The following is a 115,343-nucleotide window of genomic DNA, read 5'->3' as shown; positions in this document are numbered from 1 at the left end:
TGCCCAATCTTCTGCTAAAGGCTGTTCTGGATTGAGAACGTCAAATACAAAATGTCCACCTGGTTTTAATACCCGCTTGACTTCTGCTAGTACAGCATTCCAGTATTCGAGGGGAAAATAGCAGCTAAATCCTGTGGCGATCGCAAGATCAAACTGCTCTGGTGAATAGTTTAACTGATGGGCTGCTCCCAATTCAACACCTTTGAACAACTTAGAATTCAACTGTGGCCCACGAGAATTAAGGGTATCGCGGGCTACATTACTGATTTCTTGCCCATAAAAAAATGCTTGCCAATCCCGCCAAGGATAGATTAAAAAGCTGATACCACAGCCAATATCTATACAGTGTTGGTTTTTTTGAGGTTTAGCAATTTCCCAAAAAGGGGAAGCAATTCTTCCTGAAAAACTACCTCCAATCCACTCACGGAATATCGGCATCGCCTGCACTTCTGCTGGGAGTTCAAAGGTTTCACGTTGATACTCTCGGTTAAAACGATAGGCTACTTGCACTAGTTTTTCTTGCCAGTCGCTTGAGTGATGGGCAGCAAAAAGATTTTGTAACTGCGCGGGCTTTTTAGACATTAGGTTTTTGTAGTGCTTTCTAAGAATTGTAGTCAAATTCGCTTTGCAATCGCTCCCCTATCCAATCTCCTGTGGGGGTTTGTCCAACTTCGTAGCTGTGCCAACATCCCAAAAATTCATAGCTCTAGTGAAGCAAGAAGTTGTTCTGTTTCAAGTTTAATTTTTGATATTAATAAATTTAGGGATTCTAAACAAATTCATTTTTCACATAAAGTCAAATTGCTATCCACTATCCACTTGCATTTATGCCTATTACCCCCATAATGATTAAGGCGATGGAAATGAGTTTCATGAGTGTCGCAGATTCCCTAAACCAGATAATACCAATAATAGCAATTAAGATAGTTCCTAATCCAGCCCAGACAGAATAAGCCACACTCACTTCAAGTTTCTTGAGAGCAAGGGTCAAACAAGTAAAACAAAGTCCATAAAAGACAGCTATTAATATGGAAGGGCCTATTTTAGTAAATCCTTCTGATAACTTCATGCAAGTTGTGCCTGAAACTTCAAAGAGGATTGCGGCAATAAGGTAAATCCAACTTGTAGACATATCTGTTATCAGCATTTTGTGAGGAATATTTTATTATTTTATCTCTGTTAAATTAAAAAATCCAACAGGAAAAATTATTATCATTATTCGCATGAATCTACTAAATATTTGTAGGATACGCTACGCATTGCAAGCTTTAAGCGCAAGGGTATGGGTGTAAGTGTCACCCATGTTTTAAATAGAGTTGCTATATTTAAAGCTTGCTTTTGTCGAATTTACCGAACCCCAATAGTTGAGTTTACCGTACATTTATAGCAAGGAAACTTCTGGATCGGCAATAATCACCAATCAGGTGATAAAAACCGTATTTACCCCACTTTTACTTTTTAATACTATGAGAACAAAGAAAGGAATCAAATCCTTCAATCCTTAAACAGCAAAGATACTGGTTATTCGAGGTAGAGATATGACATTAGTACGCTTGAACCCTTGGCAAGAATTTAACGCGATACAACGTCAAATCAATCGCTTATTTGATGAAGATATTTTGCCAACTGCATTTTTGGATAAAGGCTTATCGAAAGTTCCGGCTGCTGAGTTAAAAGAAACTGAAGATACAATTCATTTAAAACTAGAACTTCCGGGAATTGAAGCCAAAGACTTAGATTTGCAAGTTACAGAAAACGCTGTATACCTGAGTGGTGAGCGGAAGTCTGAAGTAAAATCTGAAGATAAAGGTGTGATTAAAAGCGAATTCCACTATGGTAAATTCCAACGTGTAATTCCTTTACCTGCTCGGATTCAAAATACCAATGTTACGGCAGATTATAAAGATGGCATCTTGAAGCTGACGCTACCCAAAGCTGAAGAAGAAAAGAATAAAGTTGTCAAAGTTAATCTAGCATCATCTGGCTAATTTCGGCTTTATATCTGCTAGCTATCTATTAAACTAAATAAAAAGCGCTCCCTTTTTGGAGAGCGCTTTTTCGCGTGAATTACTCAGCTTATACAGATTTATTAGGAAAGTGCAAAATTTTAAATCTTTTATAGGGTGTTATACACCACCCCAGATTTTAGGGGCGCTAGGAGGAATATTATAACGCACCCGACAAAAATTGCTCTTGATTAAATCCACATTTCTTAGTTAACCGTTAAGGGCTTCTTCTTGATGGGTTTCGATTACGCAATCAGAAGTGGGCTTGGCAACGCAGGTAAGAACCCATCCTTGGTCCATTTGATCGTTGTCTAAGAAGTTCTGATCTGATTGGTCAACTGTACCTGAAATCAGCTTACCAGTGCAGGTAGAGCAAGAACCAGCGTTACAAGAATAGGGCAAGTCAAGCTCATATTCCTCGTTAGCGATTTCTAGGATGTACTCATCATCAGGAACGTCAATTACTTGTTCGCCGTCTGGGGTACGTAATGTGACCTTATAAGTTGCCATGTAACAATTCCTAACTCATATAAACTCCATATTCGATACTACGGGTTTATGTGCTGCTAGTCTAGAGTTTATTGTGGTTGACTCAAATAGATTCTCAAGCGATTAGTGGGGCTAGTTTACATATACCAAAAGCTTCAGACCAAAATCACACAGAAAAAGCGGTATTACTGCCAGCCAGATGTCACCAAAGCTGAGTGTCCAGATTTTTGAGCGCTACTCATCTGTTACTCAAAAATGGCTGAGAATGCTTGTAATCTAGTTAGGAGGTAATTCTAAACTAATTTCACCTAACAAACCCTTGCGAAAATCTGTTAAAAGTTGCCTTGCAGCTCGCTCTATATCACCTTTGTAACGATGTTCCGCCAAGGCGTGCAAATAGGTATCTCCGGTGTCTGATGTCAAATCGAGTTGGTAACGGGACTGTAATGATTTCTTGGGTAACAAATCTGCGGCTACAACTGACAAATAGTTGAGTAAATCCACTAGGGCTGCTGCTACTAGCTGGTTATCGTAAGAAGCTTCACCGATATCATCACAAATGGCTAATTTCAATGCTGCATCTTGGTCTTCCAATCTTAGAGGGATGACACCAGGAGCATCTAGCAATTCCAAATATTCGGAAATTCGCACCCAGCGTAGTTGGCGAGTTACCCCAGGACGGGCTGCACTTTCTACTACTCGCCGTCCCAACAAGCGGTTAATCAAAGCTGATTTACCGACATTGGGAAAACCAATCACCACAGCCCGCACTGGACGCGGTAACATGCCGCGATCGCTTCTTCTTTTATTGAGTTCTACCCCAGCGGCTTGCGCTGCTTGCGCCACTTCTGCTATACCTTTACCATGTTGAGCGTTGGTAAAATAAGGGATCTCCCCTTGACGTTTAAACCAATCTATCCACAGCGATCGCATTTGCGGCGTAATCATATCTACTCGGTTCATTATCAACACCCGTGTCTTACCCTCCACCCACTCACCTATTTGGGGATGGTGAGTCGCTAAGGGAATCCGCGCATCTCGTACCTCAAACACCACATCTACACGCTTCAACTGTTCTTTGAGCTTCTTTTCAGCTTTCGCAATGTGACCTGGATACCATTGAATCAGGTTTAATCTATAATTTTGAGTTATAGCCATAATTTATTATTAACTACCAATTACTTATTATCGCCAATAAAACCGACTGGAGATTGGGAACTAGGAGAAAATAATAACTCCAAACTCCAAACTCCAAACTCCAAACTCCAAACTCCAAACTCCTAACTCCAAACTCCAAACTCCTAACTCCAAACTCCTAACTCCTAACTCCTAACTCCTAACTCCTAACTCCAAACTCCTAACTCCTAACTCCTAACTCCAAACTCCAAACTCCTAACTCCTAACTCCTAACTCCTAACTCCTAACTCCAAACTCCTAACTCCTAACTCCTAACTCCTAACTCCTAACTCCAAACTCCTAACTCCAAACTCCTAACTCCTAACTCCTAACTCCTAACTCCTAACTCCTAACTCCTAACTCCAAACTCCTAACTCCAAACTCCTAACTCCTAACTCCTAACTCCTAACTCCAAACTCCTAACTCCAAACTCCTAACTCCTAACTCCTAACTCCTAATTCCTCTTTGGCTTGATGTAGAATTATACGATTGCCATCAGGGTCATAAGCATAAATTTCTCTACCGTGGGAAGCAATAGAAATGTCTTTTGGTGGGGGATAGCCTAAAGCTGTTAGGTGAGCGATCGCATCTTCTAAGTTACTCACCTCTAAGCACAAACTTATCTTACTTTTGGCGCTGGCTTCAAATTCCGATTCGTTTGTGTTCTTTGGTTTAAAAATACCTAAACGCATACTAACCAAATTAAACTCAGTATAGACATTCGGAATCAAAATAACTGGCTTTTGCTCCAGCAATTTAGTATAGAAATTCACTAAATTTTCGCAATTAACCGATGCTATGGTGACAAATGCGTTAGTGTACTGGAAAACCATATTTGCCTTTCGCCTTTTGAACTTTTAAGTTAAATAACATACGCAGGCAAAATGTCAAGCTTAGAGGATGTTTTAAAAGTGATTGGCTGTAATTTTAGGTACTTGTATCTCGCTTATACCTATCCATTTTTATATCCCATCAGCAATAATCAAATCCATCATCTCATTCTTATTCTTCCGATAAACCCGAAAATCACTATCTAGCGTCAAGACACAACTCCCCATAATTAACTCACTCATTCTTACCAAACATGCATCAGCTAACGACATTGGCACATTTTGATACCGCTTTAGCAACTCTCTAACTGTTCCTATTTCATCACTGAGACGAAAACAGATTTGAATTAAGCCAGAATCTAGTAAAGACATAACTGCATCCTCTCCGCCATAAAAATCTCGCAATATAAAACACGCTTCACTAATTACTGCTTCACAAGTAAAGAAAGGGTAAGCTAGATTAGCAACTTCTTTAGTAGCCCAACTATGATATTGTTCCCGATGATTAATTAAAGCAACTAGAGGACCAGTATCAATAATGATATTTTGCTTCACTACTTACCGTATCCTTCTAGATGCTTTTTATTAGTCGCTAAATCTCCAGTCCCTCCATCAACACATCCAATATACTCCTTAGCAGCTTCTAAAAATGAAACTTGTTTTCCCTTCTCTCTATCCTCAAATGTCTCCTGCTTTTGCGCCTTAAAATGCAAAAATTCAATAAAATTTAATACCTCCTGCTGCTTCTCAGGAGATAATTTTTTAAATTCATCAATTATCATTTGTTCCTTATCAATTGCTTGAGTCATTCTCCTATCCTCCTGAAAAAATCAATCCCAAATCTAAAGTCTCAAATTAGCAAGCACCTCAGCTAAATCTTTATCCGCTCATTCCTTCTCTTCTCTGGCTACCGCCAAATCTGTCAAAATATCCGCGATCGCACAATGCACAACTTTATTGCTAACATCTACAAACTGCGAAGGACTAAGATTATAATCGGCTTGTCTCAACTCTTCTATTCTTCATAAGCATCTGTGCCGTACTTGTCCTGATTCCATATCGAATTAGCAACCTATTCTCAACCGTAAATTTAGGTTGCCTGGATGTTTCGCCAATCTCAAATTGAAGTTTAGTATAAATTATATTAAAAATCTATTTTCTAGTAAGTTATTAGGGGTTATTATAGACAGGATTTATCAATAACTTACTAATCCAAAATTATATTAGTGAGTCTAAACTAAAATTTTTTGTATTCCAGCTACCCGTTGCCATTATGTTTTATAGGATAAATTGAGTTTATCCAGTGAGAGAAAATGACCTCTCGGTTTTGTGGTTAGTCTTATAAAAGTAACGAGCGCGGAGGGATTTGAACCCCCGACCCACAGAACCGGAATCTGTTGCTCTATCCACTGAGCTACGCGCCCTTAGTCTTACAGATTATAGCACGTCTGTGATAAAATTTTCAGCCTAGATAAACTTGGTTTATAAGTTCACAGATAATTAGCTGGGTCTACCGGTGTACCATTGCGGCGGACTTCAAAGTGCAGGTGGGGGCCAGTTGAGAAACCTGTGGAACCGACAGCAGCGATCGCTTGTCCGCGTTCGACTGCTTGTCCTTCGGAAACATACAACTCGCTGGTATGTCCGTAGAGTGTAGTCAGACCATTACCGTGGTCGATAATTACTGCTCTGCCATAACCACCATACCACCCAGCAAAAATCACTCTGCCAGAATCGGCTGCCCGAATTGTACTACCATAGCTAGCGGCAAAATCCAGCCCAGCATGAAAGCGACGATAGCCAAGGATTGGGTGTATTCGCCAGCCGAAAGGACTGCTAGTAGCAGCATCGCTAGGATATGCCATTACACCAGTTCCCCGAATGATTACAGTCCGGCTGTTGGTTTTTGTTTGCGCTTCTTCTGTTGCTCTAGCTTCTGCAACCTTTTGTTGAATCAAGATTTCCAGATTTTGGGATTCCCTCTCTAGCTGGTTTTGCGCCGCTTCCAAGGCTAGGCGATCGCTATTAAGACGTTGAATCAATTCTGATTGTGACTGCGCCTGAGTTTGATAATCGGATTTTTGGGCTAATAATTGCTCACGAATTAAGGCAATTTCGTTTTTTTGCTGTTCTACATCCGTTTTTTGTTGATTTATCAGCTTTGCTTGTTGGTTGAGTTTTACCAAAATTTGTTCGTCTGCCTGATACACTAACTTCAACTGATGACGACGGCTGAAAAAGTCGCTGATATTTTCACTTTCGAGCAAAACAGCCCATCCAACAGATGCAGGCGATCGCTGGAGATAACGCAATCGTGCTACTGTTGCTATTTGCCGCTCCTGATATGAACGTTGCGCTACTGCTAAATCAGTTTCCAACTGATCCAGGCGTTGGGTAGCGAGTTGTAATCGTGATTCGCTCTCTTGAATATAGTTATCTGTAGTTTGCAGATTTTGCTTTAAACCAGTCAGGTGTTTTTGGGCCTCTTGTTGGAGATTTGTTAAACGATCGCGATCGTTAACCACACTCTGACGCTGCTGGTTCATTTGTTGCTGCTGTTGTCGCAAATTATCAATAGAACCTGTGGAGGTTGCATGAACTGGAATTAATGTCAAATAAATCGATAAAATGCAGCAAAATGCAAGAGATAAACAGCCAAAAATCTGCTTTTTTACTATAAATCGCGCTCTCATAGCGTGCAGCCCAATCAAAACGATGCTTTCAAACACTATGGGGATTATTCCCAAAATCTGATTCACCCACTCCAACGCATTATTAAATTGTCTGCCAAGTTGTAACACAAAGATTCCAACTATGTCAGCATTAAGCAGTTAGTTCATTTGGATGAAATCTGCTAAAGTTTCAGTAACCCTAAAACTCATAACTCAGCACTGGCTCAATGCCCTGCTACCGCTAACAGGATTCAGGACTGATGCAGAACAGGCAAGAAAAAATTTCCCAAGTGATAGTGACATCTGTGCAGATGCGCGATATTGAAGATCGAATCTTTGCAGCAGGAATGCCTGTAGTCGCTTTGATGGAAAAGGTGGCGGGATTAATTGCCCGTCGCATTCAAGAGATCCCCTTTTTAAGAGAATCGCCGCAGGCGGGGGGATCTCGTGTTGGAATTCTTGTCGGCCCAGGTCATAATGGCGGGGATGCTTTAGTAGTAGCCCGTGAATTACACTTTCGCGGGTATGAAATTTGGATTTATTCTCCTTTCTCTAAGCTTAAAGAATTAACTTCGCAGCACTTACAGTATGCTCAGAGTTTGGGCATTCCAATTTATCAAACAATTGAGCAACTGCCAAATTCTGATTTGTTAATTGATGGCTTGTTTGGGTTTGGTTTAGAAAGAAACCTCACTGATCCCATCGCTTCTGCAATTAATCAGTTAAATGAATTGTCTGTGCCGATTTATAGTATTGATTTACCATCAGGTTTACATACCGACACTGGCGTTGTATTAGGAACTGCGATTCGCGCCACTCACACTTTTTGCTTGGGTTTATGGAAATTAGCTTTTTTTCAAGATCAGGCGCTGGAATATTTCGGCAAAGCTGAGTTAATCGATTTTGATATTCCTTTAGTTGATGTGGAAGCTGTTCTAAAAGATGCACCCAAGATTAAACGTATTACACCACCAACGGCACTTGCTAATTTACCCTTACCCCGTCCAGCAGTCACCCATAAATATAAGGAAGGACATTTATTGCTAATTTGCGGTTCGCGGCGCTATGCAGGTGGGGCAATTTTAACTGCTTTGGGTGCTAGGGCTAGTGGTGTGGGAATGCTTTCGATCGCTGTACCCGAATCGCTGAAATCTCTTTTGGTGTCACACTTGCCAGAAGCGCTAATTGTCGGTTGTCCAGAGACGGAAACTGGAGCGATCGCCCACTTACAATTACCCGAAAAAACCGATCTGAGTTCTTTTAATGCGATCGCATGTGGCCCCGGTTTAACAAGAGATGCTACTCCCATTGTGCAAGAAGCGATCAACAGCGATCGCCCTCTAATTCTCGATGCCGATGGTTTAAATATCTTGGCACAAATGGGAGCGATCGCCACATTAAAAAAACGTCTTGCTGTAACCGTACTCACACCCCACACTGGCGAATTTGAGCGATTATTTCCTAATGTCCCCGATGCCAAACATGACAGGGTGCAAGCAGTACGCGAAGCAGCAGCCCAAAGTGAGGCGATAGTATTGTTAAAAGGGTCGAGAACTGCGATCGCAAACCCTCAAGGTGCTGTTTGGATTGTTCCTGAAAGCACACCAGCCTTAGCGCGTGGCGGTAGCGGTGACGTGTTAACTGGCCTACTGGGTGGATTGTTGGCGCAAGCAGCAACCAAGCAAATTCCCCTAGAAGATATTGTGGCAACTGCTGCATGGTGGCATTCGCAAGCGGGTATAATAGCCGCCCAGGAGCGTACCGAATTGGGTGTAGATGCGTTTACATTAACACAATATTTGATAAAAGTTCTAAGTAATTAAACAGCTTTTAACTATGACTTTAAAAATCCAGACCCAAAAAGAAAAATTACAGGCAAGCACTAGTTTAAAGACAAATCAAGAAACAGAAAACGAAAAAGTTCTATGTTCTCATTGTCAGCGCACCGCTACGAACGGTATTAAATGTAAAGGCATTTGTGTGGCTGACAATGACTATTAAGCTATGACTTTTATGGCTCCTGAATTTCCCAATTTGGATTGGGGATAAAATTTTTCATTGCCCAAAGTATAGTCTCAGCCTGGGAACGAGAGAATCTCTAAAAGCTGTATATTTAACTTTTTAAATCTGGCAAACTCATAATTGTTACTTTCCCCTATCAGAGAATTTCTGAAATTGCAAACTCATCATTTATAGCAGCAATTTCTCTTGGAATATTTGCCTGATTAACCATAAGTTCTAGTTGTTCTTCGGAGTTTTTGGGATTAGGCAATTTATCTTTTGTATATTCACTTTCTCGAATTTGTCGAGCAATACTTTCTAGCAGCCAAAGTTGTTCTTCTACAGACAAGGCAAGGACGGAGCGCTCAATTTCTAGTAAATTCGGTGATATCATTTTGCTTCTGATTATAAGCGGGACGGATTTTTCAAAGATATTATATTCAGTCTATCTGCAAAAGTATAGAGCATCGCAAATCCCCCATCATTTTCCCCAAGTTCATCTTTTCACAAATCATCAGAGATTGCTATAAATAAGTAAAAACTAGTTTTAGTGACTTTTTAATTAGGTATTCCAAATGTACGCTAAACTGGCTACATGAATTACGAAACAGCTAGGAAACTGCTCATAGATCAGACAATCACAAGCGAGGAAAACCCAGATGCGCTGTTGACGCGTATGAAACAGGGAAAACCACCGGTACCCGGTCAGATCACCTCGATTTTGTTGGCATTGAAAGTGGTGTTTGAAGCCCTCAAAGATGCAAAGAGCCTAGACCGAGAGTTGGCTTTGACCCTTTATCAGTTAAGCATTAAAGGGCAACAGCTATTTGCCGCAGGGCGGAAAGCCGGGGTTGATTGGCCGCCGCTACTCAAGGAAGATTTACTACGAATTTCCTTAGCATCTGAAAGTATCTTTTCGGGTACATGGCAAACCCCCGCTCCTATAGGGTTGGAGAAGTTGTAGAACATTAAGTCATTTTTAAACGAGAAGGGATGAGGGGGATGAGGGAGCAGGGGAGGCAGGGGAAGATAATTAATGACTAATGACTAATGATTAATGACTAATGCCCATTACCGAGTTTGCAGTTCATTTTCTAACTTGTCTAGGTCAGTTTTGAGCAAAATTGTCATTTGACCAGTAAAAGCTTTGCCCGTGTTAGGTTGAGCAATTTCCACCCAATATACATAGCGATCGCCTACTCGTAATTCTCCCTTTAAAGCTTCCCGAATTGGAGTTTTGGCAAAACGTGCCGAGTTAATTACCTTTTCGTTGGGATACTGATACACGACTTGGGCGCGATCGTAGTCTTGATAAATCTCTAAGCCATAAATCACCCGCAAAGATTCCTGGAGACGGGTAAATGTCATGCCGTTAATGGCATCATACATGGCAATACGCTCACTCCGAATTGTGCCACGGTCTTTGGAAAACTCCACCCTACCGGGAGGCAATACCGACGCTTGAAAAGTGAATCGTTGAGCAGCAGTATCAGTCTTCTGCACAAACAATTGCTCCCCACTCCTGGGGCGGAGGGTGGGATGTGCTTTAATCCAGGTGCTTACTTCCTCTGTACTTTGCCCTGGTAAAGCATTAGCTTGGGAATCAAAAAGCGTTCCCACGCACAGCCCGGTTGCTAGAGAAAAAGGCAAAATCAAACAGTTGAGCAGAGATTTTTTCAGCATTTTCCTATTCGGTAATTATATAGAAGTCACCCCTAATGGGGTAATCATAGTTTTCCCGTTTGACCAGAGGATTATTTCATTGTTAACATAATTGCTAATAAATATATGTATATGATTTGTTGTATAAGAAGTATTTAAAATTGTCCTTAAATAAGGATGAAGCATTTTAAATGACCGCAGAGAATTTTCAGTTAGGGCTTACTTAGAAGATTATCTGTAGGGCAAGTCCACCAAAAGTTATTGAGAGTTTTAAACCATGTCTATCTTGAAACCTATAGTTCTTCCATGATGAAAAGGATTTGCCCTCATCCCCCAACCCCGAATCTCAAACCTGGGATTCGAGGAGCCAGAATTTCAAACTACCTCTCAAGCATTTGGGAGAGGGATTTAGGGAGAGGGTGAAAACTACGGTTCTCAACTTAGATAAGGTTTATGATTCACTGCGTAGAAGCTTAAAGTAGTACAATTAAACTATAATAAGCCGGAAATTCTTCATAGCTCTTGCCGTAATAACTCTGTAAGCTGATGTATGAGAGCGAATGAAGGCTAGCTATTATCTAGCAGATTGAAGGGGGCCGTTGTAGTGTTGTCATGTTTTAACGTAGCAGATTACTTTATCTGGTTAGCAAATGAAACAGGCTCTTTCATCAGTAATCTAAAACTGCAAAAGCTTGTGTACTATGCTCAGGCTTGGCATCTTGCACTCAATGACACTCCTCTATTCCAAGAAGATTTTCAAGCCTGGATACATGGGCCTGTGATACCTGCGTTGTACCAGAAGTATAAGCTTTTTGGATGGCAACCAATTTTAGAGGATGCTAACCCAGAATTACCTCAAGAGGTTCAAGAGTTTCTAGATGAGGTTGCACAAGAGTACTTTGCCTGCGATGCTTATGAACTAGAACAGATGACTCATGCCGAAGCACCCTGGAATTTGGCTAGAGGAAATCTACCACCTGATGAACCTTCCAACGAAGTTATTCAGAAACAGTGGATGAAGGAGTACTACGGATCTCGTGCCGAAGAAAAGGATTAAGAAGACTGAAATTACCAAAGATGGCACATCAGGTATTAAACCAACAAAGCTGAAGCCACCTCAAGGCATCAGCTTTTCTTTTAAATATTATCAAGACGATCGCAGCAAGTTTTCTTGTAGCCAAAAAGAAGTAATCTACTGGCTTACCTTGCTTGATCGGTTAAAAGCTCTATCTAGCCTAACGGCTCAAGAGTTATTAGTAAATCGTAGCAGTACGCTCAGATGTCATCCCATCAAGTGGGAAGATACCAGCGAGAGGGCATTTGGTTTGCCGAATGAAGAACAATTAGTTGATATACCATATCAGTTTTCCATCTCCTCAAATGAACATGGTAGGGTTCATGGATTCTTTATTGACGAGATTTTCTACATTGTTTGGCTAGATCCAGATCATCTGCTGTATCCCGCAAAAAATTAAGGAATCATCGCCACTTTTATCACCTGTATTTAAGCGAACATAATGTAAAACCGTGTCCTATTTGAGGCAATAAGACACGGTTTTATAGAAGTATTTAGTTATAATATTACAAAAATCAAAGTAATATTTGATTTATACCAAAGTAATCCATTTACTGAGTGTTGTTTCCTGGTTTATTAACTTTCTCTGTTGTGGGTAACCCTTGGTGATCGTAGTTTGTCTTTTGCTGAGTTAAGGCGATCGCACTAAAAAAAATAGCACTTCCTATAGCCAAGGCTACTATAGGACGCTTCAGCAAGACAAAATCTCTGACAATCCTAGCTAAAGGTCGGCTTTGACGACGTAGCGACGAAGCAACCATCAATTGTCTCCAAGTAAACGGATCGCGCACATAATGACCGCTTTGGCAAACTACTAGCCGTTCCTGGCAATTGGGACAGCAAAATAAGCCCATGCGCGTTTTAACTAATTTGGGCGTATTATTTCTTTGGCAAATTGGGCAAGTAACATAATGATTATCAAAGGTGTGTATATTCATTTACCTCATCCGCCTAGTCCATTTACTCGCTCTATAACAATAGCTATACTGAATTGGGATCGATACTTAGCAGACTTCCAAGTATGGTTTCAAATCAGCCATAAATCACACATATATTGTATTACTACCAAGGATGGCTCAATGGTCGCAACACGAGTATAGCTAGATTTAGGCAAGGATGACTCCTAGTTAATATTTGCCGATGCGTCCACGCAGCCCACAAAAACTTGTCGTCTTTAGAAAAAATAGCGTTGGCATTCGCTCCCACCCCACTAGCCGCAGCTACCTCCAAACTAGGCATCGCTAACCCTTTAATAATTGTCTCCCATTTAACCATTTTTCCCATAAAAATTTGCACAATGACATTTTTTACTAAATCTTTGTAAATCAAGCAAATAAAGTCTACTTGTCTGGTTGCTAAATAATGGCTCACAATGATAAATAACAGATAAAAATTTAAATTTTTTCTTACATTTACCCCGCCTCTCAATGATCTTGCCTCCCACTCAACTGAGGAAGGTAACGGAACAACCTGCCTTTCCTACACCTTCCGCTCGTTTAGCCTACCTTATTAATCGTTTTCAACCATCCCCAGAAACCGTTGTCCTGTTTTTAGCCATGCTGATTGGCGGTGGTACGGGTATGGGTATAGTCACTTTTCACTATTTAATCCAGCTGATTCACAAGTTGATGCTGGAAAATTTAATGGGTCAAATCGGCGTTTGGGGTGCTTGGACTTTAGCGTGCGTTCCCACCCTTGGCGGATTAATCGTTGGCTTAATGCGCTGGCGCACTCAAGATTTTGGGCCTGAACTTTCATCTCTTATCGCCGCCTCTGAGGGAACAGAGATTAGGCGACCACTACGACCAGTTACGAAGATGCTGGCTGCATCTGTTTCTTTAGGGAGCGGTGCTTCTTTGGGACCTGAGGGGCCGAGTGTAGAAATTGGCGCAAATTTTGGGATGTTGTTCTCTGTGATTTTGAATGTATCGCAAGAACGCCAACGTTTGCTTTTAGCTGCTGGCGCTGCGGCTGGACTTGCGGCCGGATTTAATGCTCCTATCGCTGGAGTATTTTTTGCCCTAGAGGTGGTAATGGCGACATCTTTCGCTACTTCTGGTGTGAGTGTGGTGCTGTTAGCGGCGGTGGTAGCAGCATTAATTGCCCAAATTGGTTTGGGGGCGCAACCTGCTTTTGATTTACCTGTCTACCAAGTCCGCAGTCCTTTGGAATTACCGCTTTACCTTGGCTTGGGTTTAGGGGCTAGCCTAGTTTCTCTGGCTTATACTCAATCAATTCGTTTATCAAAAGCCTGCTTTGCTGGAAAAGTTCCAGGTTTTGCCTTTTTGGGACAAATTCCTGAGCCGATTCATCCAATAATTGGCGGTGTGATGATTGGCGCAGTTGCTTTGCACTTCCCGCAAATTATGGGCGTGGGTTATGAAACTGTAGAAGCAATGCTTCAGGATGTGGAGTTTCCACTCTACCTGTTAGTGGTGCTGTTGGTGGTGAAGTTAGTCATGACTGCAATTAGTGCCGGTAGTGGTTTCATCGGCGGTTTGTTTGCACCAGCCATGTTTTTAGGTGCTTCTTTTGGATCGGCTTACGCCAAAGTTTTGGCTGTAGCATTCCCGGCTATTGGCGATCAGATGGCGGCTCCTCCAGCTTACGCAATGGTAGGAATGGCTGCTGTGTTGGCTGGTAGTGTTAGAGCGCCGTTAACGTCTATTTTAATGCTGTTTGAATTAACGCGCGACTATCGCATTGTTTTACCGTTGATGGCAGCTGTGGGTTTAAGTGTTTGGCTAGTGGAAAGGATTAAACCAACTTTTAACTCTAACTCTAACTTACAACAAATTGGTCTTTCGGAATTAAAAGATGAACAAGCGGAAATTGTGCAGCACATTTTGGTAGAAGATGCCATGTATCCCTGTCCAAAAAAGTTACCTGCAACTCTTGGAGTATTAGATGCAGCTGGAGAAATGATCCGCGATCGCGTCCGCAGTGCTTTAGTAATTGATCAAGCAGAGCAATTAGTTGGTATACTTTCTCTGGAAGATATTAACCGCGCCCTTGCTCTTTGGCAAACTTACTCAAATTCACCAACTGAAATTCCAGATAGTTTATCCAGTCAAACTCTCATAGACATTTGTACTACTGAAATCCTTTATGCTTGGCAAGATGAACTATTATCTGAAGCTTTAGACCGCATGAGTCTTAGAGGTTTGCATCAATTACCAGTGGTAGCACGAGATAAACCCGATCGCATTTTGGGTTTACTAGAAAGAGAGCAAATTGCCTTAACCTGCAATTTAGCAGTTACGCGGAAGGCACTTCTCCATTATTTACCAATCTTACCGACTACAGATATAGTCATTAGTCATTAGTCAATCAATTTTGGATTTTGGATTTGCAATTTTAGATTAACTGCACCCACAATGGGATGCAGCTTAAGGATTTTAGATTTGTTCCACCTAGAAAGAGTGGGGTATGAACCAAAAACAATCCAAAATCCAAAATCTTCAAGCCCCATCCGTCTCTTAGTGGGGTCAATCCAAAATCTAAAATCTAAAATCCAAAATATGTTGACTTTGGACTCTTAACTATATTATTTAAGCTGTAGCGTCTATGGCTTCATCATCTTGTTGATCTTCTGGGTCTACCTGTTTCAGACGAATGTGCTTTTTGCCTAAAGTGATCAGAAACTCATCTCCTGGTTGCAGATTCATCTGTTTTGTATAAGCTGAACCTATAAGTAAGTTACCATTCGATTGCACACTAATTCTATAGCTAGCACTACGCCCACCACGCCCATTAGCACTGGGTGTACTGTCCAACTGAATGCCTTCAGCATCAATTAGGGCATTTAAGAACTTCATCATATTGACGCGCTCTATACCATTTTTGGTAATGGTATAGTAGCCGCACTTTTTGGCTTTGTCTTCTTTGCTCTCGCTCTCTAGCTCTTTGACTTTTTTGAGCAGTTCTTCACCGAGTAGGGGTTCAATTTTTTTCTGTTTAGGCATCAACTTAGGTCGAAAATGAATGTTTGAAGTGTTGGAATCGATTTTATTTTACCTGAGGTTGAGCTAATAGGAACATAATCCTTTAGTTTTTATCTCAACCTAGCCAAGTATATTACACTCGGATGCACAATTGTTATGCCTTAACCAATATTGCCAAGACAATCTATTTTAGAAAATTCTGGCAATGCTGATAACTATATATATAGTTAGTGAATCACTGCTAGACTATACAAGTTTTAAGTTTTCTAAACAGACGCTCGAAAAGTTGTTTACTTGCTGAAGATGATAACAGAGTCACAGAATGATAAGTAAAACTGATCCTTAGCCATTGATAATTGGTTATTGATCGTTTGTACTGAGCGTTGTCGAAGTATTGGTTATTTACAAATGATAGAGAACAAATAACAAAGCTTGCCAAAATGAAACTAACTACCAGAGGACACTATAGTGTGAAGGCGTTGCTAGATTTGAGTTTACAGCCAAAATATGGCCCTGTATCCGTGAGAGCGATCGCTAAACGCCAAGATATTCCAGCACCTTACCTCGAAAAACTACTAATAGAAATGCGTCGTGCGTCAATAGTTAAATCAATTCGTGGTAGCATCGGCGGATACCAATTGGCAAGAGAGCCTGCACAAATATCTATAGGACAAATTTTAGAAGCAGTTGGCGAGACTAGCCATTTACCCCATCACACCCCAGCCCCTGCACAAGCTGAAGATTGGGTAACATTTAGCCTATGGCAGAGACTCAACCAAAAGCTCAAAGAAGCTTTGTACAGTATTACTTTGGCAGACCTTTATTATGATGCTCGGAGCTGGCAAGCTGCCCTTGGAGAAGAAGCTAGTTTTGTGGTTTAGTCAAAAGTCAAACAATTTTGGATTTTAGATTTGCAATTTTGGATTGATGCCCACAAGAGGACTTAGCTCAAGGATTTTAGATTTGCGATCGCGCATTGTAAGAAGTCCGCATAACCTTACAGGTAAGCAAGCTAGAGAGAGCGTCTTTTAGATTAGTTCCATCCACAAGGGGTGGGGCATGAACCAAAAATTATTTTAATCCAAAATCCAAAATTGCTGGCCAATAGTCCAAATATTGACTCTTGACTCGTAACTTATGATCAATAGCATCTATATCTTAATAATTGCTGCACTTTTAGATTACTTAATTGGCGATCCTTGGAATTGGCCTCATCCAGTGCAAGTTATGGGATGGGTAATTTCTCGCATGACCAAATTTTCTCTCCAATTGTGTCAAAATTCTCTAACGCAACGCCTAGCTGGAATTTTACTAAGTATTATCCTCATAATTGGTAGTGGACTTGTTGGCTTTTTGATTATTCAAAGTGCCAAATTGGTTCATCCGTTGTTGGGAATTGCAATAGATAGCATTCTTTTGGCTAGTTGTTTTGCTGGCAAAAGTTTACGAGCCGCAGCAGTGGCTGTTTTAGAACCTTTAACAGCAGGAGATTTGGAAAAAGCTCGAAATATTTTAAGTAATTATGTTGGTCGAGATACCCAAAACCTCTCACAAGCAGAAATATACCGAGCCGTTTTAGAAACCGTTGCAGAAAATGCCACTGATGGGGTAATAGCTCCGCTTTTTTATGCAATTGTTGGTGTCTTTGTGCCACTTGTAGGGCCAACTCCCTTGGCTTTAGCATATAAAGCCAGCAGTACCCTTGATTCAATGGTGGGCTATCGAGAAGCACCTTATACTTATTTTGGATGGTTCTGTGCGCGGTTGGAAGATTGTTTGACTTGGATACCTTGTCGGTTAACAGTTGTGACTCTGGCGCTGTTATCGGGTAAACCGATGGATGTTTGGCGAATTTGTCGTCGAGATGCAATTAACGATCCTAGTCCTAATTCTGGCTGGAGTGAGTGCGCCTATGCTGCGTTTTTGGGGGTGCAGATGGGGGGGACAAATTGGTATCGTGGGGTAGCTAAGTACAAACCACTGCTAGGAGATGCTATTTATCCCATTACTGCAACTTCCATTCAGAATGCTTTGCAGTTGACCCGATATTCTTTTTTGGTATGGTTAGGGATAGCGATCGCAATATTCTTAATACTCCCAAATAGGTAATGATAAATATAAAGTTAGGAGTTAGGACTTAGGAGTTAAGAATAAAAACTCCTAACTCCTAACTCATCACTCCTAACTTATCACTCACTATGTCTGCCAAAGTAGTTGAAATCCTCTCATCCGAAGAAATCCGTCGTACCTTGACTCGCCTTGCTTCTCAAATTGTAGAAAGGACGCGTGATTTGTCTCAACTGGTGCTTCTTGGTATTTATACCAGAGGTGCGTTATTAGCCGAATTATTGGCGCGTCAAATTGAGACGCTAGAAGGTGTAGCTGTGTCAGTCGGCGCTTTGGACATTACATTTTATCGAGATGACCTCGACAAAATTGGATTGCGGACTCCAGCCAAAAGCGAAATTCCTTTTGACCTGACGGGGAAAACGGTTGTACTGGTGGATGATGTGATTTTCAAAGGACGGACGATTCGCGCTGCTTTGAACGCAGTCAACGACTACGGTAGACCAGAGGTGATTCGTTTAGCTGTGTTAGTAGATAGGGGTCATCGAGAATTACCAATCCACCCAGATTTTATTGGCAAAAAGTTACCTACTGCTAAAGAAGAAGTTGTCAAAGTTTACTTACAAAATTGCGATGGACGAGATGCAGTCGAGTTAATTAGTCATTAGTCATTTGTCATATCCGTTTGTATAGGAATTATTGCTCTTTCCTCTCCCTCTGCGTCCTCTGCATCTGGAGGGGTTTTTTAATCATTCAGATGCTACCGGATTTGATCTCATTTGTCATTTGGAGGCAGAACTATAGGGCTTTTGGTTTGGGTTTCGAGTTCTCTGCTCAAAAACTTAGGAATGTGAATTAAATAACATCCAAATATGGTTTTTAACCTCACCTCGTCTTTGATTTTCGTCAAAATCTCCCCTCTCTGAACTCACGGAGAGGGGTCGGGGGTGAGGTTTTGTACTTTATTAAACCCGCGTTCCTCAGTGATTTCAATATATGATTAGTCATTAGGCATTGAGATTTGGACATGGATTAGTAGTTAATCTACCGCAAAATTGGGCTACCGTGATGATGAACTAAATACCACTTACCGCCAAGAAACTGAAATATATTTGTAGCTGTTGATTGTGCTTCAAGTCTTCTCCCACCTACCACTTGAAACACATTTTCTCTCAGCACAACATAAGCAATATTATCAGTTAAATCTGTAGCAATTATATCTGTGTTTATTTCAATATAAGCGGTGTTTTTAAATATCTGCTCCCAAGAGGTGCGAATCTCCTTCCAACCTCGCAGTATATTACTTCCAGGATGAATACAAAAACTACCAGTTCCTTGTGACCATACTGCACTCATTGTCTCAATATCTTTTCTTTCAAAAGCTCGATAAAAAGCTGCATTAGCCGCTAAGACTTCATCCTTAGTCATGGGGAATTAAATAGTTAGGAGATAGGAGTTAGGAGTTAGGAGTTAGGGGTTAGGAGTTTGGAGTTAGGAGTTTGGGGTTAGAAGTTAGGAGTTAGGAGTTTGGAGTTTGGAGTTAGGAGTTTGGAGTTTGGAGTTTGGAGTTTGGAGTTAGGAGTTTGGAGTTTGGAGTTTGGAGTTTGGAGTTTGGAGGTAGGAGTTACTAAATTATAACTCTCAACTTTGACAAATCAATTAGTAATTCCCAATTCCCAATACTTCGACAACTCTTAGAGACGCACTGTTAGGTCGCTCAGTACAAGTGTCCAATGCCCAACTCCTAATTATTTTTGACTGTGCTTATAGTTTGCAATAATTGGCTAGCTGTATAAGGCTTGGATAAAAAGGCTTTGATACCCATGTCATAAGCTGTATTAACTTTATCCTGCGAAGTTAGTCCACTGACAGCAATGATTTTGACATTTGGGTTCATTTTTCGTAGGGTGCGGATAGTAGTTATCCCGTCCATTGACGGCATTAGCATATCAGTTAATACAAGAGATATTTTATCTTGATGTTCTGCATATAAGGCTATTGCTTCAATGCCATCACTAGCTGTGATTGCTTTGTAGTTATGGTTTTCTAGAGATATTTTTGTCACATCTCGAATGGCAGCTTCGTCATCTACTACTAAAATTAATTCTCCTTGTCCTGAAGGTAATCCCTGTTCTTTTTCTTCTATAGTTTCTGCCGCCTCTTGTGCTGGCAAATACACCTTAAATTGGCTGCCTTTTCCTTGAACGCTTACTACATCGATAAAACCACCGTGGCTTTTAATAATGCCAAGTACTGTAGAAAGACCAAGGCCAGTAGCCTTCCCAAGTTCTTTAGTAGTAAAAAATGGCTCAAATATCCGATCTAATAGTTCTTTTTGAATACCAGTTCCGCTATCACTAACTGTAATAACAATGTGGTGACCAACTTTAGCATCTATACGCATCTTGGCGTAATTTTCATCAATTAAAAGATTTTCCGCTAATATTTTTAAAGTTCCCCCATTTGGCATAGCGTCACGAGCATTAACACACAAATTCATCAGTACTTGATGCAATTGGGTAGCATCGCCGCATACAGTCCAAAGATTTTGCGGAATTTGAGTAGAAACTTGAATGGATTTGGGAAAAGTTTCTTTAATAATCTGCTGAATTTCTACTATTAAATGCTTCAATTGCAATATAGTGCGATCGCCCTCAATTCCGCGAGTAAAAGATAATACTTGCTTAACTAAAGTAGCTCCACGTTTAGCGTTTATAATCAATATTTGCAACAGTTGCCGAGAACGCTGATCATCGACTTCTGGCTCTAACAGTTGGGCTGTCATTAGAATGGGGGCAAGAATATTATTCAGGTCGTGGGCTATACCACTGGCTAAGGTGCCAATACTTTCCAATCGCTGGGCGCGGAGAAATTGCGCTTCCAGTTGTTTTTTTTCGGTGATGTCAGTGTTAACAATGAGAATAGATTGTGCTTTATTACCGAATTCATGCACCAGTGTCCAACGACTTTCAACAATAATTTCTTTACCTGATTTTGTTTTTTGATGTAACTCACCCTCCCAAGAGCCATCTTTCATCATAATATTGAGTGCTTTTTCAACTTGAGACACATGTTTTTCATGCCAAAGAACTCGTGTCTTTTTATTGATAGCTTCTTCTTTTTTCCAACTGTAGAGCCTCTGGGCAGCTTTGTTCCAAAATAAAATTTTCTCGTCTAAATCACAGACAAAAATTGCATCGGTGGCAACATCTAGTAAAGCGGCTTGTTCACGGATTTTTTGTTGTGTTTGTTTGCGCTCAATGGCATAACGGATAGAACGCTCTAATAAAGGTGCAGTCAACTGGCTTTTTTCGAGATAATCTGCGGCTCCGGCTTTCATCGCTTCAATATCTATTTCCCAGTCGCCCTGGCCAGTCAGCAAAATTATTGGAGAACAACAGCCGTTAGCAATTGCTTCGCGCAAAAGTTCCAGTCCACTGTCTAGCCCCAAACGGTAGTCTACAAGATAAATGTCATGTTGGTAGCGAGCGATCGCATTCCTTGCTGCTTCATAATTATTTACCCATTCCAACTCGCAGTTTGCTACCTGAAATTCACCAAACCAATAACGAGTCAAAATATAGTCGTCTTCGCTATCATCAATGAACAGAACTTTGATAGGGCTGTTGTCCATGTTTTTCTCCCACGGCTTCTACTGGCAGTTTCACTATTTCAAACCAGTATTTAACTTTTGTTTCATGACCTCAACTAATGAAGCAAAAGTCACTGACTTAGTAATGAAGGAGTTCGCACCCAAATCGTAAGTCTTCTATATATCTTCTTCTGTTTGTGATGTTGACAGAATGACAGCAGAGTTGAAGCTACCATTTTAAAACTTACAAAAGCCTTGATATACAATTATTTTGACTTTTGACTTTTGCCCTGCGTTACTAGCATTATTCTTATCCAAGAATAAAAATCAAGAAGGGGAATTAATTGACAATCCGATCATAAATTTTGATCCTTGCCCGGTTTTGCTTTGGGCTGTGATATTTCGGTGATGACGTTCAATAATTTTCCGACAGATCGCTAAACCTACGCCAGTGCCTTCGTACTCAATGCTACTATGCAATCGTTGAAAAACATTAAAAATTCCATTAAGATATTTTTCTTCAAAACCAATACCATTATCTTCTACGATGATTTGACAAAGTTCAGAATGGGCAAAGATGTTATCTGCTTGATTGTTTAAAAATTGACTATAAATTTTGATAACAGGTGGTATTTGTGGGCGGTCGAATTTGAAGACATTACCAATCAAGTTTTGCAGCAATTGACGCATCTGCAAAGGATCAGCTTCAATGGTGGGTAACTCGCCTATTTTTACACTTCCTCCAGTTTGCTGCACATAAAGTTCTAAATCAAACAATACCTCTTGGGCAATCTTGGTGAGATTTACTGATACAAAAGGTTGCGTGGTAGTAACTCCTGAAAGTGTCAACAAGTCTTCAATTAATGTTTGCATTCTTGATGCAGCATTTTGCATTCGCTCTAGTAGTCTGTCCCTGTTCAGTTAAGGTGTCGTCACAGGTCGTTTTGAGCCGATCGCCAAAGCTTTTAATCTTACCCAGTGGCTCTTGCACATCGTGGGAGGCGACAAATGCAAATTCTTTCAATTTGTATGCAATACACTCCGACCTCTTTCTTTTTAGGAAAGAAAAATAAAATCTTACTCTCCAACGCTGGCTCTTAAGGGGCTGTTCTTGTTAGGTCTGTATTGGACTCAACCCAGAAGCCCGATAAATGTCATGAAAAATTGACATTATTACCATTGCTCAACATCTGAGCAAGCAAGAATGTTATGAAAACATGACAAAACGATCCCAGAAGCGCTTGTAAATTCGTGAAACAGGCAAAAAACCTAGTTATTACCCCTTGATCCCTAGATATGCTTAGTGGTTAATATTGACTTAACAAATCGAACTTCCCCGATCCCAAAGAAATGCTAATTTTGGCATAACTAAGGAATTGATTGGAAGTGACCCCAATTTAAAAACAGACTAAAAAATTTAAAAACTGGGCAAAACCAGGAGTCAGGATAAGAAATTCATCTGGAGTGGATGACATTTTACATAGCATTCTTGAACCAGGGGAAATCATTTACCGCTTAAACTACTGGAGGCCAAATAAATGGCAAAAGAACGCCCGCCACTAGAGGAGATGACCTTACGCCAACTACGCAAAGTTGCTAGCGAATATAGCATCTCTCGGTATAGCCGAATGCGTAAGTCACAATTGCTGGCATCAATTCAAGAAGTCCAGCGCAGTAAAAATTTACTCAGTCCATCTCGTTCATTGGAGGCACAGGAAACCGTGGAAGCTGCAAAGTTTGAATTAGGTCAGGAAGATCGGACTGGTGGATCTTTCGCTGATGTTGATGAAGGACTCGCAGATTTGCCCTCTGGCTATGGTGACAGCCGGATTGTACTCTTACCACGCGATCCTCAATGGGCTTACACTTACTGGGATATTCCCAATGAGCATAAAGAAGAACTGCGCCGACAAGGGGGACAACAACTCGCACTACGAATTTATGATGTCACCGATATCAATATTGAATACCAAAGCCCCCACAGCATTCAAGAATATCCTGCTGATGAACTAGCTAGAGAATGGTATCTACCAGTTCCAGTTAGCGATCGCGATTATGTAATCGATATCGGCTATCGTGCTGCTGATGGTCGCTGGTTAGTACTAGCTCGTTCTGCTAGAGTACACATTCCTCCCGTCTATCCTTCTGACTGGATTGAAGATGTCTTCATCACTGTCAACTTTGAAGAAGATTTGCGTGCTAAGACTCAGTACGAACTAGTTCCCCCTGCCAAGAAGATTGCAGCTACCCCCGCCAATGGTAATGCTGGTAATGCTGGTAATGCTGTTGTCAATGGTAACAGTAACCCCATCTACGACAAAATATTTGGTTTAGCCGAATCTGCCGAAGCGCTCCGGGTTGCTGGTTCTATCTTCGGTTCCCAGCACCAAGTACCAAGTTCAGCGCGTCCTGAACAAGCTATTAGCTCCTACATTTTCCCATCTGGTGTGGGTATGTGGGCAGTTCCTACCGTGTCAGGCTTAACCGCTTCCGGTGCAGGAATGTCAGGTGTTGGCTTCTCAGCTTCCGCCGTACCAGTGCGTCCGCGCCAGTTCTGGTTAATTGCCGATGCTGAGTTGATAGTCTACGGTGCAACCGAACCCGATGCTACCGTAACCATTGGCGGTCGTCCAATTCAGCTAAATCCAGATGGAACATTCCGCTTCCAGATGTCCTTCCAGGATGGTTTAATTGATTATCCAATCTTGGCTGTAGCTGCTGATGGTGAGCAAACCCGATCAATTCAGATGAAATTTAATCGTGAGACACCATCTCGAAATACCAACACCAAAGAAGAAGCTGTTTTAGAATGGTTCTCTTAAGTTTTGGTTCCGAGATAAACTCCAGACTGAAATTTTAAATTATTCCCCGCTATAGTAATCCTATAGCGGTTTTTTTTGCATTATATGTATACAAAAAAATTATTTTTCTTATTTATCTTGATAATTGGTGCAACCTTATTATCAGGTTGTCAAAAGATGGAAGCAAATCCAGTCTCAAAAGCATCTAGAAGTTGCCCTGGCAAAGATGCTAAGTTCAGCATTGATTTTTTTAAAACTAATAATCAAGGTGAAAGAAATCAAAGAGGTATTAACAATGTGATTATTTTTAATCCCAAATCAGCAGAATTAGATTTTAAAGTTAATGTTGGTCTATCTCATAAACTCTACGCCAAAGATGCTAGGGGGAAACTGCGTAAAGAATATGTACCAAAACAGTTTCGTGAACTCATCAGCGATGAGAATGCCAAATTAAATGGACAGCTACCCATTGCTGCAATTAATGCCGACTATATAGGTACTGATGATAAACCACAAGGCTTAAATGTTTCTCGTGGTGTCGAGTATTCGGGAGCATTTAAAAATAAGCGTTCTTCTTTTGGGATATCAGGAGGTACACCCAAACAGCGACAGGCTACTATCCAAACTGGTAAAAGAAAAAGTGATATTCTCAATTACAATTTAGTGGGTGGTAATGGCAGATTCTACCGTCAGGGTAAATTTAAAGATATTTGTCAAGATTTAGGGGAATTTGCCTGTAAAAATGCTAAAAACCGCTCTATGGCAGCTATCACTAATGAAGGGTATGTAATACTATTAGTTAATGACTTGAAAGCTAATTCAGATATTCAATTATCTCAACTTAATCAAGAGTTACTACCAGAGATGTTTGATAATGTTCTAGAAGGTATTGCTAGCAATAACTGTTTAGGTAAGATTCAAGAAGGGATATTATTTGATGGCGGGATGTCTCCAGGATTGTATTATAACCAGAAAACTTATGTAGAAAACCTTGGGCCGATTGGTTCAGTTTTTTTAATTTACAAGAAATAAAATATTTGTAGAGTTTTAGCTTTCAATTCTTTTATTCATAATACTCGTAAAGTGACACAAGAGGAGTAAATGCCAGTGAATAATTAACTCAGGACTTACGCAAAAATTCTCTCAAACTCTTATTCCTCTGTGTTCTCTGCGTCCTCTGCGGTTCGTTTTTTGGTCATTTTGCGTAAGTCCTATAACTATCAAGTTGATGGCGGCTAGACAAATTGAGTTATTGTTTAGGAAAATAGACGCGATCGCAGTAAAATTACCAATGGTGTGGTGACTGAGAAAAAACAAGCAACTCATTAGAAATAACTTTCATGCGATCAACGTTAATGGAGATGTTATGGAACCTGCTCTGCCCCTTGCTGGCTTAAACATCCTCGTAGTTGATGATGATGACGATAGCCGCTTTTACATTACTACCGTGTTGGAAGCTGATGGAGCCACCGTCATGGCAGTTGCATCGGCAGAGGTAGCATTGAAAGTATTACCTGAGTTGCAACCAGAAGTTTTGATTTGTGATATTGCGATGCCTGGTGAAGATGGCTACACTCTCATCCGCAAGATCCGGGCGTTGAAGTCCGATGTTTGGGAAAAACTCCCCGCTATAGCCTTAACTGCCTATGGCGATAGCGAGTATCGTAGTCAGGCACTGGAAGCGGGCTTTCAAACTCATGTGGCAAAACCAGTTGATCCAGGAGAACTAGTTGCGATCGTCGCTAATTTGATTGCTTCTTATAAGAGTTAACGCTAAGATGCAGTGATTTCAAATTTTAGATTACTTCGCTCCAGTTTCAAAGCTAATTTGCTCAGACTTATAGGCTGGTGGTTCAATGTGAATTAAAATCCTGACTGGATGGAATCGTTCTTCTAATCGGCTTTCTACTTCTTCGGTGATGTGGTGAGCGGTTTCTACGTCTGGTGCATCTACTATTAAATGCATTTCAATGAAGACTTGACGACCAAGAACACCGCGAGAAGCAATATCATGACAGTTAATTACACCTGGAACAGAAGTAGCGATCGCATGAATTGCTTCGGGTGCGATCGCCATTTGATCCACAAGCCAAGGCAAATTCTCTTTTAAAACTGACCAGCCACTCCAAAATACCAACAAGGCGACAGGAAAAGATAATACCAAATCCATCCATTGATAACCTAGCCAAACTCCTATCAAGCCAGCAATTACAGAAATTGTCACCCAAATATCGCTCATGGTATGTGTCGCATCAGCTATAAGAATTGAGCTACCTACCCGTCTCCCTACACTCCGTTCGTAAAACGCCACAAAAATATTCACACCCAGCACAATTAGTAACAACCACAATTCAGGGGGTGCTATTTTCACAGGTTCACCACCACCTTTGATAATTCGCCCGATCGCTCCTTGCAAAATTTCAAAACAGGCTATTCCTAAAAATGAAGCAATTCCTAAAGCGCCTACTGCTTCAAACTTGGTGTGTCCATAGGGATGCTCGCGATCGGGTTGTGGAGAAGAAAATTTACTTGCAATTAATCCCAAAACGTTGTTCGCGCTATCTGTCACACTATGCAAGGCATCAGCTAGCAAACTCAACGAACCAGTCCAGTAACCCACAAGTGCTTTCAATCCCATTACAAACAGGTTGAGCAGTAGGGTAATAATTAAAACCTTTCGCACTTCGGCGCGGTTATCGTAAATCATAGATAATTTATCACATCAAGTTCTATGACTTCTAATGTAAAACTTAAAACATAAATAGACACTAATAAAATGTATCAAAGTCTTACGCAGTAAGAATTAAGTCTCTCTATAGGCTCTATGTTTTATACCATTTTGTTGAGATTATTTATAACTAATAACAGCTACAAGCTTTATAGATGTCAAGAATACCTCTACAGATAACAGCAGATTTTTAGCATTAATACCAGAAATATTTTAATCAATTTTGTTATTCATACATCCACTTAGGTCAGACCGAATTGTATTCAACAAGATAATGACGACCATCAGTAAGCTGTACTTACTCAGGAGAATTAACGAGCCTTATAAGTTTAATTTACTACCTTTAACCAACAGGTAAATCGAAAAACATTTACTTCGAGGAACTAGAATTATGTCTTCCCTAATACTGCTCGGTTAAGCCTCTTTTGGGCATTATAGACAACGATATTTCAAGGGTTTCAGCCTACTTTCTTTCCTTAACCGAGCAGTATTGATGTCTCCCCTCTCCCAAATTTGGGAGAGGGGCTGGGGGTGAGGGAAAAGATTTAAGCCAAAATTGGGATGCTCCCTTTAAATTTCGTTACATAGTTAGGTTTGTTTATGTCCACCTGCTTTAGTAAGTAAGGGCATGGCAAAGACAAGCCCTTACGATAAATCTATATATATCAGGACTTACGCAAAATACCTCTCAAACTCTTATTTCTCCGTGTTCTCTGTGCCTAATAAGGTTCGATTTTCCGTTACCTGTGCGTAAGTCCTATATGTCAAGGTTTTCGTGAATTGGTATCAGTCCCTTACTTCAATCCCCCCGTTTCCAATACTGCGTAGGTTTTGAAGATTTGTAGGTTGGGTTGAACATTCGTGTTACCCAACAAAGCCTTGATAATGTTGGGTTTCGTTCTTCAGACGACAAGTTTCAATCACGAATACTATCAGTACCAAAAACCAAAAAGTGGGCTTCGTCTCTTCTTCGGGTAATATTAGTACTTATCAAGAAGTTTTAAAAAAAAGATATGTCTTCAATTCCTCTAACATTGAACCTAATTGAAGGTTCTGTCTCCTTCAGTTTTTCACCCCAAGCAGCACGAGAATTAAAAGCAGCAACAGATCAATTGATGGAGCGGCTGAAAGCTGTGGCCGCTAAACCCACTCCTGGCGGTGGTAAAGTAACTCCCCAGCCTCCCCTAGAATATCGTTATACGGGTGAAGTATTTTTAGAAATTTTCTGTAATCCTAATATCTGGCCAACACCCTTCGCAGCCAAAGTTTTGCTGACTGTCCGCAACGTCAACATCCGCTTGACTACTGAAGCTGAACTTACTCGCATCATTGAAGACATTTCTAATTACTTAGAGCAAGTAGGATAATAGTTTATTTAATTTTTCTGCGCTTTTGGAGATTTAAGAAAAAATACTATACAAATTTTGGATTTTGCGAAAATTGAGCCAGTTGCTTCCCCAGGTTCTCTCTGTGTTGTCGCAACTGGTGACGGTTAGCCCGACGGGAGCAAACTTTTCAAGACGGATTTTGGCTGTGAACAGCAAGCAGACTATTACTTCCCTAAAATAAGCGATGCAATGAATTGCCAGTCAAAAGTGAAGTTCCTACACTTACCTGTTAGATAAATGTAGGAACGTCACAGAATCTACTTACTAGACTCAAGCTGTAGCACCAGATATACAGAAAAAATGGTTCTGATGCCTTTTTTAACTTGAAAAGTTGTATAAATTCAGACTCCAATGCTTCTAGGGTAATGAAAAACGCAAGATTCTATATGGGGCAATGCTCATCAAAAACCAGAGATTATCCCCCAGATTGGGCGTAGGATCGTTGATTGTGACATCCACATATCGAAAATGAACCCCCAATCCCAAATTTGAAATCAAACATTGATTAGTCGTTGTCCCACTGTTCACGACCAATTAGGTCGCCAATGCGATCGCGTAACAAAAAGTCACATTTCTCTAATTCACATTCAACGCAAACCCATTCTCTGGCTGGAATGTATTGGCAGAGGGTATATATTGGCTGTTGTCGGCTAATCATTCCCTTTTGCACCAGTCGGCGTGCTTCGTCTTGAATCAGATCGAGAGAGTAGTAATTGATAGAAGGCACCGTATTTACACTCATGTTTTTTACTCACAAATTAACACTTACGATAGTGTTCCCGTTAATAATTAGGAACAAACATTACAGAAATTAGACTTGTGGCTAAGATTTTGTAGTTTGCTATACGGAACTATTTTTATTTTGACGCTAGATATCCTGAAATTATCTCAAGAAATGTTAAGAAAGTCAACGAATCCTGACATTTATCGAAAATCCGCTTTACAAAAAAAATTCCGAGTAGTTAACTTAACCTGCTATGGCGACTGTATGGTTTTAATCCAACAAGTCTGAAAGTCTTGCCATTACTATATTTAGGCAAGATTTGGCGGTTGTCCAGAGGTTCAGGGCGCAATCACTTACATATCAAATAATCACCTTAAAGCCGGATCTAGAACTGCTGGTATTTATCTAAGGGTAAACAACACAAGAATATTTGTCAGATACTAGGGTATAAAGTGTTGCAAAAGATAACGGTTAAAGTACACTACGAAGGCTTTTACCCCAGTATCTGTTAACAATTTCTTAAATATAACCGTAATTTTTTTGTTAATTTAAGCACTAATCTTACACAGTTTTCTTTGGATAAACATCTGTAGAAGGGTGAGTAAAGGACTTCCTGAAGGGGGCAGGGGGCAGGGGGATGAGGGGGAAAGACTTTCTCCTCTGCTCCTCTGCTCCCTGCTTTAAGAACCTGCCTCAAGCAAGAAATTCCTTAACCGAAGGGTATTGGGGATAGAGGGAAAGAGGAATAGTAGAGTAGGCACGGAAGCCAAGGCAAGCAAAAAACGTATATATGCAACTACCGATCCCTGAAGTAGATTATAGTCATATTAAAACAGACGCGATTTGGTCACGTCTGTAAATTGTTTGGCGGATTTGCTGAGATTAATTGTTCTGAAGTTACATTGTTATTTCAGTTACTTATTCATCAAATGATTCATCATCTCGATCGGTGCTGTCTTCTACTGTTACTAGATTTTCTGGGGGACGCTGATCGTTAAGTTGGTTTAGTAGTGCCAGTACTTTATTACCACGTTCTATAGAGCGATCTTCGAGAAACAGTACCTCTGGTGTACGACGTAGCCTTACCCGCGCCCCAAGTTCACTGCGGACGTAACCTGTAGCCGACTTTAAGCCTGCCATTGTTTCTGCTTTAGCTTCATCTGTACCATAGATACTGACATAGATTTTGGCGTGTTGGAGATCGCCGGAAACATCAACATCAGTAACACTTACCATTCCTGTACCCACACGGTCATCCTTGATGCCGTTGAGCAGCATTTGGCTAACTTCCCGTTTGATCAATTCAGCAACGCGGGAAACCCGACGATTTGTAGCCATAAAAATTTCGCCTCATCACAGAGGTTGTACAACAAAAATACCTGCAAGTTGAGTAGACAGTAGTTAGCGGGAGCAACGCCAAGAGCAACCGTCTGTGGGACACAGCCCCGATATAGCGCTAGTCTAGATTGTACTCAAGCCCAGCATTGCCCGTAGGGTGAGAGTAAGGAAGACTAGGCTGCTCACAAAGAAACCCAAGATAGCGATTAAGGTGACTGGACGCTTCAACAATGGCACTAACGGCGCAAAGGTGTTCAGAAACAGTCCTAAGACGATACTAATTAAGTACCGGGGGTAGCGAAAGACGTTATCCCAAAATCCGTCAAACATCTGAATGTAAACTGCCTTGTTATATACTTACGTTTGTTTTGATATGCTTTATCTACTCAATTGTAATCTATGCGGCTGGAAAATTAGCCAGCTAATATAAAATATACTTCGTCGGTTATATTTGCTTTATTTAGTCACGATTATTTTCAGTTAAATCGCAAGTAAATGGTAATTCAAATCCCCAAGGAAACTAGCCCGCGTCCATTTTTGAAGTAAATGGATGTAAAATTAGATTTCTTATTGAAATATTGTCATTGTTAATTTTGAGGATAATTAATGCAAGTTCAACAGACTTTTACACCTCCATTGAAATGGGCTGGTGGAAAAAGATGGTTAGTTTCTATAGTTCAAGAAATCTGGGATAAACAAGAATATACTCGACTGGTTGAACCTTTCGTTGGTGGCATGGCCATATCACTAGGTCTCTTACCAGTAAAAGCTTCAATTAATGATATTAATCCCCACTTAATTAACTTTTATAGATGGTTACAAAAAGGTTTAGTGATTGAACTAGAATTGAAGAATGACTCTGAATATTACTATATATGTCGTGAGGAGTTTAACAATCTGATTAAGTCTGGCGAATTGAATAGCAAAAAAGCAGCAGAGTTATTTTATTTTTTAAATAAGCAAGGCTATAATGGACTTTGCCGTTTTAATAGTAAGGGTGAATTTAACGTACCCTTTGGTGATTATAAGAAAGTTAACGGTACAAGAGACCTATCTCACTATGCTAATCTTGTTAAGAATTGGGAATTTTCCTGCGGTGATTTCACTAAAATAACAATTAAAGAAGGAGATTTTATTTATGCAGATCCGCCCTATGATGTTGAATTTACTAAGTATAGTAAAGAAGACTTTAAATGGGATGACCAAGTAAGATTAGCAACTTGGTTAGCATCATGTCCTGCTACTGTAGTAGCTTCTAACCAAGCAACAGTTAGGATAGTTGATTTGTATGAAAAGCTAGGATTTAGAATTAAATTTTTGGATGCACCAAGACGAATATCTTGCACCGGTGATAGAAAACCAGCTAAAGAAATATTGGTATATAAATAATTAAAACATTCATTGTTTTTTGGAGTGTTATACCTACAAAAAAGATTCTGAGATTTTTTACAAATGCTTGATGAATCTTTATAAACTACTATCCAAGCAATACATTCTATGGAACGAGTAGAAGCGCTTACAAGATTAAACGAACTTGTAGGTAAAGACCTACGAGAGTTGGCAGTTCAGTACGGCGTTACAGTCTGGCATGAAGCAGGTAAAAAAAATAAAGGTTGGTCTGGCCACACAATTGAGCGTTTTCTAGGATTACCACTCAACTCATCCCGATCCCCAAACTTTGGAAGCTGGGAACTTAAAGTAGTTCCACTTGTACTTAATAAACGTACAAAACTACTCAAGGTTAAAGAGACAATGGCAATTACAATGATAGACCCGATAGAAGTTGCTGCTAAAGAGTTTGAGGATAGTCATCTTTTCAAGAAACTACAAAAAATTGTAGTTGTTGCCCGAATTTTTGAAAATCAGAACGAAAACTGCTCGCTTCTACATTCTGTTGCTTCATTCGATCTTGATCATCCTGAAATCTACGCTCAGGTAAAAGCGGATTATGACTTAGTACGAGACACTATTAAAAATCAAGGATTTGAACAGCTAAGTGGCAAAATGGGCGTACTTGTACAACCAAGAACAAAAGGGCCTGGGCATGGAAGTATCTCGCGTGCTTTTTACGCTAGAACAAGTTTTGTCGCGCATATTTTAGGAGAAGGTCACTCTGTCCCGCTTCCTGTTACATCTTGATGCTAGCCATAGAAATAGGTTTTTTGTAGACGGATTACAGAGAAAGTTATCTATAAAAACATCTTTAATAAATTAGATTAAGTTGGAGAAACGCAGGGATTTTCCTTGGGCTTCAACCTGTCTGAGCTTCAGTATGACCGTTGCGGATAGACCATGCTAGTTCTAAAAGTTCAGTCCAGCGCTTTTGTAACTGTTTGGGGGTGCATTTGATGGTTTTAGCGATCGCAGCATCGTTTTGTCGTGCAGTTTTTAATTGTAATATTTGCTGTTGTTGTTCTGTTAGTTGATTCACAAAGATTTCCCACTGCTGGGAAGATAAACCCAATTTTTGCTCTAAACCTGCGCCTAACCATTGATGTACCAATTGCCAATGGTGTTGTTTGGCAAACTTTTCTACGTGGTATTTAAACCGTTGTTGGAGATAATCGCGCTGACGGCTGGTTAAACCGAGAATTTGGTCAATTTCTGGGGCTGAAAGGTCTTGGAGTTTCAAACTGAGGTAGTTCATACAGTCAGATTGGCCTTGAGACTCCAGATATTTCATCAATTCTGTGATGACGCGATCGCGTTCTGACTCTTCGGATGGATCAAAATTAGTTTGGGCGATCATTTGCGATCGCAGCTGTTGCACCGCCGAGTTACGCTGGTAAGATTCTGCTTCTTCACCTTTAGCAGACTCTACTGCCATTTCAATATCCACGGTAGTTTCTTGCGGCTGACGACGAGCAAAACCTTGGGCCCGCAAAATAATCAATTGCTGATTTGCACCACCAGGTAAGTTGATCCGGCGTTTGGCATACTGCTCTGTAAAAGCCATATATTCAGCTAATTGCAGCTGAGTACGCGGTGTGTGATCGTTAGGTAGTTCGTTTTCTCTGCGGAAAGCTTTGATAGCTTCGATATAAAATGCTTGTAAAAAATCTTCAATCAGGCTGTAACGAGCCTCAAAACCCAATTCAGAGCCGGATATAGTTACATGGCGGTAAACCATAGCACCCAAGTTGCTATGTAATTCCACCCGCCCTTGTTTTGAACCTAGTTGGTAGTAACGTAAGCATTTGTGCATCCGATGCCTTCCCAACGTAATCTGCCAGGATTTGATTTCCCCAGATGTTTGGATACGGGAGCTTTTATCGCAAATGCGTTCTACTTCTACGGCTATGCGGTTTGCTAAAGCTTCTACGCACCTGGGTGCTGCTTTGACTTGGGCTTGCATTTCCTGACACAGCAATTCAATCAAGGTTTCGCTGCTGCTGTCTGAAAATTCTTCAGTCGAAAGGTGGTTATCAAAAATGGGTGTAGAGTTTGGTAGATTAACGACGTTAGATTTCATGACTTTTCCAGGGAGTAGTATTGCACCGTAATTACAACGCAGACACAGCAATCAAGCAAAGCCTTGGCTTACGAATCTTTAGGCATTCATCCATTAAGGCTTGCCGTATGTAATGTTCACATTTAAAGCTCATATATAAAACTGTAGGAAATACCAGAGAGTTATAGTTATCGCAATGTGTCGGTTTTTTCACAAGTAACCACATTGACGCTAGGACACAAGTACCCGCCATTTTCTTAAAGTTGTCAAATCCCTTGTTGTACCAACTGTTGCCACCATCCTGTTATTGGATCTGTGCTGTCGTAGACATCGGCGTAAAATATGACAATTTAAAAACTGGAGTCGCTTTTATCACAATTTCCGAAACGAAGAGGTGCGCCTGTGAAGTTTAATTCTTATACCCATGCTGCTGCTGCTTCCCAACCTAAACCCCTCCGTAAAATTATTGCTTCGTCTCCCGTCATATCCAAGATGGTAGATACTTCATAAGTAGGTTCTTCGCCAGTATCTACAATTATGTCTACCAACTTGTCCAAACGATCAAATAGCTCTACCCGCGACTGAATCGTTTCTGGATCTATCCGAATCATGCCATTATCTGCTTCATCTGGTGGCAGATGTGCTGATGTTGAAATAATCGGATTGCCCAAAGCTGCCAGCAACTCCAAACACACAGTATGGTTTGGGACTCTAATTCCAGTACTTTTCCGCTTGGGGCTTTGCACCAATCGCGGTACTAATTTAGTCGCTGGGAGCAAAAACGTGTATGGCCCTGGAATTAGGCGTTTCATAATTCGATAGGCTGTGTCACTTACGAAGGCATAAGTTGCCACATTTGAAAGCGAGGGACATAAAAATGTCAGTGGTTTATCATTTGCTAGCTGTTTAATTTGCCGCACTCGTTCTACCGCCGACTTGGCATTCAAATCACAACCGATCGCATAAACTGTATCAGTAGGGTAAAGCATAACTGCGCCACTAGAAAGCGCCGACTTTATTTCCTCTATTCGGCGAACTTGAGGATTATCCGGATGAACTGGGAAAATTTTTGCCATAACGTGGGGAGTGGGGAGTGGGGAGTAGGAGCAGGGGGCAGAGGGCAGGGGGCAGGGGGCAGGGGAAGAAGAACTATTGATTATTGACCAATCCCCCATACCCAATGACAAATGACAAATGACAAATGACAAATGACAAATGACTAATGACTAATTTATTATGAATAATATTGCTTATCTTCAATGTCCGACAGGAATTTCTGGCGATATGTGCCTGGGTGCTTTGGTAAGTTTGGGTGTTCCTGTGGAGTATTTAATTGAAAAACTCAATGGGTTGGGTATTGAACAGGAATATCAGTTAAGGGCAGAATTTGTTCAACGGAATGGTCAGCAGGCGACTAAAGTCCATGTGGATTTAGTACACGATCGCCACCACCACCATCACCACGATCACGAACATAGTCACGATCGCACACGCCACCTCCCTGAAATAGAGCAGATGATCCTCAAAGCAAAGTTGCCATCACGGGCAGAAGCTTGGAGTTTGGCGGTATTCCGACAGCTAGCAGTAGCAGAAGGGGCAGTGCATGGCATTTCTCCTGAAAAAGTTCATTTTCATGAGGTGGGTGCTGTAGATGCGATCGTAGATATTGTGGGTACTTGTCTGGGGTTGGATTGGTTGGGAATTGAGAGTAATGAGGAAGGATTGCCCTTACTTTACTGCTCGGCGTTCCCGACTGGTGGCGGCACTGTTCGGGCTGCACATGGTCAGATGGCGGTACCAGTACCAGCTGTATTAAAGCTCTGGGAAATGCGGGGTTGTCCAGTTTATAGCAATGGCATTGACAAAGAACTGGTGACACCAACAGGAGCGGCGATCGCTACTACTTTGGCAAGAGATTTTGGTTCACCACCTGCCTTCGCTATCAAGCAAATAGGATTGGGAGCAGGAACCATAAATTTACCCATTCCCAATATTTTACGCCTTTGGGTGGGTGAAAGCGCAAGTTTAGAGTCGAATTTCAGTGATTTTGAAGATAGTAGCTCAAATTTAGAAACCATCTCGGTACTAGAAACTCAAATTGATGATTTAAATCCGCAAGCGATCGGCTATGTGTTTGAGGCGTTGTTTGCGGCTGGTGCAGTAGATGTTTTTACCCAAGCGATCGCTATGAAAAAGTCCCGTCCAGGGATTTTGCTGACTGTGATTTGTCATCCAGAAAATTTACTCAGTTGTGAAGCGGTTATATTCAGCGAAACCACTACTTTGGGCATTCGCCGAACAACTCAGCAACGCGCCATTTTACAACGAGAAATTCAACAAGTCGAAATTGAATATGGCAAAGTCCGTGTCAAAATAGCATGGAAAGGACAATCAGCAGAAAAAGTTATTGCAAATGTGCAGCCAGAATATGAAGATTGTGCAGAGTTAGCTCGAAAACATAATATTCCTTGGCGCGAAATTCAACGGTTGGCGCTACAGCGTTGGTATTTAGTCAATGGCTGATACAAATTTCTTAAACCACGTCTATCTTGAAACCTATAGTTCTAGTTCTTCCATGATCAAAAGGATTTGCCCTCATCCCCCAACCCCGAATCCCAGATATGGAATTCCGGGAGCCACAATTTCAAACTCCCTCTCAAGCATTTGGGAGAGGGATTTAGGAAGAGGGTGAAAACTACGGTTCTCAACTTAGATAAGGTTTAAATATAGCGGTTCTCAAATGGAAAATACACTTTGAACTCACTTCGTTTAAGAGGATGAATGAACAAGTTTTGGGCGAATAAAATAGAGCCTCCGGCACGCTGACGCGAACGCTACTACACAAACGAAGTCCACCTCCGTGGACTAATAACAAAATCAAGGGTTTTTAACCTGCGGAGGCAGGTTTTGTCTGTGTAGCCGCGGTTTCTAACCGCCAAGGCTAGTAATAAATTAGACTTGTTCATTCAACCTCTAAGGAGAGAGCCTTTAAGTCTTTTGACTTCCCCGAATGCGAGTGCGTCTCCAAGAGTTGGGGCTAGCCTTAAAGATTAACTTTTGTTTCATTAATCTTTACGATTCAACTCTGTTATGGTAATGAAGTGGGATAAGTACGCTCCTATGATGTTGCTAATTAATAAAGCAATAGGGGCAACCTCGCAAAAACCATTTATCAAGCGTGCTTATTACATTGTTTGAAGTTATGTAGCCTTTTGATTACGGCCTATCAACCACTGCGGTAAACTATGCGTTGATTATGATTCTTTCGCAGAGAAGAACACTCGGAAGGAGCGGTTTTTTCAATGTCTCATACCGTAAAAATCTACGATACCTGCATTGGCTGCACCCAATGCGTCCGCGCTTGCCCTACTGATGTACTGGAGATGGTTCCTTGGGATGGCTGCAAAGCTGCTCAAATTGCCTCTTCACCCCGTACAGAAGACTGTGTGGGCTGTAAGCGTTGCGAAACCGCTTGTCCCACCGACTTTTTGAGCATCCGGGTTTACCTGGGGGCTGAAACAACTCGCAGTATGGGTCTGGCTTACTAAAAAGCTCAGTGCATCACCGAACTTCCGCAATGCGGGTCTACTGCCCAACCGTTCTTCCAGAAGGGTTGAGGCGCAAGCCTTTGCTTTGCTCAGAGTTCTCGCTGAGTTCTGAGTCTTGGGGTCAAAGAAGTAAATCAAAAAAACAATTTCTTGATTCTTCACTCAGCACCCAGGACTCAGAACTCAGTGTTTAAAACTTTTAAAGTCAGGACTTACGCAAAATTAGGAAAAGACGAACCGCGAAGGCGAGTGCGTCTCCAAGAGTTGGGATAGGAGTTTTAGAGGGTTATTGCGTAATTCCTAAAAGTTTCTTAATAGCTTAATAGCAAGCATCTTTAAAAATACCTAGTGGCAGAGGGAGTAATTTACTCCCTTTTTTATTTGCAAAAGGTCTACTTTATGCTACCAACTATACTGGATCTAATCATCCTGAAAAAAAGTGGTGTGAACAATGTGCGGAATCGTTGGATATATAGGCACTCAAGCGGCGACAGACATTTTACTGGCTGGGCTGGAAAAACTAGAGTATAGGGGCTACGATTCGGCTGGAATCGCTACTGTTTGGGAAGGTGAGGTTAATTGTGTGCGGGCAAAGGGCAAACTGCATAACTTGCGTTCTAAACTCGAACAAATAGAAGCCCCTGCCCAGATTGGTATTGGTCACACACGCTGGGCAACTCATGGTAAACCAGAAGAGTACAATGCCCATCCCCACATGGATACGGCAAAGCGAGTCGCGGTGGTGCAAAATGGCATTATCGAAAATTACCGCGACTTACGCGAGGAACTCAAAGGAAAAGGACACAAGTTTCTTTCTGAAACCGATACAGAAGTAATTCCCCATCTGATAGCAGAATTTTTAAAGAATATTCCCACCTCATCTCCCTCATCTGCTTCATCCCCCTTATTAGAGGCAATTCGCCAAGCAGTTAACCACTTGCAAGGGGCATTTGCGATCGCAGTTATTTCTGCTGACTACCCCGATGAATTGATTGTGGTTCGCCAGCAAGCACCTTTGGTAATTGGTTTTGGGCAAGGGGAGTTCTTTTGTGCATCTGATACGCCAGCGATCGTTGCCTACACCCGTGCAGTGCTACCTTTAGAAAATGGCGAAATTGCCCGCCTCACACCTTTGGGCGTTGAGATTTACAATTTTGCTGGCGACAGGTTGAAAAAACAACCCCGGCTGCTCAACTTCAACCCTGCAATGGTAGAAAAGCAGGGATTCAAACACTTCATGCTCAAAGAAATCCATGAGCAACCAGGGGTAGTAAGAGCTAGTTTAGAGGCTTATTTTAATCCAGGCGAATCTAGCGAATCGCCCATCAATCTTGGTTTACCTAAAGATTTCTACAACGATTTAGAACAAATTCAGATCGTCGCCTGTGGTACGAGTTGGCACGCAGCATTAATTGGTAAATATTTACTTGAACAACTAGCAGGAATTTCAACTCAGGTACATTACGCTTCTGAGTATCGCTATGCACCATCACCCGTAACGGCCAACACGTTGATTATTGGCGTTACCCAATCAGGTGAAACTGCTGATACCCTAGCAGCTTTGACGATGGAAAAAGAACGTCGCCAAGGAAAAGAAGCTAAATATCAAGCGCGATTACTAGGTATTACTAATCGCCCTGAAAGTAGCCTTGGTCATTTGGTACCGCATATCATCAGTACCCTAGCGGGAATTGAAATTGGGGTAGCGGCGACGAAAACTTTTACCGCTCAATTGATGGCATTTTATGCATTGGCATTGGATTTAGCGGCTCGTCGTCAGACAGTTTCAAAAGATATTTTAGAGAAAATTATTAATGGGTTGCGGCAAATTCCTAAAGAAATTGAAGCAACTTTGGAAAGTCAAGAACGTTTAACTGAACAGCTAGCCCACGAATTCGCCGAAACCAAAGATTTCATTTTTATCGGAAGAGGAATTAACTTTCCTATTGCTTTAGAAGGGGCGTTGAAATTAAAAGAAATCAGCTATATTCACGCCGAAGGGTATCCGGCGGGAGAAATGAAACATGGCCCGATCGCTCTATTAGATGCGAAAGTACCAGTAGTTGCGATCGCAATCCCTGGTAATGTGTACGAAAAAGTTATTTCAAATGCCCAAGAAGCCAAAGCCAGAGATTCTCGGTTAATTGGCGTGACTCCCGTCAACGATGGCGAAGCTGCGGAAATCTTTAACGATCTTCTTCCCATCTCTCATGTAGAAGAATTACTTTCTCCGATTCTTTCCGTAGTTCCCTTACAATTATTGGCTTATCATATTGCCGCCCGTCGCGGTTTGGATGTCGATCAGCCAAGAAATTTGGCCAAGTCTGTAACGGTGGAATAGTCTATTAATAGAGGTAGTAGCGTTTAAACGCTACTACAACCCAATGTGCAATTCCTCATGGTTATAGCTCCTGTTCCGTTCACGCCAGTAGAGCAAGCAAAATCTGCACAAGAAGCAGTTAGAAATGGAGCGGCTATTATACACCTGCACGTTCGCGACAATAATGGCGAAGAATGTTTTGAGCCAGAGCGATATTGCGAAACAATTTCTCAGATCAAACAGATTGTTCCTACTCCCATCATCGAAATCACCCCGCGTGGAACAGATAGGTTAATGCCAAGACCTGTAAAATTTGAACGGGGTAATCTGGTAAAAATATCTGCTGCAATGTGGGGCAATAAGCCAGAACTCAAGCCTGAAATGTGCGCGCTCAACCTGTCAACACGGAATATTGACGAACAAACAGTTCTCCTAAACCCGCCATCTGAGGTCAAAGATCAGATCGAGCGTATTTACAGTTTAGGGCTTATTCCTAGATGCGATCTTTACGATATAGGAGACATCCGAACAGCTTTAGGATTACTGGAAAAAGGCATCTTAAGAGAGCCGGTTCATTTTCTCCTAATTCTAGGAAGTTATTCAGGGATTGGAGCGACCTCTCAAGATATGGAGTACATGGTTAAACAATTGCCAGAAACGTCTCACTGGACAGCATTGGGAAGTGGCAGTCGGTATAACTCTTTTATAGCAGAGCAAGCCACTTTACTTGGTGGGCATATTCGCACAGGATTTGAAGACGAAACCTATGTCAGTAAGGGACAAAAAGCGAAATCAAATGCAGAATTAGTGGCTAACTTAAGAGGTCTTTGCGAAAAAGTAGGGCGTCCGATCGCAACACCCGATCTAGCTCGCGAAATCCTCGGGCTGCAACAGTCGCCACAGCAACAATTCGTTTCTGTTATTTAACAAGTGGTGGGGGTAAAAGTAGCATAGCTTCTATCAAGCAGCGCGAATTGAAGCCTAAGCTAAATCCCCATCACAAAATGTAATTGCGAATTAAGAATGCATCGAATTGTGAATTGTTTTAATTGCCCTACTTACTCAATTGACAGTTCGCAATTCCCCATATACCAATCATTGTGAACTGCGAATTGTCAATTGCTCCCTTGAGATGCCCCATACTCTTCTTTTTTTCAAAGATTCTTACCATGACACAAGTAAGTGTTAGCAGTATTTTCAGCGTGTTACATTTGTTTCCGATTGGCATAGTTGTTGGAATTATTTCTGCCCTCCTGGGTATTGGAGGCGGGTTACTTTATGTTCCAGCGCTTGCAACAGTTGGAGCCTCACCAATTCAGTCTGTTGCAACTAGCTTAGTTGCAATTACCCTTGGCGCAATTTCTGGGACAATCCAGAATTGGCAAATAAAGTCACTTAAACTTGAAACGGTTTTTTTATTAACATTCCCTGCCATGCTAACAACCGAAATAGGAGTCAGCATCGCTAGCGCTTTACCTAGTAAATGGCTATTATTGAGTTTTTCCGCTCTTCAGATAACTGCAATCTGGCTGATTAACTTAAAAAACAAACTTCAAAAAGACGAGAAAAAAACCGACTTAATTGAATTATCTCAATCCTCAGGAGATTCAACAATACCAACTTTAAAAACTCAAGGCATTGGACTGGTAGCTGGAGTTTTATCTGGTTTGTTTGGAGTAGGTGGGGGTATTATCATGGTTCCCCTGCAAGTTCTGCTTCTTAAAATGCCAATCAAGCAATCTGTACAAACCAGCTACGGAGCGATTGTATTAATTTCCTTATGGGCAGTTAGTCGTTATGTAATCGCAGATTCTACTAATGTATTGATAGTGCCAGGACTGATGTTGGGGGTGGGCTCGTTATTGGGCGCAAATTACGGTGCTAGGCTGCTGCCAAAATTGTCAGATAATTTAGTTAGATATTTATTTACATGTTTGTTGGTTATTTTAGCTGGTTATATGTCATTAAAAGCTTTGAAAATGTAAATTTTCGCACTTCAAGATGAAAAGCTATAGCGTGTTCTTTGGTTTGAGTTTATTTTTAGGCGCGATCGCAACTGTCTCCCTGTTTTACCAGAAGCGAGTACCAGAAGTACTGATTCAAAATGAGGATTTAAGTGAGGAATTTTATCAAATTCTCGAAGATGAAAACCTTGATGACACCCAGCAAGCAAAGCTAGAGAGGAAATTTGCCCGCGAAACTGAGGTAATAAAACGCGATGATAGGTTAGAGACAATATAGGACTCCGATTTTATTTCTGAAAACATACTGAGACTGAAAAGCCCGTTTTATCAGGGTTTTATCTGAAATCTTGTTCAAAAATCAGATATGAGTCCTATAGCAAAAGATATTGTTTACCACTTTCCCCGTCGTGGCTATCTTGGTAAAGGCTTGGTAGTTTCTCTTGATAAATTTACTGCTGTAAAAATGTACGACAAAGTACAGTATCACTGGAAAGCAGAAATTAAAAATCTGGTGGGACGAATTAAGAAATCTAATAATGACATGCTTATTTTTGGAACCGAGGTACTTAAACCCAGCGAATTGGGTAAAAAGTAAAAAGAAAGAATACTTAATTATTTAATTCTCATTTCTTACGAACTAATCCTTGGGGAAATCCTGGTGGTAGCGACCTGACGAAATAGACCTTGACTGCTTCATCACGATTTGAGTTTTTCATATAAGATGTACTTAGAAACGGACGATATTCAGTCTGGTGAGCAAGATATACTTTCATGAAAGCTGTACTAAAAGCCTGAAAACGAATACGTCCCAATTCTGGCTCACGTCCAGAGAAACCAGAGAAACGGTTAGAAGATGGTAAAACTACGCTACTCACACCAGCAATCAAATCAGTATGAGTTCCTTTGTCACCAATACCCAAATACTTGTCTTTGGTAGTCAACCAGGAAAATGCTTGTACTTGTTCCAACAAGGCGGGAGTAAACGTGTCTGAGGCTCCACCAGCAATGACTACGGGAATTTCGATTCGGCTCAGACCGGTTTGCCCAAGAATACTACTCGTGACTGGATTCAGAGCAATCACAGCTTTGACTCGGCGATCGCGTAAATCTAGGTTGCTTAAGTTTTGTTGTATCTGTTCATAATCAGGAGAATTTTTTCCCAGTGCTAAAGCACGACACTGCAACAACAACGACATATTGACCGGATCGGGTTCAGATTTACAATCTTTGTGCAACTGATTAATATTGATGCGTGCGCCAGCTAAGACTAAGGCTGTATAACCACCGAAAGATTGTCCAATCACACCGACTTCTTGAACGTTGATTTTTCCTTGTAGCCAGGGATCAGATGTTGACCGCTGCTCTAATTGATTAAGCACAAAAGTTACGTCTAAAGGTCGGTCAATTAATTCTGTGTCTGCAAATACTTGTTGGCTTTTCCCTGTGAGTAGTGCTTCCATTTGCAGAGAATCACTACCAGGATGCTGAGGAACAACAACAGCAAATCCATAGGATGCTAAATTTTCTGCTAAGTAAGCAAAGCTATCACGATCGGAACCTAGTCCATGAGAAATGACTACAACTGGTGCGGATGATTGACTTTCAGGTAAATAGATATCTGTCTGAATGACTCTAGTTTTAATACTTCCAGTCAGGGATTTACGATTAGTATCCACAAACGCGATCGCTCTCTTCTGCCAAGAAAATGGCCCTGACTTGTTGTATAACTGGGGTAATTTTGAGATATCTACAGGTGGTTCAGTCGATGCTTCTGTAGTAGACTGTTGATCAATTACAGAGAGAGCTTGATTTGTCTCCTTGTTCAGAGTTGAAAGTTTATTCATCAGTGCAAAAAGCTCTTGGGAGTTAATCCGAATACTCTGTGAAGGGAAGTAGCGCATCGTATTCAGGAGTGTTAATCCCTGTGGATCAGCCGCCGCTAGAATCAACGCCGCCCGAATTGCATAAAAACCGTTTTGTCTTGAATCTGTTTGAATCAATTCACCCGCAGATTTTAACATTGATTCTCCAATTTCTGAGTAGAGAAATTGAGAGACTGCTACGGGACTTAATTTTTCTTTTTCATTCAAAACCTGACGCAGTTGAGTAATATCCTCTGGTTTGAGGTACTTTTTATATGATGCTAGTTCACTGCTAATTTTACCTTCTTGAGCATAAGTTTTTAAATCAGTAACAGGAAGAGAAAATTCTAAAAGACTGTAAGAAAATTTTATTTGTTCAGCACCGAGAGCTGGCATCATTCCCATACTCAACAGCCCGATAGTGGTACCGACCCAAGAAGAAATTTTAAGTTTCATAGCATCGTGTGAATGAGTAATTTGACTGGGCAAATTTTAGATTTTAGATTTTGGATTAAAAAAGTTTTTTGATACATGCCCCGCCCCGCTTCAATTTTAGATTTTGGATTAGACGATAGCGCAGCGTCTTCTCTTCTTAGGCTGCCGCCAACGAGTCCGCGTACTCCTGCAAAGAACCAAGCTACAAAAGCATCTGTCTGCAACAGGCTGTTCGCGTTCGTAGAGAGGGTACTTGTATAGAAATGGTATTGGAAGTCAAGTTTGAGAGCGATGCCTGCGGCAACTCCTTCGGAGAACGCATCCTAATCGCTTTCAAGAAACAAACTAGAAGGAAAAAGGATTTGACTTATTTGTTTGATTTTTAGCGTGTGGTGCGATCGCTCTCAAGAGTTAAGCAGGGGCATTTCCCTGAGACTTGACGACTGTTACTTGACCTTTTCCATTCAAAGAGGGTAAATCCCCAGATGGAGTAGGTTCAGGCGATTCGGGAGGCTTAGGAGGTTTACCTTTAGAGCCAAAGTCTGTAAGATTTTTGACCACCACATAAAGGACGGGCACCAGCAGCAGACTCATGATCACGGAGACGAATAAGCCGCCAAACACTGCCGTACCGAGCGACACCCGGCTGGCTGCACCCGCGCCGGATGACACCACTAGGGGAATGAACCCACACAGGGCAGCAATTGTGGTCATTAAAATCGGGCGTAACCGTTGTTCAACTGCATGGAGTGCAGCTTGGGCGATGGTCATTCCTTTTTCCCGCGATTGGTTGGCAAATTCTACAATCAAAATCGCGTTTTTACTCGCTAAACCGATCAACATCACCAACGCCACCTGACAGTACAAATCGTTGACCAACCCGCGCACTGAGACGAATAACAACGCGCCTAAAATTGCAAACGGCACAGTTAGTAGGATGATGATTGGGTCGATGTAATTTTCGTACTGGGCTGCCAAGATGAGAAACACAGCCACGATCCCAAGACCAAAGATCAGAATCGTTTGTCCGCCAGACTTGGCTTCTTCTCTGGAAATCCCTGTCCAGTCGTAACCCAAACCGGGCTGGTCTATCTCCTTAAATGCCTGCTGCATCGCCTCAATTGCTTGCCCAGAACTGTAACCGGGGGCTGCACTGCCTTGAATCTTGATTGAGCGGAATAAGTTAAAGTGGCTGATGGTTTGCGGCCCTGTAATCGGAGTCACTTTGACGACTTCATTCAGCAGCACCAGATTACCACCTCTGGAACGGACATTAATTTGACCAATATTGTCTGGAGAGTTACGAAACTGTTCATCTGCTTGGATGTATACCCGGTAGCTGCGCTGGGAGAAAGTAAAATCGTTGACATACTGCCCACCCATGTAAGCGCCCAGGGTATTCATTGCCTGACTAAAATCCACATCGAGGGCTTCTAAGCGATCGCGGTCAATGTCAATCTGGTACTGAGGGGTGCTAGACGTAAATTGAGTGAACACTCGGCTCAAAGCGGGATTTTGATTAGCTTTGGCAATTAGCTGTTGCGCGATCGCCAAAAATTGATCGATACTCAGTTGTCCGTTGGTACGATCTTGCAGCTGAAATTCAAAACCGCCCGTCACGCCATAGCCAGAGACGGCGGGGAGGTTAGAAGTGAAGATCATTGCATCCTGATTTTGGGCGAAGATGCCATTCAGCCGTTGCACGATCGCCTTCACTGTATGTTCTTCACCCTGGCGGTCTTTCCACTCTTTCAGGTTAAAGAAAAACGTCCCCTGATTCGGCCCATTGCCGTTTAGACCAAAGCCGCCAATGACCAGAGACGCTGCCATCTCAGGCACTTCTTTTTCCAGGGTTTTATACACAGTCTGCGTCAGTTTTTCGGTGGAGGCGAGGGAAACACCATCGGGAGCCTGAATTAGACCGACAATAATACCTTGATCCTCATCTGGTACAAATCCACTGGGGACGGACATATAAATAAACACCGTTGCTGCAAGTCCGAGGATAAATACCCCGACTACGAACATGCGGATGCGGATCAAGAACTTGGTCAAACTCTCGTATTGCTTCAGCACCCAGCTAAAGCCCCGGTTAAACTGACGAAAGAACCAGCCCAGTGGACCTCGCCCTTCACCCTCGACATGATGCAGGAACAGTCCAGACATACTAGGGGTGAAACTCAGGGCATTGAATAAAGAAATACCGATAGAAAAGATAATGATTAGTGCGAACTGCCGATACATAATACCGGTCGCGCCCGGAAAAAAGGACACCGGGATAAATACCGCCATCAACACCAACGAAGTAGCAATCACCGCGCCGGAAAGCTCCCCCATCGCTTCAAAAGCAGCTTGGCGGCGGTCTAAGCCTTGTTCCATCTTGGCAGCAATCCCCTCGACGACGATGATCGCATCATCTACCACCAAACCCGTTGCTAGTACTAATCCGAACATCGTCAAGGTGTTGAGCGAGAAGCCCAGGACATAAGCAAACGCCAATGCACCAACCAAGGATACAGGAACAGCGATCGCCGGAATGATCGTCGCCCGCCAATCTTGCAAAAAGATGAAAATCACCACCACCACGAGGGCGATCGCTTCCATCAGCGTCTTGACCACCTCTTCAATTGACACTTCCACAAACTTGGTAGTGTCGTAGGCGATGACGGCTTTCAAACCGGGGGGAAAGTTTTTCTCTAACTCTGCAATCTTGGCTTCCACGGCTTTGGCAGTATTCAGCGCATTGCTGCCCGGAAGTTGATAGATCAACATCCCAGCGCCGGCTTTGCCTTGTACCAGTGCCGAAGTTGTATAGTCCTGCGCTCCTAACTCGGCTCGTCCGACATCCTTGAGTTTAACCAGCGTCCCGTCGGCTTGGGACTTAATCACCAGGTTCTCAAATTCCTTGACATCTTTTAATCTACTATTGATTCGGAGCGGAAAATTTGATTTCTGATTTGCCTTGGTGGGCGCTTGACCGATCGACCCTGCCCCCACCTGCACATTCTGAGAAGTTAGCGCACTGCTGACATCCGTTGCCGTCAAGCCCCGACTGGCTAAAGCGTTTGGGTCAAGCCACAGCCGCATTGCATATTGGCGTTCTCCAACCAGTCTGGTATCTCCTACACCAGGGACGCGCTTGATCTCATCGGTGATGTAGAGGTCAACATAGTTACTCAAAAAGATGTTATCGTACTCGCTATTTTCGGCATAGAAGCCATAAACTAGCAAAATGCTGTTAGAACGTGCTAGGGTGGTCAGTCCAGTTTGCCGCACAGACTCAGGTAAGGTTGGTTGGGCGATCGCAGCTCGATTCTGCACGTTAACTTGGTTAATATTACGGTTACTCGTTGGGTCAAACTGAGTTGAAATGGTGCTGGAACCGTCGTTACCACTGCTTGAAGTCATGTACTGCATCCCCTCAACCCCGTTTACTTGCCGCTCAACCAAGGTTGATACGGTATCTTCAACGGTTTGGGCATCTGCGCCAATATAGGTGCTGGAGGTTTGTACCTGAATCGGTGCAATTTCCGGTAAGTTGTTAATCGGCAATAAAGGAATACAGATGCCACCGATTAGCAAGATTAGTATGGTGCAAACTGTTGATAAGACAGGTCGCTTGATAAAGGTATCTGCGATCGACATGATAATTGTACCATTTGAGATTTTATATTTTAGATTTTGGATTGAGAAAGTCTTGCTCAGACTGACTTTTACCTAACTAGGTGTGGCATTCTTTTTTCAATTTGGGATTAACTTTTAACGAACTTTGGCGGTTTAAGTCAAGAGTCTCTACAGGCAGAACGTTTTGGGACGGGATCTAAATAAGAGTCACAAACCTTAATTGCGAATTGCGAATTGCGAATTGCGAATTGGTTTAAGGTTGTGGTTGGACGGGTGCGCCATCTCGCAGTTTGAGAATGTTAGATACCGCGATGCGATCGCCTGGTTTAATTCCCTCTACAATCGGATAGCGATCGCTTTGCACTTCACCCAATTTCACAGGTTTTTGATGCACAACGAATTGCGGTTTTTGTTTTGACTTGTCTTTTTCCACCACCTTTTCTTTTGACTTGTTTTCTTCCACCACATAGACAAAATTCTGTCCGCCAATGCGATTCACCACTTGAATTGGAATCAAAATCCCCGTCTGCTGGCTCCAGATAATCCGGGCGCGGACATATTGCCCATCCCGCAATTTGCCATTTGAATTAGTAAATCGAGCTTTGACTAAGATAGATTGGGCAGCTGTATTCACTTGTGGCGAAATAAAGTTAATACTGCCGGTGGTTAAACGCTTACCTGTGTTGGCATCTAGTAGTTCTACAGCTAATCCCTGACGCAGTTGGGCAGCATTGTTAGACGGCACCAAAATTCGCATATCCAGGAGATCATTTTTGGTAATTGTGGTCAAGTTGCCGCCAATATTCACATAATCGCCCACTTTGACGGAGAAATCGCCAACGATCCCAGCAAGCGGTGCAACCACCTGCTTCTGGTTCAGATTAACTTGACTTGAGGCAACTTGAGCCTGGGCTTGCTGCACGTTCGATAGTGCCTGATTGATACTTGCTTGTCCGGCATTTACCTGTTTTTTGGCAGCATTTAGGGTGGCGATCGCTGCATCTAAGTTATTTTTAGCAATATCGAGTTCTTGCTTTGCCTGTGCGCCTTCAGTTACAAGCATTTTGGTTCGCTGGAACTGCACTTGCTGTAATTTTACATCTGCGGCGGCTTTGACTTCATCGGCTCGTTTGGCTTCTAGCTGTGCCTGGGCGGTTGTTACAGCCGCCCGATTGGAGTTAACCACAGCAACAGCACTGGAGATATTGGCTGTAGTCTGATCTAAACTTAGAGATACAATTGGGGTTCCTTGGGTGACGCGATCGCCACTAGATACAAATATGCGTTCGATTCGCCCCTGAACTTGCGGCTGAAGCGAAACGCGCTCTTGGGCTTCCAAGGTGCCGACAAACTCAGAGGTAGATTGAACTTGACTCGATTCAACTGTCTGCACCTTAACTGGCAGAGGCGGTGGTGGTGGTGGCGGGGCTTCTCGTTTACCTAATAATTTCCAGCCCACAAAGCCCCCACCCCCAAGCACAAGAATCGCAAGTATTGCCGCCAGCCATGATTTCCGTTTTATAGGAGGTTTAGTAGAGGTTTCTTCAGTAGGACGTGGCTCTGTAGACACTGACGTTACGCCCGAACCAGAGCCGTTTGTAACAGTCTTGTTCAGATCCTCAGTTTTGTCCGAAGATGCAGATATAATTGGGTGATCGATTGACATAAAATACTTAACTCCGTCAAGATTCGTAATTCAGATTAAATCTGGGTTTCCAGGTTTGAATCTGTCGGAAATATTTTTAAAATTGGTATAAATTGCAGAATTTTTTCACCTAGATCAGTGAAGTTTGAGATTATTTTTGACAGGCTTTAATCTTTGCCTTTAGCCGTCATTTGCCAAATTCTTTCTAAGGTTTGAATTTGCCGTAGCCGAATTCCTATTAGTTGGTGATGTCTTGTATGCCGCCTTCCAACCCCAACTCCGATACAGAAGAAGACTGCTGCAACACAAAGACAAGCTACAAACAAAAGGCTTCCAGACAAACTATCAATCTGGTCTTGTGTGTAGGTGAGGTTAGTTTGATCGAGTTGTTGAATAACTGGAGTTACTAGTTGATGCTGTGCTGTGAGGTCATCTAGAGAGAACCTGTTCATATTACTATGCTTCTTTTAATAATTAGTATTACCAAAGGCTGAAGTTTGCTTTATACACGAGCAATCTGCTTCAAAATCTCTTCAGCAAACCATCCCGTCCGGTTGACAAAGTTACGGGCTGGAGTCGGCATGAATTCGAGATAGGTTGATAGGCGAATTGCCTGACCTAACTGGCCTTTGATTTCGTAGCGATCAAAAATTTCCACAGCGCTCTCATGCATTCCCAGCTTCATCAACATACCCCGCAGATTAACCGTTGCAGGGGTAGGAGATTTCCCGTTAATCAGCGCCTTAATATTATGAGCGATCGCTGCTCCTTGTTGATAGGCAACCTGAGCAGTAGCAGGTTGGGGATTCGACGGATCGATCGCACAATCTCCCGCCGCAAACACTTCTGGAAAATCTGGCAGTTGCAGCGTCGGTTTAACTAAGAGGCGATCGCGTTTATCCCGATTTTCAGCCGCGATCGGCAGCGCCTCAATCACCGGATGAGTTGCATTCCCAGTTGTCCACAGCACTGTGGCGGCGGCTAATCTCCACTGTTGCTCATTCCGCTCAAACTCTACGGCTCCCGGATGCACCTCTTTCACCTCAGACCCTAACAACACCTCGACGGAGGCGTTTCGCCCTTTCAGCGCCGATTTTGCAGTTTCACGCAGGCGATCGCTTGTAGATTCTTTGAGAATATCATCACCACGCTGCAAAATCACAATCCGAATTTCCTCTGGGTTCCCACCTAAAGGGATGTACCAAGTTGGCAGTAAATCTGCCAGGGTTGCCGCAATTTCCACCCCAGATGCACCACCACCCACAATCACAACCGTAAGCAGAGCAAGGCGTTCTGTTATATCTTCGGTTTGGGTTGCAATCTGCAAGCGGTTTCGTAAATGCTGTGCCAATGCAAACACATCATAAGCTGTGCGGAATAATCGGGTATGTTCTTTTGCCCCAGGTATACCCAGGTAACTTGTGGTGCTGCCCAATGCCAGTACCAAATGACGATAGGAATACTTTAAGCCAGAGTCTAGCTCCACCTGCTTTTGATCCAGGTCAATCGCCTCTACTGTCCCCAGCACAAAGGTAATACCGCTATTGTGCAGCAATTGATCGTAGCGGGGGCAAATTAACTCTAGCTTGACTTCGCTAGTAAGCAGTTCATATAACAGGGGCTTAAAAACAAAGCTCCACGATTGGTCAATCAAAATAATCGGACAGGAATGTAAATCTCGCAGATGCAGTGCTGTAAACAATCCTCCAAAACCACCCCCTAGAATCACAATCGGTAGAGCATCGTTTGTTTCATGTATTGGCGATCGCATACTTCAACCTCCCTTTTACAGCTTTATGACCTTTTCATCGCATCATATCAAACGAAACAGTTTCGTCTTGCATAAAATTAAGTAAAACAAAACCGTTTCGTCTTGTCAATGGGTTATGATAGAAATCAGTCAATAGTAATAGTATTAGGGACTGACAAATAAAAAATATCCCCAAATCTCTTGTAGTGCGGGCATCTTGGCCGCTAATACTAAAGGACGGGCAAGATGCCATTGGTGTCAACTTAACGTATAAGCTAGATTTGGCGAACTTTCCAGCTTTGACCCTCACCCCCAACCCCTCTCCCAAAATTGGGAGAGGGGAGTAAATTCTCTAGTTCCCCTTCTCCCATCTTGGGAGAGGGGAGTAAATTCTCTAGTTCCCCTTCTCCCATCTTGGGAGAAGGGGTTAGGGGATGAGGGCAAAACGTCCTCTCAAAGCAGATTTTTTCTTAACTTGACACCTATGGCAAGATGCCCATCCCCCAATATTGGATAATTTATTTTTTGATGTTCTCTTAGTGGATGCCCAGCAAAGCGGAAAATTGAGTGATGAGTAACGTTAAGAGTACTGAACGGGAGTTATCCCGGGAAAAAACTGAAGCGATCCTGCGGGGAGCGATGCAGGAGTTTATGGAGCATGGGTATGCAGGAGCCAGGATCGATAAAATTGTGGCAGCCGCAGGGGTTTCTAAAGCCACAGTCTATCGACGCTTTGCCGATAAGGAGACATTATTTAGCGCTCTAATCCAACGAATGGCAGAAAAAGTCAACTTTTTTGAGCAACAAGATTTTCCCTCATCCCAAGAAGAACCCGTTGTATTCTTGAAACGTCATGCTACTAAAATGCTTAACTGTGCTGCTGAAAACCCGCAAGATATAGCACTTTTCCGAATCGTCATTGCTGAATCAGGTCGCTTTCCAGAACTAGGACGCGTTTTTCTCCAAAATGTTGAGAAACCAAATCTTGACTTTATCACCCAATACTTTGCTACTCATCCTAAACTTCAAATTGCTGACCCCGAAGTTGCAGCCCGAATGTTTATCGCAACGCTGCTTCATATTGTGACTACGCGGGATCTGCTGGATGGTGGAGATATTATGCCCATAGATTGCGATCGCCTGATCGATGGCTTGCTTTCACTGATTATTCATTCCAGCCAGAGTGTGAGATTATGACTGGGGGAAAAAATCAGAGTCGAGAACTTGTTCTAGTGTAAAGGGAGATTGTTCGGGGAAGGTTGCGATCGCTAATCCAGTTTCAATCACAGCCAGCCGTCTAGCGGTTTGATAGCTTTCCTCAAAAACCTGATCAAAGTGAGGCTTCAAACTCGGACTTTCCACGAGTGCCTTTTGGACTCGTCTACGGTGTTCCAAAATTGTGTATTCCCAACTTTTTGAGCGTCTTTCAGTTTGAATTTGGTATTTCAGCAGATGCATCAGCAACACTTCCAGATTGCTCTCCAAAGCCCGCTTTTCACTTCTGCCCATCGTTTCAATTTCATCAATCAGATTCTCTAAATCCAGTTCTGTGAGCCGACCTTGTTTGAGTAGTTCGGCTGTGGTTTGAATCCACAGGTAAAAGTCTTGCTCATACAAAGAATAATCAGATTTGGTTTGAGATTGGGGCAGTTGGGCAGTCACGTCGCTTTGCTCCGAATTCAAAATTAAAAATTCAAAATTAACAGCCAAATCTTCTAGGTGAGGATGAGATTATGGCTCAGGTAAAAAATCGGGGTTGAGGGTTTGTTCTGGTGTGAAGGGAGATTGTTCCGGGAAGATAGTTACATCCAATTCAGTTTCATCAGCAGCCAATAGTCTAGCATCGTCATAACACAGCCCGAAAACCTGATCAAAATAGGGTTTAAGGCTAGGACTTTCTTCTAGAGCTTGTCTAAGGCGTTTGCGATGCTCTCGAATCGTTCCTCGCCAACTACCAGAGCGCTTCTCGGCTTGATATTTATACTTTAATAGATGCATTAGCACCACTTCCAAATTGCTTCTGAGTGCTTTCTTTTCACTCCTACCCATCGTTTCAATTTCATCAATCAAATTCTCTAAATCCAGTTCTGTGAGCCGACCTTGTTTGAGCAATTCTGCCGTGGTTTGAATCCACAGGTAAAAATCTTGCTCATACAAAGAAGAAGCAGATTTGGTTTGAGATTGGGGCAGTTGGGCAGTCATAAACATTTTTAGTTAGCGCCGACTAAACCTTATGGTAGATCATTCTCAATCGCTGTTTGGTCATTTGATGAGTATTGCGTTAAAATAAGCGATCGCTATCCTAGTTAAGTAATGCCCGGAAATTCCCGGAGGTGTGATTGACCAAGTTTATATTGAAAATTCTGTGGTTAGACGAAAACGTTGCTCTAGCAGTCGATCAAATTGTAGGCAAAGGCACCAGTCCCTTGACTAAGTACTTTTTTTGGCCCAGAAATGATGCTTGGGAAGAGTTAAAGAAGGAATTAGAGTCCAAACATTGGATTACTGACGTGGATCGTGTCGAGTTGCTTAACAAAGCGACAGAAGTGATTAACTACTGGCAAGAGGAAGGCAGAAACCGTCCAATGGCAGAAGCGCAGTTGAAATTCCCAGAGGTTGCCTTCACAGGTAGCGCCTGATATTGCAAAATTAGCGATCGCTATTCTCACGCATGGTGCAACACAGTTATAACCTCACCCCGTATTTGAGAAAACTTACACTCCCCTCTTTGAACCCAAAGAGAGGGGTTGGGGGCAGGGCTATTTCATTCTCATCTAGTCCGCCTCAGAATGAATTCTGAGTCTAATAGCGAAAGTCGTCTAAAGACGACTAAGAAAAGGGCAGAGCTATTTCATTCTCATCTAGTCCGCCTCAGAATGAATTCTGAGTCTAATAGCGAAAGCCGTCTAAAGACGACTAAGACTCATGTTATAGTCCGTTTTAACGGACTTTAGCTATTAGCCCTGAACTTTAGTTCTGGGCGGTTTCTGTCTATAAGGAAAACGAGAACCGCTATATCGTCCTATTCTACAAGCTGCCACAGTTTGATAGTCTTGTCGCGGCTGCCACTTGCAATTAATTGTGTAACTTTGCTCACAGCAACAGCAGATACTGAGTCTACATGACCAGAGAGAGTAACAATCTCTTCTGCTGTGCTTACCCTCCAAAGTTTAACTGTTTTGTCGCAACTTGCACTTAGGAGCGTTTCGCCATCGGCAGTAAAAGCCACAGCCACCACAGACCAAGAATGGCCTACAAGTGTGCAAATTAGCTGACCAGTGTTTACCTCCCACAATTTAATAGTGTTATCATCACTACCCGTCGCCAAAATTTGACCATCAGGACTAAAAGCGACTGTCAAAACCGCCCATGCATGACCCGAAAGGGTGCTTAACAAGCTATAGCAAGGGCGGTTTTGAGGTTCTGTCTGGGAACTTTCTAATGCAGGTATCCGCCACAGCCGAATTGTTCTGTCAAAACTAGCGCTAGCTAAAAGCTGTCCTTGGGGACTAAATGCTACTGAATTTACCTGTAATTGGTGTCCAGTTATGGTGCAAATTTCTCTACCAGTATTCACATCCCAGAGTTTGATTTTCTTATCCCAGCTACCACTAGCGAGAATCTGCCCATCTGGACTGAAAGCAACTGATTTTACCGCGTGTGCGTGTCCCAAGAGGGTGGAGATTTCCTCTAATGTCTCAACCTGCCACAATTTAATAGTTTTATCATCGCTAGCAGTTGCCAAAATTTGACCATCAGGGCTGAAAGTTACTGATTTTACAGCTTGAGTATGTCCTGATAAACTAGCTATCACATTTTGGCTATTTAAATCCCACAATTTGATCTTTTTGTCATCACTACCACTAGCCAAAGTCTTACTGTCAGGACTGATAGCAAGAGTATTTACACTACTCAATGTCCCAGAATGCCCAGTTAAGGTATGCAAGCATCGCCAAGGAGGATTTTGGATTTTGGATTTTGGATTTTGGATTTTGGATTCCATACCCATTGCTTGCATAACTTCATCAGCCGATTGAAAGCGGCGGTTAACAGCATTTTGCAGCAGCTTATTGAGAATTTGGGCCAAGCGATCGCTTATCGCACTAGTAAGATATTGTTGCCAGACCCAACAATCATTGGCAATATCAAATAAATCAAAGGGAGAAATCTGAGTAAGTAAGTAAATACAAGTTACACCCAAGCTATATAAATCACTAGCAAAAACGGCTTTTCCCTTGGTTTGTTCTGGTGCCGCGTATTCTGGACTGCCGATACTGGTTTCAGATGTTAAATGGTCAATTTCTGTAACGATTTTCGCGGTGGTAAAATCGACTATGACGAAATCCCCCTTTTTTGTAATTGGGGATCTACGGATGATATTCTGGGGTTTAATATCGCGGTGGATGATTTGGCGTAGGCGTAGCCCGCCGGAGGCATCGCTAATCAATTGAAGAACTGGCAACACATCTTCTAACAGTTGCCAAATCTGAGTTTCATTAAAAGCCCCTTCTTCTTCAACCACCTGAGCTAAATTAGTGCCTGTAATAAATTCTTGCACTAAATAAAAATGCTCATTCTGCTGAAAATAAGCCAACAAAGTAGGAATTTGTGGGTGCTTTCCTAATTCTTCTAGCTGTTGTGCCTTTTGCTGAAAAGTTTTAAATGTTTCGGATTCCGGCGATAATTCTTGAACCACACAAGGAATTGGCGGAAACTGAGCCTCATCTACAGCGAGGAAGGTTTTACAGAATCCCCCTTTACCAATCTGCTTGAGTAAACGATAACGTTCTTGTAAAAGCAAAATTTCTCCGTGAGAGTTATCAACCGGATTACATCTAAGAGGTTGTTTGAAAAGTCTAACTGCGAGTTACCATCCAAAAGTAGTTGCTATATCATCAGGAATATGCCGGAAGTTGGGAAACCGCGTCTATGAAAGAGCGCGGAGGAACGACGACTCGTGCTTTCTTTATTCGCCTACCGCCTTTAAGCCTTAGAATATCCTTGTTTTTCTGGTATTTTCGCTGTAAAATAGAGATATCAGCGAAAGTAATGTTTATGTACTTAACTCAGAAAAACCAAATACGCGATCTTAGTAAGACCGAATTCTTGGCTCTGAGAGAGTTGTGTCGATTGAGTAAGAACCTTTATAACGTGGGTCTTTACACCGTTCGACAGTACTACTTTCAAGAACATAAGCACTTGCGCTATGAATCTGCCTACCATCTGTGCAAAGACAATGAGAACTATCAAATTCTCAATACTGATATTGCACAACAAACGTTGAAGGTAGTAGACAGAACGTTTCGCAGCTTCTATGGATTGATTAAGGCAGTTCGAGCTGGAACATTTCAACAAAAGGTGAGACTTCCTCACTACTTGCCAAAAGTTGGCTATTTTGTCCTGATAATTCCGCGAATCAAGGTCAAAGATGGGAGGTTCAAAGTACCAATGTCTAACGCCTTTAAAAAGGAATTTGGCGAGGTTGTAATCGACTTTCCCGAACGTCTTGACCCAGCTAAAATCAAAGAAGTGAGAATTCACCCCAAGTACGACGCTCGATTCTTTGAAGTTGAGTATATTTCTGAAGGTGAGATTGAGGCTGTGGAAACCGTTAAAGATAGTGCTTTGGCGATTGATTTCGGGCTTAATAATTTGGCTACTTGTGTTGATACCAATGGGGCATCCTTTATTGTGGATGGCCGCAAACTCAAATCTATTAACCAGTGGTTCAACAAAGAAAATGCCAGACTGCAATCTATTAAGGATTTGCAGGGTATTAAGCGACTTACCGAACGTCAATCGAGACTGTATACCAATCGCACTTATCAAGTTAGAGACTATTTGAATAAGGCGGCTAGACTGATTGTTGACCATTGCATTAATACCAAAATTGAACGCCTGATTGTTGGTTTCAATATTGGAATGAAAGATGGTATCAATATCGGTAGTCGGAATAATCAAAACTTTGTCCAGATCCCCTTTTATTCTTTGAGAAACAAACTTAAATCTCTCTGTGAGCGATATGGGTTGATCTATCAAGAACAAGAGGAATCTTACACAAGCATTGCCAGTGCTTTGGATGGTGATGAAATGCCCATTTACAACGCCGACAAACCAGCTACTTACCAGTTTTCTGGTAAGCGAGTTAAGCGGGGATTGTATAGAAGCAAGGAAGGACATTTGATTAATTCAGATACTAACGGTGCTGCAAATATCGGACGCAAAAGTAAGCAGAATGGTTTTACCGGACTGTGTAAAGGCTGTTTGGCACAGCCGTTAAGAATCAAGGTCTACTAAGGCTTTGTGTTCTTAAGAATCCCCGTCTCTGAGCGAGCGGGGAGTGTCAAGGAAAAAACTAGCGATGTCTACGACGAGCTTCGCTTACGCAATCAATATGAGTATGACACTAACATCAAAACAAGAGAAAGCTGTGCAAGTTTTGCTCGCGACAGGTAGATTCCACACTGTTAGCGAAGTGATTGAAGCTGCATTACACCTCTTAGAAGAAGAGAATCGCGCATATCAAATATGGGTAGATGAAACTCGTACCAAGATTGATGAAGGTATCGCATCACTTGAACGGGGGGAAGGAATTGATGGTGAGACTTTTGTTAATCAGCTTCTGACAGATTTACAGCATGTTAAAGAGTCTCAGAAATGAGTCAGTATATAATTTCACTACCTGCTTCTCTTGATTTAAGAACAATTGCTGACTACTTCGCTGTAGAAAATATTGAGGCTGGGGAGCGTCTGCTACAAGCGTTTAATCAAAGATGTCAACAACTTGGTAGTTTTCCCAACATGGGACGACAGTATGAAGACTTACGTTCTGGTTTACGAGGACTTCCATTGGATGGGTATATTATTTTCTACCAAATTATGGATGATGGTATCGAAATTGTCAGGGTTGTCAGTGGTAAACGTAACCTAAAATATTTATTTGAGAATCCCTAATTTATAGGGTATGTTTTGGAAGAAGCTATGCGCGATCGCAAAAACAAAATATTGAATTACTATTAGCACTTTAGTAGTTTTTAATTGCTAAAGTGCTAACTACTTACTAACTAATAAGTTCTATTGATGTGACTTATCCACTGGAAAATTCACAACTATCGGTGGAAGACCGTTTTCTGAGGTTGGTTGTCCTTTATTAACTACTGGTTGAGGATGCAAAGGTGTTGGAGTCAATTCACCCTTACCAGTTTGATTCCATAAAATCAGGGATAGTAATCCATCCACTAAGCCGTTATTGCTGCCGTTACCGCTAACTAAGACATCCGGTATTAAGCGAACATTGCGATCGCCTATAATCTGCATTAGTTGCATTGCTGTATAACCTTGTGAACCCAAGGCTTCCACACCCGCTTGATAAGTTTCAGCTTTAGCATTACCTGTAGCCCGGATACCTTCCGCCTCAGCAATTGCTCTGAGTTTTGTTCCCTCAGCTTCACCGTTCGCCTGTTTAATTTGGGCTTGGGCTTTCAAATCGGCAATCTGTACACTCTGCTCAGATTTCACCATTTCTTGCTGAATATCAGCGAGTGCCGTTTCCCGGACAAGCTGCTGCCGTTGGGTTTGCGCCATCTGCTGGACTTCATAAGTCTTACGTTCTTCTTCGGCAATTTTCCGGTCTGTCTGTGTCTGCATTAGTGATGCTGGTGGCAGAATATCACCAATTAGAGTGTCGATCGCTTGTACGTCATAAGCCCGCAATGCTGTTTTAATATACTCAGCAGCCTCAGATTGCCGTTCACTCCGAGCGGTGAGAAAGTCTAGTACAGTATAGTCTTGGGCTGAGTTGCGGAAATAATTACCGATAGTTGGTTCTAATACATGGTCTACCAGATTTTGCATTGCACCAACGCGAGAAATTACCTTTGGGGCATCTAAAGCACCCACATGGATAATTTGCGCTACTTCCAAATCAAAGGCAAACCCATCACGCGATCGCACTGTTAAAGAAGCCAGTTTAGCATCATAGCTGTGGCGTTCAGTCCGACCTGACCAGTTTAAGACGATGTTGGTCGTTGGTACTAGTTCAATTTTCATAATCCGGGAGTTAATCGGGTGCTTACCAGGATATAGCGGTTCGACCCACACACCCTTATGTCCCTGATTCACCAAGTTACCGTGGGTGAAAGCTGCACCACTGACATCTTGATGCGCCTTACCCACAAAAGAAATCACCACACCTACATACCCAATTGGAATTTCTGTCATCGGTACTTGCTCAACCTGGACAAACCAAGGGTTCAAGTTCCAAGAACCAGAAAGCAAAGTCTGTTCTTGTAAACCTCGCCGTCCACCGCCATCAATAAATTTCTGACCATTTTGGAAGTTGTCGTGTCCGCCAATTATCGCGCCTGCGAGTTCACCGGCAGAGATTGGTAAACCATCTAAGGTAGTGACAATGCCAACTTTGTCAGATGCCAGACTGTACACCCGCAACTGTTCTGGAGTCATGCCATGAGCGCTGGCATTTGCTGCCATGATGACTTTAAACAGGGCAGTGTTAATCCGGTACGTACCAGCCGTAAGAAAACCCATTTGCCGCCCTTTTTCCCCGCCTTGGGTGAGGAATTTGCGAGCATCTTGGAAGTTGTCGCAACTGACAATTTTACCCAAAATCCGCTCTGGTGGGTTGGATGCGCCATCTGCTGCCACAATCAAAGCGATTTCCCCTTGGGGAACGACAATTACCGATTCTTTCTTTACAGAATACTGCCAAGGCCAATAGCCCCAGTGCCAACCAGGAGCTAAAGTATCCGCCTGCAAGCCAGCTTCGCCGTTGAGGGCAATTAAACTTCCGGCGGGGAGTCCGCGCCCGGAAAGGGTAAATTTTCTAACAACAATACCGACTTCACGCTCGCCAATTACTACAAGTCCGCCAAAGAATAGGGGGACAAATATAACTAAACCGCCGACAAGGACAATGGGAACCAGTACAACAGGATTAATCCCAGCAGCTTGATATTGAGTTCTGCTAATTTGTAACTGGGAAATATTTGGTTTGGTCTGATTTAGCTGGACTGATGCAATAGTTGTTTTTACAGGAGTCGCATTTGCAGAGTGAATCTTTCCAGCGATCGCTAAAGACGTTGGCGCAGCGATCGCTAACGTCGCTAGGACAGATGCTGCAAGACGAGCTACCTTATTTTGTTTACGAGTCCCAAGTAAAGAAGAAAAGCTTTTCATAATCTGTGCCCATTTGGGCAACTAACTAGATAACTTAACACTTCACTAAGACTTGCCTCGATTTCTTAAACTTGACGTAATTTTTTTTAAATTTAATAAATATCTTGTAGGTTGGGTAGTATCCAACCTACAAACTTGAAATAGAAAGTAAAATTAGACCGAACCGCCAGCCGCTTGAAACCGAGCGCGGGCGCGTTTAAAGGCTTGAGTTGCTTGAATTTGGGCTTGGCGATCGTCTGCGGAAACTTGACTTAGACGTGTTTCGGCTTGGTTGTAAGCTGTACGGGCTTCATCAAGGTTAATTTTGTCGCCACGTTCAGCGCCGTTAACCAAAATTGTCACTTCATTTTCTTCGACTTCGGCAAAGCCACCCAAAACAGCGATCGCTTCCCAATTCTGATTTTTCGCGCCGCGAACTCGCATTACACCAGTATCGAGGGCGGTCAATAGTGGCGCGTGTCCAGTGAGGATACCTAGTTGACCAGTAGTGCTAGGCAAAACTACTTCTTCAGCTGGGGCATCCCATACTGTTTTATCTGGGGAAATTACACGAACGGTTAATGTCATTTGTCTTTTGTCCTTTGTCCTCTCTTACAAAGTTCCGATTGGAGGAAACTTCCGCTCAGACTTTGCGTTTTCTCATTTGTCCTTTGTAATTGCCATTAGTCATTAGCACTTGAACTAATGACTAATGACTAATGACCAATGACTAATGACTAACCTTTGATTTTTTCAGCTTTAGCGATCGCTTCGTTAATATCGCCAACCAAGTAGAAAGCCTGTTCTGGCAGAGCATCCAACTCACCAGACAGAATCTTTTGGAAGCCTTTGATGGTATCTTCCAACTTCACATACTTACCAGGAGAACCGGTAAATACTTCGGCTACAAAGAACGGCTGAGACAAGAAGCGCTCAACTTTCCGCGCCCGCGCTACGATTAGACGGTCTTCTTCAGACAATTCATCCAAACCGAGAATAGCGATAATGTCTTGGAGTTCTTTATAACGTTGCAGAGTTGATTGCACCGCCCGGGCAGTATTGTAGTGTTCTTCACCGACAATATTTGGTTGAAGCATGGTGGAAGTTGAACCAAGGGGGTCAACTGCGGGATAAATTCCCTTAGCTGCCAAACCGCGAGACAGTACTGTGGTTCCGTCCAAGTGGGCGAAGGTGGTAGCAGGTGCGGGGTCGGTGAGGTCATCCGCAGGTACGTACACTGCCTGAATCGAGGTAATAGAACCCTCTGTAGTCGAGGTAATCCGCTCTTGCAGTTCACCTACGTCGGTTCCCAATGTGGGCTGATATCCTACCGCAGAGGGCATCCGACCTAGTAGCGCGGATACTTCCGAACCTGCTTGCACAAATCGGAAGATATTATCAATAAACAGCAGCACATCCTGCTTGTTCACATCCCGGAAGTATTCTGCTACTGTTAATCCCGAAAGACCAACCCGCATTCTCGCTCCGGGTGGTTCGTTCATTTGACCGTAGACTAGAGCAATTTTTGATTCGTTGAGGTTCTCGTTATTAATTACCCCAGACTCAATCATTTCGTTGTAGAGGTCATTGCCTTCACGGGTGCGCTCACCCACGCCAGCAAATACGGATACTCCACCATGCTGGGTAGCGATGTTGTTGATCAATTCCATCATGATCACGGTTTTACCAACACCAGCACCGCCGAATAGACCAATCTTACCGCCGCGTCGATAGGGAGTCAGAAGGTCAACAACTTTAATCCCAGTCTCGAACACGGAAGGTTTGGTTTCCAGGTCAGTGAATTTGGGAGCAGAGCGGTGGATGGGTAAACTTGCTTCAGCATTTACAGGCCCCCTGTTATCCACAGGTTCGCCAAGGACGTTGAAAATCCGGCCTAAAGTCGCTTTCCCAACTGGTACGGTGATAGGAGCGCCTGTATCGGTGACTTCAAAACCGCGTACTAAGCCTTCGGTGGAACTCATCGCAACAGTCCGCACCTGGTTGTCGCCCAGCAGTTGCTGTACTTCAACGGTGATGTTGATTTCCTGTCCAGCTTCGTTGGTGCCAACGATTTTCAAAGCGTTGTAGATTTGTGGCAATTTCCCGCCGGGAAATTTAACGTCTACAACTGGGCCAATGATTTGGGTAATGTAGCCAATGTTTGTTTTTTCTGCGGTTGTGACCATGCTGCGCCTAATGATTGAAGCTATATTTCAGATCCGGTCGGAGAAGACATAAGAATAAGCAATGTCACCTTTCACTGTAGCACCGGACGGGGACATAACTCCCTTAGTAATTCCTTAAAAAGCGGCTTGGCTGTTTTAGCTGCAACCCCGATCCTGAAAAGCTTGTCTAGACAAGCGGATGCTTTTTCTTTATACCCTAGTTTTTCACCAAGCTCATTTTAAGCCGCGTTCGCCCTTGGCGTTGGCGGAGCCATCGCTTTGGTTCAAACCGCTTTATTATGCGTGTCAACACAAAAAAATGCTGTGTCTAAGTAGCTAGGCAAGATAAAACCAAACTATGTAACGAAAAGTAAAATCTCTGTATTTGGCTCGTAGTTGCGCTTTAGCGCTAAAGCGCAATTACGAGCCAATGATAATTATTTGCGCCCACTTACTTACCATCGTTAGACACAGCGAATATCACAATAACCTAATGATAAATTTAGCCTTTAGCTACGGTTTTATTTTGCTGTTTGCGTTTTAGGGATGAAGGTAGTGATGTTAACAGCATGAGCGGGAGCAGTTACTAGTCCTAAACCTAACAATGCAAATGCGCCTTGCTTCAGAAATTTAGTCAATGAGTTCATGAAATTTTTGTCCTAAAAAAAAGTGAATGTTAACAGCAAAATATGCTTAATTGCATACGCAAAATTTTCAGCGTTGCACATAACGCCTCCATTTCGATAGGTGAAGTTTCAGCCTATCGCTGCGATGTCTACGACGGGCTACGCCTACGCAGATATAAGTACTAATAAAAATGACTAAAGCTTTAAAATTGGCTTTTGCTTTTGTTTTCTAGTTATTTAAGGAGGTTACGATCAGTGTTTTCCTCACTAGCTTATTTACTTAGATTACTGGCGATTTTATTTTATGGCGAGAGTTTTTACGTGTATTCACATAAGAATTACATTCTAAATTAGATGAGATAACAGCCAAAACCTAGATGTAACGAGACTTATAAAACTAGCTCGGCGAGAAAAAACCAAACTATGTAACGAAAAGTAAAATCTCTGTATTTGGCCTGTAGTTGCGCTGTCTTCGCTAAAGCGCAACTACAAACCAGTCATGATTATTTACGCCGACTTACTTATGCAGTGTCAACTGAATAATTGACTAAAACTTTGTAAACTTAAGTTGTTGCTTTAAGTACGTAGGCGTAATTAAACATAAGATAAAACCTTACGCTGCCTCCGGCTGACCCCGACAATAATAAGGAGAGGGATTGAGGGTGAGGTTTTATATTTAATTTAACCCACTTTACTTACTTACCGATTAAAGTCACAGTGGTTAAAAATAGGACTTACGCAAAATGACCAAAAAACGAACCGCAGAGGACGCAGAGAAGCCAGTGCGCCCTTGCGGGTTAAGAGACTTGTTCGCGCAGCGTCTCCCCTTGGGAGAAGCAACTGGCGCGACACAGAGGAATAAGAGTTTGAGAGAGTTTTTGGGTAAGTCCTGAAAAACTTAGGATAGCGATGCCTGCGGCGAGCAACTCTTGGAGACGCTTTGCGAACGCTAACGCTTGCTAAATTCCGTTAGGAAAGTTTACATAAAAAATCTGCTTTTTCTGCGATCGCAGAAAGAGCAGCGTAATACCATTTATTCAAATAGTTAATACACATCCTTTTAACGCCATTTCGGAATCTGAGTAATTAATAATCACTAATTTGGTACTTTGATTTATATTGCTCAAAACAGATTTAGCACAACTCAATACCATAAAAAAATATTTTAGTCAAGACAAAAAAGCGACATTAACCTATTCTCATCCCCTAGATAGATTAATGCCATAAAACTTATGCACAAACTAGATTTCCAAATCTTCTGAATATCCCTAATATAAAAATAGGTACAAAAAACTGTTTTCAGTTCAGCCAAGCCGCTCTCGCTTCATCCTCACACTTCCACCAAGCAACAGTTTATGAATTTATCGTCAGCACGACAATATTTTTATCAGGAGATTCAACAGTCTGACGAACGCATTGACCTAGCAAAGGCAGCTTTGTATATTGCACAAGAAGAATATTCCAATCTAGACCCACAGGAATATCTCAACGCCCTTGATACAATGGCATGGGAGCTTCAAGAACGCCTGCCTGATTCCCGATATCCTTTGCGGATGGTTCAAAGTATTAACCAGTATCTCTACGAAGATTTAAAGTTTTCTGGTAACCAAATTGACTATTACGACCCACGTAACAGCTTTTTCAATGATGTAATTGACCGTCGGCTAGGTATTCCTATTACTTTGGCGTTAGTTTACCTAGAAGTTGCCAGACGGATCGATTTTCCGATGGTGGGTGTGGGGATGCCAGGGCATTTCCTGATTCGCCCAAATATTCCAGATATAGAGATTTTTGTGGATGCCTTCAATGGCGGTGAAATAATATTTGCCCAAGATTGTGAAGAACGGCTATCTCAACTTTATCAGCAACCTGTGACGCTGCAACCAGAATTTTTAGCTGTAGTCAGTAATCGGCAATTTTTGGCGCGGATGCTGACAAATTTAAAGTTTATTTATATGAAACAGCAAGAGTTAGAAAAAACGCTGGCAGCAGTTGAACGAATTTTGTTACTGTTTCCTGGTTTAACTTTAGAATTGCGCGATCGCGGTCTAATCTATTATCAACTCGGTTACTACCCGCAAGCCGTAGACGACTTACAAAATTATTTAGCAAAAGTTCCCGATGCCCAGGATGCATCTGTGATTCGGCGGCTACTTAGCGAATTTGGGAAAGATGGGTAGGGAGTTGGGAGTTGGGAGTTGGGAGTTAGGAGTTAGGAGTTAGGAGTTAGGAGTTAGGAGTTAGGAGTTAGGAGTTAGGGGTTGGGAGTTGGGAGTTGGGAGTTGGGAGTTGGGAGTTGGGAGTTTGGAGTTTGGAGTTTGGAGTTTGGAGTTTGGAGTTGGGAGTGGGGAGTTGGGAGTTGGGAGTTATAATGATTCTTTCGCTAATGCACAATTAGGAATTACGAATTACAAATTTTCTGCGACTCGTTTGAGGCGGCGGAGTTGGGCTTGCATATCTTCTTTTGTCCAGGAGACAGCAAAGGTGTTGAAACCCCAACTAACTAAGCGGTTAGGGATATCGTACTCAAAACGGTTGAGTAGGAGCGTTCCCAATTCTTTTGGTTGACATTCCCAGCGATCGCGCCCTTGAAAAAATCCCTGAAATTCCCAAACTAACAAACCCGGTTGTCGTTCTACAACTACGCTATTCAATGTGGGTTTGAGTAGAGGAATTTGAATGATGAAACGACTTTCACTGCCAACATCAGTACTCCAAGCACCCACAGGTTCGCAACGGAGAACGGGGTTGAGCCAGCGATGCATGAGAGCTAAATCGCTAATACAGCGCTCCACCACCGTAGCTGTAGCATTAATTTGAATCGATTGCTCCAAAATTTGGGACATTCTATATCTCTGATGCTGTTGCTGCAATTAGAGTAACGCAAAATTCACCACTGTCAGTAGATTAAATCAAATATTAGTAACAAAGTCAAAAATTACTCTTGAATCAATGGCATAAATGTATGTTTTTACTGGTAAATTGATAGGCAAAACACTGACTCAGTGTTTGCGGTGAATATTTAAGCTTAATTCCCAAAAACCATGAACACAACTTGGCAAGAAATAACCCAGGTGATAGGAGTTGCTTTGTCCACCAGGGTGCAGCAATTTTTGGCACAATCGCCCAACGTCTACCTGACATCACCAGCAGTGAATCAAGGAATTGCTGATGTGCAAGGTATTGTTCAACAGTTAATTCTGTTTACACCCCGTCTGTTGGCGGCAGTGGCAATTTTGTTAGTAGGTTGGCTAATTGCGTTGGGGGCGGCGGCGTTGACGCGAGGAATCCTCAATCGCACAAATATAGATAACCGCATTGCCGCAGGGATAACGGGTCGTCAAGATGTTCCCCAAGTAGAAAAATTAATCTCCAGCTTAGTCTTTTGGAGCATTATTTTACTGACGGCAGTAGCTGTTTTACAGACATTAGATTTAGAGGTAGCGTCTCGACCTCTCAATAATTTTCTTAATCAACTTATTGGCTTTTTACCAAAGTTGGTTGGTGCGGGAATCCTTTTGGTAACCGCCTGGTTTTTGGCGACGATTGTGAAGATTATTACTGTGCGTTCATTACAGGCATTTAACCTGGATGAGCGTTTGAATCCAGAACCAGAAGACAGGACACCGAGCCTCAATCAGGTGTCTCTGAGTGAGACGATTGGTAATGCTCTGTATTGGTTTATATTTTTACTGTTTCTCGCCCCAGTTTTAGATACTCTTGAACTCAGGCAAGCTCTACAACCAGTACAAGCTCTAATTACAGAAGTTCTGCTAATTCTGCCGAACATTTTAGCGGCGGTGCTAATTGCTGTAGTTGGCTGGTTTATAGCTAATGTGGTACGGCGGATTGTAACAAACTTGCTGGCGACAACTGGTATCGACCATTTAGGTAGCCGGCTGGGATTATCTTCGGCTGCGGGGGTGCAACCTGTATCGAATATTATCGGCACAATTGTCTATGTTTTGATTTTGATTCCTGTGGCGATCGCAGCCCTGAATGCCCTAGAAATTAATGCGATCTCTGCGCCTGCGATCGCAATGCTGCAACAGGTTCTCAACGCCCTCCCTGCCATCTTTACAGCCGTGGCAATTTTGATTGTTGCCTATTTCCTGGGGCGGTTTATCGCGGAGCTAGTTACAAGTATCCTCACCAATTTAGGATTTAATAACATTTTCACTATTTTGGGTCTGACAACACCCAGCAGACGAATCGTAGTTTCAACAGAATCAACAACCGCCCCGATTCCAACCCGCACACCATCAGAAATTGCAGGTATTGTTGCCTTAGTGGGTATCATGCTGTTTGCAACGGTGGCGGCGGTGAATATCTTGAATATTCCAGCCCTGACAGCATTAGTTTCTGGTATTGTAATCATATTCGGGCGGATTTTGGCGGGATTGGTGATATTTGCCATTGGCTTATTTTTGGCAAATCTGGCTTTTAACATCATTACCAGTTCTGGCGATGCCTTCGGCGGGCAAGGCCTACGCCAAGCCCAGATTTTGGGACAAGTGGCGCGGATTGCAATCATTACCTTAGTTTCTGCAATGGCACTGCAACAGATTGGAGTTGCCAGTGATATTGTAAATTTAGCTTTTGGACTTTTACTAGGTGCGATCGCAGTTGCTATTGCTCTAGCCTTTGGTCTTGGGGGGCGCGATATTGCCCGCGAGCAAGTTCAAGAATGGCTTGACTCTTTCAAAGGTAGGAACTAATTCCTCTGTGACATCTCCCACCAATAAATCGTCCTTCTCGATTTTGGTGGGGGCTTCCAAGACTTAAAGAGGAATTCTAAGAACCAGGAAACTCTAGCTCACCGCTTCCCCGTCCTAACTGCGCCGTCTGAGGTGGTAGATGTTGCTCCAACCAATCTTCCAAATCAGCCAGTACCTCGCGGTAATTGAGGTCAGATTGAATTTCGTGATAGGCTCCCGGATACTCGATTCTCAGCTTATCTTTGTAGTTTAGCCGTTGGTAAAAGATGTCACTCCCCGCAGGTAAAGCCACTCGGTCTGCACCACCGTGGAGAATCAATAATGGTAATTGCCAATCAGTTGCGTGAGCATTAATCCAATCAAGTGTTGCAAAAAATTCTGTAGCCAGACGGGCAGTAGCAAGAGTATGTCGCAGTGTATCCTGAGCGGATGCGGCTAAAACTTGCTGATCTCGTGAACCAGCACTCAGGTCAATGCCTGTATTCAGGGTAAAACGCGGCCACACCCGTGAGAGCATTTTTCCTAAAAGTACCCGAATCGGTGAAACCCCAACTTTCCCTAAGCTTGGCGCTAGAGCGATCGCACCTTGCAAAATTGATGCTTGTTGAGGATGGCGCAGAATATAATCTAAGACAATCACCCCGCCTAAACTATGACCCAAAAGAAAAATTGGGCATCCAGGATTCTCAGCCTGAATTAACTCTAAAAAGGCTGCTAAATCTTCGCAAAACTCACTCCAAGCGTTGATATAGCCTCGCTGACCTGATGAGCGTCCATGACCACGCAAATCTAAGGCGTAGACAGCATATTGTTTGGGTATCAAATGCTGAACTATATTATTGTAGCGATCGCTATGCCCTCCCAGTCCATGTACAATGGCTAATATTGCCCGTACTTTACCTTCTGGATGCCAGCTTTGGTAATACAGGTCAAGTCCTCCAACACCCTGAAATCTGCCTTCTTTACGAGACACGACGCGATCGCTATGGTCAATCATCGGGTTAGTTTTTTACATATTTTCCCAGCAAGCTACTAACATGTCAACTAATTATTAAAACTCCCTCTCAAGCATTTGGGAGAGGGATTTAGGGAGAGGGTGAAAACTACGGTTCTCAACAATGTAAAATTGTAAAACCAGATAGAATTTAAGTAATTACGAATTACGAATTACGAATTACGAATTATTTCCCCTGCCATAATTGCCGTAACGACTGAAAAATCTTTACAAATCTTTCTTCTAGCCAGAGCATAACATAATCAACCCATTCCAGAAGTTGCTCTAACGGGTGTTTCTCGTAACCTATTGAAGTTGCTTTGGTTTCTATCCAGTCTGGCTGCGCCTCAACTTGACTGCTTTGGTGAAATTGCTGGTGTAAAATTTCCCCTTTACCACTCTCGCTTTTAGTTTGAGAAATACTGGTTCGGGTTTGTTTTGCAGAAACAATTCCAGATTTTTTTTGACTTCTTCGCACCAAACCAGATCCAACTTTAGGTTGTTTTACAGTCAAATTATTTTGTGGAAAATGTGCTACTGATATTGAGGCTAAAGCAGGATTTGTCCTCTCAGGAAGTGTAGCTGGCTTTTGGGCAATGGTTTCGGTGTCGCCAAATAAATCATTCCATGTTAACCAAGGATCATCTCTTAAATCCTGGTTCTCCAACTGAGAGCTTTTCGATAAGGACTTTTTAAGGCGTGATGATAATAGTTTACCTGGCAATAGCTCATTACTAGTTCTTGACTCAAGTGTTTTTCTATTCCCAACACCAAAAAAGTAATTAAGCGCTGCCTCAATCAAAGCGTTAAGATTCAGTGTATGAGTTTCTAAACCGTCAGCATTGGCTGTAATTTCTCCCCTAGCAGCTAATTGCTCTTTGCCATAAAGAAATATATTTAACTGAGTTTGGGCAACTTGAACAATTTCTTGGCTACGTTCTTGCACAGGTACTAAAGCATTTGATTCCAATTTAGCAAAGGCTATATCTAGAAATCCTAATAATCTATCTGTATTAAGTAAATCTTTTGGTATCCCCTCAGCTACAAATTCAGTTGTAGCAGTATTTCCATCAGTGAGTTTTGCTAATAAATCGTCAATTTTTGGTAATAACTCCCTTTCTTTTTTAGCTCTAATCAATCGCCAACACTTCCAGTAATTAGCAACTTCGTTAATAATTCGCTCTTCTAATTTTGCCTGCTGCTGGGGTGTCAAAATATCTATAATTTCATTATCGGCAGTAACAAGTACTAAACTCCGATCAATCAAATTTGTGGCAATTCCCCGCACTACTGGAATATGCTGATTTAGAGCATTTTCTAGCTGTAAAGGGTTGATAACTATGGGCTGTTCAGCGATATTTGATAATTGAGTAAAATTAACATTATTTGTAGACTTATTATCAACGAATTTCAGCCGTAAAACTCCCAAAAACGCCAAGACTTTGAAAGGTTCAACTATTTTTACAGGAGTAAAAGCAGGTTCATTTGATGAAAGATTATTGATTGTTTCTAGTACATGTTGAATGGGACTATCAACATTTGGAATTTCCGACTGAAAATCGGTATGATTTGGTTGTAACTTTAGTCTAGTTTGTGGTTCTTTGGTCTGTAGCGTTTTCCCAGATGATTCAGATGACTGAAACAGTAGATACACTGGGTAAAGTAGTGCCTCCACACCCCACTTAGTGGCAATTTGCAAATGCCGGAAGGTGTGTTCCCACTGTTGTGTCACCCGCCGAGATTGCTGGTGGACAAAGTTAAATAGTCTGCTTTGATAACGACCAGAGGAACCAGAAGACATAATAGTAATTTTTTAGTTGAAGTCTTGTTAAGTTGTGAGACTCGCGCCAAACAATAAAAACGACCAACACCTCATTTTAGCGAATATATGACCCCGACTGTCTCTCAATCCCAGACCAAGTTTATCTCACAAGCAATTGAGCAACTGCGCTCTTTTTGTCAAGTTAATCTTCAGTCTACTTGGCTATATCAGGAATCTGACCTGATTATCACTGATGTTGTAGCTGCTGATTTGTCTGATTGGCAACCTGTCGAGTTGAATGCTAAAGAACATATCGCTTGGACAGGCAAAAAAAAAGTGTTATGGCTAGTGCAAAGATTGGTGGTTCCCCAAGATTTACAAGGCTATCCCTTAGCTGGGTTATCTTTGCGGCTGGCGCTGGTTTGGTGGGCGGATTCGGCTGAGATTTATGTGAATGGGGAGTTAGTGCTAGAGGGTGATTTATTTGATTGTTCGCCGAGAGTGCTTCTGAGTCAAGGGGTGACGCCAGGGGAAGAGTTTATTGTGGCTTTGCGGTTAGTGAGTCCGGGACATTGTGATGGGGCTTTAGTGCGATCGCTCCTAGTTTATCAGTCTACTGTTGATAATAATCCCGATCCGGGTTTTGTGGCTGATGAGTTAGCTGTGGTACAACTTTATTTGGAAAAATTTGCGCCACAGAGGTTGGATGCTTTGGCGGCGATGGTGGGGGAGGTTACGAACCGCAGAGGCGCAGAGGACACGGAGGAAGAGGGAGAGTTAGTAAGGTCGTTTTTGTCTCTACGTCAAAATTTAATTCAATCTGACATCTTAGCCTCGCTTTTTAAGGGGGGTTGGGGGGATGAAAAATCTAAAATTTTCTTGTTGGGTCATGCTCATTTAGATTTAGCATGGTTATGGCCTGTGAGTGAAACTTGGAATGCGGCGCAAAACACTTTTGAGTCGGTTTTGAAGTTGCAAGAAGATTTTCCTGAGTTAATTTTCTGTCATTCGACTCCCGCACTTTATGCTTGGATTGAAGAACATCGCCCGGATTTGTTTAGGGCGATTCAAGCACAGGTAGCTGCTGGAAGGTGGGAAGTTGTCGGCGGAATGTGGGTGGAACCAGAACTCAACCTGATTGCTGGTGAATCAATAGTCCGTCAGTTATTGTATGGTCAGCGCTACATAGAGGAAAAATTTGGTAAACTTTCAACTGTGGTGTGGGTTCCAGATTCTTTTGGTTTTTGTGCAACTTTACCGCAGTTTTTCGCTAATGCCGGAATTGAGTATTTTGTCACGCAGAAGTTGCGGTGGAATGATACTACTAAATTTGATTATGGGGCTTTTTGGTGGCGATCGCCTGACGGTAGCCAAGTCTTTAGTTTCATGTCTGCACCCATCGGTGAAGCTATAGACCCAGTTAAAATGGCATCCTACGCTGTTGAATGGCAAACTCAAACTGGTTTACCACAATCCCTCTGGCTTCCCGGTGTCGGCGACCACGGCGGCGGCCCCACCCGTGATATGTTAGAAACCGCCCAACGCTGGCAAAAGTCCCCTTTCTTCCCAGACTTAGAATTTACAACGGCTGAAAACTATTTACAGCAAATCAGTAAAGCAGTCAGAATTCAGGAGTCAGAATGGGCTAAACGCCCCGCTACCGCTAACAGGAGTCAGAATTCTCCCCCTACTTCCTCATCCCCCTCATTCCCCATCTGGAATGACGAACTATACTTAGAATTCCATCGCGGTTGCTATACTACACACGCAGATCAAAAACGCTGGAATCGGCGTTGTGAAAATTTATTGTATGAAGCTGAACTATTTGCTACCTTGGCAACCGTAAGCTGTGGTGTGACATATCCCAAAGCAGAAATCGAAGCAGCTTGGAAGCAGGTTTTATTTCAACAGTTTCATGATATTTTACCTGGTTCTTCAATTACCCAAGTTTACACAGATGCGTTGCCCGAATGGCAGCAAGTGGAACAAATGGGAACGAAGATATTACAAGAATCACTTTTAGCGATCGCATCTCACATTACCCTATCAGAACCACCAAAACCCTATAGTTTACCTATTTTCGTTTTCAATTCTCTCAATTGGCAACGCTCTGAGGTAGTCTCTGTAGACTTACCCACGCCAGCAACAGCTACCCAGCAATGGCAGATTTACGATACTTCTGGAAAGCAGCTTGTCTCCCAATTATCTCAACCATCAACACTATTATTTCTCGCCCCCGAAATTCCCCCCGTAGGCTACCGCATATTTTGGCTTTCCCCCTCATCCCCCTCATCCCCCTCATCTCCCCCATTCCTCCCAGACTGGATTTTAGAAAATGAATTTTTGCGAGTTTTTATCGATCCTGACACGGGAGACTTGTCAAGTGTCTTTGACAAAACTTATCAACGAGAAATTTTAAGTGGGGCGGGGAATCAACTACAAGCATTTAAAGACAGTGGTCAATATTGGGATGCTTGGAATATAGACCCAAATTACGGTCAACATCCCTTACCCTCAACAAATCTTCTATCTATTCAGTGGTTAGAACAAGGCCCAGTGCAAAGTCGTCTGCGGGTAGTGCGTCAGTTGGGTGAATCGGAATTTTGCCAAAATTATATTCTCCAAGCTGGTTCACCTCTGCTGAAAATAGCTACTACCGTTAATTGGCAAGAAAATCATGTATTAGTGAAAGCTGCTTTTCCTTTAAATCTTGAAGCAGACTTTGCTACTTATGAAATTCCCTGTGGCGCAATTCGCCGTCCAACTAAACCGCAAACTCCTGTAGAACAAGCAAAATGGGAAGTTCCCGCTTTGCGTTGGGCTGATTTAACAACAGAAGACACAATCCAAAATCCCAGTTGCGCTGGAAGCGCACCAAAGGTGCGACCTAAAATTCAAAATCGTTATGGTGTTAGTTTGCTGAATGATTGTAAATACGGTTACGACAGCAAACCAAATCAACTCCGCTTAACACTCCTCCGCAGTCCTAATTGGCCAGACTCAGAGGCTGATAGAGGTTTTCACGAGTTCACATATACCTTGTATCCTCATGCTGGTAGCTGGGAATCAGCCCATACAGTCAGGCGTGGCTATGAATTGAATATACCCTTGCAAGTGATATTGAATCCCGTTAATCAAAACCCACAGAAAAATTATCCCCTCTTTGCTAGCCAAAACGGGTTGGGGGTGAGGTTCCTAGATTTATCAGCTGAAAATTTAATCTTGATGGCCTTCAAGCCATCTGAAGATAATCCACAGCAGTTAATTCTGCGGTGTTATGAATGTCACGGAGAAACAGCCGAGTTATCTTTGCAAAGTGATTTAGGGTTAAATCTAGGAGATACAGTAGATTTATTAGAGCGTTCCTCTAATACTGAATTCTCATTTCAGCAACAAATCTTTACAATACAGCCGTGGAAAATCGCCAGTTTTAAGGTACAACCAGCGATTAATCCTTAGCTTGGAAGAGTCAATATAGACCTAACAAGAACAGCCTCTTTTCAAAGCGGGAAGGGGACTAAGATTCAAAGCCTCTCTTCTTGTAGGAGAGAGGAATGGAATTGAGGTCAAGCTGTACTAGCGTTGACTCCAAACTCCTAACTCCAAACTCCTAACTCCAAACTCCAAACTCCTAACTCCTAACTCCTAACTCCAAACTCCTAACTCCTAACTCCTAACTTTTTTAATCTTCGTGGTCATCAAAAGGATCGTTCAATTGCTTGCTAGGAGGGCCAAAGGAGGTATAAATCGAAATTCCGGTGATGGCAACCACTACGGCAGCCACAGAAATGCTAAGAACTATTGCGGGTTCCATAATTGAGGAATAGATGATGAGTGCTATTCTTATAGAATATTACAGAAGATTAAAAAAAGCTTTGGCAAGTAATATTAGGTGAAGTATGGCACAAAGGACTAGGTTGGGAGATATCCTGAAACCACTTAACTCTGAGTATGGGAAAGTGGCTCCAGGTTGGGGTACTACCCCTGTGATGGCTGTTTTTATTTTGCTATTTTTCGTGTTTTTGCTGATTATTCTGCAACTTTACAATAGAACACTGTTGGTTGAGGATGTAGTAGTCGATTGGCGGAGTTTAGGACGCTAACGGATACACAGCAATCAAGTTTGGATAACAAGTTAAGTTACACCCGGTTATTCCGGGTTTTTTTGTGAGTTGCGATTTGCTACTTGACAAAAATCCTTAATTTTGATAAGAATCTTAGGTATTTCCAACCAATAAATTATTCAACAGGTCGCGGCGTTAGCGATAGCGCAGCGTCTCTGTAGAGAGGAACAAGCGGCGTTCCTCCCCCACCATACATATCCCCCCACCATACATAAAAAAAAGTTGGTGTTCTTGAAGAACGCAAGAAGGGGTGGGTACTTCCGGCGGCTGCGGGGTGGTTATTGCAACAACAATCTGAGGAATTGCCGCTCTGCGTATCGTAACAACAACATCAGTTTTCAGGTTGTTGATTTTTGTTGCGATCGCTGCTCTGTGCCAGAGTTGGTGTATGGGAATACGTCGAGCGTGTTAAGAGTAGTCCAGACCTGTTGTTAAACTCTACAAACGAAATTGTATGCTCAGGTGGTTGATTTAATCAAACTCAGGTGGCCACAGTTCTGCGATCGCTAATTCCCAACCTGGAAGTAATTCTGGTATTGTCAGTTTATCCTTATTTTTTAAAACTACTGGTTCAAGGTTAGGGCGATAAACTGTTACTAAAAATTTGTCAGAGTCAATGAGAATACCCACTGTAGATCCAAGTTCTAGGAATAGTTTAATTTTTTCTTGGAGTGGTTTAATGCGATCGCTTTTCGATTTGACCTCAACCATCAGGTTTGGTACTAACTGCACAAAGTCACGCTGAGTCTTCTTGAGTCGTTCTGCTCGAACAAACGAAACATCTGGAGCGCGGAGGTTTCTTTTTTCCGGGTCGCCTCCAGTATCATCGGTTTCAATGCTGGGTAAGATAAAAGCAGCACTAGAACCAGTAACACGTCCCAGTTTGCGAGGCATGACCCATATATTCAAAAACGTTAGCAGACGAGAACCAATTTCGTCAGACTCATAATCGGATAGCCCGGTAACGATAATGTTTCCCTCTACTAGTTCCATCCGAAAATCAGGATTTTGTGACTGTAATTGTTCTAAGTCTTTAATTGTCAGAGACATAAAGCATCACTCGCTCGTGGGGCGTTAGCGTAGCTCGCCGCAGGCATCGCTTTCTATGATAGATGATTATTGAGTAGACTACATAATAATATGTGAGTCTATGTAGTGGTTTTAGAGTTTACAGGAGACAAAAAATGAATATATTTGGTATTGGTCTGCCGGAAATGGGTGTAATTATGGTAGTAGCCCTGTTAATCTTTGGCCCCAAAAAGCTGCCAGAAATTGGTCGGAGTGTAGGTAAAACAATTCGTAGTTTTCAAGAAGCTTCCAAGGACTTTCAAAACGAGTTTCAAAAAGAAGCAGAACAGTTAGAAGAAGCTGTCAAGACTACTGCTGAATTGGAACCTAAGCAAATCCACGCTGCTAAATCTGAACAGGATACCGCTAGTTCTTCTCAACCTAGTTAGGAGAGTGCAGCAGATCAATTGAATATAGGCAAAATGACAGAAGCTGTTACGCAACCAGCTTTGGTGATTCCCCAGCTAATTGTCGGGTTGGGGAATCCAGAAGCTAAGTACGACCAAACACGCCATAATATCGGCTTTGCGGCTGTAGAAACTCTCTCCCGTTCTTGGCGGATTCCCTTAGCAGAAAACCGCAAGTTTCAGGGTGAGTATGGTGAGGGAATCGCCCCAGGTAGAGGTAAAATTCGTTTGCTGAAGCCGTTGACTTATATGAATCGCTCAGGACAGGCAATTCAAGCGGTGACAAGTTGGTATAAATTGCCGCCTGAGTCAGTGCTGGTGATTTACGATGACATGGATTTGCCCTTGGGAAAAACTCGTTTGCGCTTATCTGGTTCGGCGGGGGGGCATAATGGGATGAAAAGTGCGATCGCACATCTTAGTACCCAAAACTTTCCTCGTTTGCGAATTGGTATTGGTAAACCTAAAGGTGCAGCTAATAACGATGATTCTGATGCTGTTTCTCATGTGTTAGGGCGATTTTCGGCAGCAGAAAATCAGCAGATGTCTCTTGTACTTCAGTTCGTGGTTGAGTGTATTGAACTAAGCCTCAATTCGGGAGTAGAAAAGGCGATGAATGTTTGTAATAGCCGCACCATTAATAATTCTGAGTCTTAGAGGTTGTTTAAAAAGCCCTGGCGATTAGAAATCACGGCTACACAAACAAAACCTGCCGACGCAGGTTAAGAATCCTTAATTTTCTCTTAGTCCACGGAGGTGGACGAGAGTTTGTGTAGTAGCGAATTCTATTCGCCTCATACTAGAAGTCACGCATACACAAACAAAACCTGCCGACGCAGGTTAAAAATCCTTAATTTTCTCTTAGTCCACGGAGGTGGACGAGAGTTTGTGTAGTAGCGAATTCTATTCGCCTCATACTGAAATTAGCCCTTGCCAGCATTTTGTCAAGGTGCTTTAATAGCGATGTCTGACGACAAGAAGCAGAGCTTCTACGCATTGGGCAAAACAGCCTACTTACAGAATATCTACAAGAGGCGCAGCGAATCGACATCAGACATCGCTGCTGGTGTTGATAAAATTAGAGACTCAAAACATTAAACTCAAAGATATGACAAGCTATTAGCATATCCTTGACACTAAATTCTCCCGAAAGTTGAATAGGAGTATATATGGAGCCAATCATTTTTATAGTTTTAGTGCTTATAGGTTATGCCTTAGGTTCTGCAAAACTGATTAATCAAGGTAATGAAGCCCTAGTCGAACGCCTGGGGCAGTATCATCGGAAACTTAAACCTGGGCTGAACTTTATTGTTCCCTTGGTAGATCAGGTTGTGATGGAAGATACTACGCGAGAGCAAATTTTAGACATCAAGCCTCAAGATGTGATCACCCAAGATAATATTTCTGTGGAAGTGGACGGTATTGTATACTGGCGCATTAAAGATATTATGAAAAGCTTTTACGAAATTGAGGATCTACAAGGAGCATTGACACAGGTGACTACAACCACGCTCCGCGAAATCATTGCCCAAAACACTCTGGAGCAGACCAATGTCTCCAGAGTGGAGATGCACTCAGCTTTGTTATTCGAGTTGAATAATATAACCAAAGATTGGGGAGTTGAAATTCTCCGGTTAGACCTTCAAAAAATTACCCTACCTGAGAGTGTACGAAAGTCGAGGGAAGAGGAGCAAGCTGCTGTAATCAAAAAACGGGCGCTAATTACCGAAGCAGAAGGGGAAAAAGAAGCTGCCATTAAAAAAGCAGAAGGAACTATGGCCTCAGTGCAAATTATTTCTCAAGCTCTCCGTTCCAATCCAGATAGTAGGGACATTCTGCGGTATCTCGTGGCTCAAGATTACGTAGATGCTAGCCAAAAACTTGGTGAAAGCACTAATGCCAAAATTGTCTTTGTAGACCCAGCCAACTCAAGTGAAATGTTTCAGGAGTTGATATCCCACCCAGATAATCCAGAAAGTAACGGCAAAAAACACGAAAACGGTAATACTTAAATAATTCGTAATTCGTAATTCGTAATTCGTAATTCGTAATTCGTCAATTTTGTTTTGTGACTCTTATTTAGATCCCGACCCAAAACGTTCTGCCTGTAGAGACTCTTGACTTAAATAAACCCCCAAAGTATCACCTTGTGCGGCTTGTCTCAGTAGGGCATCGGCTACTAGTGAAACATCGCGCATTTCTTGAACATCGTGAACTCGGAGGATATCAGCGCCATTAAAAATAGCAGCACAACAAGCTGCTGCCGTTCCCCAAACTCGTGCTTTGGGATCTGGTTGATTTAAAATCCGACCAATAAAACTTTTACGAGATGCTCCTACCAAGATAGGGCAATTGAGCGTTGAGAGCGATCGCAAGCGGCGAAAAATTTCTAAATTTTGCTCATAGTTCTTAGCAAAGCCAATACCAGGATCAATAATAATTTTATCCCGGTCGATGCCCGCAGTAGTTGCTACCTCAATTTGTCTTGCCAAAAAACTATAAATCTCTGTGAGCAAATCTTGATAATCAGTCTCTTGCTGCATTGTCTGTGGTGTTCCCCGGATGTGCATTAAAATAATCGGCACACCTAACTCTGCCACTGTTGGTAACATTTCTGAGTCAAAAGTGCCGCCAGAAATATCATTAATAATATCCGCTCCAGCTTCTACAGATGCCTTGGCTACAGCAGCACGGGTGGTATCGACAGAAATCGGGACTAAAATTTCTGGTCTTACCACCTGTAACACCGATAACACCCGCTCAAGTTCCTCAGCCAGAGTTATTTGCTTTGCCCCTGGTCGAGTTGATTGACCGCCCACATCAATAATGTCAGCACCAGCCGCTACCAGTGCTTGCGCCTGTACTAAAGCGGCAGAGGTAGTGTTAAAATCACCCCCATCACTAAAGCTATCAGGCGTTACATTCAAAATCCCCATTAAATAAGTGCGCTGTCCCCACTCGAAACAGCGTCCTCGAATTATTAAGTTGGTTGACATAAATTTACATTAGCCATTCCCATGCAGAGCATGGGAACGAGAATAAAGCACATCACAGCGACTGAAAATTCACAATTCGAGCGAAACTCTCAGCTTCCAAACTTGCTCCTCCTACTAAAACACCATCAATTTCTGGTTGAGCCATGATCTCATCAATATTATTCGGCTTAACTGAGCCACCATATTGAATTGATACATTTGGATTACTCAACTGGCTACGAATTAAGCCAATTATCCGATTCGCCTCCGTTACTTCACAAGTGTCACCAGTACCAATCGCCCAAATCGGTTCATAAGCAATCACCAAATTATCTTGATTGATATCTACCAAGCCTTTGTCGAGTTGGAGAGAAATCAGTGATTCAGTTTCTCCCGCATCTCGTTGTTGTTTAGTTTCGCCAACACATAGAATTGGGGTTAAACCAAACCTTTGAGCAGTTCGGAGGCGTAGATTAACGGTTGCGTCCGTTTCACAAAAGAATTGCCGTCGTTCGCTATGACCGACAATCACAAAGCGCACACCAAGTTCTGTCAGCATTGGCCCAGAAATTTCACCCGTATAGGCTCCATATTCTTCCCAGTGGACATTTTGTGCGCCCAGTTGGATGAGGCTACCGTGCAAACTCTTAGACAAAACACTTAAATCAGTGAACGGAGGACACAATATCACTTCTCGCCCTTGGGGGGTTTCCTCTAAGTGGGGCAGAAATCCTTGTAAAAACTCCTGGGTATCTGCCTGGGTTTTGTACATTTTCCAGTTGCCGGCAATAACGATTTTCCGCACAGTTAATTTAGTCAAGATCCTAACGAGTTATTTAGATGCATTTTTCAGTTTATGACTTTTTGTTAGTCATTAGTCATTAGTCCTTGGTCATTGGGCATTGGCGGTTATTAATTCTTGTCCCTCATCCCCCTCATCCCCCCTTGTCTCCTTTGTCTGCCTCATCTCGCCAAACCGCTCCTAAAAATAACTACGATAGTAAGTAGGTAGGCGTAATTAAATATAAGATCAAACCTCACCCTCAATCCCTCTCCTTATTCTTGTCGGGGGAAGCCGGATTGAGGGTGAGGTTTTATATTTAATTTGAACCACTTACTTAAATGGGATATATCTAAAATTTAAAATCTAAAATCTAAAATCTAAAATCTAAAATCTAAAATCTAAAATTAATATGACTTCCACATTGCCCATGCCTGAACCTCATCAAAGTGATTCCGCCAACACTGACGCAAATTCTCTCAGTTGGGAGGAAGAACTGGATAGTGCGATTTTCAGCTTTGAAGACATTCAAACAGAACTGAACTATAAACAAGCACAAACGGCGCTGCGAAATCTGGTAACGAATCTCGACCTCACCCCCCAAGAAAAAACCGGGTTAGAAGCCCAAATTGCGGATTTGGAAACTATGCTGGGGAAGTTAGACCGCATGGTGGTGCAGATTGCGGCTTTTGGCATGGTGGGACGTGGTAAGTCTTCGCTACTCAATGCTTTGGTTGGGCAAACAGTATTTGAAACTGGGCCGCTGCATGGTGTCACCCGTGCTGCACAAAGAGTTAATTGGAGTATTAGTGAGGAAGCGATTGGGGAAACTGAACATGCTTTGCGAGTTACTCTCCCTGGTGTCGGTCAATCGCAGGTGGAATTAATTGACACTCCTGGGTTAGACGAAGTAGATGGTGCAACCCGCGCCGCATTAGCTGAACAGATTGCAAAACTTGCGGATTTAATTCTATTTGTGATATCTGGCGATATGACGAAGCTAGAATACATGGCTCTTTCTCAGTTGCGGGAAGCAGGTAAACCAATCATTCTGGTGTTTAACAAAGTAGACCAGTATCCAGAAGCAGACCGGATGGCAATTTATCACAAAATCCGAGATGAGAGGGTGCGGGAATTACTTACACCCCTAGAAATTGTCATGGCTGCGGCATCGCCATTGGTGAAGACGGCGATTCGTCGCCCTGATGGTACTAGGGGCATACAGTTGCGTACAGGTAATGCCCAAGTTGAGGAACTCAAGCTGAAAATCTTGGAAATTCTCCACCGTGAGGGTAAAGCTTTGGTTGCTCTCAATACTATGCTTTATGCCGATATTGTAAATGAGCAGTTGGTAGAGCGAAAAGTGATGATTCGAGAACAAAATGCCAATGAGTTGATTTGGAACGCTGTTATGACTAAGGCATTAGCGATCGCACTTAATCCAATAACTGTGGTAGATATTCTCAGTAGTGTGGTAATTGATATTGCTCTGATTTTGGGTTTATCTAAACTCTATGGCTTCTCCATGACCGAAGCCGGGGCCGTCCAACTGCTGCAAAAAATCGCCCTGAGTATGGGCGGAATTGGTGCTAGTGAATTGTTAGCAAATCTGGGCTTGAGTGGATTGAAAACTTTACTTGGTATCTCTGCAACAGCTACCGCAGGTGTTGCCCTTGGCCCTTATATATCGGTGGCAATCACGCAAGCAGGAGTAGCTGGTGTTTCTTCTTACGGAATTGGACAAGTTACCAAAGTTTATTTAGCCAACGGGGCGACTTGGGGGCCTGATGGGCCAAAAGCAGTGATTAATCGGATTTTGGCAAACCTGGATGAGACTTCAATTCTCAACCGGATTAAAGATGAATTATTCCACAAGGTAAAACTCAAAAAGTAATGCATAAATGTGGAGTTAAACCACATCTATCTTGAAACCTATAGTTCTTCCATGATGAAAAGGATTTGCCCTCATCCCCCAACCCCGAATCCCAAATCTGGGATTCGGGGAGCCAGTATTTCAAACTCCCTCTCCCAAAACTGGGAGAGGGATTTAGGGAGAGGGCGAAAACTACGGTTCTCAACTTATATTAATAATTACGCTACACTTTCTGAGATGTCAGATTATCTGAAAAATACGTTGCTGAAGATTGAGAGTTTTTTCCAGCCAAGATAGGCTCTCCCTTTACTCCTCCACGGGTAAGAGTACAAATCTTATAAAGGTTTTCGCACTCAAAGATTGCCATAACTAGCTCTTTCCCCGTTTGATAAGAAGATGGTAAGGGTTTACCTACCTCGCATTCCATATCAATTTCGTTATCACGCCACTGTAACTTCCAAATACGCTTTTGGGTTATTGGTGCTTTGACAGACTGAGCAAAAGCACTATACACCTGCTCTGCTTTAATATCATCCTTGGCTGCTGGCACAAAAAACTTCATAGGCTTTGGTTACAAGTAACGTAAATTTTACGCTTCTTCAGCGTAACGCAGTTACCAAGGCAATCGGCTTCCATCCCACGAGAAAAACTGTCCACTATCGCCTTCTTGAAGCTGTTCGATGACAGTGAATAATTGAGTAACGGTGCGTTCCACTGTGAATAATTTTTCCGCAGGTACATTAACCTGAAAAGGACGGGAAAGGCGCGTATCAGTTGTACCAGGATGCAATGTTACTATTAATGTTTTAGGAGAACTTCTTTTATACTCAATTGCCGCAGTTCGCATCAACATATTGAGTGCTGCTTTAGAGGCACGATAGCCATACCATCCACCAAGTTGGTTATCGCCAATACTGCCCAATTTAGCAGAAATAGTGGCAAACACGCTGCGTTCTCCATGACGAAACAAAGGCAATAGATGTTTAGCTAGTAAGACAGCACCAATACTATTTATCTGAAAGTAGCGCAGCAAATTTTCTGAATTGATCTGTTTTAAGCTTTTTTCAGGTTGCAAATTATCTTCATGCAACAGTCCTACACAGTTGACTACCAAATGCAGTTTATCAACTTGGGTACGTATTTTTTTAACAGTTTCAACAATCTGTAATTCGTCAGTAATATCCATCTTTAGACAAATTAATCGCTCAGAATGTTCGCTTGTAAGAGCTATTAAATCAAAGGCTGATTCCGGTTGACGAGAAGTTGCATAAATTTTGGCTATTCTGTCATCTTGTAGTAATTTCTTTACAAAACCTAAACCAATACCTTGGTTGGCTCCTAGAATCAATGCGTTGACAGGATTAATTTCATCGATAAAAGACATGTTAATTTATGATTTTACAAGAGTTAAACTTAATATAGCGGTTCTCAATTGAGTGAGGTATAAGAATCCCACCCCCAACCCCCTCCCCGCAAGCGAGGAGGGGGCTATGATGTAGGAAAAGCTATGAAAATTAGGATAAAATATTGGGTTTTGGTTCGCTTAAGTCAACAGAATAAAGTTAACAAGCTTAGAATAATTTTAGTTTATTTACCAATACAAAACTTGCTAAAAATTTTATCTAAAACTGATTCTGTAACCTCTTCTCCGGTAATTTCTCCTAGTGCTTGAATTGCACCACGTAAGTCAATTGTCCAGAAATCTAGAGGGAGTTGTTGGGCAATTGTTGATTGTACTTGCTCTAAGGAAATTTTAGCTTGAGTTAAGGCTGCTGCTTGCCTTTGGTTAATGGCTATATCCATATCAGCAGCTTGGACTTTACCCGATTTAACTATCTCTAAAATTGCTGTTTCTAAAGCATCAATGCCTTGGTTTTGGGCTGCGGCTGTGACTATTTTAGATTTTGGATTTGGGATTTTGGATTGAAGATATTTGCTTTCGTCTTCTTCTAATAAATCGATTTTGTTAATAACTAGAATTAATGGACGGTGTTGCACTTGTTCGTAAATTTCTCGATCGCCTTTCGTCCAGCCTGCTGAAGCATCAATGGTAAGCAAGACTAAATCAGCTGCATTTGCAGCACGACGCGATCGCTCTACGCCAATTTTTTCTACTTGGTCTGTTGTTTCCCGAATCCCTGCTGTATCTAGCACTTGTACAGGAATTCCTCCGACAACTAACTGCGATTCCACCACATCGCGGGTTGTACCGGGTAAGTCAGTCACAATGGCGCGATCGCTCTGGCTCCAAGCGTTCAATAAGCTCGACTTACCCACATTCGGACGCCCCACAATTGCCACTTTTAAACCTGTGCGTAGCAACTCACCTTTGTCTTTGGTTGCCAATAACCTAGTTATTTCTGCGGCAATTTTCTCGATTTCTGATATTATGACTTTATCATCCAACGGCGGCAAATCTTCCTCAAAATCGATTCGAGCTTCGATTTCTGCCAAGATATCTAAACAGTTGGCGCGTAACTGCCGGATCGGATGAGCTAATTTTCCCTGCAAACCAGCTAAGGCAGTTTGGGCAGCTTGAGGCGATTTAGCTCCCACTAAATCAGCAATACCTTCAGCTTGAGTTAAATCCAATCGTCCATTCAAAAAGGCGCGGAGAGTAAATTCTCCAGGTTGGGCTAGTCTAGCGCCGTTTTCCAAACACAGTTGTAATACTTGCTGTACTGCCATAATTCCCCCGTGGCAATGGAATTCCACCACATCTTCACGGGTGTAAGAACGGGGTGCTTTCATAATCAGCAACAAGGCTTCATCTACCAGTTGTCGCGTTTGGGGATGGCGAATATAACCGTAGAGAATCCGGTGACTTTCCCAAACTTGTCTCCCTGGTGCGTGAAAAAGAGTTTGGGCTAAAGCCATTGCTTGGGAACCGGACACCCGCACAATACCAACACTACCCTGTTGGGGGACAACAGCAGTGGCGATCGCAGCGATAGTTCCAGTAGTAGCAAAAACTTCTGACATGAGCGCCCTTCATAAGAGTGAGAAGTTAAGAGTCAAAATCATAACTCATAACTGATAACTTTGTGACATACTCCACACACTCTGTAACCAAAATGAAAAACAAACAATTAAGGTTAAGAATGTCAGAACGTAGGTTTAATAAGCTTCAAAATTATGCCACTTATGCAGACAAAACCATGACTCAGGTGATTGATGAACTTATTGACTCGTTGCCAAACACAGAAAAAGGCGACTCCTCATCGACCCCTTGCCCTGTCAAACCGCAGGTTTGAATTAGTTAGGGGTCAATTCGTCGTCGCCCAAAAATTCATCCCACACTCCGTCTAGTGAGTGTGGGGCAACATTAGTTTAAGCTAAATGGTAAATATTTAGACTAATGGGATGGCAACTGGCAAGGTAAAATTTACCTGGAGGGTAATGCCTGATAATAAAGAGTTAAGAGTGAAAATTATAACTCACAACTCATAACTTTTAGAGAGAGGAATTTATTGTGGAGCAAAAAATTAACTGTGCTGTAGCCTGTGTTAACGGGTGTGTTTTAGGGGATAAATGCCCCAATATCGAGTTTAGAGAGGCCACTGCAAAATTTATTGAAGAGACTCCCTTAGATAAAATGTTGGAGTTGGCACAAGAACGCTTGCGGAAAAAAATGACGGAACCGCCAAAATGGGTTTTTCCTGAAGATCCATAGGATTACCGCCAACAGGCTCAAGCAAAACAGTGTAAAGGTTAAATAGTATCTGGATCTATATTTAATTCTCGCAGTTTTGCCGCCAAGCGATCGCTACGTTGCTTTTCTTGTTCAGCCTGTTGTGCAACTTCTTCCGGTGTTGCAACCAGTTCTGCTTTAGGAGTGAAAAAGCGTAACTTTTCTTGATAAACCCCTAAATATAAACCTAGCTGTTGACTCCACAACCAGCCTTGTGAATTGGGTTCTAGTGGTTGATATTCACCATCAAGCAAATGAAACCCTGTAAATTCTAAGGTTTCTGGGTCAAACCAGAAGTAATCTGGTGTGCGAAATATATCTTGGTAAATTTGTTTTTTTAGACCCTTATCAGTCTCGCCTGTGCTATTTGAGAGAATTTCTATAATTAGATTGGGATATTTGCCATCTTCTTCCCAAACAACCCAGCTTTTACGGGGTTTGCGTTCAGTCCCTAGTACTACAAAAAAATCTGGTCCTCGGAAGTTTTCTGATTTGCGCTGGCGTGGACTGTAGTAAATAGTGAGATTACCCGATGCATAAAAATCATTACGACTTTGCCACAGCCACTCTAAGCATTGAATCAGCAGTGTCATTTGTAGCCGATGTAAGTCAGTTTCCAAAGGCGGTTCGTCACTATATAAATCCCCTGGCGGAAATATAACATCTTTTGGGGTTGCTAAATCTTGGACAACAGACATGGCAGCAAGTGTCTTAGTGCTATAAGTTTAGCGTAGCAGTGAGGAGCGTAGACGCTATCTATAAAAACCGTTCAATGATGATCTTGTATATAAGTAAGTGGCTCAAATTAAATATAAGACCTCACCCTCAATCCGGCTTCCCTCTCCAAAATATCGGAGAGGGATTGAGGGTGAGGTTTATTATATGTTTAATTACGTCTACCTACTTATACGTTCCTTAACTTCATTTTAAATATCTAACCCAACAACCATTAACTCAGGCGGATGCTCAACAATGAACTGGTAATTTATCTCTCGTCGCTCTTGGGGTGGAAGAGTTAACTGCCATTCTAAAATCCCCATTTCACCAAGTTGAATTTGTGGGTTGCTGCGATTGAGACGCACTTTAATTTGCTCGTTGCGACTCACTGGTAATTGTTCAGTTAGTTTTAGATTTACTTCTTTCTCTAATAAGTTAGTAATGAACAACCGATAACTATAAGTAATCCGGCGCTGGTTGCTAATTAATTTTTTATCTACCAGACGTTCAACTAAATCGCGCTCAATTTTAAAACCTTCATCAATCCCTAAGTTCAATTTGAATTCTTGCCCTGGTGCAATATTTTCTAACTGAGTGGTTCCGATAAAAACATTGTCGCGGAAAATATTCGCTTTGCCTGGTAACAGAGTTGCACCATTGGGATTATTTTTTACATTAGCTTGCAAATAAGCAAAACTTACTAAGCGCGGCATTGCCACATAATCGAACCTACAAGGATAATCATCATTGAAAATTGTAGTTTTATGAGGTGCGCCGTCACTGGGAATGTTACCACCACCATTCAATTTAAAGGTAACTACACTCCCTTCTTTAGATACTTCTGCTGTAACGGTTTCTGCTGGAATCAGACTATCTTCTGCAACTTCATCTTCTCCTTGCCAATTTGTAGCAGCAGCAGGCGGCTCTGCTATGGTAGGGAGCAGTGGTGGCTGGGCAGCAAATCGTCGTTGTCGTAACATTTGTGGACGTGGCGCATCAATATACCAGGGTTCAAGTTTGGGTGGGAGTGTACCTAATCCTGGTTTAGCGGTAGAAAGGGTGAGATTTGCACCAATCCAATCTTCACCACTACTTTGAGTGATTTCTGCAAGGTAGCTCAGATGGACAATATCGCTGGTAGTGCTAAAGCGCAAGTCATATAGTGGAGTCCAACTGGCGCGATTCACCAAATATGATACCTCTAGCTCAAACTTGCCTTCACCTGCAACTTCAACTCCTACAACTAAGCTAAAACTCTCTTTAGGATGGGGTGTTTGGATTTTTTGCAATGAGGTGTGGAGTGCTTGCAGTTGTTTGTCTAATTCCTGTTGTTGGGTTTTGCACTCTCCAGATGCGATCGCATACTCACTATACTGGCTTCCGAGAAAGTTCAAAAAATCTAAAGTTTCGCTAAGACTGAGATTTTTCCGAGACAAACTCTGTGCAAAGGGTTCTTCTGTTTTTTCACGTAATCCGTCGATAAAATTAGACTGTAATGCTAAAGCATCGACTTGGGCTTGCAGGTGGCGTTTTTCTGCTTCTAATTGCTGAATTTGCCTTGTTAAATGTGCAAGCTCCGCTACAGGCTCAGTAGTGTAGATGCGATCGCTACTTACTCCTAGCATTCGCACCCCTACCGTACCACTACCACTAACCCTAACAGACTCAGTTTCCATCTCTGGCACTGGGGTAATTACTAGTTCCTGCTCAATTCCTGCTAAATCAACTACACCCCGCCGTGTAACCAATGCTCTGTCAGCGTACACTGTGACAGCTACAATCTCGCTTTGTACTGTTTTACGCCAAGACGGTATTTCCGGGTTAACCACTGCCAGTTTTCCCCCATTTTTGATGGTTCTGCTGGTTAATTGTCAATGCTTCCCGGTCTACCCGTCAACCCCTTGAGGTAATTCGTAATTCGTAATTACGAATTATCCGTTAGTTGGTTCAAGGGTACTAGAAGCAGGATCAGCGTTTTGCTGTACAAAATTCTTTGCCGCAGCTAGGAGATAATCATAGTAGGCACGAGCGACGATCGATAGCTGTTTGCCAGATGGGTAAACCATGTACCAATTTCGGTGAATGGGGAAGTGTTGTACATCTAAAATGCTAAACTCGGAAGCGTCTAATAGTAAGGTATGACGGGATAAAACAGAAATTCCTAAACCACCTGCGATCGCTTGTTTAATTGCTTCGTTACTTCCCAATTCCAGCTTGACTTTTACTATAACCCCTTGTTCTTCAAATAGACTTTGGACGGCGCGACGAGTTCCTGAACCTGGTTCCCGCATAATAAAAGGTTCATTAGACAGGCGTTGGATCGGAATATTTTTTTCTTTGGATAACGGATGATTAACTGGTGCAAAGACTATCAAAGGATTTTCTAAAAATGGTTCACAAGTCACATCCATATTGTCTGGAACTTGGCTCATAATATATAAGTCGTCCAGATTATTACTCATCCTTTCCAAGATTTGTTCGTGATTTGTTACTTGCAGCGAGATATCAATCCCTGGATAAAGTTCGCAAAACGGCCCTAACAAACGTGGAATAAAATATTTTGCTGTTGTAATCACTGCTAAACGTAATTGTCCCTGTTTTAGCCCTTTTAAATCTGCTACCTTCATTTCATACTGGGCTATATTTTCAAAAATCTGCCGACAAGTAGCAAATAATTCTCGTCCGGCTTCGGTGAGATACAACCGCTTCCCCACTTGCTCAAATAATGGCAACCCTACCGATTTTGTTAGTTGCTTGATCTGCATCGAAACGGTAGGTTGAGTGAGAAACAATTCCTCAGCAGCGCGAGTAAAGCTACTGTGCCGTGCTGCCGCCTCGAATACCTTTAACTGATGCAGCGTCGCTTGCTTCAAAGGTGGTTCTCCTGTATATAGCTATTGATCGATATAAAACTAGTATTACTGAACAGTTGCAAATCCTATCGCAATGCTCATAGAAAGTTATGAGTTTTATATATTATAGATAAAACTCTATTACTTCTATTAAAATAAAGGTATTTTATTTATGGATTCAAGAAGCTATTATCAGAACAACAAGAAAAGCGTAAGATTCCTTCCAATTCTTGATGAATGATGATTTTCCCAAATTCATTTATCATCATTCATCATTCCATAATTCTTCTGCAACTTTTGTTGGTAGCTTGGTTAAATCTGGTAATCTTAGTACCTCAATTTCGGCAACTTGTTCTTTAATATTCACTGGTAAGTTTAACGGTTCGCGTTCTTCTATCCAGCAGCTTGCTAATGGCAAAGTTTGCTCCATTTCATCTAACGGTCGGGGAATTACCATTACTGCATTTAATTCTCCAATGCGTTCTGCCTCAAACATTCCCGCTTCCACTGCTACTGCTACATTTGCTACCGAACCCCGAATAATGGCTGTACACAATCCCGCACCAATTTTTTCATAAGCTGCTAAATGAACATCAGCAGCTTTGAGCATGGCATCACATGCGCCTACCATCGCTGGAAATCCTCGCGTTTCTACCAAACCAATTGCTTGGTTACTCAGACGGCTGTAATTCCCCTGTTCCATCAATTTAGTAAAACGGGTTGTGATGGGAAGTACTATATCTAGGTTGGCATAAGGTCGGGGAATTACTAAGCTAGAAACCAACTGACCAAACTGTTCAGCCGTTTGGACACCAGATTCTACGGCAAGACGCACGTCAGCAATTCCACCCCGGACGATCGCAGTACAATGCCCGCTACCAGTTTTTTCATACCCAATTAGGTGAACTCCTGCTGATTTGAGCATCATATCCGCCGTCCCAACTATTGCTGGAAAGCTGCGGGTAGAAACTAAACCCAAAGCAGTATCCTGAAAGGTTTCTTGACTACTCGCTCCATGCATGGTATTCATAGACCGTTGATTAGATGTTTCCATTATGAACTTTCCCAGATAATCACAAAGCTGACAACTTACAATTAACACTTACTCAGACTAAACGTCAGAGTTTGGGTCGCTCAAGGATTGTCTATGGGGAAACAATGTAGTCAACAGTCTGTGTATGCTCCCTTGCCCATAAATTTGAGTCCCGAAACCGTTAGAAGATTCTGTGGTTAGCTGATTGGGGTCTGAGTCATCTTCTGTAGACTCTTGGGCGGCTTCTTGCAACGTGGAGTCAGCATTATTGGCGGGTTTCTCTACAGGAGGAGGCTGGCTTTCTGGAGTGGCGGGAGATTTAAAGTAAGAAATCGACTTATTTTGTTTAAAATCCACAAAAGCCGAAGCGGAGAATTTAGTTGAGGAAATTTCTTTTTCCTTAACTCTCCCTGAGCCATTTTCCTCTTCCTTCTCTGGTGCTGCACTTGTAGAAGCTGGGTTATTCGGGGATGGTTCTGGTTCCTTTATTTGGGCTGTTTGAGCAATTCGCCGGCTGGTGTCTCCTAAAATCGAACCAGCTGCAATTACTTGTCCAGGTTCAACTGAACAGTTAAAAACTGTTGTGGCTGAACCAATGCAAGCATTTGCTCCAATTTTGCCTTTGCCAACCATCAAAAAACCGGCTCCCAAGTTTGCGCCTGCTTCTACCTCTAAGGTTCCTTCATGGACTTGGAGAATTGCTCCCATGCCAATACAGACCCCTGGCCCAATGATGATCTTGCTGTTTCCAGCCGCTTGCAGGATCACCCCAGGTGCAAGTACTGCACTTGGATGAACAGTCACCTCACCACTAATGTAAGAATCAAAGTTATTGCTGAGGCGCAGTGACAGCACAGACATGGAAATTTTAACCTCGGAAGCCGGAAATATAGAGAGTTAGGAGTTAGGAGTTGATTAAAAGTGAGGAGTTGATTAAAAGTGAGGAGTTGATTAAAAGTGAGGAGTTATAAATTTTAAGTATAGAGTTATGAATTGTCCTAACTCCTAACTCCAAACTCCTAACTCCTAACTCCTAACTCCTAACTTTTTAAGGCCGTTGGATAATCGTTTCTAATACCCGACGCTTGGCTTTGGGGTCAATGCCAATTAAGCGCACGTATTCTCCTTGGTATTCCCCAAGGTGTCCTTCTACGGCTGCGATCGCTTCTCTTTCTGAGGAGGCTTGAATTTGACCAGTACTAGTCCACGAACCTGTACGGAACCGCCGTTGGTCTACGTGTTCAAGGCTAATTTTAGAGCCGCTAGCCAATAATTGTCGGAGTTGGCCTACTACTTCAGTACTCAAGCGGGTACTGGTAGCTGTTGCTGTTGCTGTTGCAGTAGCAGAGGGTGCATTGCTAGTAAATGATTTCTGAGTGCCAGAGGACGCTACTTGACCATTTGGACGTTGAATTATGCTCTCTAATACCCGCCGCTTGGCTTTGGGGTCAATACCAATTAAGCGTACATATTCCCCTTGGTATTCGCCAAGATGCCCTTCTACGCCTGCGATCGCTTCTCTTTCTGAGGAGGCTTGAATTTGACCTGTACTAGTCCAGGAACCTGTACGGAACCGTCGTTCATCTACGTGTTCAAGGCTAATCTTATACCCACCAGCTAATAATTGCCGGAGTTGGTCTACCACTTCTGTACTCAAACGGTTGCTGGTAGCTGTTGCCGGACTCGTACCAGAGGTTCCACTGCTAGTAAATGATTTCTGACTACCAGAAGAGGCTACTTGACCATTTGGACGTTGAATTATGCTCTCTAATACGCGCCGTTTGGCTTTGGTATCAATGCCGATTAAACGCACATACTCGCCTTGATGGCTTTCTATACATTCTTCCAAGCCGGAAATTACTTGATTTATGGAAGTTGCTTCAATTGGCTTGCAGCTAGTCCAGGAACCAGTGCGGAAACGGCGTTCGTCTACGTGTTCCATGCCAATTTTGTAACCACCTGCCAAAAGTTGGCGGATTTGCTCTACAGTTTCACCATTGACTTTGCCACTGCTAGAGCCGTTACCATTACCATTCCCGTTGCTGCTGCTATAACTGCTATTACCCCGATTAGTCGGAGCCTTAAAGCTGGTAGGTGCTTTAACATCACTATCCGGGCGTTGGATGATGTTCTCTAACACACGTCGTCTATCTTTGTCAATACCAAATAGGCGGACATACTCGCCACTATGGCCTGTTACACAGCTTTCTAATGCTGCGATCGCTTCACCGAGCGATCTCGGTTCAATTGGTTGGCAACTAGTCCAAGAACCCGTGCGGAACCGTCTCTGGTCTACGTGTTCTGTACCAATCTTATATCCTTGTTCCAATAGATAGCGCAACTGCTCTATTGTTTCTGCACCCAAGCTATTGCTCGACACTTCACTACTCCTTTCTAGCTCTAAAACAGTAACACCATTACCCTTGTAAGATTTAGTGTTCTCATCCCGAATTGGTGCAATACATTTGCTATCCGCAGCACAAAGATAACCAGCTCGCAGCGCCTGATTAATCCCAACCACATGATGAGCAAAGTCTTTATCCTGATCTTGCACATCTGGCAAGCGGTCAGCTTGCTGCTGATTGGTAATGATCGCTCCCGAAGGTACATACTTACCTGGGGGAATTTCTACGTCTTGAATCAAAGTGTGCATCATCACGATGCAACCTGCACCCACCCTGGCATTAAACACCGTAGAGCGGAAGCCAATGAAGGAATTATCCCCTACATAAGCTGGCCCGTGAATTAGAGCCATGTGGGTAATGCAACTGTTTTTACCTACCCACACCGAGTATTTATTTTGATCGTCGCCAATTACTCGACCTTGCTCTAACCCATGAATCACAACACCATCTTGAATATTAGTGTTTTCACCAATATAAAAAGGTGTGCCTTCATCCGCTCTAATCGTAGTCCCTGGAGCAACGATTACATTTGCACCTATATGTACATCCCCAATCAGATTAGAGAACGGATGCACAAAAGCTGTTTCATGGATTTTGGCTTCAGCTAAATTCCTCGACCACGGGGTTGGAGGTGCCGCCGTGCTGCGGACTGCCATTTCGAGATTCCTCCTGTATTAAGTTAGGAGTTATGAGTTAGGAGTTATCAGTTGTAACTTTTCACTCCTCACTCCTCACTTCTCTAACTGTTGACTAACGATATTGATCTTTTTTGCTGTAGATGAGGCGATCTTCAACGTGAATGGTATCTATGATCGCTACTACCACTGCATCTAATGGCCGTTGTTCATTGCCAATAACTTGACGAGCGGCACTGCCACGACTGACAAGTACCCACTCATCTACTCCTGCTCCCACAATATCTGCTGCTACCTCGTATTCTGGCAGGATGTTGCCGTCTTCATCCACTAATTGTAACAACAGTAGTTTGACACCTCGAAGACTTGGATCTTTTTGGGTGCTAACTACTGTGCCGCGAACTTTGGCGACTTGCATTCTTTAATTACGGTCTTCTACCGAAAGGACGAATTGCATTTACATTTTCCCGGAATTGCTCTACATCTTCGGTATAACGAATTGGTAGGACGTATTCCAAGTTTTCGTGAGGACGAGCAATGATGTGAGTTGATAACACTTGTCCGCCGTTGACTCGCTTCACTGATTCAACACCAGCGCCCACAGAAGCTTGCACTTCCGACACGTCACCCCGAACAATCACGGTAACTCGACCACTGCCGATTTTTTCATAGCCTACTAGAGTAACGCGGGCAGCTTTCACCATTGCATCAGCAGCTTCTACTACTGCTGGAAAGCCTAGCGTTTCAACCATTCCTACTGCAATTGACATTAGATTTTTATCCCTTTTTTATTGTTTTTAGCCCTGGACAAAAGAAAGCGATGCTCAAAAAGGTTTTGAGTGTTAATTACTTTGTTTAAACAGCTTTTAGGTACGGAACTGTTCCACTGCTTCTGTGTAACGTATCGGCAATACGTATTCTAGGTTTTCGTGAGGACGAGCAATGATGTGAGTGGATAAGACTTCACCACCATTTACTCTTTTCGCCGCTTCAACCCCAGCAGCTACCGAAGCTTGTACTTCCGATACATCTCCCCTAACTATCACGGTGACGCGAGCGCTACCAATTTTTTCATACCCTACTAAAGTCACACGGGCGGCTTTCACCATCGCATCAGCAGCTTCCACTACTGCTGGAAAGCCCTTCGTTTCAATCATCCCAACTGCAATTGGCATCGCAGAACTCCTACAATATTAATCCAATCTGTACTGTCGCTTGAAATTTTTGACGGGGAGAGCTTTATCTTAATAGCTAAGAAAACACTTCCAAATTAAGCATAGGAAAGGTTGGCCTTCCTGGCAATATAAATTACTATAATAGTTTATGATAATAAAGTTTTAAAAAACTTAACAAAAATTTATCTGTCCTCCTGAGCAATTAAAGTTCACTGATTCCTAGAGGAGCCACTTATGCTTTATAATTTCTTTATCACATTTACAAAACGACATTCATAACTAAGGGTAATTTTTTCTGGGGTGGGAGGACAAGCGGCTGTATCTTATGCTGTCTCTAGGTTCTGCCAATTTTGGCTATATGCACAAGGACTAAGTGAAAAATATATAATTTTTTCAAATATATCGTATAAACTAGTCTGTTCAAAATAGAAATAGAAATGTAAAAACAAAGGTGAGGTTAAAGCAAGTAAATGCTTTAACCTGTGTAAAGTTATATTTTATCGAAGTTTAATAGGGTCAAATAAAGTAAAAATACTTATGATGATTTAGTTGAAACAAGAGTAAAAAATATTCATGTTTCTGCTAAATTAATTTTGTAAAATAAATAATTGTATAAAAGCTTTTTTAAAATTAAGGCTGAGTCATCAAGGTAAATTTAAATGCATCAATTTCTATTTTCAACAAGTTGGTTTGTGCCTTTATATAGCTTATTAGGCGCAATTTTGACGTTGCCGTGGGGAATAGGAATAATTCGGCGAACCGGGCCAAGACCTGCGGCCTACATAAACTTGTTGACGACGGTTTTGGCTTTTGCCCATAGCCTGTTTGTATTTAACATTATCTGGGATAGAGAACCAGAAAAGTTACTGGTGACGTGGTTTAAAGCTGCTGATTTAGACTTATCTTTTGCCTTGGAACTCTCAGCAGTCAGTATTGGGGCAACAGTTTTAATTACAGGGTTAAGCTTACTTGCACAAGTTTACGCTCTGGGTTACATGGAAAAAGACTGGTCGTTGGCGCGTTTTTTTGCGCTGCTGGGATTTTTTGAAGCAGCGCTGAGTGCTTTAGCAATCAGTGATTCTTTGTTTTTCAGCTATGGTCTTTTGGAAGTGCTGACGCTTTCGACTTACTTGCTGGTGGGATTTTGGTATGCTCAACCGCTAGTAGTAACGGCGGCGCGGGATGCGTTTTTAACCAAACGCGTGGGAGACTTGTTGCTGCTGATGGGAGTAGTGACGCTTTCCACCTTAGCTGGGAGTTTGAACTTTTCGGATTTATATGAGTGGGCGCAAACGGCTAATTTAAGCCCAATCACATCAACATTGCTGGGATTGGCGTTAATTGCTGGGCCTGCTGGTAAATGCGCCCAATTTCCTTTGCATCTTTGGTTGGATGAGGCAATGGAAGGGCCAAATCCCGCCTCGGTAATGAGAAACTCACTAGTAGTAGCTGGTGGTGCTTATTTACTGTATAAACTACAACCATTGTTAGCCCTGTCGCCAGTTGCCTTGAATGTATTAGTAGTAATGGGAACGGTAACAGCAATTGGGGCTACATTAGTATCCATAGCTCAAATTGACATTAAGCGATCGCTATCTCATTCCACCAGTGCATACATGGGCTTAGTGTTTTTGGCGGTGGGGTTACAGCAAGGGGGTGTAGCCTTGATGTTGCTGTTAACTCATGCCTTCGCTAAAGCATTATTATTCATGAGTTCCGGTTCAGTAATCTTGACTACCCAAAGCCAAGACTTAACAGAAATGGGCGGTCTTTGGTCTAGGATGCCAGCCACAACCACTGCCTTTGTTGTCGGTTCAGCCGGAATGGTAGCACTGCTACCACTAGGAAGCTTTTGGGCAATGTTAGCATGGGCTGACGGTTTTGTGAATATTAGCCCTTGGGTAATTGGGGTTTTATTATTGGTCAATGGTTTGACGGCATTAAATTTGACCAGAGTATTCAGATTAGTATTCTGGGGTAAACCGCAACAGAAAACCCGTCGCACCCCAGAAGTTGGTTGGCAGATGGCCTTACCAATGGTGATTCTCACAGTCTTGACTCTGCTTGTGCCTCTGATGCTACAGGAATGGTACTTGCTACCAGATTGGGAAAGTATTAATTGGTATGTGGCGTTAGGGTTGTTTACTTCTACCGTAGTGGGGATAGGTGTAGGTTCTACAGTTCATCTCCACAAAGCTTGGTCAAGATCCAGAATCTTGGCTTGGAGATTTGTGCAGGACTTGTTAGGTTATGATTTTTATATTGACCGAGTTTATCGCCTAACGGTGGTTGGTGCAGTCGCACTGCTATCTAAAGTTTCTGCTTGGAGCGATCGCTATTTAGTCGATGGTCTAGTCAACTTGGTTGGCTTTGCGACGATTCTCGGCGGACAAACTTTAAAGTACAGCATTTCTGGGCAATCTCAAGGCTATATGTTGACGATCTTAGCGGTTGTCAGCGTCCTGGGTTTATTCATCAGTTGGTCATCGGGTTTACTAGATAAATTACCTTTTTAATTGAGTTAGGAGTTAGGAGTTAGGAGTTAGGAGTTAAGAGTTAGGAGTTAGGAGTTAGGAGTTAGGAGTTTGGAGTTAGTAATTATTCTGCCTCATCTGCCTCATCTGCCTCATCTGCCTCATCTGCCTCATCTGCCTCATCTGCCTCATCTGCCTCATCTCCCCCTGCCCCCTGCCCCCTGCCTCCTGCCCCCTGCCTCCTGCCTCCCCTGCTCCCCTTACCTGAATTCCGTCTATGCTTAGTGTTTTAATTCTAGTGCCGTTAATCGGCGCAGCTTTAATTGGTTTCTCTCCCTCTGGCATCAATGGGAAATTTGCCCGTGGGGTGGCTTTAGTCTTTGCCAGTATCGCTTTCTTGTGGACAATCATACTAGCAATTCAGTTCCATCCAGGGGAAATCACTCAACAGTTTGCCGAGTCTGTCCCTTGGATAGATGTTTTAGGCTTGAACTATAACGTGGGAATAGATGGTTTATCTTTGCCACTGCTGGTTTTGAATGGATTGTTAACTTGCATTGCCATCTACAGCAGCGATGAATCCCTACAGCGTCCTAAATTTTATTACTGTTTGATATTATTATTAAGCGCTGGGGTGACTGGAGCTTTTCTGGCACAGGATTTACTGCTATTTTTCTTGTTTTACGAATTGGAACTAATCCCGCTATATCTGTTAATAGCCATTTGGGGTGGGGAAAAGCGGGGTTATGCTGCAACAAAATTTCTCATTTATACTGCCGTTTCGGGAATCTTAATTTTGGCAAGTTTCCTCGGCATGGTTTGGCTGAGTGGTTCCTCTAGCTTTGCACTAGCAACGTTGAACACGACAACTTTACCTCTAGCGACACAGCTTTTACTGCTAGGGGGAATTTTAGTAGGTTTCGGGATTAAAATTCCCTTAGTTCCCTTCCATACTTGGTTGCCAGATGCTCACGTTGAAGCTTCTACACCAATTTCTGTGCTGTTGGCTGGAGTGTTGTTGAAGTTAGGAACTTATGGCTTACTGCGGTTTGGGATGAACTTGTTACCAGAAGCTTGGGCTTATGTGGCTCCTTGGTTAGCGACTTGGGCAGTAGTGAGTGTATTGTATGGTGCATCCTGCGCGATCGCTCAAACCGATATGAAAAAAATGGTGGCTTATAGTTCTATTGGACACATGGGCTACGTGCTTTTAGCGGCGGCGGCTTCCACACCATTAAGTGTGTTGGGTGCTGTTATGCAGATGATTAGCCACGGCTTGATTTCCGCCATGCTATTTTTGCTGGTAGGAGTTGTGTATAAAAAAGCCGGAAGCCGGGATTTAGAAGTCCTCCAAGGACTGCTGAACCCAGAACGGGGTATGCCCGTAATTGGTAGCTTGATTGTTGTGGGAGTTATGGCCAGCGCTGGGATACCGGGAATGCTGGGGTTTATTTCCGAATTCATAGTTTTTCGAGGCAGTTTCCCAGTTTTTCCAGTGCAAACGCTGCTATCAATGATTGGTACAGGCTTAACTGCGGTTTACTTCCTAATACTCCTGAACCGTGCCTTTTTTGGACGTTTGTCTGCACAAGTTACCAACTTACCACGAGTGTATTGGAGCGATCGCGCCCCAGCTGCAATTTTAGCTGTGCTGATTGTGATTTTCGGCATTCAACCTGGTTGGTTAGCACGCTGGACTGAACCAACAATTACAGCAATGGTGAATAGCCAAAACGTAGTAGTAGCAGTGTCCTTGGATAAAGTGGGCAATGAAGATTAGGGAATGGGGAATGGGGGATGAGAAAGATGAGGGAGATGAGGGAGAATAACTCCAAACTCCAAACTCCAAACTCCTAACTCCTAACTCCAAACTCCTAACTCCTAACTCCTAACTCCAAACTCCTAACTCCAAACTCCTAACTCCTAACTCCTAACTCCAAACTCCAAACTCCTAACTCCTAACTCCAAACTCCTAACTCCAAACTCCTAACCCCAAACTCCAAACTCCCTACACAAATAATTTCAAAAATCAAAGCGGACTACTATAGCAATGGTAACTATTAAAAAGAAAAGGACTCACAATCCCTTAGCTGAGTATATTGAACGTCTGCAAAAAGGAGAGGCATTACTCCCCGATAATCCAGAAAATGTCCTGGAAGTTGTTGGTATTCTTAAAAGCTATGGCGTAGTTTTAGATGCCTACTCAAAAAATCTTAATTATATTGCCGAGCATCAATTTTTAATATTTTTCCCGTTTTTTAAATACTTTAATGGAGAGGTTTCTTTTCAGAAATTACTCCGTCACTGGTGGCATAACCGAATTAATTTTGAATATGCCGAGTATTGCATGAAAGCCATGATGTGGCATGGTGGCGGCGGACTAGATACGTATTTAGATACAGAAGAATTTCAAGAAAGAGCGCAAGCCGTTATCGCTGCGAAATTTAAAAATAATCCCTTAATTTTGGGTATTAACCAACTGTTTCCAGATTTTTTAACAGAACACTTGCGCGTCTCTGCTTACTACACCGGTTTAGGTCAATTCTGGCGAGTCATGGCTGATATGTTCCTCAGCTTATCAGACCGCTACGACCAAGGCGAAATAAAATCGATTTCGCAAGTTGTAGAACACATTAAAACAGGCTTAGTGGCAAATGCATCAAACCCAATTACCTACGCTGTCAAAATTAGGGGTGAAGTCTATGAAATCATTCCCAAAAGTGTTGGTTTGACCTTCTTAGCAGATACAGCAATACCTTATGTAGAAGCAGTATTCTTCCGGGGAACTCCTTTTCACGGTACAGTTTCATACAACGCCCAAGGATATCAAATTCCCCCAGATCAAACGCGATTTCAATATGGCGCATTGTATGCAGATCCTTTGCCCATTGGCGGCGCGGGTATTCCTCCCACCTTGTTAATGCAAGATATGCGTCATTATCTTCCAGAGTATTTGCACGAAATTTATCGTCGCAGTCTTCGGGGTGAAGATGATTTGCGGGTACAAATTTGCATGAGTTTCCAAAAATCGATGTTTTGCGTGACGACAGCAACGATTTTAGGACTAATGCCTTATCCTTTGGATAGTAAAGATCCAAATGAGCAAAAAGGTAATCGAGTTTATTTAGAGAAGTGGATGAGTCGGTTAGAAACTTCGCAGTTGCTTGAGGTGAATAAATAGGTAAAGATTAGACTTCTGGCTCGATGCCTAAAGAGCGCAATTGTGCAGCCAAGCGATCGGCTCTTTCTTCACCAGTCAACAACAAATTACCTTGCAAATCCCACCAGCGTAGCCAAGGTAATTCCATATTATAATATTGTCCCTGCCAAATCCCTAACTCAACTCCTAAAGGATGTATGGGGTAATGTCCGCGTTCATTTGCTGTTAATAACTGATATTGTCCACCAATTAATTGATAAACTTCTACACTGGCTTTATTCACTTCATAAATGCCGTAGAAGGGAGGACGAATCACCTGCTCATAAATCCAAAATTTCCCCTTCCACGGAGTTTTATCTCGCTCCTCACTACCATTGCCAGAGACAAATTTCAAGGCAATCAATGGGGCAATAAACTCTCGCCATAATACATAAGACCTGCGCGTTTGTCCATCAAGAGTAGGTGGTACATTCCCTACATAAAACCAGTCTGGTGCTTCTGCGCCTTTTTCTGGGGGGTCAGTGATGCGCCAGTAGATACCGCTATCTTGACCAATACAGTATTGACCATCAGGATGACGTTTTTGTAATATTGGTTTAATCGAGTCGGTTAGGAGAATGCTTTGGGGATGTTCCTGAAAGTTTTTCACGGAAGTACCATCAGACTCTGGTAGCTGCGTATGGTCTGGGAACGGTGTAAGGGCGGTGGATGGATCGGTTGCAGAGGTCATAAAGCTACCTTTGCAGTAGTAAGGTTTGTTTTTTAGTTTAGCAGTGGAAGAAGAGAGAAGGGCGATCGCTTACTACTCGCCGACTAATGCCAGTGCTTGATTGATCATACGGTCAGAAAGATACATTCCTGATGAACGTAAATTCTCTATAATTGGTCGTGCCATTAGTTATTTTGCCGCGTTGCTTTGCTTGCCAGGTATCGGATTTCTGAAATGTTGATTATTCCGTGGGAAAGGAGGCTGTGATAAATGTTTACAAACTTCTGAAAGCTTTATATGTTACATTTTACAAGTCTAGTCAATCAATTCGGGCACGGAAACAAGTCTTTGTGTGTTCAGTGTTCTGTTGGGCAGAGGTACTAACGAAGCTGATGCGTCAGATCCACTCTTCCATTCTCCACCCTCCAAGCGATCGCCGAAGCGACAATAAGCTTTGTATATTTCGTTGTCCTCATTGCTCACTCTACCACCAAAACGAGCATATATCCTTTTCATCTACCACTTGCCCTGGCCAGATTTTGTCACCTGTCTCTGTCGTGGCGATCGCCATCGGGTTTTCTTTTTCTGAACTCCCCATAAAACAATCTTCGTTCAGGTGGTTTAGCCGTTTTTCCAGTTGCACTGATGCTGCTAATTTAAAAACTTCCAGGTCATCTGACTTCAAACCCTCTTCTACCTTTTTGAGTAGTTCCTGCTCTTTCCCCCGACTAACCCTGAGCTTGTTCTGCAAACACTCGTAAGCAAGGGTTAGGGTGGCGACAGTTGGGTTGTTTAATGCCGCATCAATCAGGTTATCGACTTTGACCTGACCTGCATAGAACAAAATAGTTTGTCTTCTCCAATCCAGGTATTGTTTATCTTTTGTAAAAACTTCTAATAAATAATGCTCATGCTCTGCCTTTGTGAGTTCAACCGCCGTTAAATACTCCTGAAAGGTGCGATGGGTAAATTCATAGAGTTTTTCTTGTTTGCGATCGCTCAACAGTTCTCGCACACCACTATCATCTCTTTCGATAAAATCTTCTGGTTTAACCTCTTGTCCCCCCTCAACCATCTGAGCTAGTTCTGCCTGAAGAAACTCTTTTGCTAGAAAAATATTACTGTCCTGATTTCTCTCATCGAGCGTAAACTGAAGTACTTGGCGTTTAGTCATCTCTAATGCGAGTGCTTGCAAAGCTTCTTGCTTTTGCTCTGGCTTGAGTGGATATCGGGTAGTTCCAGAAGCAGATTGCCGTCCTTGGAGAAGCACATCACAAACTTGCTTGTAAAGTCCTGTTCGGGTTGGAGAAAGACTCGTTTTCTGCTTGTAAGTATTAATAATCAATGCCAGTAAAAGCGGGTTAGTTGCCATCAAGCGGAGTGAAGGAACTGCATCAATTTGCCGCACTAACTCGTTTTTTTTGGATTCGGCAGTTTTCTTCAGCTGTTTTTGTGATTGTTCTCTAGAATTTTTACGTTTTTCTAGATTAAAATACCAGTTGAAAAGAAAGCTATTGCGCTGTTGAGTGGTGAATGGCCGCACAAAATAAGCTGGGGTATCTCGCAGAGGAGCTTGATTGTAAGCTTGTGGACGCGATGTCAGAATGAACGGTAATTTCTGCTCATAATTTTGGAGTTGCTGAGAAACCCAAGTACTTACCTGCCGTCGATGTTCATCGTCTGCAACTTCATCAAGTCGATCTAACATTACCAAACACTTGCCGTCTGAGTCATAGTAATTAATAAAACTATAATCACTTAATATTATAGACCGCAGGTATGAGTAATAGCAATACTGACTCACCGCTTTCTGTCCTCGCGGATAAGTTCAGTACTATCACTGAAAAATTTTTCTGTATATCTAACTTGAGCGCGTGCTATACTTAATGCAGTCTTGTACTCTTCCATTGGCATAGTGTAGCTTCGTTCCCATAGCCACTGATTGCCGTAATCATTCACTAAGCGAAGTTCGTTGGAAATATCAGGTAAATAAACTGATATCTACATTAAAATAGTCCGACAACGCTTTTGCTTGAGTTTTACTAATGGTGCGATCGCCATTAATAATTTGTAAAGCAATTTCCAATGAACCAATTACCTCAGCTAATGCTTCGGTTGTAGTATCGTGTGCGTCCATCAGATGCATTAACATCGAATTGGGTGTACCTTGGAGGATTGGATAATGGGTTTCTTCAAACTGCTCAATTAATGTCACCAACAGTTGCAACAGCATCTCTTCTGCTGGTGTACGATTAGGACGATGTTCTAAGGTTAATGCGAGTGCGATCGCTTGTTCGTTTTCTGCTTCCGTGGTAATTATTTTTCCCTGATACTCAGCTAGTAATTTACCATAAGATTCTGGATTAAAAGTACGGGTCATTTTTCCATTTATCCTTATCATATTCAGCGTGAGTTAGGACATATTTAATATAGATTCTTTGAGTTTCGTAAACAATATCAGCAATCAAACGGTAGTTGTTTCCTTTGATATTAAACACGGTGAAGTTACCAACTGCTTCTGCTTTTGGATAAATAGCCTGAACTTCAAGCAGATTTTTCCATTCAGCTTTAGTTGCTATCCTATACCAATCATAAAGTGCTTCCCTTGCATCTGCGTGTGCCTCACAAAATTCCCGTAGAATTTTGCGACTAATAACGTGCATTTAAATTTACTCTGATTACGATTATTAAAATAAACAAAACCTGCACTTCGACATGGTTCGACTACGCTCACCAGCAGCTCAGTGACCACCTACGCAGGTTAAAAATTGCTAATTTTCTCTTAGTTTACAAAGGTTAACTTTGTTTGTGTAGTAACGAATTCTATTCACCCAATACTTTTCAAACATCCTCTTAGATTAATTACGAATTACGTTAGCGTTCGCGTAGCGTCTCGTAGAGAAGCGGTAGCGAGTCTTCTCCCAAAGGGAGACGCCATTACGAATTATTTCAAAGTACACGCAGTAAACTAGGAATACTTTCGATCGCTGACAAATCCCGAATTTCTGCCAAAGCTTGCCGAAAGTTACCTTCTGGCACATCATGGGTAACAACCACAATCTCTGCAAGTTCTCCTTGAAAACCAGTTTGGACAATTGACTCTAAGCTAACGCCATAGTTACCAAAACAAGTCCCCAATTTACCGATAACTCCAGGTTGATCGTTGGTGAGGAAACGGGCGTAAAACCGAGTTATCAATTCTGCCATTGGCGCAATTTGGCAATATTCCTGATGTCCACAAGTTAATAATGGATTTGCAACTGCTGTATTGGTTTTAAGGACAGCCACTAAATTCAAAATATCTGATGTGACAGCGCTGGCGGTTGCACCAGCACCAGCACCGGGGCCAAAAAACATGACTTGCCCAATGGGTTCTCCTTCCACAAGAATGGCATTGTAAACGCCGTTGATGCTAGCCAAAGGGTGAGCTTGAGGCACTAAGGTAGGATGAACTCTCAGAGAAAGGGGAGATGAGGGAGTATCACGTTTAGCGATCGCTAACAATTTAATCACAAATCCCAATTTTTCGGCGTAGGCTATATCTGTTTTGCTGACTTGCCGAATCCCCTCAGTATAAACATCTTGTAAGTTAATCCGTCCACCAAAGCCTAATGATGCGAGAATGGCAATTTTATCGGCTGCGTCTAAGCCATCGACATCAGATGTCGGGTCAGCCTCAGCATAACCCAAACGTTGGGCATCAGCTAATACATCATTGAAGTTGCTGCCTTCTGTTTGCATCCGGGTAAGGATGTAGTTTGTTGTACCGTTAACGATGCCTGTTATAGTGTGAATCCGGTTAACACTTAAAGACTGCTTTAGGGGTTGAATCACGGGAATCCCACCACCCACAGCAGCTTCTAGCATGACGTATACGCCAGCTTGATTGGCAGTTGTGAAAATTTCTGCTCCAAAGCGAGCGATCGCTGCTTTATTGGCGGTGACTACATGCTTACCATTACTTAAAGCTTTGAGAATGAGCGATCGCGCCGGCTCTAGTCCCCCCATCACCTCCACAACTATATCTACCGCCGGATCGTTGACAATTGCTTCCAAATCTGTAGTCAATACTTCCGTAGACAATTCTACTGCACGGGGTTTATCGAGCGATCGTACTCCCACCCGATAGATTTCTATCTCTTGCAACAATGGGTGACGCCCAGCGCTATCTTGCAACAACTGCACTGTTCCCGTTCCCACGGTGCCTAATCCCAGTATTCCTAGTTTCACACCCATTTTGCACCCAATTCTACCAATAACAATTGTAGGTAGAGCGTTTGCCCTACCTACTGATTATCCTTCTTCCTTTGTCATTTGTCCTCTGTTACAAAGTTCTGAGCGCCGCAAGCCTCAGAAGCGTCTACAGACTTTGTGCTTTGTCCAAAGTCCAAAAACTAATGACCAATGACTAATGACTAATGACTAATTTAGTATGTTTCTACGTGCCAGCGACCGCCTTTCTTGAGTTGCTTCTGGTAATCACTCCAGGTTACGTCTTCCTTAGCAGCAGCAGCAGTTAAGGCTGCATCAATACCTTCTTCCATACCGCGCAAACCGCAAATGTATGTGTGGGTTTTTTCATTTTTAATCAATTGCCACAATTCATCAGCATGTTCCGCTACACGGTCTTGAATATACATTCTACCGCCTTGGGGATTTTTCTGTTCGCGGCTAATAGCAGCAGTGAGCCGGAAGTTATCAGGATATTTTTGTTGAATTTCTTCCAGTTCTTCCTTATATAAGAGGTTTGGAGTTGTTGGTACCCCAAATATTAACCAAGAGAATCCTTTAAATTCGTATTCTGGGTTAGCCGCTCTTTCTGCATCTTTAAATTGACGCCACAGATAAGCCCGCATCGGCGCAATACCTGTTCCAGTTGCCATCATGATCACATTAGCATCAGGGTCATTGGGTAACAACATTTCCTTACCCACAGGCCCAGTAATTTTTACCTCTTCCCCTGGCTTAAGGAAACACAAGTGTGTAGAGCAAACACCGTAAACTGTTTCGCTAGTTTCTGGGTGCTTGTATTCCAACTGGCGGACGCACAGTGATACTGTCTTGTCATCGACATCATCGCCATGACGAGTTGAGGCGATGGAATATAGTCTGAGTTTTTCCGGCTTGCCGTTCTTGTCTAATCCTGGTGGAATAATCCCAATACTTTGACCTTCTATATACTTTAAATCACTGCCAGATAAGTCAAATTTCAGGTGTTGAACAATACCAATACCATTTTCTTTGACTAGGGGTTCATTAGATATTACCTTGCCAATAAACGGAGCATTGGGACGGTAAGTGTTAACAGGAACGTCACCGTGGTCTTTTTTGGCTTTCGCTTGAGTCATGGTGTTGCCTTTCTTGTCCTTGTTCTGTTCTTGGGCACTATGAGCATTTACAGGTGTGGCTTTACCATTCCCTTCACTGTTAGCAGTTTCCCCAAATGTAGCTAACTCGCTGACTTCGCTTGTAGCATTCCCAAGTGAGGCTTTACCATTAACTGGCTCTAGCGCAGTTATGGGCTGGATGCTAACAATTGTGCCGCCTAGACGAGTAATACGTCGCATTTCTTGATTCATGCGGTTGTAAGGCACTCTGATGAACACACTGCCACTTTTCCGAATTGGGTAGTTAGTTTGATCGGTTTCTTCGCTCTGACGCAAACCCACCACTTCATAAAGGAAGATGCGGCTACCTAATTCTGTGTTGGCAGCACCCTCAACAGCACCTTGATTGTACATTCGTTCTACCACTCCGATAATTTACTTAACCGTTTTTCAAAAAAAAACTATTCCCCTACCTTGCCAGCTTTAGTTTAGCGGATTTTCGTTTCACAAAACTGGCCTTGAAGGAAAAAAGGCATCATTAAATTAATGCCTTGCTAAGTACACTCACCGAAGACATGCAGGCATAGTAAAAAACACACCTGTTCACCTTCTAAGGTAAAGGATAAGTCTTGTGGAGAATGTTAATAATGAGTCAATTTAATCTTTTTTTCGTTAACTACCACCCCACCAGGGAGATAGCTTTTTACCTTATTACCCAACCAGCAACTTAAAGGGGCAGATATTGTAAGAAGCCTGCTTCGATTAGTGCAAGCTACCGCTCAGTTGACTTCCAAAAATTGCGGTTGCGCTTGCATACTCCAGGGGTTTAAATCGGAAATGCTAATCCCAGAAGGTTTTCTTCTGATTGGTTTTACTTCTTTAAATCTAGTATCTCGGAATATTGTTAGCTATATTCATCACCTGTCTATGGATAATTACATGACTCTGACAACTCCAGCTACAAACATAACGACATAGAGAACCATGATTTTAGCAAGTGTAATCAGTTTCACTTGATGTGAAAAATCTGTCAACCCCTATCAGTAGTTGGACATAACGTCAATGCTTCTATCTGACTGAGCATATCTATAAATTTACAGTCAATAATTTGACTAATGCAAGTTCTTTGCTCATTCGTTGGATAGATTTTTGCTTTGTATATATTTAAGTATTGTCGAGCAGGAATTACAATTTAGGAACATCAAAAAATTCGCGGCAATAATAGATTATACCATTAAGTCTTGTTTATAGTCACAAGTAGCGGACTGATAAAGGCGCAACGCTGATGGGCGGTGCTGATCCCCATTTTTAAATTAACAACTAAATCAACAAAAAATGATTGATAAACCACGCTAATTCTTCTTGACAGCAATCTTGTATGGGATACACCCTTCTGTTAAAATCAAATATACCACTAGGATTAAATACTTACCGGCACCAACATTCAGGCTAGTCCGACGAGTAGCAACTTAATTATTTTGTTGCCTACTTGCTTGGTGTCTTATTAGATGTGCTAGGTAGCAAGAACGCAGGATAAACCAATGGGGTAAACTCCTGGCTTCAAAATCTGCTGTGTGAAAAAATATTGAGACAATCAATTTTAGTATTTTAGAGGAGATTTATGACAAGTAAGCCGGAACGCGTGGTGCTGATTGGAGTAGCCGGAGACTCTGGATGCGGTAAATCTACGTTTTTGCGTCGTTTGATAGATTTATTTGGTGAAGATTTAATGACAGTCATCTGCTTAGATGATTATCACTCCTTGGATCGCAAACAGCGTAAAGATACTGGGATAACGGCATTAGACCCCAGAGCAAACAATTTTGACCTGATGTATGAGCAAATTAAAGCGCTCAAAAATGGTCAAGGGATTGATAAGCCGATTTATAACCACGAAACTGGGTTGATCGATCCGCCAGAGCGGATAGAGCCGAATCACATTATAGTTGTTGAAGGGCTGCATCCTTTATATGATGAGCGGGTACGATCGCTAATCGACTTCAGTGTTTATTTTGACATTAGCGATGAAGTCAAAATTGCCTGGAAAATCCAGCGAGATATGGCTGAACGCGGTCATCGCTACGAAGATGTGTTAGCGCAAATCAATTCCCGCAAACCTGATTTTGATAAGTTTATCGAACCACAAAGAGAATTTGCTGATGTGGTTCTGCAAGTATTACCCACGAACTTGATCAAAAACGACACGGAGCGCAGAGTCTTGCGAGTACGTATGCTCCAGCGCGAAGGTAAGGAAGGCTTTGATCCAACCTACCTATTTGATGAAGGGTCAACAATTAATTGGACTCCCTGTGGACGCAAGCTGACCTGTTCCTACCCTGGTATGCAACTGTACTACGGTTCAGATGTTTACTACGGCCGCTATGTCTCAGTACTAGAGGTCGATGGTCAATTTGACAACTTAGAAGAAGTAATTTATATCGAAACCCATCTCAGCAATACATCCACTAAATATCAGGGTGAATTGACTCACTTGTTACTCCAGCACCGCGAGTATCCAGGTTCCAATAATGGTACTGGTTTCTTCCAAGTGCTTACAGGTTTGAAAATGCGTGCTGCTTATGAGCGCTTGACAGCTACGGAAGCAAAGTTAGCAGTTCAAGTTTAAAGCAGCAGTGTTTGTGTCATTTGTGGGGACGCTTCTAGGTGTCCCTTTTTTTTGTGTTATTAAATACATTTTAACCACAAAATAATGAGCATAAATTTATTTTCTTTACAGACACTTACCTGATTGCTAGTGGTTCTTATCGATATTAAGAAGATACTAACTACTGAAGTATAAATATTGTTATGATTTCATAAATTAATGTGAGTTCGACGGCTTATGTGGTGTTCGCCTAATGAGCCGAATTAAAAGACCTCTAAGAGGTTTTGCTACGTAAAACCGTGTCTCTCCGATTCAGAGAGGGGCAGGCTTGAACTAAAGTTTAAGTTAGGCAGAGGTTTATCTAACTCACGTTAAATTAGGTAGTTGAACTAAAAACTACATTTAGTTCAGCCAAAAAACTCAAGTCAGGAGGAATTTCCTTTGTCTCGTCGATATCTATTTACCTCCGAGTCAGTCACCGAAGGCCATCCAGATAAAATCTGCGATCAGATTTCTGATACCATTCTAGATGCCCTACTGATACAAGACCCCAGCAGCCGTGTCGCTGCTGAAGTAGTAGTTAATACTGGTTTGGTGCTAATCACTGGCGAAATAACCAGCAAAGCCAATGTTAATTTCGTCAATCTCGCCCGCAAAAAAATTGCCGAAATTGGCTATACCAATGCCGATAATGGCTTTTCTGCTAACAGCACCAGCGTTCTGCTAGCTTTAGACGAACAATCACCTGATATCGCCCAAGGCGTTAACACCGCCCAAGAAACCCGCGAACAAGATAGTGACGAACAATTTGACAAAATTGGTGCGGGCGATCAAGGTATAATGTTCGGTTTTGCCAGCAACGAAACACCAGAACTGATGCCCTTACCCATCAGTCTCGCCCACCGCATTGCTCGCCGATTGGCAGCAGTCCGCAAAACAGGTGAATTGTCATACCTACGCCCTGACGGTAAAACCCAAGTAACTGTGGTCTACGAAGATGGACGCCCAGTAGGTATCGACACTATTCTGATTTCCACCCAGCATACAGCCAGTATTGGGGAAATCACGGATGAGGCGGCAGTACAAGCCAAAATTAAACAAGACCTCTGGTCAGCAGTGGTCGAACCTGTTTTTGGCGACATTGAAATTAAGCCTAATCAGGAAACACGTTTTTTAGTCAACCCCACTGGCAAATTTGTCGTTGGTGGCCCTCAGGGAGACTCTGGTCTGACAGGACGGAAAATAATTGTTGACACCTACGGTGGTTATTCACGGCATGGTGGCGGCGCTTTTTCTGGCAAAGACCCCACGAAGGTAGACCGCTCTGCTGCGTATGCGGCTCGTTATGTGGCGAAAAATATTGTCGCTGCTGGGTTGGCAGAAAAAGTTGAAATTCAGCTATCTTATGCGATTGGTGTAGCGCGACCAACAAGCATTCTGGTAGATACCTTTGGCACTGGTAAAGTGGATGAAGAAACTTTACTGGAATTAATCAACAAGCACTTTGAACTGCGACCAGCAGGGATTATCCATACCTTCAACTTACGCAACTTACCAAGTGAACGAGGCGGACGTTTTTATCAGGACGTCGCGGCTTACGGTCATTTTGGGCGGGCTGATTTAGACTTACCTTGGGAACAAACCGATAAAGCCGAATTGTTGAAGCAAGCAGCAAATGAGTCACTTTCGGCAGTAGTTGCTCAAGCACTAACTTAGGCTTATACGCTACTGCAAAAATTTAGATATTTATTTGAGGGTATTGGCAAGTTGTTAAGTTGCCTATGCCCTCATTTTTTAGTAGCCACAAGAATATTAAAAGGGATTGGGGGATCTGCAACGACTAATTGCGCTAACCGAGAAGTATTGAAAAGCGGCCTGTGATGATTATTTGCGCCCACTTACTTAGTTGAATTGTTTTTTTAGGAATTTTAACCCTATGTGGGGTGTTAAGCTGTCGCGCAGAGATTGGCGACAATTATTTCCAGAGGAAATTATGGAAGAGTCTGTGATTTATCAAGATATCCTTCAAAAAGGAAGACAGCAGGAAGCGCTAGCACTGATAAAATGCGAACAATTGCAGAAATTAACGAGAAAATCAGCCGCCAACGTGCGGTAGTGTTGACAACTGAAGAATTAAAAGCACGAGTTGTAGAAATCGGTGTTACTAAAGCTGCTAAAGAAGTTGATGTAATTACCACTGGCACATTTGAGCCGATGGAATCAAGTGGTGCAATTATCAATCTCGGACACACTGACCCGCCGATAAAAATTCGCCGCTGCTGGTTAGATGGTGTACCAGCATACTCTGGTTTTGGGGCAGTAGATTTATATTTGGGTGCGAGTTCTGCTGTGGAGACGACGGACGGGGAAGAAGTCCGAGAACGTGGCGGGGGTCATGTAATCGAAGATTTGATCGCTGGTAAATCTATACACGTAAAAGCGCAAGGACAAGTAACAGATTGTTATCCCAGAGCAACTTTTGAAACTACAATTACCAGTGAAACGATTAATCAGTTTTATTTATTCAATCCGCGCAATCTTTATCAAAATTTTATTGTTGGGGTAAATGGTGGCGATCGCCCCCTCTTCACCTATCTAGGCCCTTTACAACCGCGTTTGGGGAATGCCGTTTACTCTAACCCTGGTGCTATTTCCCCCTTACTCAACGATCCCGATTTACAACTCGTTGGTATAGGGACTCGAATTTTTTTAGGCGGTGGTATTGGCTATGTCGCCTGGGAAGGCACTCAGCATTTCCCTTTACAAAAGCGTTTAGCTAATCGTACACCGATTGGGCCTTCCGCCACTTTAGCTTTAATTGGTGATGCCAAGCAAATGGATGCTCACTGGGTGCGGGGATGTTACTTCAAAAGCTATGGCCCCTCATTGATGTTAGGTGTTGGTGTCCCACTCCCTGTATTAAATGAACAAGTAGTTGAACACTGTGCCGTCCAAGATCAAGACTTAGTAGCCCCAATAGTGGATTTTTCCATTCCCCGGCGCGTCCGTCCTACCTTTGGTTTAGTGAGTTACGCCCAACTAAAATCTGGGCGGATAACCATTGAGGGCAAAGCTGTACGCTCTGCCCCCTTAGCGAGTTTATTTTTTTCTAGACAAGTCGCCCTAGAGTTGAAAAAGTGGATCGAAGCAGGTACGTTTACCCTGACAGAACCAGTTTCCCCAATTCCGATGGATCGATCTTTTCTACCCCAAGATCGGCGGACGGATTTTTGAGGGGGATGAGGGGGATGAGGGGGATGAGGGGGATGTTGCTTCCATTACTCCCTCATCTCCCCCTGCTCCCCATTCCTATTCTTGAGTCGGTTTCGGCCGCTTGATGGGCTTAGGAGCGGGTGTTTTAGGTATAGGTTTTGATACTACAGAGGTGTCGCCGCCTGCGCCTGTTTTCTTGATAGGACGTGGGGTTTCGCCACTACTGCGTCTGGGGGGGAATGGTTTTCTACCACCAGCACCACCGCCACCGCCAGCACGAGGGCCACCGCCACCTTTGAATGGTGGTTTGCGTTTTTTGGGCAAGTCAGCGATCGCCTCAGCTTTTTCTACTATCAAAACGTCAGCTTCTCGCTTGGCTTGAAAGTCCCAGAACTTTCCTACTGCTTTGGTGGTCAGCACACCCCTCAATTTCAACTTGAAATATTTGGGTTTCTCAGTTGGTTTGCGTGCAGCCTGCCTAATTTTGACTACTAAGCTCTTAGCGTCAAATGACTGGTATACTACCTCACCACGAACAGAAAAACCACCATCTGCAACTTCTGATGAGGGAATTACGGGAATTGTACTTAGTTCAGAGTTTTCGGATAAGCCATGATCGGGTGTCTGTAATTGCAAATCTAAGTCGGAATCGTCTTCATCTGTTGAGTTTTTAGCCAGATTTTCTGGCTCCCAAACTCCGACGATTTGGATGTGCAACGTATCATCCTCTTGTCTTGTGCGTGGATATACTACCCACAAGTGTTCTTTTTCTAAGTCTAGGTGATTCTTGACTAAGCTCATAATCCGGCCTAGGAGGACGGCATTGAGTTGTACACCATCGGAAGTCAGCAGCGTACCTTGAGTAAATTGTTCGCTGCTAGCATGATAGCGACCCCTAACTAACCCGATCGCTCGATATTGCATCGGCTCACTAGGAGGCGGAATCGGTTGCTGTCGATTGATTAAGTTCCCATTTGAGTCAGTCTCAATGGGGTTAACAGGCGAATTTTCAACTTCTTTAGAGGACTTGGCTGCTATGCGAACATTAGCAGCTGCCCCTATGTTAGTTGGGCCTTGGTTAGAGGCAGAAGAATTGGAGGATTCAGGCAACGGCATCAGGTCGGAATTCATAAAAACTCCTTGCGGCACAGACACATCCCATTGTGGGATTTTACAAAGGCAGCTGGAAAGAGCATTTGTGCGACGGATGAAAGTATATTTGCTTTTCACAAAGTCACACTAGGGTACTCTATAACAATACTAAACGCGCTAAATTGAATGTATAAACACTAAATGTGTAATTTAGCGCCTTTACACTAGTTTCGGAAGCATATCATAGCTGCACTTCTGACGGCTCCTCCTAAAGTCATCACTTACTTTAGCAGTGTAAATAGTTAATTGTTATAAAATTCACAGGCAATTGGCGGTATTCCGCAAAGTTTTGGAAATTTTTAACTTTACGATTTGTGTAATTGACACTCTCAGCACTAAAGTGACTGAGATTCTTGAAGAGTCCAGAATCTGAACTTCAAAGGCGCTGTCAAATCGCCTCTACTGATTCCGCTAAGGTCAAGCCCTAACATCATCGCTACTTTGCGAATGATATTTGCAGCCCCGTTTTATGTCTTATTAAATCATAAATAACAACAACAACAACAACAGCGTAGCTGATATGAAGTTTTATCACTACGCTGTTGTCATCTATATACAAATTAATCATTTAAGTCTATAATGTAAACATCGATATTCAGGGTAGTTGAGGATGAAAGTCCAAAAAGGTATCCTCCCAGACACCGACCGTCAGGTTTGGATGGTGCTGGATGATGATTATTTGCCTATTGAGCCAATCCAGAAATACCTGCATTATTTAGACAGCGTAGGGCGTTCTCCAAACACGATTCAGACCTATACCCATAACCTCAAACTGTTCTGGGAGTTTTTACGGGATTCAAAGTTAAATTGGCTCGAAATTGATTTAGAGCAGCTATCAAACTTTATCCACTGGTTGAGAAACCCTAACTCCGGGGTTTTATCTGTTCAGCCACAGGTTTCTAAACGCTGCGAGAAGACTATTAATCATTGCCTGACAACTGTTTGTGGGTTCTATGAGTTTCAAGAGCGTATAGGGGCAACTGAAGGGGTAGGGGTTTATCGCTATCAATTACAACCAGGACGTAAATACAAGTCTTTCTTACACCACATTAGCAAGGGTAAAGAGGTTAAGACACGACTATTAAAGATAAAAGAGCCAAAGACATTTCCTGGATGTTTAACACCAGAGCAAGTTAACACATTGGCTGAGGCTTGTAACACATTACGTGACAAGTTCCTAATTAGGTTGCTATACGAAACAGGGCTACGAATAGGTGAAGCGTTAGGACTAAGACATGAAGACATGGTTACAGGTAAAACCAATGAAATTCATGTAGTCCCAAGATTAGATAACGTTAACCATGTTAGAGCTAAATCTGGAACAGAGCGAACAGTTCACGTTAGCAAAGAACTGATGCAATGGTACTCAGCTTACTTGATAGATGAGTACCCAGAAGATATTGATTGTGATTTTGTTTTTCTGGTAATTAAAGCTCCAGGTAAGGGTGAAATTGGCACACCATTAGCTTATAAAACTGTTGATAGTTTGTTTAGACGTTTGTCAAAAAAGACAGGAATTAATGTAAATCCGCATTTATTAAGACATACTCATGCAACAGAGTTAATTCGTGCAGGGTGGGATATGTCTTATCTGCAAAAACGGCTAGGTCATGCTGATATTCAAACAACAATAAATACTTATGTTCATCTTTCTGATGAAGACATGATTGAAGAGTACAAAAAATATTTAGCACAACAGAAAGAATTAAAATGAGAAAAGAGCCGCTAAAGCAAAACAATCTTAATGTAGATGAAGAAGGCAGAGAAATTAAATGTCCAAACTGTGACAGTATAAAATACTGGTTAAATGGCATAATCTCAGGGAAACGACATTACCGATGTAAAGAGTGCAGACGTACATACGCTCTGAACCCTTTTGGTAGAGATGATTTAAAACTTGGGAATATAAGCTGCCGATGGTGCAACAGCAAGAATTTTGTAAGGGCAGGTAGAAGTAAAGCGGGAAAAATAACGTGTAGTTGTAGAGATTGCGATAAACAATTTACTATTGGAGCAGAAAGACCTGATATTCTAATTGCTCCAGAAGAGTTCGATTTTAGCCACGATATTTGGACTAATGAGCATTTGGGTTATGAGAAAGGAATCCACTCTCATGACAAAATCAATTTTTCTTATATTCAACAGCCTTGGCTTAAATACTTATTTAAAAAGTTTATTCTCTATCTGTCTAGCACTAGACTAGCTTTTGCTACTTTACGTGACAAAGTAAGCTATATTAATATCTTTGCTGATTTTTTAATAGAAATAGGCTTTAACCAAGAAATTGAAGGTATTAATAGGGATTTGGTAATAGAGTATTTTGCATATTTAAAGACTAACAAGTACAGGACTTACGCAACTGTCACAAGCAATGGCGCGGTTACACCGCGCCGTGCGCCTAAACAACTACGCGATAAACATAGGAACAGCCGGACG

Annotated in this window: 106 protein-coding genes, 1 tRNA gene and 4 pseudogenes (1 of these 111 running past the window's edge); 48 read left to right on the top strand and 63 right to left on the bottom strand. The window is 42.5% G+C overall.

Translation table 11 applies throughout. The annotated features are described in order from the left end of the window. Together V7K73_RS08615 and V7K73_RS08610 are read right to left on the bottom strand one after the other, a co-directional pair. Nucleotides 1–582: the 5' portion of a class I SAM-dependent methyltransferase gene (locus V7K73_RS08615; protein ID WP_334878975.1), read on the bottom strand. It extends 138 nt beyond the left edge of the window; only the first 582 of its 720 coding nucleotides appear in the window; its start codon is at nt 580–582; its stop codon lies off the left edge, out of view. Nucleotides 583–811: 229 nt separating this feature from the next. After that, a complete protein-coding gene (locus tag V7K73_RS08610) occupies nt 812–1,132 on the bottom strand; it encodes a DMT family transporter (protein WP_334878973.1) in 321 nt (106 codons plus the stop codon). A 406-nt stretch (nt 1,133–1,538) separates the two neighbouring features. On the opposite strand from V7K73_RS08610, the gene V7K73_RS08605 reads away from it, so the two are divergent. Then, nucleotides 1,539–1,988 carry an Hsp20/alpha crystallin family protein gene (locus tag V7K73_RS08605; RefSeq protein ID WP_334878971.1) on the top strand — a complete coding sequence of 150 codons (450 nt, stop codon included), beginning with the start codon at nt 1,539–1,541 and terminating at the stop codon, nt 1,986–1,988. A gap of 228 nt (nt 1,989–2,216) precedes the next feature. Here V7K73_RS08605 and V7K73_RS08600 read toward each other — a convergent pair whose 3' ends face one another. From V7K73_RS08600 to V7K73_RS08565, 8 genes are all read right to left on the bottom strand, one after another. After that, on the bottom strand, nt 2,217–2,516 hold the full coding sequence (locus tag V7K73_RS08600) for a ferredoxin (protein ID WP_334878969.1): 300 nt from the start codon (nt 2,514–2,516) through the stop codon (nt 2,217–2,219). Between the two features lie 255 nt (nt 2,517–2,771). Beyond that, entirely contained in the window at nt 2,772–3,653 is an 882-nt protein-coding gene (gene ylqF / locus V7K73_RS08595) for a ribosome biogenesis GTPase YlqF (RefSeq protein WP_334878967.1), read from the bottom strand. Between the two features lie 458 nt (nt 3,654–4,111). Next, nucleotides 4,112–4,504, bottom strand: coding sequence for a VOC family protein (locus tag V7K73_RS08590; RefSeq protein ID WP_334878966.1), 393 nt, complete (start codon nt 4,502–4,504; stop codon nt 4,112–4,114). Nucleotides 4,505–4,633: 129 nt separating this feature from the next. Then, on the bottom strand, nt 4,634–5,056 hold the full coding sequence (locus V7K73_RS08585) for a type II toxin-antitoxin system VapC family toxin (protein WP_334878964.1): 423 nt from the start codon (nt 5,054–5,056) through the stop codon (nt 4,634–4,636). Next, entirely contained in the window at nt 5,056–5,310 is a 255-nt protein-coding gene (locus tag V7K73_RS08580; protein WP_334878962.1) for a DUF2281 domain-containing protein, read from the bottom strand. The genes V7K73_RS08585 and V7K73_RS08580 overlap by 1 nt, the downstream gene beginning before the upstream one ends. Nucleotides 5,311–5,388: 78 nt before the next feature. Beyond that, complete coding sequence (locus V7K73_RS08575) at nt 5,389–5,511, bottom strand: hypothetical protein (RefSeq protein WP_334878960.1); 123 nt, start codon at nt 5,509–5,511, stop codon at nt 5,389–5,391. 341 nt (nt 5,512–5,852) lie between these two features. Next, a tRNA-Arg gene (locus V7K73_RS08570) sits at nt 5,853–5,925 on the bottom strand. Between the two features lie 66 nt (nt 5,926–5,991). After that, complete coding sequence (locus V7K73_RS08565; protein ID WP_334879007.1) at nt 5,992–7,194, bottom strand: murein hydrolase activator EnvC family protein; 1,203 nt, start codon at nt 7,192–7,194, stop codon at nt 5,992–5,994. Nucleotides 7,195–7,433: 239 nt separating this feature from the next. Between V7K73_RS08565 and V7K73_RS08560 the strand changes: the two genes are divergently transcribed. Beyond that, nucleotides 7,434–8,996, top strand: coding sequence for an NAD(P)H-hydrate dehydratase (locus tag V7K73_RS08560; protein WP_334878958.1), 1,563 nt, complete (start codon nt 7,434–7,436; stop codon nt 8,994–8,996). Nucleotides 8,997–9,331: 335 nt separating this feature from the next. Here V7K73_RS08560 and V7K73_RS08555 read toward each other — a convergent pair whose 3' ends face one another. Continuing rightward, on the bottom strand, nt 9,332–9,568 hold the full coding sequence (locus tag V7K73_RS08555) for a hypothetical protein (RefSeq protein WP_334878956.1): 237 nt from the start codon (nt 9,566–9,568) through the stop codon (nt 9,332–9,334). A gap of 201 nt (nt 9,569–9,769) precedes the next feature. On the opposite strand from V7K73_RS08555, the gene V7K73_RS08550 reads away from it, so the two are divergent. Next, entirely contained in the window at nt 9,770–10,138 is a 369-nt protein-coding gene (locus tag V7K73_RS08550; protein ID WP_334878954.1) for a Dethiobiotin synthetase, read from the top strand. A 107-nt stretch (nt 10,139–10,245) separates the two neighbouring features. Here the strand turns inward: V7K73_RS08550 and V7K73_RS08545 are convergent, their stop codons facing one another. Then, entirely contained in the window at nt 10,246–10,857 is a 612-nt protein-coding gene (locus V7K73_RS08545) for a hypothetical protein (protein WP_334878952.1), read from the bottom strand. Between the two features lie 583 nt (nt 10,858–11,440). Here V7K73_RS08545 and V7K73_RS08540 point away from each other — a divergent pair. Beyond that, the gene (locus V7K73_RS08540) at nt 11,441–11,893 is read left to right on the top strand and encodes a Panacea domain-containing protein (protein ID WP_334878950.1); all 453 of its coding nucleotides are present in this window, start codon (nt 11,441–11,443) and stop codon (nt 11,891–11,893) included. Then, a complete protein-coding gene (locus V7K73_RS08535) occupies nt 11,874–12,311 on the top strand; it encodes a hypothetical protein (RefSeq protein WP_334878948.1) in 438 nt (145 codons plus the stop codon). The genes V7K73_RS08540 and V7K73_RS08535 overlap by 20 nt, the downstream gene beginning before the upstream one ends. 151 nt (nt 12,312–12,462) lie before the next feature. Here the strand turns inward: V7K73_RS08535 and V7K73_RS08530 are convergent, their stop codons facing one another. Together V7K73_RS08530 and V7K73_RS08525 are read right to left on the bottom strand one after the other, a co-directional pair. Continuing rightward, complete coding sequence (locus V7K73_RS08530) at nt 12,463–12,849, bottom strand: hypothetical protein (protein ID WP_334878946.1); 387 nt, start codon at nt 12,847–12,849, stop codon at nt 12,463–12,465. Nucleotides 12,850–12,973: 124 nt separating this feature from the next. Then, nucleotides 12,974–13,282 (bottom strand): hypothetical protein, encoded by a 309-nt coding sequence (locus tag V7K73_RS08525; RefSeq protein WP_334878944.1) that lies wholly within the window; start codon nt 13,280–13,282, stop codon nt 12,974–12,976. A 56-nt stretch (nt 13,283–13,338) separates the two neighbouring features. Here V7K73_RS08525 and V7K73_RS08520 point away from each other — a divergent pair, with 56 nt between their 5' ends. Continuing rightward, entirely contained in the window at nt 13,339–15,237 is a 1,899-nt protein-coding gene (locus V7K73_RS08520; protein ID WP_334878942.1) for a chloride channel protein, read from the top strand. 225 nt (nt 15,238–15,462) lie between these two features. Here the strand turns inward: V7K73_RS08520 and V7K73_RS08515 are convergent, their stop codons facing one another. Beyond that, nucleotides 15,463–15,876: an AbrB family transcriptional regulator gene (locus V7K73_RS08515; RefSeq protein ID WP_334878941.1), complete on the bottom strand. Its 414-nt coding sequence runs from the start codon at nt 15,874–15,876 to the stop codon at nt 15,463–15,465. A 419-nt stretch (nt 15,877–16,295) separates the two neighbouring features. On the opposite strand from V7K73_RS08515, the gene V7K73_RS08510 reads away from it, so the two are divergent. The 3 genes from V7K73_RS08510 (at nt 16,296) to pyrR (ending at nt 18,590) form a co-directional block, all read left to right on the top strand. Then, nucleotides 16,296–16,736, top strand: coding sequence for an Rrf2 family transcriptional regulator (locus V7K73_RS08510; protein WP_100901398.1), 441 nt, complete (start codon nt 16,296–16,298; stop codon nt 16,734–16,736). Nucleotides 16,737–16,992: 256 nt separating this feature from the next. Next, nucleotides 16,993–17,964, top strand: a complete 972-nt coding sequence (gene cbiB / locus V7K73_RS08505) for an adenosylcobinamide-phosphate synthase CbiB (RefSeq protein ID WP_334878940.1) — start codon at nt 16,993–16,995, stop codon at nt 17,962–17,964. A gap of 89 nt (nt 17,965–18,053) precedes the next feature. Further along, nucleotides 18,054–18,590 (top strand): bifunctional pyr operon transcriptional regulator/uracil phosphoribosyltransferase PyrR, encoded by a 537-nt coding sequence (gene pyrR, locus V7K73_RS08500; RefSeq protein WP_334878939.1) that lies wholly within the window; start codon nt 18,054–18,056, stop codon nt 18,588–18,590. A gap of 376 nt (nt 18,591–18,966) precedes the next feature. On the opposite strand, the gene V7K73_RS08495 is transcribed toward pyrR, so the two are convergent. The 4 genes and pseudogenes from V7K73_RS08495 to V7K73_RS08480 all read right to left on the bottom strand — a co-directional run. Beyond that, nucleotides 18,967–19,350: a nuclear transport factor 2 family protein gene (locus tag V7K73_RS08495; RefSeq protein WP_334878937.1), complete on the bottom strand. Its 384-nt coding sequence runs from the start codon at nt 19,348–19,350 to the stop codon at nt 18,967–18,969. A gap of 316 nt (nt 19,351–19,666) precedes the next feature. Further along, complete coding sequence (locus V7K73_RS08490) at nt 19,667–21,556, bottom strand: hybrid sensor histidine kinase/response regulator (RefSeq protein ID WP_334878935.1); 1,890 nt, start codon at nt 21,554–21,556, stop codon at nt 19,667–19,669. After that, nucleotides 21,522–21,730, bottom strand: a pseudogene (locus tag V7K73_RS08485) (response regulator); the annotation flags it as partial. The pseudogene V7K73_RS08485 and the gene V7K73_RS08490, both read right to left, overlap by 35 nt. Before the next feature lie 111 nt (nt 21,731–21,841). Next, nucleotides 21,842–22,541, bottom strand: a pseudogene (locus V7K73_RS08480) (sensor histidine kinase); the annotation flags it as partial. A gap of 511 nt (nt 22,542–23,052) precedes the next feature. On the opposite strand from V7K73_RS08480, the gene V7K73_RS08475 reads away from it, so the two are divergent. From V7K73_RS08475 to V7K73_RS08465, 3 genes are all read left to right on the top strand, one after another. Further along, nucleotides 23,053–24,336, top strand: coding sequence for a DUF4912 domain-containing protein (locus V7K73_RS08475; RefSeq protein WP_334878933.1), 1,284 nt, complete (start codon nt 23,053–23,055; stop codon nt 24,334–24,336). Nucleotides 24,337–24,420: 84 nt separating this feature from the next. After that, entirely contained in the window at nt 24,421–25,347 is a 927-nt protein-coding gene (locus tag V7K73_RS08470; RefSeq protein ID WP_334878931.1) for a phosphodiester glycosidase family protein, read from the top strand. A 334-nt stretch (nt 25,348–25,681) separates the two neighbouring features. Then, on the top strand, nt 25,682–26,086 hold the full coding sequence (locus V7K73_RS08465; protein ID WP_334878929.1) for a response regulator: 405 nt from the start codon (nt 25,682–25,684) through the stop codon (nt 26,084–26,086). A 30-nt stretch (nt 26,087–26,116) separates the two neighbouring features. Here V7K73_RS08465 and V7K73_RS08460 read toward each other — a convergent pair whose 3' ends face one another. Further along, nucleotides 26,117–27,022 (bottom strand): cation diffusion facilitator family transporter, encoded by a 906-nt coding sequence (locus tag V7K73_RS08460; protein WP_334878927.1) that lies wholly within the window; start codon nt 27,020–27,022, stop codon nt 26,117–26,119. Nucleotides 27,023–28,056: 1,034 nt separating this feature from the next. On the opposite strand from V7K73_RS08460, the gene V7K73_RS08455 reads away from it, so the two are divergent. Further along, nucleotides 28,057–28,410: a hypothetical protein gene (locus V7K73_RS08455; RefSeq protein ID WP_334878926.1), complete on the top strand. Its 354-nt coding sequence runs from the start codon at nt 28,057–28,059 to the stop codon at nt 28,408–28,410. Nucleotides 28,411–28,936: 526 nt separating this feature from the next. Here the strand turns inward: V7K73_RS08455 and V7K73_RS08450 are convergent. From V7K73_RS08450 to V7K73_RS08440, 3 genes are all read right to left on the bottom strand, one after another. After that, nucleotides 28,937–29,173, bottom strand: a complete 237-nt coding sequence (locus tag V7K73_RS08450; protein WP_012407481.1) for a DUF4327 family protein — start codon at nt 29,171–29,173, stop codon at nt 28,937–28,939. Between the two features lie 900 nt (nt 29,174–30,073). After that, nucleotides 30,074–30,493, bottom strand: a complete 420-nt coding sequence (gene rbfA, locus V7K73_RS08445) for a 30S ribosome-binding factor RbfA (protein WP_334878925.1) — start codon at nt 30,491–30,493, stop codon at nt 30,074–30,076. A 123-nt stretch (nt 30,494–30,616) separates the two neighbouring features. Continuing rightward, nucleotides 30,617–30,823: a DUF751 family protein gene (locus V7K73_RS08440; RefSeq protein ID WP_334878923.1), complete on the bottom strand. Its 207-nt coding sequence runs from the start codon at nt 30,821–30,823 to the stop codon at nt 30,617–30,619. Nucleotides 30,824–31,099: 276 nt separating this feature from the next. On the opposite strand from V7K73_RS08440, the gene V7K73_RS08435 reads away from it, so the two are divergent. Further along, the gene (locus tag V7K73_RS08435; protein ID WP_334878921.1) at nt 31,100–31,882 is read left to right on the top strand and encodes a DNA adenine methylase; all 783 of its coding nucleotides are present in this window, start codon (nt 31,100–31,102) and stop codon (nt 31,880–31,882) included. Between the two features lie 108 nt (nt 31,883–31,990). Beyond that, the gene (locus V7K73_RS08430) at nt 31,991–32,632 is read left to right on the top strand and encodes an MvaI/BcnI family restriction endonuclease (protein WP_334878920.1); all 642 of its coding nucleotides are present in this window, start codon (nt 31,991–31,993) and stop codon (nt 32,630–32,632) included. Nucleotides 32,633–32,744: 112 nt separating this feature from the next. Here the strand turns inward: V7K73_RS08430 and V7K73_RS08425 are convergent, their stop codons facing one another. Together V7K73_RS08425 and V7K73_RS08420 are read right to left on the bottom strand one after the other, a co-directional pair. Further along, a complete protein-coding gene (locus tag V7K73_RS08425) occupies nt 32,745–33,965 on the bottom strand; it encodes a HetZ-related protein (protein WP_334878919.1) in 1,221 nt (406 codons plus the stop codon). 395 nt (nt 33,966–34,360) lie between these two features. After that, nucleotides 34,361–35,020, bottom strand: a complete 660-nt coding sequence (locus V7K73_RS08420; protein WP_334878918.1) for an L-threonylcarbamoyladenylate synthase — start codon at nt 35,018–35,020, stop codon at nt 34,361–34,363. A gap of 160 nt (nt 35,021–35,180) precedes the next feature. Here V7K73_RS08420 and larC point away from each other — a divergent pair, with 160 nt between their 5' ends. The 7 genes from larC (at nt 35,181) to V7K73_RS08385 (ending at nt 42,371) form a co-directional block, all read left to right on the top strand. Then, a complete protein-coding gene (gene larC / locus V7K73_RS08415) occupies nt 35,181–36,467 on the top strand; it encodes a nickel pincer cofactor biosynthesis protein LarC (RefSeq protein ID WP_334878916.1) in 1,287 nt (428 codons plus the stop codon). 779 nt (nt 36,468–37,246) lie between these two features. Continuing rightward, nucleotides 37,247–37,492 (top strand): photosystem I iron-sulfur center protein PsaC, encoded by a 246-nt coding sequence (gene psaC, locus V7K73_RS08410; protein ID WP_012411495.1) that lies wholly within the window; start codon nt 37,247–37,249, stop codon nt 37,490–37,492. 451 nt (nt 37,493–37,943) lie between these two features. Further along, nucleotides 37,944–39,833 carry a glutamine--fructose-6-phosphate transaminase (isomerizing) gene (gene glmS / locus V7K73_RS08405; RefSeq protein WP_334878914.1) on the top strand — a complete coding sequence of 630 codons (1,890 nt, stop codon included), beginning with the start codon at nt 37,944–37,946 and terminating at the stop codon, nt 39,831–39,833. 57 nt (nt 39,834–39,890) lie between these two features. Beyond that, on the top strand, nt 39,891–40,739 hold the full coding sequence (locus tag V7K73_RS08400) for a 3-keto-5-aminohexanoate cleavage protein (protein ID WP_334878913.1): 849 nt from the start codon (nt 39,891–39,893) through the stop codon (nt 40,737–40,739). Nucleotides 40,740–40,981: 242 nt separating this feature from the next. Beyond that, nucleotides 40,982–41,797: a sulfite exporter TauE/SafE family protein gene (locus V7K73_RS08395; RefSeq protein WP_334878911.1), complete on the top strand. Its 816-nt coding sequence runs from the start codon at nt 40,982–40,984 to the stop codon at nt 41,795–41,797. 16 nt (nt 41,798–41,813) lie between these two features. Next, on the top strand, nt 41,814–42,053 hold the full coding sequence (locus V7K73_RS08390; RefSeq protein WP_334878909.1) for a hypothetical protein: 240 nt from the start codon (nt 41,814–41,816) through the stop codon (nt 42,051–42,053). An 87-nt stretch (nt 42,054–42,140) separates the two neighbouring features. Beyond that, nucleotides 42,141–42,371 (top strand): hypothetical protein, encoded by a 231-nt coding sequence (locus V7K73_RS08385; protein WP_334878907.1) that lies wholly within the window; start codon nt 42,141–42,143, stop codon nt 42,369–42,371. A gap of 28 nt (nt 42,372–42,399) precedes the next feature. Here the strand turns inward: V7K73_RS08385 and V7K73_RS08380 are convergent, their stop codons facing one another. The 5 genes from V7K73_RS08380 to V7K73_RS08360 form a co-directional block, all read right to left on the bottom strand. Continuing rightward, on the bottom strand, nt 42,400–44,094 hold the full coding sequence (locus V7K73_RS08380; protein WP_334878905.1) for an alpha/beta hydrolase: 1,695 nt from the start codon (nt 44,092–44,094) through the stop codon (nt 42,400–42,402). Nucleotides 44,095–44,484: 390 nt separating this feature from the next. Continuing rightward, nucleotides 44,485–47,718 (bottom strand): efflux RND transporter permease subunit, encoded by a 3,234-nt coding sequence (locus V7K73_RS08375; RefSeq protein WP_334878903.1) that lies wholly within the window; start codon nt 47,716–47,718, stop codon nt 44,485–44,487. Nucleotides 47,719–47,950: 232 nt separating this feature from the next. Further along, nucleotides 47,951–49,363 (bottom strand): efflux RND transporter periplasmic adaptor subunit, encoded by a 1,413-nt coding sequence (locus tag V7K73_RS08370; protein WP_334878901.1) that lies wholly within the window; start codon nt 49,361–49,363, stop codon nt 47,951–47,953. A gap of 146 nt (nt 49,364–49,509) precedes the next feature. Then, on the bottom strand, nt 49,510–49,794 hold the full coding sequence (locus V7K73_RS08365) for a hypothetical protein (RefSeq protein ID WP_334878899.1): 285 nt from the start codon (nt 49,792–49,794) through the stop codon (nt 49,510–49,512). Between the two features lie 50 nt (nt 49,795–49,844). Further along, entirely contained in the window at nt 49,845–51,113 is a 1,269-nt protein-coding gene (locus V7K73_RS08360; protein ID WP_334878897.1) for an NAD(P)/FAD-dependent oxidoreductase, read from the bottom strand. 549 nt (nt 51,114–51,662) lie between these two features. On the opposite strand from V7K73_RS08360, the gene V7K73_RS08355 reads away from it, so the two are divergent. After that, entirely contained in the window at nt 51,663–52,289 is a 627-nt protein-coding gene (locus V7K73_RS08355) for a TetR/AcrR family transcriptional regulator (RefSeq protein WP_334878895.1), read from the top strand. Here the strand turns inward: V7K73_RS08355 and V7K73_RS08350 are convergent. Together V7K73_RS08350 and V7K73_RS08345 are read right to left on the bottom strand one after the other, a co-directional pair. Next, the gene (locus V7K73_RS08350; protein WP_334878893.1) at nt 52,284–52,754 is read right to left on the bottom strand and encodes a DUF29 domain-containing protein; all 471 of its coding nucleotides are present in this window, start codon (nt 52,752–52,754) and stop codon (nt 52,284–52,286) included. The two genes, V7K73_RS08355 and V7K73_RS08350, sit on opposite strands and share 6 nt — an antisense overlap. Before the next feature lie 69 nt (nt 52,755–52,823). Beyond that, nucleotides 52,824–53,294, bottom strand: a complete 471-nt coding sequence (locus V7K73_RS08345; RefSeq protein ID WP_334878891.1) for a DUF29 domain-containing protein — start codon at nt 53,292–53,294, stop codon at nt 52,824–52,826. Nucleotides 53,295–53,431: 137 nt separating this feature from the next. On the opposite strand from V7K73_RS08345, the gene V7K73_RS08340 reads away from it, so the two are divergent. Continuing rightward, entirely contained in the window at nt 53,432–53,731 is a 300-nt protein-coding gene (locus V7K73_RS08340) for a 30S ribosomal protein PSRP-3 (RefSeq protein ID WP_069071048.1), read from the top strand. Between the two features lie 383 nt (nt 53,732–54,114). Here the strand turns inward: V7K73_RS08340 and V7K73_RS08335 are convergent, their stop codons facing one another. Then, nucleotides 54,115–55,893, bottom strand: a complete 1,779-nt coding sequence (locus V7K73_RS08335; protein ID WP_334878889.1) for a serine/threonine-protein kinase — start codon at nt 55,891–55,893, stop codon at nt 54,115–54,117. A gap of 128 nt (nt 55,894–56,021) precedes the next feature. Between V7K73_RS08335 and V7K73_RS08330 the strand changes: the two genes are divergently transcribed. The 3 genes from V7K73_RS08330 to V7K73_RS08320 all read left to right on the top strand — a co-directional run bounded on the left by V7K73_RS08330 (nt 56,022) and on the right by V7K73_RS08320 (nt 58,046). After that, entirely contained in the window at nt 56,022–57,389 is a 1,368-nt protein-coding gene (locus V7K73_RS08330) for an RNA-guided endonuclease InsQ/TnpB family protein (protein ID WP_334878888.1), read from the top strand. Nucleotides 57,390–57,453: 64 nt separating this feature from the next. Next, complete coding sequence (locus tag V7K73_RS08325; protein WP_334878886.1) at nt 57,454–57,753, top strand: ribbon-helix-helix domain-containing protein; 300 nt, start codon at nt 57,454–57,456, stop codon at nt 57,751–57,753. After that, nucleotides 57,750–58,046: a type II toxin-antitoxin system RelE/ParE family toxin gene (locus V7K73_RS08320; protein ID WP_334878884.1), complete on the top strand. Its 297-nt coding sequence runs from the start codon at nt 57,750–57,752 to the stop codon at nt 58,044–58,046. The genes V7K73_RS08325 and V7K73_RS08320 overlap by 4 nt, the downstream gene beginning before the upstream one ends. Before the next feature lie 120 nt (nt 58,047–58,166). On the opposite strand, the gene V7K73_RS08315 is transcribed toward V7K73_RS08320, so the two are convergent. The 4 genes and pseudogenes from V7K73_RS08315 to V7K73_RS08300 all read right to left on the bottom strand — a co-directional run. Beyond that, nucleotides 58,167–60,287, bottom strand: a complete 2,121-nt coding sequence (locus tag V7K73_RS08315) for an SPFH domain-containing protein (protein WP_334878882.1) — start codon at nt 60,285–60,287, stop codon at nt 58,167–58,169. Nucleotides 60,288–60,440: 153 nt separating this feature from the next. Continuing rightward, nucleotides 60,441–60,854 carry an ATP synthase F1 subunit epsilon gene (atpC, locus tag V7K73_RS08310; protein WP_334878881.1) on the bottom strand — a complete coding sequence of 138 codons (414 nt, stop codon included), beginning with the start codon at nt 60,852–60,854 and terminating at the stop codon, nt 60,441–60,443. A 149-nt stretch (nt 60,855–61,003) separates the two neighbouring features. Continuing rightward, a complete protein-coding gene (atpD, locus tag V7K73_RS08305) occupies nt 61,004–62,452 on the bottom strand; it encodes a F0F1 ATP synthase subunit beta (protein WP_334878879.1) in 1,449 nt (482 codons plus the stop codon). Nucleotides 62,453–62,982: 530 nt separating this feature from the next. Further along, a pseudogene (locus V7K73_RS08300) lies at nt 62,983–63,078 on the bottom strand (choice-of-anchor L domain-containing PEP-CTERM protein); the annotation flags it as partial. A 722-nt stretch (nt 63,079–63,800) separates the two neighbouring features. Here V7K73_RS08300 and V7K73_RS08295 point away from each other — a divergent pair. Together V7K73_RS08295 and V7K73_RS08290 are read left to right on the top strand one after the other, a co-directional pair. Continuing rightward, nucleotides 63,801–63,950 carry a hypothetical protein gene (locus V7K73_RS08295; RefSeq protein WP_334878876.1) on the top strand — a complete coding sequence of 50 codons (150 nt, stop codon included), beginning with the start codon at nt 63,801–63,803 and terminating at the stop codon, nt 63,948–63,950. Nucleotides 63,951–64,412: 462 nt separating this feature from the next. Next, entirely contained in the window at nt 64,413–65,237 is an 825-nt protein-coding gene (locus V7K73_RS08290; RefSeq protein WP_334878874.1) for a SirB1 family protein, read from the top strand. A gap of 228 nt (nt 65,238–65,465) precedes the next feature. On the opposite strand, the gene V7K73_RS08285 is transcribed toward V7K73_RS08290, so the two are convergent. Next, nucleotides 65,466–65,903, bottom strand: coding sequence for an SRPBCC family protein (locus tag V7K73_RS08285; RefSeq protein ID WP_334878872.1), 438 nt, complete (start codon nt 65,901–65,903; stop codon nt 65,466–65,468). A gap of 198 nt (nt 65,904–66,101) precedes the next feature. On the opposite strand from V7K73_RS08285, the gene V7K73_RS08280 reads away from it, so the two are divergent. Then, nucleotides 66,102–67,775, top strand: coding sequence for a mechanosensitive ion channel (locus V7K73_RS08280; protein WP_334878870.1), 1,674 nt, complete (start codon nt 66,102–66,104; stop codon nt 67,773–67,775). Between the two features lie 76 nt (nt 67,776–67,851). On the opposite strand, the gene V7K73_RS08275 is transcribed toward V7K73_RS08280, so the two are convergent. Together V7K73_RS08275 and V7K73_RS08270 are read right to left on the bottom strand one after the other, a co-directional pair. Next, nucleotides 67,852–68,772 carry an alpha/beta hydrolase gene (locus V7K73_RS08275; RefSeq protein ID WP_334878868.1) on the bottom strand — a complete coding sequence of 307 codons (921 nt, stop codon included), beginning with the start codon at nt 68,770–68,772 and terminating at the stop codon, nt 67,852–67,854. 184 nt (nt 68,773–68,956) lie between these two features. Continuing rightward, the gene (locus tag V7K73_RS08270; protein WP_334878867.1) at nt 68,957–70,570 is read right to left on the bottom strand and encodes a hypothetical protein; all 1,614 of its coding nucleotides are present in this window, start codon (nt 70,568–70,570) and stop codon (nt 68,957–68,959) included. An 87-nt stretch (nt 70,571–70,657) separates the two neighbouring features. On the opposite strand from V7K73_RS08270, the gene V7K73_RS08265 reads away from it, so the two are divergent. Continuing rightward, nucleotides 70,658–73,990: an alpha-mannosidase gene (locus V7K73_RS08265; protein ID WP_334878865.1), complete on the top strand. Its 3,333-nt coding sequence runs from the start codon at nt 70,658–70,660 to the stop codon at nt 73,988–73,990. A 223-nt stretch (nt 73,991–74,213) separates the two neighbouring features. Here the strand turns inward: V7K73_RS08265 and psbN are convergent, their stop codons facing one another. Further along, nucleotides 74,214–74,345 (bottom strand): photosystem II reaction center protein PsbN, encoded by a 132-nt coding sequence (gene psbN / locus V7K73_RS08260; RefSeq protein ID WP_100901201.1) that lies wholly within the window; start codon nt 74,343–74,345, stop codon nt 74,214–74,216. Between the two features lie 85 nt (nt 74,346–74,430). On the opposite strand from psbN, the gene psbH reads away from it, so the two are divergent. Further along, nucleotides 74,431–74,634 (top strand): photosystem II reaction center phosphoprotein PsbH, encoded by a 204-nt coding sequence (psbH, locus tag V7K73_RS08255; protein WP_109011888.1) that lies wholly within the window; start codon nt 74,431–74,433, stop codon nt 74,632–74,634. Between the two features lie 492 nt (nt 74,635–75,126). On the opposite strand, the gene V7K73_RS08250 is transcribed toward psbH, so the two are convergent. Beyond that, nucleotides 75,127–75,705: a Uma2 family endonuclease gene (locus V7K73_RS08250; protein ID WP_334878861.1), complete on the bottom strand. Its 579-nt coding sequence runs from the start codon at nt 75,703–75,705 to the stop codon at nt 75,127–75,129. A gap of 134 nt (nt 75,706–75,839) precedes the next feature. Between V7K73_RS08250 and V7K73_RS08245 the strand changes: the two genes are divergently transcribed. From V7K73_RS08245 to V7K73_RS08230, 4 genes are all read left to right on the top strand, one after another. Further along, nucleotides 75,840–76,112 (top strand): TatA/E family twin arginine-targeting protein translocase, encoded by a 273-nt coding sequence (locus V7K73_RS08245; protein WP_334878859.1) that lies wholly within the window; start codon nt 75,840–75,842, stop codon nt 76,110–76,112. Between the two features lie 33 nt (nt 76,113–76,145). Then, nucleotides 76,146–76,787 carry an aminoacyl-tRNA hydrolase gene (pth, locus tag V7K73_RS08240; RefSeq protein WP_334878857.1) on the top strand — a complete coding sequence of 214 codons (642 nt, stop codon included), beginning with the start codon at nt 76,146–76,148 and terminating at the stop codon, nt 76,785–76,787. A 306-nt stretch (nt 76,788–77,093) separates the two neighbouring features. Continuing rightward, nucleotides 77,094–77,228: a hypothetical protein gene (locus V7K73_RS08235; RefSeq protein WP_334878855.1), complete on the top strand. Its 135-nt coding sequence runs from the start codon at nt 77,094–77,096 to the stop codon at nt 77,226–77,228. A 71-nt stretch (nt 77,229–77,299) separates the two neighbouring features. Next, nucleotides 77,300–78,142: an SPFH domain-containing protein gene (locus V7K73_RS08230; RefSeq protein ID WP_334878853.1), complete on the top strand. Its 843-nt coding sequence runs from the start codon at nt 77,300–77,302 to the stop codon at nt 78,140–78,142. 63 nt (nt 78,143–78,205) lie between these two features. Here V7K73_RS08230 and folP read toward each other — a convergent pair whose 3' ends face one another. Beyond that, on the bottom strand, nt 78,206–79,126 hold the full coding sequence (folP, locus tag V7K73_RS08225) for a dihydropteroate synthase (protein WP_334878851.1): 921 nt from the start codon (nt 79,124–79,126) through the stop codon (nt 78,206–78,208). Nucleotides 79,127–79,178: 52 nt separating this feature from the next. Continuing rightward, a complete protein-coding gene (gene tpiA / locus V7K73_RS08220; RefSeq protein ID WP_334878849.1) occupies nt 79,179–79,910 on the bottom strand; it encodes a triose-phosphate isomerase in 732 nt (243 codons plus the stop codon). 388 nt (nt 79,911–80,298) lie between these two features. Here tpiA and V7K73_RS08215 point away from each other — a divergent pair, with 388 nt between their 5' ends. Further along, complete coding sequence (locus V7K73_RS08215) at nt 80,299–81,780, top strand: GTP-binding protein (protein ID WP_334878848.1); 1,482 nt, start codon at nt 80,299–80,301, stop codon at nt 81,778–81,780. Nucleotides 81,781–81,982: 202 nt separating this feature from the next. Here V7K73_RS08215 and V7K73_RS08210 read toward each other — a convergent pair whose 3' ends face one another. The 3 genes from V7K73_RS08210 to mnmE form a co-directional block, all read right to left on the bottom strand. Then, the gene (locus V7K73_RS08210) at nt 81,983–82,321 is read right to left on the bottom strand and encodes a hypothetical protein (protein WP_334878846.1); all 339 of its coding nucleotides are present in this window, start codon (nt 82,319–82,321) and stop codon (nt 81,983–81,985) included. Nucleotides 82,322–82,372: 51 nt separating this feature from the next. Further along, complete coding sequence (locus V7K73_RS08205; RefSeq protein WP_334878844.1) at nt 82,373–83,143, bottom strand: SDR family NAD(P)-dependent oxidoreductase; 771 nt, start codon at nt 83,141–83,143, stop codon at nt 82,373–82,375. A 203-nt stretch (nt 83,144–83,346) separates the two neighbouring features. Then, nucleotides 83,347–84,741, bottom strand: coding sequence for a tRNA uridine-5-carboxymethylaminomethyl(34) synthesis GTPase MnmE (gene mnmE / locus V7K73_RS08200; protein WP_334878842.1), 1,395 nt, complete (start codon nt 84,739–84,741; stop codon nt 83,347–83,349). A gap of 119 nt (nt 84,742–84,860) precedes the next feature. Between mnmE and V7K73_RS08195 the strand changes: the two genes are divergently transcribed. Both V7K73_RS08195 and V7K73_RS08190 read left to right on the top strand, forming a co-directional pair. Further along, a complete protein-coding gene (locus tag V7K73_RS08195; protein WP_334878840.1) occupies nt 84,861–85,013 on the top strand; it encodes a hypothetical protein in 153 nt (50 codons plus the stop codon). 218 nt (nt 85,014–85,231) lie between these two features. Continuing rightward, nucleotides 85,232–85,432 (top strand): hypothetical protein, encoded by a 201-nt coding sequence (locus V7K73_RS08190; RefSeq protein ID WP_109011825.1) that lies wholly within the window; start codon nt 85,232–85,234, stop codon nt 85,430–85,432. 38 nt (nt 85,433–85,470) lie between these two features. Here V7K73_RS08190 and V7K73_RS08185 read toward each other — a convergent pair whose 3' ends face one another. From V7K73_RS08185 to V7K73_RS08145, 9 genes are all read right to left on the bottom strand, one after another. Then, entirely contained in the window at nt 85,471–86,148 is a 678-nt protein-coding gene (locus tag V7K73_RS08185) for a Uma2 family endonuclease (RefSeq protein WP_334878837.1), read from the bottom strand. Between the two features lie 228 nt (nt 86,149–86,376). Then, nucleotides 86,377–87,996 (bottom strand): mucoidy inhibitor MuiA family protein, encoded by a 1,620-nt coding sequence (locus V7K73_RS08180; protein ID WP_334878835.1) that lies wholly within the window; start codon nt 87,994–87,996, stop codon nt 86,377–86,379. Between the two features lie 102 nt (nt 87,997–88,098). After that, complete coding sequence (locus V7K73_RS08175; RefSeq protein ID WP_334878833.1) at nt 88,099–89,040, bottom strand: LysR family transcriptional regulator; 942 nt, start codon at nt 89,038–89,040, stop codon at nt 88,099–88,101. 244 nt (nt 89,041–89,284) lie between these two features. Further along, nucleotides 89,285–90,073, bottom strand: a complete 789-nt coding sequence (locus tag V7K73_RS08170) for a BMC domain-containing protein (RefSeq protein WP_334878831.1) — start codon at nt 90,071–90,073, stop codon at nt 89,285–89,287. 57 nt (nt 90,074–90,130) lie between these two features. Continuing rightward, nucleotides 90,131–90,913 carry a transferase gene (locus V7K73_RS08165; RefSeq protein ID WP_334878829.1) on the bottom strand — a complete coding sequence of 261 codons (783 nt, stop codon included), beginning with the start codon at nt 90,911–90,913 and terminating at the stop codon, nt 90,131–90,133. A 187-nt stretch (nt 90,914–91,100) separates the two neighbouring features. Next, nucleotides 91,101–93,113, bottom strand: coding sequence for a ribulose bisphosphate carboxylase small subunit (locus V7K73_RS08160; RefSeq protein ID WP_334878827.1), 2,013 nt, complete (start codon nt 93,111–93,113; stop codon nt 91,101–91,103). 94 nt (nt 93,114–93,207) lie between these two features. Continuing rightward, nucleotides 93,208–93,510, bottom strand: coding sequence for a EutN/CcmL family microcompartment protein (locus tag V7K73_RS08155; RefSeq protein WP_334878825.1), 303 nt, complete (start codon nt 93,508–93,510; stop codon nt 93,208–93,210). A gap of 7 nt (nt 93,511–93,517) precedes the next feature. Beyond that, a complete protein-coding gene (locus V7K73_RS08150; protein WP_039748664.1) occupies nt 93,518–93,862 on the bottom strand; it encodes a carbon dioxide-concentrating mechanism protein CcmK in 345 nt (114 codons plus the stop codon). A 96-nt stretch (nt 93,863–93,958) separates the two neighbouring features. Then, nucleotides 93,959–94,267 carry a carbon dioxide-concentrating mechanism protein CcmK gene (locus V7K73_RS08145; RefSeq protein WP_190891121.1) on the bottom strand — a complete coding sequence of 103 codons (309 nt, stop codon included), beginning with the start codon at nt 94,265–94,267 and terminating at the stop codon, nt 93,959–93,961. A 659-nt stretch (nt 94,268–94,926) separates the two neighbouring features. Between V7K73_RS08145 and V7K73_RS08140 the strand changes: the two genes are divergently transcribed. The 3 genes from V7K73_RS08140 (at nt 94,927) to V7K73_RS08130 (ending at nt 99,922) form a co-directional block, all read left to right on the top strand. Beyond that, a complete protein-coding gene (locus V7K73_RS08140; protein WP_334878818.1) occupies nt 94,927–96,783 on the top strand; it encodes an NAD(P)H-quinone oxidoreductase subunit F in 1,857 nt (618 codons plus the stop codon). A gap of 235 nt (nt 96,784–97,018) precedes the next feature. Further along, nucleotides 97,019–98,521, top strand: a complete 1,503-nt coding sequence (locus tag V7K73_RS08135; RefSeq protein ID WP_334878816.1) for an NADH-quinone oxidoreductase subunit M — start codon at nt 97,019–97,021, stop codon at nt 98,519–98,521. 270 nt (nt 98,522–98,791) lie between these two features. Then, nucleotides 98,792–99,922: a CO2 hydration protein gene (locus V7K73_RS08130; protein ID WP_334878814.1), complete on the top strand. Its 1,131-nt coding sequence runs from the start codon at nt 98,792–98,794 to the stop codon at nt 99,920–99,922. A 7-nt stretch (nt 99,923–99,929) separates the two neighbouring features. On the opposite strand, the gene V7K73_RS08125 is transcribed toward V7K73_RS08130, so the two are convergent. The 6 genes from V7K73_RS08125 to petH form a co-directional block, all read right to left on the bottom strand. Further along, nucleotides 99,930–100,631, bottom strand: a complete 702-nt coding sequence (locus V7K73_RS08125) for a Uma2 family endonuclease (RefSeq protein ID WP_334878812.1) — start codon at nt 100,629–100,631, stop codon at nt 99,930–99,932. A gap of 463 nt (nt 100,632–101,094) precedes the next feature. Beyond that, nucleotides 101,095–102,318: an NACHT domain-containing protein gene (locus V7K73_RS08120; protein WP_334878810.1), complete on the bottom strand. Its 1,224-nt coding sequence runs from the start codon at nt 102,316–102,318 to the stop codon at nt 101,095–101,097. A 273-nt stretch (nt 102,319–102,591) separates the two neighbouring features. After that, complete coding sequence (locus tag V7K73_RS08115) at nt 102,592–102,990, bottom strand: helix-turn-helix domain-containing protein (protein WP_334878808.1); 399 nt, start codon at nt 102,988–102,990, stop codon at nt 102,592–102,594. Continuing rightward, nucleotides 102,974–103,273, bottom strand: coding sequence for a type II toxin-antitoxin system HigB family toxin (locus V7K73_RS08110; RefSeq protein ID WP_334878806.1), 300 nt, complete (start codon nt 103,271–103,273; stop codon nt 102,974–102,976). Before V7K73_RS08110 ends, V7K73_RS08115 begins: the two co-directional genes overlap by 17 nt. Nucleotides 103,274–103,559: 286 nt before the next feature. After that, a complete protein-coding gene (locus V7K73_RS08105) occupies nt 103,560–104,846 on the bottom strand; it encodes a homoserine dehydrogenase (protein ID WP_334878804.1) in 1,287 nt (428 codons plus the stop codon). A 191-nt stretch (nt 104,847–105,037) separates the two neighbouring features. Beyond that, nucleotides 105,038–106,351 carry a ferredoxin--NADP reductase gene (gene petH, locus V7K73_RS08100; protein ID WP_334878802.1) on the bottom strand — a complete coding sequence of 438 codons (1,314 nt, stop codon included), beginning with the start codon at nt 106,349–106,351 and terminating at the stop codon, nt 105,038–105,040. A 1,207-nt stretch (nt 106,352–107,558) separates the two neighbouring features. Between petH and V7K73_RS08095 the strand changes: the two genes are divergently transcribed. From V7K73_RS08095 to V7K73_RS08080, 4 genes are all read left to right on the top strand, one after another. After that, nucleotides 107,559–108,563, top strand: a complete 1,005-nt coding sequence (locus V7K73_RS08095; RefSeq protein WP_334878800.1) for a phosphoribulokinase — start codon at nt 107,559–107,561, stop codon at nt 108,561–108,563. Between the two features lie 420 nt (nt 108,564–108,983). Further along, entirely contained in the window at nt 108,984–110,258 is a 1,275-nt protein-coding gene (gene metK, locus V7K73_RS08090) for a methionine adenosyltransferase (RefSeq protein WP_334878798.1), read from the top strand. Between the two features lie 220 nt (nt 110,259–110,478). After that, entirely contained in the window at nt 110,479–110,658 is a 180-nt protein-coding gene (locus V7K73_RS08085) for a hypothetical protein (RefSeq protein WP_334878796.1), read from the top strand. Further along, nucleotides 110,607–111,776 carry a homocysteine biosynthesis protein gene (locus V7K73_RS08080; RefSeq protein WP_334878794.1) on the top strand — a complete coding sequence of 390 codons (1,170 nt, stop codon included), beginning with the start codon at nt 110,607–110,609 and terminating at the stop codon, nt 111,774–111,776. The genes V7K73_RS08085 and V7K73_RS08080 overlap by 52 nt, the downstream gene beginning before the upstream one ends. 75 nt (nt 111,777–111,851) lie before the next feature. Here V7K73_RS08080 and V7K73_RS08075 read toward each other — a convergent pair whose 3' ends face one another. Then, on the bottom strand, nt 111,852–112,886 hold the full coding sequence (locus V7K73_RS08075; RefSeq protein ID WP_334878793.1) for a hypothetical protein: 1,035 nt from the start codon (nt 112,884–112,886) through the stop codon (nt 111,852–111,854). Nucleotides 112,887–113,517: 631 nt separating this feature from the next. On the opposite strand from V7K73_RS08075, the gene V7K73_RS08065 reads away from it, so the two are divergent. Continuing rightward, entirely contained in the window at nt 113,518–114,621 is a 1,104-nt protein-coding gene (locus V7K73_RS08065; RefSeq protein WP_334878792.1) for a tyrosine-type recombinase/integrase, read from the top strand. Beyond that, a pseudogene (locus V7K73_RS08060) lies at nt 114,618–115,343 on the top strand (hypothetical protein); the annotation flags it as partial. The gene V7K73_RS08065 and the pseudogene V7K73_RS08060, both read left to right, overlap by 4 nt.

It is taken from the genome of Nostoc sp. (genome assembly GCF_036916975.1).
GTDB lineage: Bacteria > Cyanobacteriota > Cyanobacteriia > Cyanobacteriales > Nostocaceae > Nostoc.
This window is presented reverse-complemented; position numbering and strand designations above follow the sequence as displayed.

Coding starts and splice junctions, on each gene's coding strand:
- V7K73_RS08475 (WP_334878933.1), top strand. CDS start 23,053: ATGGCAAAAGAACGCCCGCCACTAGAGGAGATGACCTTACGCCAACTA.
- V7K73_RS08235 (WP_334878855.1), top strand. CDS start 77,094: ATGTCTGACGACAAGAAGCAGAGCTTCTACGCATTGGGCAAAACAGCC.
- psbH (WP_109011888.1), top strand. CDS start 74,431: ATGGCACAAAGGACTAGGTTGGGAGATATCCTGAAACCACTTAACTCT.
- V7K73_RS08465 (WP_334878929.1), top strand. CDS start 25,682: ATGGAACCTGCTCTGCCCCTTGCTGGCTTAAACATCCTCGTAGTTGAT.
- V7K73_RS08600 (WP_334878969.1), bottom strand. CDS start 2,516: ATGGCAACTTATAAGGTCACATTACGTACCCCAGACGGCGAACAAGTA.
- V7K73_RS08430 (WP_334878920.1), top strand. CDS start 31,991: ATGGAACGAGTAGAAGCGCTTACAAGATTAAACGAACTTGTAGGTAAA.
- atpD (WP_334878879.1), bottom strand. CDS start 62,452: ATGGTCACAACCGCAGAAAAAACAAACATTGGCTACATTACCCAAATC.
- V7K73_RS08115 (WP_334878808.1), bottom strand. CDS start 102,990: ATGACCCGTACTTTTAATCCAGAATCTTATGGTAAATTACTAGCTGAG.
- pth (WP_334878857.1), top strand. CDS start 76,146: ATGACAGAAGCTGTTACGCAACCAGCTTTGGTGATTCCCCAGCTAATT.
- petH (WP_334878802.1), bottom strand. CDS start 106,351: ATGTACAATCAAGGTGCTGTTGAGGGTGCTGCCAACACAGAATTAGGT.
- V7K73_RS08265 (WP_334878865.1), top strand. CDS start 70,658: ATGACCCCGACTGTCTCTCAATCCCAGACCAAGTTTATCTCACAAGCA.
- V7K73_RS08085 (WP_334878796.1), top strand. CDS start 110,479: ATGTGGGGTGTTAAGCTGTCGCGCAGAGATTGGCGACAATTATTTCCA.
- V7K73_RS08345 (WP_334878891.1), bottom strand. CDS start 53,294: ATGACTGCCCAACTGCCCCAATCTCAAACCAAATCTGCTTCTTCTTTG.
- atpC (WP_334878881.1), bottom strand. CDS start 60,854: ATGACATTAACCGTTCGTGTAATTTCCCCAGATAAAACAGTATGGGAT.
- V7K73_RS08580 (WP_334878962.1), bottom strand. CDS start 5,310: ATGACTCAAGCAATTGATAAGGAACAAATGATAATTGATGAATTTAAA.
- V7K73_RS08160 (WP_334878827.1), bottom strand. CDS start 93,113: ATGGCAGTCCGCAGCACGGCGGCACCTCCAACCCCGTGGTCGAGGAAT.
- V7K73_RS08400 (WP_334878913.1), top strand. CDS start 39,891: ATGGTTATAGCTCCTGTTCCGTTCACGCCAGTAGAGCAAGCAAAATCT.
- V7K73_RS08375 (WP_334878903.1), bottom strand. CDS start 47,718: ATGTCGATCGCAGATACCTTTATCAAGCGACCTGTCTTATCAACAGTT.
- V7K73_RS08315 (WP_334878882.1), bottom strand. CDS start 60,287: ATGAAAAGCTTTTCTTCTTTACTTGGGACTCGTAAACAAAATAAGGTA.
- V7K73_RS08515 (WP_334878941.1), bottom strand. CDS start 15,876: ATGCCTAAACAGAAAAAAATTGAACCCCTACTCGGTGAAGAACTGCTC.
- V7K73_RS08455 (WP_334878926.1), top strand. CDS start 28,057: ATGTCTTCAATTCCTCTAACATTGAACCTAATTGAAGGTTCTGTCTCC.
- V7K73_RS08495 (WP_334878937.1), bottom strand. CDS start 19,350: ATGACTAAGGATGAAGTCTTAGCGGCTAATGCAGCTTTTTATCGAGCT.
- V7K73_RS08380 (WP_334878905.1), bottom strand. CDS start 44,094: ATGAAACTTAAAATTTCTTCTTGGGTCGGTACCACTATCGGGCTGTTG.
- V7K73_RS08550 (WP_334878954.1), top strand. CDS start 9,770: ATGAATTACGAAACAGCTAGGAAACTGCTCATAGATCAGACAATCACA.
- V7K73_RS08590 (WP_334878966.1), bottom strand. CDS start 4,504: ATGGTTTTCCAGTACACTAACGCATTTGTCACCATAGCATCGGTTAAT.
- V7K73_RS08425 (WP_334878919.1), bottom strand. CDS start 33,965: ATGAAATCTAACGTCGTTAATCTACCAAACTCTACACCCATTTTTGAT.
- V7K73_RS08530 (WP_334878946.1), bottom strand. CDS start 12,849: ATGAATATACACACCTTTGATAATCATTATGTTACTTGCCCAATTTGC.
- V7K73_RS08605 (WP_334878971.1), top strand. CDS start 1,539: ATGACATTAGTACGCTTGAACCCTTGGCAAGAATTTAACGCGATACAA.
- V7K73_RS08385 (WP_334878907.1), top strand. CDS start 42,141: ATGAGTCCTATAGCAAAAGATATTGTTTACCACTTTCCCCGTCGTGGC.
- V7K73_RS08245 (WP_334878859.1), top strand. CDS start 75,840: ATGAATATATTTGGTATTGGTCTGCCGGAAATGGGTGTAATTATGGTA.
- larC (WP_334878916.1), top strand. CDS start 35,181: ATGAATAATATTGCTTATCTTCAATGTCCGACAGGAATTTCTGGCGAT.
- V7K73_RS08555 (WP_334878956.1), bottom strand. CDS start 9,568: ATGATATCACCGAATTTACTAGAAATTGAGCGCTCCGTCCTTGCCTTG.
- V7K73_RS08095 (WP_334878800.1), top strand. CDS start 107,559: ATGACAAGTAAGCCGGAACGCGTGGTGCTGATTGGAGTAGCCGGAGAC.
- V7K73_RS08295 (WP_334878876.1), top strand. CDS start 63,801: ATGACCAAAAAACGAACCGCAGAGGACGCAGAGAAGCCAGTGCGCCCT.
- V7K73_RS08460 (WP_334878927.1), bottom strand. CDS start 27,022: ATGATTTACGATAACCGCGCCGAAGTGCGAAAGGTTTTAATTATTACC.
- V7K73_RS08065 (WP_334878792.1), top strand. CDS start 113,518: ATGAAAGTCCAAAAAGGTATCCTCCCAGACACCGACCGTCAGGTTTGG.
- V7K73_RS08290 (WP_334878874.1), top strand. CDS start 64,413: ATGAATTTATCGTCAGCACGACAATATTTTTATCAGGAGATTCAACAG.
- V7K73_RS08440 (WP_334878923.1), bottom strand. CDS start 30,823: ATGTTTGACGGATTTTGGGATAACGTCTTTCGCTACCCCCGGTACTTA.
- ylqF (WP_334878967.1), bottom strand. CDS start 3,653: ATGGCTATAACTCAAAATTATAGATTAAACCTGATTCAATGGTATCCA.
- V7K73_RS08110 (WP_334878806.1), bottom strand. CDS start 103,273: ATGCACGTTATTAGTCGCAAAATTCTACGGGAATTTTGTGAGGCACAC.
- V7K73_RS08205 (WP_334878844.1), bottom strand. CDS start 83,143: ATGTCTTTTATCGATGAAATTAATCCTGTCAACGCATTGATTCTAGGA.
- V7K73_RS08355 (WP_334878895.1), top strand. CDS start 51,663: ATGAGTAACGTTAAGAGTACTGAACGGGAGTTATCCCGGGAAAAAACT.
- V7K73_RS08330 (WP_334878888.1), top strand. CDS start 56,022: ATGAAAGAGCGCGGAGGAACGACGACTCGTGCTTTCTTTATTCGCCTA.
- V7K73_RS08165 (WP_334878829.1), bottom strand. CDS start 90,913: ATGTCTGTGCTGTCACTGCGCCTCAGCAATAACTTTGATTCTTACATT.
- V7K73_RS08170 (WP_334878831.1), bottom strand. CDS start 90,073: ATGGAAACATCTAATCAACGGTCTATGAATACCATGCATGGAGCGAGT.
- V7K73_RS08610 (WP_334878973.1), bottom strand. CDS start 1,132: ATGTCTACAAGTTGGATTTACCTTATTGCCGCAATCCTCTTTGAAGTT.
- V7K73_RS08510 (WP_100901398.1), top strand. CDS start 16,296: ATGAAACTAACTACCAGAGGACACTATAGTGTGAAGGCGTTGCTAGAT.
- pyrR (WP_334878939.1), top strand. CDS start 18,054: ATGTCTGCCAAAGTAGTTGAAATCCTCTCATCCGAAGAAATCCGTCGT.
- rbfA (WP_334878925.1), bottom strand. CDS start 30,493: ATGGCTACAAATCGTCGGGTTTCCCGCGTTGCTGAATTGATCAAACGG.
- V7K73_RS08390 (WP_334878909.1), top strand. CDS start 41,814: ATGAAAAGCTATAGCGTGTTCTTTGGTTTGAGTTTATTTTTAGGCGCG.
- V7K73_RS08135 (WP_334878816.1), top strand. CDS start 97,019: ATGCTTAGTGTTTTAATTCTAGTGCCGTTAATCGGCGCAGCTTTAATT.
- V7K73_RS08565 (WP_334879007.1), bottom strand. CDS start 7,194: ATGAGAGCGCGATTTATAGTAAAAAAGCAGATTTTTGGCTGTTTATCT.
- V7K73_RS08120 (WP_334878810.1), bottom strand. CDS start 102,318: ATGTTAGATCGACTTGATGAAGTTGCAGACGATGAACATCGACGGCAG.
- psaC (WP_012411495.1), top strand. CDS start 37,247: ATGTCTCATACCGTAAAAATCTACGATACCTGCATTGGCTGCACCCAA.
- cbiB (WP_334878940.1), top strand. CDS start 16,993: ATGATCAATAGCATCTATATCTTAATAATTGCTGCACTTTTAGATTAC.
- V7K73_RS08125 (WP_334878812.1), bottom strand. CDS start 100,631: ATGACCTCTGCAACCGATCCATCCACCGCCCTTACACCGTTCCCAGAC.
- V7K73_RS08230 (WP_334878853.1), top strand. CDS start 77,300: ATGGAGCCAATCATTTTTATAGTTTTAGTGCTTATAGGTTATGCCTTA.
- V7K73_RS08130 (WP_334878814.1), top strand. CDS start 98,792: ATGGTAACTATTAAAAAGAAAAGGACTCACAATCCCTTAGCTGAGTAT.
- folP (WP_334878851.1), bottom strand. CDS start 79,126: ATGTCAACCAACTTAATAATTCGAGGACGCTGTTTCGAGTGGGGACAG.
- V7K73_RS08250 (WP_334878861.1), bottom strand. CDS start 75,705: ATGTCTCTGACAATTAAAGACTTAGAACAATTACAGTCACAAAATCCT.
- V7K73_RS08560 (WP_334878958.1), top strand. CDS start 7,434: ATGCAGAACAGGCAAGAAAAAATTTCCCAAGTGATAGTGACATCTGTG.
- V7K73_RS08435 (WP_334878921.1), top strand. CDS start 31,100: ATGCAAGTTCAACAGACTTTTACACCTCCATTGAAATGGGCTGGTGGA.
- mnmE (WP_334878842.1), bottom strand. CDS start 84,741: ATGTCAGAAGTTTTTGCTACTACTGGAACTATCGCTGCGATCGCCACT.
- V7K73_RS08275 (WP_334878868.1), bottom strand. CDS start 68,772: ATGATTGACCATAGCGATCGCGTCGTGTCTCGTAAAGAAGGCAGATTT.
- V7K73_RS08150 (WP_039748664.1), bottom strand. CDS start 93,862: ATGTCAATTGCAGTAGGAATGGTTGAAACGCTAGGCTTTCCAGCAGTA.
- V7K73_RS08075 (WP_334878793.1), bottom strand. CDS start 112,886: ATGAATTCCGACCTGATGCCGTTGCCTGAATCCTCCAATTCTTCTGCC.
- V7K73_RS08155 (WP_334878825.1), bottom strand. CDS start 93,510: ATGCAAGTCGCCAAAGTTCGCGGCACAGTAGTTAGCACCCAAAAAGAT.
- V7K73_RS08210 (WP_334878846.1), bottom strand. CDS start 82,321: ATGAAGTTTTTTGTGCCAGCAGCCAAGGATGATATTAAAGCAGAGCAG.
- glmS (WP_334878914.1), top strand. CDS start 37,944: ATGTGCGGAATCGTTGGATATATAGGCACTCAAGCGGCGACAGACATT.
- V7K73_RS08490 (WP_334878935.1), bottom strand. CDS start 21,556: ATGGACAACAGCCCTATCAAAGTTCTGTTCATTGATGATAGCGAAGAC.
- V7K73_RS08185 (WP_334878837.1), bottom strand. CDS start 86,148: ATGTCTGTTGTCCAAGATTTAGCAACCCCAAAAGATGTTATATTTCCG.
- V7K73_RS08520 (WP_334878942.1), top strand. CDS start 13,339: ATGATCTTGCCTCCCACTCAACTGAGGAAGGTAACGGAACAACCTGCC.
- V7K73_RS08270 (WP_334878867.1), bottom strand. CDS start 70,570: ATGTCTTCTGGTTCCTCTGGTCGTTATCAAAGCAGACTATTTAACTTT.
- V7K73_RS08280 (WP_334878870.1), top strand. CDS start 66,102: ATGAACACAACTTGGCAAGAAATAACCCAGGTGATAGGAGTTGCTTTG.
- V7K73_RS08325 (WP_334878886.1), top strand. CDS start 57,454: ATGTCTACGACGAGCTTCGCTTACGCAATCAATATGAGTATGACACTA.
- psbN (WP_100901201.1), bottom strand. CDS start 74,345: ATGGAACCCGCAATAGTTCTTAGCATTTCTGTGGCTGCCGTAGTGGTT.
- V7K73_RS08420 (WP_334878918.1), bottom strand. CDS start 35,020: ATGGCAAAAATTTTCCCAGTTCATCCGGATAATCCTCAAGTTCGCCGA.
- V7K73_RS08395 (WP_334878911.1), top strand. CDS start 40,982: ATGACACAAGTAAGTGTTAGCAGTATTTTCAGCGTGTTACATTTGTTT.
- V7K73_RS08140 (WP_334878818.1), top strand. CDS start 94,927: ATGCATCAATTTCTATTTTCAACAAGTTGGTTTGTGCCTTTATATAGC.
- V7K73_RS08545 (WP_334878952.1), bottom strand. CDS start 10,857: ATGCTGAAAAAATCTCTGCTCAACTGTTTGATTTTGCCTTTTTCTCTA.
- V7K73_RS08080 (WP_334878794.1), top strand. CDS start 110,607: ATGCGAACAATTGCAGAAATTAACGAGAAAATCAGCCGCCAACGTGCG.
- V7K73_RS08450 (WP_012407481.1), bottom strand. CDS start 29,173: ATGAGTGTAAATACGGTGCCTTCTATCAATTACTACTCTCTCGATCTG.
- V7K73_RS08365 (WP_334878899.1), bottom strand. CDS start 49,794: ATGAACAGGTTCTCTCTAGATGACCTCACAGCACAGCATCAACTAGTA.
- V7K73_RS08285 (WP_334878872.1), bottom strand. CDS start 65,903: ATGTCCCAAATTTTGGAGCAATCGATTCAAATTAATGCTACAGCTACG.
- V7K73_RS08195 (WP_334878840.1), top strand. CDS start 84,861: ATGTCAGAACGTAGGTTTAATAAGCTTCAAAATTATGCCACTTATGCA.
- V7K73_RS08320 (WP_334878884.1), top strand. CDS start 57,750: ATGAGTCAGTATATAATTTCACTACCTGCTTCTCTTGATTTAAGAACA.
- V7K73_RS08145 (WP_190891121.1), bottom strand. CDS start 94,267: ATGCCAATTGCAGTTGGGATGATTGAAACGAAGGGCTTTCCAGCAGTA.
- V7K73_RS08470 (WP_334878931.1), top strand. CDS start 24,421: ATGTATACAAAAAAATTATTTTTCTTATTTATCTTGATAATTGGTGCA.
- V7K73_RS08370 (WP_334878901.1), bottom strand. CDS start 49,363: ATGTCAATCGATCACCCAATTATATCTGCATCTTCGGACAAAACTGAG.
- V7K73_RS08215 (WP_334878848.1), top strand. CDS start 80,299: ATGACTTCCACATTGCCCATGCCTGAACCTCATCAAAGTGATTCCGCC.
- V7K73_RS08360 (WP_334878897.1), bottom strand. CDS start 51,113: ATGCGATCGCCAATACATGAAACAAACGATGCTCTACCGATTGTGATT.
- V7K73_RS08105 (WP_334878804.1), bottom strand. CDS start 104,846: ATGGGTGTGAAACTAGGAATACTGGGATTAGGCACCGTGGGAACGGGA.